This window comes from Kitasatospora sp. NPDC059973 (assembly GCF_042737525.1).
Classification (GTDB): Bacteria; Actinomycetota; Actinomycetes; order Streptomycetales; family Streptomycetaceae; genus Kitasatospora.
Genome location: NZ_JBHWUI010000011.1, coordinates 1 through 88,692, shown reverse-complemented (window position 1 = coordinate 88,692; position 88,692 = coordinate 1). Strand labels below are relative to the sequence as shown.

The window sequence follows — 88,692 nt, the reverse complement described above, 5'->3', positions numbered from 1 at the left end:
GCGCTCCCGATATCGGGAGCGCCCGGCCGTCGCCTGTGTTCCAGGGCGGAGGCGGGCCCTATTTGACGGCGTTCTTTCCGATGGTGGGCAGGATGAAGTCCTGAATGAGGCCCTTGGCGTCGCGGACGATCGGCCGGAACACCCGATAGCGCGAGAGGTTGATCACCCGGGCCGCCATGGGGGTCGAGCGCCGGACGAACTCCCGGGTCCGCTCGGTGTCCTCGGTCCGGTCGAAGACCCAGTAGAGGACCACGACCATGAGGTGCAGCCAGAGCACGTCGGGCAGCAGCTCGACCAGCTCGGCGTCCAGCTTCGGCGCCAGGTCGGAGCCCTGCAGCACATCGCGGAACAGTTCCACAGCCGTGGCCCGGGCCGGGTGCGATTCGTTGGTGCTTAAATGAGCTTTGACCTGCTGGTTCGTTGAGGTTCACGGCTGCTGAAACGCGTGATATCCGCGCATTCGGCGGCCCGCGGTGAGCCGCCGGCGCCATCTGGAACGGACCCTGCGCCCCCGTCTGGCCCTTCACTGGGCTGGGCGGGGGGCTTCGTCATGTGCCATCCCCAGATATCAGTCCAGGTGCGCCAATGCGTCGGCCACCAGTGAGCGCGCTGGTGCACCCCGGACTGCCCCCTGCGAGAGCCGATCAAAGGCACGGGCATACAGCTCGACCTGGCTGGGCTGCGTGAGCGTGGAAGCTGCGTCCAGGGTGTCCGCGTGGACCCTGGTGTCATCGAAGATCGTGAAGGTGGGCATGGGCCACACGGTCCGCTGTGCCGAGAACGGGAGGATGCCCACGGCGACGTTCGGGAGGTCCATGACTCCGAGCAGGTGGCCGAGCTGCGCCGCCATGGTCTCGGCGCTGCACACGCGGTACCGCAGCACGGACTCCTCCAGGACGAAAGAGAAGCGGTGTGCGCCATTGTTCAGCACCGCGCTGCGCTTCATGCGGGCCGCCACGGCGTCACTCACGTCGTCCAGGGTTCCCCGGAAGTCCGCGATGCACGACAGCAAGGCGGTGGCGTACTTGGGTGTTTGGAGGAACCCGGGGATCACGTCGGAGACGTAGACCCGGAACACCCTGGTCCGCTGGTACAGGTCTCCGGTCGATTCTTGCAGGCGACGAAGCCCACTGCGTTGGAGTCGCTTCCACTGCACATGAGCGTCGGTGGACTGCCTGTTGGCTGCGACGAGGTCAGAGGCCTGATCGTCGGCGCCGCAGGCGTGGCACCACGCACTGATGTCGGCGTCGGAGGGAGGCGTCTTGGCGTTCTCGATCCGGGATGACTTCGACTCCGACCAGCCGCACCTGACGGCCAGCTCCCGCCCGCTCATCCCCGCGTCCTTCCGGATCTCGCTCAGTCTACCGGCAAGGGCTTCGCGGGCCTTCTGAACGTTCGAAGAGGGGTGTGCGGGCATGGATCTGGCCTTCGTCAGATCTCGTACTGATGGTGCGGGAGCGCTCGCTCCCAGACTGCTTCGAACGCGGTGGCGCACAGCTTTACGGCGTCGGGGTCTGTCGTGATCTCATCTTCGACCACGGCGCCGTCCCCGGAAAAGTGGTGAACCCGGAGCAGGGCACCATCGAACAGCCAGAAGTCGTTGCCCGGTAGGGGGATGCTCGTGGCCTGTCGCCGTGACAGCCAACGGACCTGCTCGCCCGCCGTGACGTTGGCGTGGGTGACGTAGTGCTCCCACCGGATGTACTCGGACACGGGCTCGGAGACGACCCGGGCCCGACGGATGATCACACCCCGTGCCACGGCGTCCGTGATCAACTGGTCATAGGGGTGCCACCAGGACTGCCGGTCCTCCCAGTTGATCCGCTCACCGCGCTGCCAGGCCTCGAACCGTTCCGTCGGGGCGTAGGAGTCACGCAGCTCCAGATGGACGGCGGATCGGTGGCACTGCTCAAGCAGCTCAGCGAAGCTGGGCACGCTCGATGGCATCACACGCCTCCCTGATCATGGGCACCATCCGGGCCGGAAGCCTGACGATGGCCTCATTGTCGGGTACCGGTCCGTTCGCGGGGCTGCTTCCCTCGCATTCCGCCTGGGTCTCGGGGCGCGGGTTCCACCCCTGGAAGAGGATCTCCTGAGCCTCCGGGTCCACCCACACGGTGGGGCAGTGGTCTCGGTCGGTGTTGGGGTCGATGCCAACGAACGCTACGGCCATGGCCGGCTCCCTGGTCTAGGTGCTTGCTCGGGCTTGCACAAGCTTCTCCGAGCAGCGGATATGCAGTCAATACCGCTATCTGGACGGCAAATTGGTGTGCAAGCTCATGCAAGTTCGTGGAGATCGATGCCTGGCCGTCCGTAGCCTCGCCCGCATCGGTGAGACAGGCAGCGGAGGGAGTGTCCGTGTCGAACGTGGAGCCCGGGACGGAGAAGTTGAGGCGGTACCGGGCCCAGGCGGAACTGGCGGCGAGCGCCGTGGAGACCGCGTGGAAGCTTGCGGGCCTGCCGTCCACCCCCGACGTGATGCCCATCGTGCGCGGGCGTGGGGAGCATGAGGGGCCCCACGTCTCGCTCGGGGGCTGCCACGCCAGCACCGCCAGCGCGCTGGCCGACGTGCTCACCGAGTACGCCCGACTCTCGGGTCGTGTGATCAACGGCGAGTCCAACCGGATGATGACCCGCATGCTCACCGAGTGCGACGTGGGGCCCGTCCTGTCGAGCGACGGCTCCACGTCGTACGCAGGGAGTTGAGCGCATGAGCGCCGTCGCGCAGGCCAAGCCTGCCGGGGTTCCGGACGAGCGCCCTCTTCTGGCGCCGGACGACCACACGGACCAACCCTTGACGCCGGGCGAGTGGAAGCGGCGGGCGGTGCTGCTGGCCCGAGTGAGGGAGGCCAACTGCCGGTACCGGCGCTGATCGCCGCTCTCGCCTTCGGGAATCGACGCCCTTCGGGCGGGTCGGCGCTGGGCGCGGGGTGGGCCTGCCGCCTCCAGTGCCCTGGTGGGCGTAGAACCGGCCCTCCTAGGCCATTACAGACCCCCGCCCCGGCCGCCTGGGGAAGGATCCGGCCGGGGCGGGTCAGCAAGGTGCACGACAGGCTGGGGACCGCCTCAGTCTGACCGGCGAAGAGGGGAATCACATGGGTAAGCGTGGTGGCGGGTCCGGCGACGGCAAGGGCGGCGGGCAGCAGGACGACAGCAACAAGGGCGCCGGACACGGCGGTGGCGGGTCCGACGAGGGCGGCAACACCTCGGACGGTTCGGCCCCGGCTGGCGGCAACGGCAAGTGACCGGCGAGACGCACAAGGAGGCGGGCCCCCAGGGGCTCGCCTCCGCGCTGGTGGCCGGCGGCGCACTCTCCTCGGACTGGCTCCCGTCCTTCAAGGCCGTACCCCGCGAACTGTTCGTTCCGGATCGCATCTGGCCGGGCATCGCGGATGGCACCCGACAGAACTCCGTGGTGTACCGGTCGCAGGACCCCGAGGCGTGGCGGAGGGCGGTCTACTCGGATATCCCGCCGACCACGCAGTGGGACGACGGTGACCACAGGGGGGACGGGCTCGGCACGACTCCGAGTTCGTCCAACTCCATGCCCACGATGGTGTTCTCGATGCTCCAGGACCTTGACGTGTGCTCGGGCCGCAGGGTGCTGGAGGTCGGAACCGGCACGGGCTGGAACGCGGGCCTGCTGGCCCACCGTCTGGGCGGCCCCAACGTGGTGACCGTCGAGTTCGACCCGGACGTTGCCCGCGGTGCCCGGGAGAACCTGGACCGTGCCGGACTTGCGCCGCCCGTCGTCGAGGGTGACGGGCGGCAAGGCTGGCCGGAGGGCGCGCCGTACGACCGGATCATCGCCACCTGTTCCTTGCTGGAGATCCCTCCGACATGGCTGGCGCAGACGGCGCCCGGCGGGATCATCGTGGCGCCGTTCGGCACCGAGTACGGCGGTGAGCAGATCGTCCGGCTGACCGTGAACGACGACGGGACCAGGGCGAGCGGCAGGTTCACCCGGAGCTCGGCGTTCATGCGGCTGCGCCAACAGCGCACCGACCGGCCGCCCTTCGAGGACTACCTGCACGGGCAGGAGTGGCCCGCCGACGGGGTGAGAAGCACCACCACTCTGGCCCCTCCGGACACGGGCGGATGGTTCGAGCAGTTCGTCATCGGGGCGGCTGTGCCCGACGCGTTCTGGCGGGCGGAGCGCTACGACGGCGGCGCGTACACGCTCTGGCTCTACAGCCGGGACACCCAGTCCTGGGCGTCCGCCGACTACGTGCGAGGCCGCACGGAGTACGAGGTCTACCAGTCCGGTCCCCGGAACCTCTGGGACGAGGTGGAGGCCACCTGGCGCTGGTGGGACGACCAGGGCCGCCCCGGCTTCGACCGGTTCGGCCTCACGGTTGGGCCCGAAGACCACACCGTGTGGCTCGATTGCCCTGAGAATCCGGTGCCGCGCCAAGGCTGATGCCTGTTGATGGGGCCGAGCACCCCAGCGTTTTATGGCCGGGCGCTCCCAAAGTTGGGAGTGCCCGGCCATCGAATTTCTACAGTCTAAGCGGCTTATTTGACGGCGGTTTTCCCGATGGTGGGCAGGATGAAGTCCTGAATGAGGCCCTTGGCGTCGCGGACGATCGGCCGGAACACCCGGTAGCGTGACAGGTTGATCACCCGGGCGGCCATCGGGGTGGACCGGCGGACGAACTCCCGGGTCCGTTCGGTGTCCTCGGTCCGGTCGAAGACCCAGTACAGGACCACGACCATGAGGTGCAGCCAGAGCACGTCTGGCAGCAGCTCGACCAGCTCGGCGTCCAGCTTGGGTGCGAGCTCCGAGCCCTGCAGGACCTCGCGGAACAGCTCCACGGCGGTCGCCCGCGCCGGGTGGGACTCGTTGGAGAACGGGCTCAGCGAGCTGGTCGGGTCGGCGGCCGTCCGGAAGAACTGCGCGGCGAACTCGTGGTACGGCGCGGCGGTGTCGAGCCAGGACTCCAGCGCGATCTGCAGCCGCTCCGAGAAGTCCCGGGTGCCGGCCATGCGATTCCTGGCATCCGCCGCATGGTCGTAGGTCATCCGGTCATAGAATCCTTGAATCAAGAATTCCTTCGCCGCGAAATAGTAATACGCGTTGCCGACCGAGACACCGGCCTCGGAGGCGATGGCGCGCATGGTGGTCTTCTCGTAGCCCCGTTCCTGGAAGAGCCGCATCGCGGTCTCCAGGATCAGGGCCCTGGTCGCCTCGCTCTTGTCGGTCTTCGGCTGCGCGCGACTGCCGTGCACCTCGGCGGGTGGTGCCGCCGGGGTCGACGGCGTGCCGGGCGCGACCTCGGGGCCGTCCGCGCCGTTCGTGCCGCTCTTCTTGTTCGTACCGTTCGTCGCTGCCAGGTCGTCCACGGCCCCGAGCCTAGCCGGACCGCCCCTCGACGGCCGGTGTCGGTGCGTGCGGTACCGGATGCCCCCTCCACATCCGGTACCGACGCCCCGCCCCCTGCATTTCGAACGCGTTCAAAAGCATGGGGAGACTGTAGGCGCAAAGTCCGATCATGATCAAGTCCGGCCGTGTGGCACGCTCGTCCCATGGACATCACCATCCGCCGCGGCACCGCGGACGACAGCGGGGCCGTCGCCGAGCTGCACGCCCTCAGCTGGCGGACCGCCTACACCGGCATCGTCCCGGCGCGGGCGCTGGGCGACGGGCTGACCGCCGAGCGGCACGAGGTGTGGGCCCTGCGGCTGGCCGTCGACTACGGCGAACCGGCCAACACCCCGGAGCTGCTGATCGCCGAGCAAGCCGGGAGCACCGTCGGGTTCGCCTACGCGGTGCCGCAGCCCGACGGCCGGGTGCTGATCGACAACCTGCACGTCCGGCCCGGCCGCACCGGTGGCGGCATCGGCCGCGCGCTGCTCGACGCCGTACGCCTGCATGTCGCCGAGCGCCACCCCGGAGCCGACCTCTACCTGGAGGTGCTGCGCGACAACACCCGGGCGGTCGCCTTCTACGAGCGCGAGGGCGGTCACCGGACGGCGGAGCAGGAGGGCGTCTTCCCGGGCGGATACGTGCTGCCCGAGTACGAGTACACCTGGCCCGCCGCCACGCTGACGGTCGGATCGCGGAGGTAGCGAACCGGTGGTGGTCGGCTAGTCATGGTCGTAGACCGTCACCGGCACCCCCTGATCCACCAGGCGGGCCGTCACCAGCGGCTCGACCAGCTCCCAGCGCCCGCCCGCCAGGCCGCAGCCGATCCGTGGCATGTGGACGGAGGCGCCGAGCGCGAGTGAGTGTCCGGCCAGTGCCGCCAGTGCGGAGTCGATCGCCCCGTACCGCACCGGTGGGCCCGTCGACCGGCCCGTCCGGATGCCGCGCTGGCCGACCATGTTGGCCACCCGGATGTACGGCTCGACCTGGACCACCTGCACCGCGCCCAGGCCGAAGTCGTTCTCCGCGCGCTCCCGGTGCCAGCGGCGGAACGCCGCCTCCGGCTCCGGCCAGCGCCGTGAGAGCGCCAGGACGAAGCCCTTCCCCCAGCCGCCGAGGTCGTTGCAGACATGGGCGATCACCTTCACGCCCTTGCCCTGGGGCGCGGTGGCATCGCCACGGACGTATCGGATGGTCGCCGGTTCCATGTCGAGCACGCTAGTGCGCGGCACCGACAATCCGTCCGGAACGCCGGGGTGCCGGGGGAGCGGCCGGCGCCCTCAGATGGCGGCGGCCGGCCACGGCGATCAGCAGGGCGAGCGAGGCGGCGCCGGCCGGCAGCCAGTAGCCGGTGCCGGGGGCGGTGTGCTCGGCGACCGCGCCGGCGAGCGCCGCCCCGGCCGAGATGCCGACCACGATGCCGGACACCGCCACCGCCATGCCCTCGTTCAACTGCCGCTCCGGCAGGAGCTCCTGGACGAGCGTCATACCGGTGACCATGGTCGGGGCGGTGCCCGTCCCGGCCACGAACAGCGCCGCGCCGAGCAGGACGAGCCCGGCCCCGCCGAGCCCGGCGGCCAGCGGCAGGAGCAGCAGCACGGCCATCGCCGTGACGCCGAACAGGAAGCGGACGCCCGCCGCCCGGCGGGGCCGGAGCAGGCCGAAGACCAGTCCGGCCACGCAGGAACCGCCCGCCACCAGCGCCAACAGCCCGCCCGCCAGCGGCTTGTGACCGAGCGCGTCGGCGTACGCCACGGTGGTGAGCTCCATCGAACCGAAGACCACGCCGGTGGCGAGGAAGGTCAGCAGCAGCACCCGCAGCCCGGGAGTCCGGAGCGGAGAGCCGTGCCGGTGCGGGCGATCGGCGGGGTCCGAGCACTCGGGGCGGGGGCCGGACCGGTCGGCCGTCGAGCCGGGGTGCCGGTCCGCGAGCGGGGGTTCGGTCCGGCGCTGGGCGGCGAACAGCAGGGCGCCGGCGCTGCCGAAGACCCCGGCGGCGAGCAGACCGGCCTCCGGTGCCACGGTGGTGCAGAGCACCATCGCGAGCACCGGACCCGCCATGAAGCAGAGCTCGTCCAACGACTGCTCGAAGGAGTTGGCCAGGTGCCGGGCCGCCGCGTCGTCCCGGTACAGGTGTGCCCAGCGGGCCCGCGCCATGCCGCCCAGGTTCGGTGCCGCCGCGCAGGCGGCCCAGCAGGCGTACAGCGTCCAGTCCGGCGCGTCGAACCGGACGCAGAGCAGCAGGCCGACGAGCGGGACGGCGTTGTACAGGGTGGCCGGGACGGTGACGCGGGCCTGCCCGTACCGGTCGACCAGCCGGCCGAGCAGCGGCATGCCGATCGCTCCGGTGGCCAGGCCGACCGCCGCGACGGTGCCCGCCAGCGCGTACGAGCCGCGCCGCTCCGAGAGCAGCACCACCAGGGCGACGCCGGTCATCGACATCGTGAGCCGGCCGAGCAGCCCGGCCAGGGTGAAGGCGGCGGTACCGGGCAGTGCGAACAGCCGGCGGTAGGAGGCGGGCATGGAACTCCTCGTGGAGGGGCGGGGGAGGGCTCCAGCCTCGAACAGCCGCCCGCTTCCGGTCCAACACCTGTTTCGCCGTACTCACATCAGGCTGTTGTTAATCTGCCGCCATGCCCCATGACCTGCACCCCCGGCTGCTCCGCGGCTTCGTCGCCGCGGCCGAGACGCTGCACTTCGGCCGGGCCGCCCAGCGGCTGCACGTCGCCCAGCAGGCCCTCAGCCGCGACGTCCGCACGCTGGAGAAGCTGCTCGGCGACGCGCTCTTCACCCGCACCACCCGCAGCGTCGACCTCACCCCGGCCGGGCGACGGTTGCTGCCGCAGGCCCGCCGGCTGCTGGCCCTGCACGACGAGATCGTCAACGGTGCCGAGCGGCGCCCACTGCTGCTCGACCTCAACAGCGACGTCTCCGGGCCGGACCTGACCACCGACCGGGTGCTCGAACGGGCCCGGGCCGCCTGGCCGGAGGGCGAGATCCTGGCCCGCTTCCTCGGCGGACTCGCTGCGGCCGCCGAGGAGTTGGCGGCGCACCGGCTGGATGCGGCGTTCGGGCGCTTCGCCGGTCTGCCGGCCGGCCTGCGTGCTCAACTGGCCCAGACGCCGGTCCGGCTGGAGCGGGTCTCGGTGATGATGACGGTCGGCCACCCGCTCGCCGACCGGCCCGCGCTGCGGCTCGCGGACCTGGCCGGGCACCCGGTGGACGTCTGCGCGGGCAATCCGGCCACCACCGAGTGGGCCGACCTGGGGACCTGCCTGCTGCGCGACCACGGCCTCACGCCCGCCGCGCCGTACGCGCCGCCGGTCGGGGTGGACGAGACCGCCCGCTACCTCACGCGGCACGGCGACCCGATGCTGACCACCGTCGGGGGCCCGCTGATCCCGGGTGTGGTGAACGTGCCACTGGTCGATCCGGTGCCGTTGACGCTGGTGAGCCTGGTGAGCCTGGTGAGCCTGGTGCGCCGGCCGGACCTGCGGCACCCGGGCCTGTCCGCGCTGGAGGCGGCGGCCGCCGAACTCGGGGCGCGCGAGGGCTGGCTGAGCCGCCCGGCCGGCAGCTGGCTGGCGGAGGCGGACGCCGCGCTGCTCGCGGCGTAGGCGTCCGTAGCCGTGGGGCGGGGAGGCCCGGGGCGGGCGCGGTTCGCGGCATGAACCCGCCCCTGCCGTTCGGGGGTCGGCAGGGGCGGGTCGAACGCGGGGCCGTGACAGCGGTCGGCCGGGTCAGGCCGCCTTGACGGCGGAGATGTCGAAGCTGAGCTTGACCTTCTCGCCGATCAGCACGCCGCCGGTCTCCAGCGCGGCGTTGTAGCTGAGGCCCCAGTCGGTGCGGTCCAGCACGGCCGTCCCCTCGAAGCCGACCCGCTCGGCGCCGTAGGCGTCGGTGGCGCTGCCCGTGTAGTCGAGGTCCAGGACGATCGACCGGGTGGTGCCCTTGATGGTGAGGTCGCCCGTCATCCGGTACGAGTCGCCGCGCAGGCGCTCGGCGGAGGTGCTGCGGAAGCGGATCTCCGGGTGGGCCTCGGCCGCGAAGAAGTCGCCGGTGCGCAGGTGCTCGTCGCGCTGGGCCTGGTTGGTGTCGATGCTCGCCACCTTGATCACCAGCTCGGCGGTGGAGTTGTGCGGGAGGGCGCCGTCCAGGTGCAGCTTGCCGTCGTACTCGGTGAAGCGGCCCTTGACGTTGGTGACCATGGCGTGGCGCACCGAGAAGCCGACCTCGCTGTGGGTGGTGTCGATCGCCCAGTCACCGGTGAGGTGGGCGAGGTCCGGTCCGGCCGGGGTCTCGACGACGGCGGTGGCGGTGGCGGCGGTGGTCTTGGTGCGGTTGAAAAGGCCCATGGCTCCTCCTCGGGTCCGAAGCCATTTGTTTAGGCTTCAACTTGTTGGCTCCACCATAGGACGGTTTCGTTCAAAGTTCAACCATGAGCTCCGCGCGGCTCGCGGAACCGCCCGGACGGCGGAGCGGCGAGGGGGTGGCGGGCGCCTGCCGCCCCGGGGGCGGCAGGCGAGCGGCGATCGGTATCGTCACGTCCGGTCCGGCCGTGCGGCTTGACCCTCGACCTGGTCGAGGCCGGAGAGTCCCGGGCATGGAGAGCGACCTGCGCAGCATCGGTGAACTGGCCCGCGACAGCGGCCTCGGCGTCAGCGCGCTGCGCTTCTACGACGGCGCCGACGTGCTCACCCCCGCCTGGGTCGACCCGCAGAGCGGCTACCGCTGGTACGCGCCCGCCCAGCTCGCCGACGCCCGGCTGCTCTGCCGCCTCCGCCGGGTGGGCCTGCCGCTGGCCGACATCCGGGCCGTGCTCGGTGCGGCAGCCGGTTCCGGCGCGGCCCACCGGGTGGTCGACGCGCACCTGCGCCGGCTGGAGGCCGGTCTCGCGGACGCCCGCCGGGAGCTCTCCCTGATCCGCACGCTGATCGACCAGAGGGAGAACCCCATGACCGCCACGCCTGCCGCCCGCACCGTCACCGTCCCCGCGCGCGAACTGGCCGAGGCCCTCGGTGCGGTCCGCTTCGCGGTCGGCGCGGACCCCGAACTCCCGGTGCTGTCCGGGGTGCTGTTCGACCTGGAGGGCGGACTGCTGCGGCTGGTCGCCACCGACCGGTACCGGATGGCGCTCGCCGAGGTGCGGCTGCCGGACGCGCCCGACCTGCCGGACGCACCTGACGAGGGCTGGGCCCCGGTCGCCGCGATCGCTCCGACCGCCCTGGTCGACGGTATCCGCGCGCTGCTGGGCTCCGGGGCCGAGGAGGCCGAACTGACCCTCGGCGCCGGCCTGGTCCGGGCCGAGACCGGCGGCCACCGGATCGAGGGCGCCGCCCTCGACCACGACTTCCCCGACTACCGTTCGCTGACCCGGCTGGACCCGGTCCACCGGATCGACCTGGCCGCCGCCGAGCTGCGCGACGCCGTCGAGTCCGGTGCCACCCGCAGCCTGCCCTCGGGCCCGAACGGCGGAGTCTGCGAGGTCACCGTGCTCACCGTCGGCCGGGACGGGCGGCTCACCGTCGCCGCCGACGGCGACCCGGCCCCCGGGGACGTCCGGGTGGCCGTCAACCGCGACTTCCTCCTCGACGCCCTGCCGGCCGCCGGCCCCGAGCAGCTCGTCCTCGAACTCGCCGGTCCCATCGCCCCCCTGGCCATCCGCACCGCCGGCCGCGACGGCACCTTCTCCATCCTGATGCCGGTCCGGGTGGCGGACGCCGTCTGATCCGCCGAGGTCGGTCGGGGCGGCCCTGGTCGCGGGCCTCGACCGTCACGGGGGAGCGTCGGCGGTATCGGCGAATCCTGGACGGCGCGCGCCTCTGCCACGCGGTCCGGAACCGGCCCCCGCCCTCGGCTCGACGGGCACCGGTCGGCCTGACTTCCGCCCGCCGGTCCGAGGGGCCCGGTGCCGCCGCTCCGGCCGGTCGGGCCCGTCGGCCGGCGTGGAGCTTCGAGGAAGCTGGGCCGTCGGCCAGGTGCCGCCGAACGGCAACCCGGTCGGCGGCACCGATCCGGTCGAACGCCTCAGCTGCCGGGCAATCCCGTCGCGCCACGCGTAGAACGTCGCCACTCCGGAAGACTCCGTGTCACGGATCCTCCGTGTCACGGATGGACGAACGACCGCAGGGGTGGGTTCATGATCGTTCTGTTGCTCGGGATCCTGGCGCTCGCCATCGGCGGGTGCGTCTGCGTCGTGTGGGCCGATCGGGGCGGGCCCCGATGGGTCCGTGCGGTGGCGGCGGTGACCCTGGCGGCGGGCGAGCTGCTGCACATCGCGCGGCGGAACCGCCGCCGGAGCATCAAGCGGTCCAGCGGCGGCGACGAGTAGGCAGCCCGCCGGCCCGGGCGGGCCGGACGTGCCCACGGGCGCGCGGGCGGCAGCACCCGGCGCCGACGCGTTTGCTGTTGCTAGCACCGTGCTTGCATTTGCAAGCACGGTGGGGCAGGCTGGGCCCATGGCCTCACTGAACGTCGGCTCGCTGGGCGAGTACATCCGCGAGCAGCGGCGGAACGCGCAGTACTCGCTGAGGCAGCTCGCCGATGCCGCCGGCGTGTCCAACCCCTACCTCAGCCAGATCGAGCGAGGGTTGCGCAAGCCGAGTGCGGAGATCCTGCAGCAGATCGCCAAGGCGCTGCGGATCTCGGCGGAGACGCTGTACGTCCAGGCCGGGATCCTGGAGGAGCGGCGGGGTGAGGGCCTGGAGCTGAGGGCCTCGATCCTGGCCGATCCACTGATCAACGAGCAGCAGAAGCAGGCGCTGCTCGCGGTCTACGACGCCTTCCTCAAGGAGAACGCCGCCCGCAAGGACACGGACGCGGCGCCGCACGACCCCGAGGCCGACGGCCCGACCGCCGTCGGCTCGGCAACCTAGACCACGGGAGGACCGGCATGCCGATCACGGACGAGATCAAGAAGACCCTGAGCGACCCGACCCCGCTCTACGCACTCGCCGGCGCGGGCGACCTCGCCTACGAGAAGCTGCGCGAGGTGCCCGGCAAGGTCGAGGCCCTGGCCGCGGACCGCAAGGGCACGCAGGACAAGGCCGCCGCCAGGCTCCAGGACGCGCAGGCCCGGCTGGTCGAGGCGCAGGCGAAGGTCGCGGGCACCGTGACCACCCTGCCCGCCGACCTCAAGGTGCTCCAGGAGAGGGCGCAGAGCTTCGCCCTCCAGCAGGTCGGCCGCGCGGTCGAGCTGGCGGTGAAGGCCAAGGAGGCCTACGACGAGCTGGCCGAGCGCGGCAAGGGCGTCGTCGAGCGGCCCGGCCCGGCCGACGCGGTCGAGCCGGTCGGGGCGGCGCAGTCCGCCGAGGGCCCCGAGCTGGTCGAGGCCGAGCTGGTCGAGGACGACGAGCCGGCCGTCGCCCCCGCCGAGGAGCCCGCACCGAAGAAGGCCCGGGCCAAGAAGGCCGCCGAGTAGCACCGGCACCGCCGCCTTCCGGTGGGACCGGGCTGCCCGCAGGGCACATCCGGTGACCTCGGGACGTTGACACCGTGGCGAGCGGTCCGTCGTGCCAGGATGGACGACGGTCGACACGCCGGAGCCGAGACGCAGAGGAGACCGCGATGGGCGGAGTGGCTCAGATCCTGGGCTTGGACTACCTGAACCCGTTCTGGTGGCTGGCCGTCGCCCTTCTGGGCTTCAAGTTGTTCGCACTGATCGACGCGGCCACCCGCCCGGAGGACGCCTATCGGGCGACGGACAAGAAGACCAAGGGGTTCTGGCTGGCCGTCCTGGGCATCGCGTTCGGGCTGGACCTGCTGTTCGGGGCGAACTTCCTGACCAGCTTCCTGACCCTGGCGGGTCTCGTCGCCGCGATCGTCTACATGGTCGACGTGCGGCCGGCGATCCGGGAGCTGACCAACCGGGGCGGTGGCCGGGGCGACCAGCGCAACATGGGCCCTTACGGCCCCTGGTAGGACGCCGGGCACTTCAGCGACGAGCCCCGGTGCTCGCGGGACCGATCCGCGCGCACCGGGGCTCGCTGCTGTGCCGGTGCCCCGTGCCACCTCGACGCGGCCCCCTGGTAGCAGGGCCGGCCGCCTCGGCCGAGGAGCATCAGCCGAGGATCAGCTGCACCGGGTTGCGCTCCAGCAGCAGGACGGCCACATCGTCCGTCAGCGCGCCGCCGTTGAGCTCCTCGACCTCGGCGATCGCGCTGTCGATCAGGCGGCCCCTGGTCAGCCCGGCGGCCTGGTGGTCGCCGACGAGGTCGGCCAGCCCGTCCTGGCCGAGACGCCGGGAGCCGGCGCCGACCCGGCCCTCGATGAGCCCGTCGGTGTAGAGCAGCAGCCGCCAGCCGGGGCGGAGTTCGAGCGGGTGCGAGGGCCAGACGGCCAGGCCGTCGTCGCAGGGCAGCAGACCGAGCGCGGGGCCGGCCGGGTCGGACGGCAGCGTCACCGGCTTGTGGTCCGTGCCGAGCAGCAGCGGAGCGGGATGCCCGGCGAGGTACAGCTGCGCGTGCTCGACGGCGCCGAGTGAGCCGAGTTCGCCGGTCGCGTCGTTGGGTTCGATGACCAGCATGCAGAGCGTCGCGAAGATCTCGTCGCTGCGGCGCTCGTGCTCCAGGACGTGCTGGAGGGTGGTCAGCAGGGCCTCGCCGGTGAGGCCGGCGAAGACCAGGGTGCGCCACGCTATCCGGAGGGCGACCCCGAGGGCCGCCTCGTCCGGTCCGTGACCGCAGACATCGCCGATCACCACGTGGACGGTGCCGTCGTCGGTGCGGACGGCGTCGTAGAAGTCGCCGCCGAGCAGGGCGCGGCGGCGGCCGGGGCGGTAGCGCCGGGTGAAGGAGAGCCCGGCACCGTCCAGCAGGGGCGTGGGCAGCAGATGGCGCTGGAGGCGGGCGTTCTCCTGGCCGCGCAGCTCGGCCTCGACCAGTCGCCGCTGCGACTCGTCGGCGCGCTTGCGCTCGACGGCGTACCGCAGGGCGCGGGCCAGCAGCGGACCGTCCGTCTCGTGCTTGATCAGGAAGTCCTGTGCCCCGGCGGCCACCGCGGCGGCACCGAGTTCGGCGCCGGCGGCGTCGGTGAGCACCACGACGGCGGTGTGCGGAGCCCGCCGGAGCAGCTCGTGCAGACCTTCCAGGCCGTCGGAGGCGTCCGAGGGGTGCGGCAGGTCGGCGGGGGCGGCCAGGTCGAGCAGCACACAGCTGAAACCGGCGGCGCGCTGCCGTCCACGCCGGCCTCCCGAGGTGCCGGTCGCCAGCAGTTCGGAGGCCTGCTCCAGCCCGCGGGCCCAGTGGATCTCGATCGGAGCGCCGCTGTCGGCCACGGCGTCCTTGAGCAGCTGGGCGTCGGAGGCGTCGTCCTCGATCACCAGCAGCTTGAGCGGGGCGGCCGACGGAACGGCGGAGGAGGCGCCCCGGGAGGGGGCTCCGGCGGTGACCGACCGGGGGTGGGGTATCGGCGGAGTCGCCGTGGCCGGTCCGGCCGACTGCTCGGTGGCGGCGGGCCGAATGCGGGCGCGGTCGGTGAGGGTGCCGTCGAGGGCACCCCACAGGTCCGCGGCACCAGGTGCCCGCCCGTCTCCCGTAGCGGGCATCGACTGCTCCTCCTTTTCCCCGAGTGCGTAACGGCCGGAGCCCGTCCGCAGTGCCCGCCTGGCACTCTGCGCCGGGGAACTTCTCGCGACCATAACGTGACTCCGGGGATTTCTTCGGCCGCCCGGCGCTGTGGTGGCTCCTGCCACGCCGGTGGCGGTGCGGTGGGTACGGGGATGACGGGAACGACAGCGACAGCCGGAGCGCGCGCCCGCGAGCTCCGGAACGGACGGTGGAGGTCGGACATGACGGTGACGCGGATCACCCTGGTCGAGGGTGACATCACGGAACAGCAGGTGGACGTGGTGGTGAACGCTGCCAACTCCTCCCTGCTGGGAGGCGGTGGCGTGGATGGTGCGATCCACCGCAAGGGCGGACCGCAGATCCTGGAGGAGTGCCGAAGGCTTCGGGCCTCGCAGTACGGCAAGGGGCTGCCCACCGGGTGCGCGGTGGCGACCGCGGCGGGACGGCTGCCGGCCCGCTGGGTGGTCCACACGGTGGGGCCGGTTCATCTGGCGGAGGAGTACGACAAGAGGGCCGAGCAGCTGGCCTCGTGCTACCGCGAGTCGCTCCGGGTGGCGGTGGAGCTCGGCGCGCGCACGGTGGCCTTTCCGGCGGTGTCGGCCGGGGTGTACGGGTGGCCGCTGGACGATGCGGCCCGGATCGCCCTCGGCACCGTCGCGGCCGCGAGGTCGGGGTCGGGGGCGGGGGCGGGGGCCGTGTCGGGGTCGGGGTCGGTGGGAGAGCTGGAGGAGGTGCGGTTCGTGCTGTTCGGGGCGGAGGCGTACCGGGCGTTCGAGCGGGAGTGGCGGGCGCTGGGGCTCGACGGGGGCCGGTCGCACGGACAAGAGGCCGAGGAGGCCGAGGGGCGGGAGCCGGAGGAGCGGGCATGAGTCGTAGGGGCGTGGCGGAGCGGGAGCGGAGGGGCTGGGAGGAGGGGAAACGCCGGGTCGGAGGGGTGGCACACGAGGTGCCGGCCGAGTGCCCCCATCGTGGCGTGACGAGGCGTCAACACGCCAGAGGTATTCGATAACTCGTTCGAGTGAATCCCTGGGTTCGCTCATCCGCGCAGGCCCGAGGCCGGTCCGGCAGGCCGTCCGGTCAGGGACAGGCAGGCAGGCCGGTCCGGCCGTCCGGGCGTTCCGCCCGCCGCCCGCTACGGGGCGAGCGCCGTCCAGGGGACGGTGACCTCGCCCTGCCGCCACCGCCCGCGCGCGTCCACCAACGGCCAGCTGCCCGCCAGCGCCGTGCACGCGGCCACCCAGCGCTGCCGGGCGCCGAACGCCCCGTACGGCGCGGCGGCCGCCCAGGCGCGGTCGAAGTCCGCGAGGAAGGCGTGCACCGGCCGGCCCGGCACGTTGTGGTGGATCAGCGCCTTGGGCAGCCGCTCGGCCAGGTCGGAGGGGAGTCCGAGGCCGCCCAGCCGGGCCGCGAAGGTCACCGTCCGGGGGCCCTCCGGTCCGATCGCGACCCAGACGTGCCGGCGCCCGATCTCGTCGCAGGTCCCCTCGACCAGCAGCCCGTCCGGCGCCAGCCGGGCCCGGAGCCGGTCCCAGACGCCGGCCACCGCCGACTCGTCGTACTGCCGCAGCACGTTGGCGGCGCGGATCAGCTGGGCGGGCGCGCCGCCGTCCAGCGGCACCTCGAAGCCGCCGCGCCGGAAGGTGAGCAGCGGCGGTTCGGCGTACGGCAGCGCCGCGGCGACCCGCTCCGGCTCGATCTCGATCCCCACCACCCGGACGTTCGGCCGCACCGTCCGCAGCCGCCCGGAGAGCTCCACGGCCGTCCAGGGCGCGGCACCGTACCCGAGGTCGACGGCGACCGGCGGGCGGTCGGCGGAGCGCAGTGCCGGTCCCAGCGTGTGGGCGATCCAGCGGTCCATCCGGCGCAGCCGGTTGGTGTTGGTGGTCCCCCGGGTCACCGTCCCGACCGGGCGCCCCGTCCGTCCGCGGGCAGGCGCGGTCGCGGAGTCGAAGAAGGCGGCCATGCCGGAAATCGTACGGCCCGCCCGCGGCCGCCCGCGCCGCCCCGGCTCCGGCCGCCGCACGGGCTCGCCCCGCGGCAGACCCGGCCCGGACGGTCCGCGCCGGCCGCCCGACACACGCCCGCGCGGCGAGTCACGCGCCCCCGCCGCACCTCCTGAAGCCTTCCGACGACCCCTGCGCTCCGCTCCGCCCCGGCGCGGCGGCCCACCCGGCCGCCTCCCCGCACCACCCCGCACCACCCCGCACCACCCCGCACCGCCGCCCGGGTTCCCGGCCGTGGGCCATCTCATGGGCTGGGACGGGAATGCCGGTCGATGACCACGTGGTTGGCACACTGGTGGTGATGTGCGCCCGGACGGGGCGGCACACCGCCGCGCCACTCCCGTGACGCGGCGGTACGGCGTGGGCGGCCGCGCACACACCGAACAGCAGGCAAGCAGGCTGCAGAGACGGGCAGCTCAGAGGAGGCTTCAGCCAGGTGATCCAGCACCCCGTCCGTCCGGTACGCCGTGCCCAGCCGACCCCGCCCGTGCGGAGCCGGCTCCAGTCGCTCGTCCCGGGCCGCCAGCGCCGTCCGCGCCGGATCGCCATGCTCAGCGTCCACACCTCCCCGCTGCACCAGCCCGGTACCGGTGACGCGGGCGGGATGAACGTCTACATCGTGGAGCTGGCCAAGCGCCTCGCCGAGCTCGACATCGAGGTGGAGGTCTTCACCCGGGCGATCTGCTCGGACGACGCGCCCACCGTCGAGCTGGCCCCCGGCGTCCTGGTGCGCCACGTCACCGCCGGCCCGTACGAGGGCCTGGTGAAGGAGGACCTGCCGGCCCAGCTCTGCGCCTTCACCCACGGCGTGCTGCGCACCGAGGCCGGCCACCGCCCCGGCCACTACGACCTGGTGCACTCGCACTACTGGCTGTCCGGCCAGGTCGGCTGGCTGGCCGCCCAGCGCTGGGGCGTGCCGCTGGTGCACACCATGCACACCATGGCGAAGGTCAAGAACGCCGCGCTGGCGGAGGGCGACACCCCCGAGCCGGCCGCCCGGGTGATCGGCGAGACGCAGGTGGTGGAGGCCGCCGACCGGTTGATCGCCAACACCACCGAGGAGGCCGCCGAACTGGCGCTGCACTACGCGGCCCGGCCCGACCAGCTCGCCGTCGTCCACCCGGGCGTCAACCTGGACGTCTTCCGCCCCGGCGCCCCGGACGCGCGGGCCGCCGCGCGGGCCCGGCTGGGCCTGCCGCAGGACGCCGCCGTGCTGCTGTTCGCCGGTCGGATACAGCCGCTGAAGGCGCCGGACGTGCTGCTCCGGGCGGTCGCCGCGCTGCTGGAGGCGCGGCCCGAGCTGCGCGAGCGGCTGGTGGTCCCGGTGGTCGGCGGTCCGTCCGGCACCGGGCTGGCCAAGCCGGAGAGCCTGCACAAGCTCGCCGCCCAGCTGGGCATCGGCGACGTCGTCCGGTTCCACCGGCCGGTCGGCCAGGACCTGCTCGCCGAGTGGTACCGCGCGGCCACGGCGCTGGTGATGCCCTCGTACAGCGAGTCCTTCGGGCTGGTCGCGCTGGAGGCGCAGGCCTGTGGGACGCCGGTGGTCGCCGCGGCGGTCGGCGGCCTGCCGGTCGCCGTCCGCGACGGCGTGACGGGCACCCTGGTCCACGGCCACGATCCGCTCGCCTGGGCACACGCGCTGGAGCCGTACGTCACCGAACCGGCGCTGGTCGCCCGGCGCGGCGAGGCGGCGGCCCGGCACGCCGCCGGGTTCGGCTGGGACACCGCGGCGGCGACCACCGCCGAGGTGTACGCCGGCAGCCTGGCCCGCCCGGCCGGCCGGCTCACCGGATCCCGGCTGCGACTGGCCTGAGCCGGGGCGGCCGCCGGGGCCGGTCGGCGGAGGTGCGGGGTCGGGGCCGAGCGGCTCCGAGCCGTCCCGGCTCCCGGCCCGGGCCGGGAGTCACGGAGCCGCCACAGCTGCGCTGCTGCGCGCCACCGGTACCGCCGAGTAACGTCACCCCCATGGCAATCCGCACCAAGGACGAGGCCCTCACCCTCCTGCGTACCGCCCTGGACGACGCCGGGGTCGGCTGGGAGCCGGCCACCACCGACCCGTACACCCTGGTGGCGACCCTCCCGGGAACTCGCAAGCTGAGCACCACCTGCGCCCTGCGGGTCGGCGACCACACGCTCTCGGTGAACGCCTTCGTGATCCGCCGGCCCGACGAGAACCACGAGGCCGTCTACCGCTGGCTGCTGGAGCGCAACACCCGGATGTACGGCGTCGCCTACGCGATCGACGCGCTCGGCGACGTCTACCTGGCCGGCCGGCTGCCGCTGGAGGCGCTCACCGGGGACTCCGTCGACCGGCTGCTCGGGACGGTGCTGGAGAACGCCGACGAGCCGTTCAACACGCTGCTGGAGCTGGGCTTCGCCTCGGCGATCCGGCGCGAGTGGGAGTGGCGCACCAAGCGCGGGGAGTCCACCCGCAACCTGGCCGCCTTCGCCCACCTGGCCGCGCCGACGGCGCAGCAGTAGCGCCCCGGACGGGCGCGGCTCCGGGACGCTCCGCCTCAGCGGCCGACCGGGGCCTTCGCCGTCGCCGCCTTCGCGGTCGGCACCTTCGTCGACGCCACGTCGGCCGACGGCTCCACCCCCGACAGCTCCACCCCCGACAGGTCGACCACAGGCACCTCGACCGCCGACGCCTCGACCACCGGCGTCCGCTTCGCCGGAGCGGCGGCCGGAGCGGCGGCCGTGGCGGCGGCCGTGGCGGCGCCCGGGCGCCGCCCGAGCAGGACGTACCCCGCCGCCGCGACGGTGCCGCAGGCCGCACAGGCGCCCCACATCGCCGTGCTGCCGGCCCGCTCCAGCAGCACCCCGCCGACCGCCGGGCCGAGGAACGAGGCGAGCGACCAGGACAGCGAGTAGACGCCCTGGTAGCGGCCCCGGGCGTGGGTCGGTGACAGCTCGGCGACCAGGCCCATCATGGTCGGCGCGTTCAGGATCTCGCCGATCGTCCAGACCGCCACCGTGAACGCGTAGAACCACGCGGAGGACCCGGCGAGCATGGTCAGCCCGAAGCCCCAGCCGATGAACAGCGCGCTGGCGACCAGGAGCGCCGTCCGGTTGCGTCCCTCCATCCACCGGGTGAGCGGGATCTGCAGCACCACGATCAGCAGGCCGTTGAGGCCGATGACCAGGCCGTACTGGGTCGAGGTGATGCCGTTGCGGCCCATGTCCACGGCGAGCGTGGTGCTGCCCTGCTGGGCGACCAGCGCGAGCAGCAGGTTGAGTCCCACGACCGCCATGAACCGGCTGTCCCGGAAGACCGTGCCGAGGCCGACCGCGGGCTGGTCGACCCGGGCGGCCGGGGTGTCCGGCTTGGTCTCGGGGATCCGGACGAAGATCACTACCGCGCAGACCAGCGTGGAGAGCGCGTCCAGCAGGAAGAGCGTGAGGTAGCCGTGCGTGGCGATCAGGCCGGCGGCGGCCGCGGAGAGGCCGAAGCCGATGTTGATCGCCCAGTAGTTCAGCGAGTAGGCCCGGACCCGGTCCGCGGCCGGCACGATGTCGGCGATGATCGCCGAGGTGGCCGGGCGGGTGGCGTTGTTGCAGAAGCCGACCAGGAAGGCGACCGCGGCGATCGCCACCTGGCCGTCGGTGAAGCCCAGCACCGCCGTGAACAGCGCGGTGCCGAGCTGTGCGGCGACCAGCGTCGGGCGCCGGCCGATCCGGTCGGTCAGCACGCCGGCGACGATCGAGGCGATGGCCGAACCCAGGCCGAACAGCGAGGCGACCAGACCCGCGTACGCGGCCGAGTACCCTCGGTCGGTCGTCAGGTAGAGCGCCAGGAACGTGACGACGAACGCGCCGAGCTTGTTGATCAGGGTCGACGTCCAGAGCCACCAGAACTGCCGGGGCAGTCCGCCCACCGTTTCGCTCGCGACTCTTCGAATTCGGGCAGGAAGGGGCGAAGCGGGCATCTGAGGGCTCCCGGGCGGCAGGCGTTCCGCTGAGCGGACCGGCATGTCCGCGCTGCGGCGAGGTAAGTGTCACTAGCGCGAAGCAAACATTACACACGGGGGCGGGTCCCGACCAGCCGTTTAAACGCCTCCATTAAGCTGGGGGCCATGGCTGACACGACGTACCGACTCATCCTCCTCCGCCACGGCGAGAGCCAGTGGAACCAGAAGAACCTGTTCACCGGTTGGGTCGACGTCGACCTCAACGAGAAGGGCGAGAAGGAGGCCGCGCGTGGCGGCGAGCTCCTCGCCGCCGAGGGCCTGCTCCCCGACGTGCTGCACACCTCGCTGCTGCGCCGCGCGATCCGCACCTCGCAGATCGCCCTGGACAAGGCCGACCGCCACTGGATCCCGGTCAGCCGCAGCTGGCGTCTGAACGAGCGCCACTACGGCGCCCTCCAGGGCAAGGACAAGGCCCAGACCCTGGCCGAGTTCGGCGAGGAGCAGTTCCAGCTGTGGCGCCGCTCGTACGACACCCCGCCGCCGGCGCTGGCCGACGACGCCGAGTACTCGCAGGCCGGTGACGCCCGCTACGCCGACATCCCGAGCGAGCTGCGCCCGAACACGGAGTGCCTCAAGGACGTCGTCGACCGGATGCTCCCGTACTGGTACGACGCCATCGTCCCGGACCTCGCCGCCGGCAAGACCGTCCTGGTCACCGCCCACGGCAACAGCCTGCGCGCGCTGGTGAAGCACCTCGACGGCATCTCCGACGAGGACATCGCCGGCCTCAACATCCCGACCGGCATCCCCCTGGTCTACGAGCTGGACGCCGACTTCAAGCCGGTCGCCAAGGGTGGCCGCTACCTCGACGCGGACGCCGCCGCCGCCGCCATCGAGGCCGTCAAGAACCAGGGCAAGAAGTAACCCGCTTGCCGGTACGGCCCCGCCTCCCGCTCCGGGAGGCGGGGCCGTCGTCGTTCGGCTTCAAGGCCAATCCTCGTGCGCGGCAAGGGGGTTCGGTGTGTGGCGAGGTGGTTCAGACCATTGACGGTCGCCGTGGGGGCTCCTACCGTGTGAGCACTGTCCTGGCACAGGCATGCCAACGGATCTTCCGTGGCCGCCGCACCCCCAGGCGCGCGCGTCTGTGCCCGGCGCACTCTCCATCCACCCCCACGGAGGAGCTCCATGCGCACACGTCATCTCGTGGGAGCGGTCGTCGCCGCGCTCGCGGTTCCGCTCACCGTCGCCCTGCCGGCGCAGTCGCACGGCTACATCTCCACCCCGCCCAGCCGGGCCGCGCTCTGCGGGGCGGGTACGGTCACCGACTGCGGTGCGATCCGCTGGGAGCCGCAGAGCGTCGAGGGGTCGAAGGGCTTCCCTGGCGCCGGGCCGGCCGACGGCACCATCTGCGCCGGCGGCAACAGCCGGTTCGCCGAGCTGGACGACCCGCGCGGCGGTGCCTGGCCCACCACCAAGGTGGCGGCGGGGCAGCGGCTCACCTTCACCTGGAAGTTCACCGCTCGGCACGCGACCGCCAACTTCAAGTACTACCTGACCAAGGCCGGCTACAACGCGGGCCAGAAGGTCACCCGGGCCGGTCTGGAGCTGACGCCGTTCCTGACCGTCCCGTACAACGGCACCCAGGTGCCGAGCACGCTCAGCCACACCGCGACGATCCCGAGCGGCCGGACCGGGCACCAGGTGGTCGTGGCGGTCTGGGAGATCGCCGACACCGGCAACGCCTTCTACTCCTGCACCGACGTCCTGTTCTGATCGGCGCGCGGCACGCTGGACGCCACGCGCCGCACGCCGCGAGCGAGCGGTCGGGCGGCCGGAGGACTCCGACCCGGTGACCGGGGTGCACGACCGTCTCCCACGGCGGCCGTGCACCACGGGGCTTCGCCGGGTGCGGCGGTTCTCAGTGGCCGCAGCAGCCGCCGCTGACCCCACCGCACTGGCAGGGGGCGCCGGACTGGCAGCCGCAGCCGCAGCCCGGACCACAGCCGCAGCCGGCGGCGAGGACGGGCAGCAGCTTCGGGGCGGACGGCTCGACGATCTCGTGGGCCGGTGCCGGTCGGGTCGGGTTTGCCTTCATCGCGCTGGAACCCTCCTTGTGACGGGCACACTTCGGTGCCTACGGCATCGAGTGAAACCGCCGATCGGACGGGGCGTCAACGGGCGCGCAGTGGTGGGCGATCCGAGAAGCCGTGCGCCCTCACCACCCCTGTTCGAGGTTTACTCACCCCGCGGAGTGAGCGCCGCCGGGCCGTCGGAGCCCCGGCCCGCCACCGGCGGAGCCGGTCCACCCACCCCGACCAGCGGCGACCCACCCGTCCGGGACAGGGCCGGCCCACCGCCCGGAGCGGAGACCACGGTGCCCGGAGCGGACACGGCGCCGCCCCCGGCGGCGGGACCGACCCTGCCTCCGGGGGCGCCGTGCCGTACCGGGGTCACTCCCCGGCGGCCTCCGAGGAGGCGATGAACTCGCCCACGTGCTCGCCGGTCACCAGGTACACCACGCGCTTGGCCACCGAGACCGCGTGGTCCGCGAAGCGCTCGTAGTAGCGGCCGACCAGCGTGACGTCGACCGCGGTCTCGATCCCGTGCTGCCAGCGGTCGTCGATCAGGTGCGCGAACAGGTCGCGGTGCAGCGCGTCGATCGCGTCGTCGTCCTGCTCCAGCTCCAGCGCCTTGTCGACGTCCTTGGTGGCGATCACCAGGCCGGCCTTGGCCACCAGCCGCTGGGCGAGCTGGCCCATCTCCAGGACGGTCGCGTGCAGGTCGCGCGGCACCGCCGACTCGGGGTAGCGCAGCCGCGCGACCTTGGCCACGTGCCGGGCCAGGTCGCCGCAGCGCTCCAGGTCGGCGCTCATCCGCAGCGAGGTGACGACGATGCGCAGGTCGGTGGCGACCGGCTGCTGGCGGGCGAGCAGGTCGATCGCCCGGTTCTCCAGCTCGTGGTGCAGGTTGTTGATCCTCTCGTCGGCGGCGATCACGCTCTCCGCCAGCGCCAGGTCCGCGTCGAGGAGCGCGGTGGTGGCCCGGCCCAGGGCCGAGCCGACCAGCCGGGCCATCTCGATCAGGCTGTCGCCGATCGAGTCGAGTTCCTCGTGGTACGCGTCGCGCATGCTCTCTCCTCAGTAGCTGTGTCGGTGGCGGTGCCGACCGGTCATCCCGTACGACCGTCGGTAGGGCGTACGAATGACCGCTGCTGGTGGCGCGCATCGTACGCGCGCACCGGGGACGACGGACAGGCGTTCGATCCACCGTTCCTTCCCACACGGGCTGCGCGACCAACTCTGGGCCGCCCGGGCGACCACGCACGACCCGTGCGGTGAATCGGCAGCTACGTGGAGGTGAATTCTCGGCAACGGGCGGCCGATCCCTTGATCCGACCCTGGAGGAGTGGCCACGTCATGCGCTTAGGCTGGCGGTATGGACGTGAACGTGGCCGCCGCCGCTGCCTGCGCCATAGCCGGGCTCGGCGTCGGCCTCACGGCCTCCATCGCCTTCCGTTGGAGCGAGCGCGAACAGGCCAAGGGCAGGTACGGCGGCACCAACGGCAGAACCCGACAGCAGGGGCTCAACAACCCCACCCATGAACCTCCCCTTCCCCCCGGGGTCGACACCGTCCTCTCCGTGCTGCGCTCCTGCGCGATCGTGCTCGGCGAGGGCGACGAGGTGGTCAAGGCCAGCTCCGCGGCGTACGCGATGGGACTGGTGCGCGGCGGCGCGGTCGCCATCGACCAGATGCTCTCGCTGGCCCGGGCCACCCGCCGGGACGGTGAGATCCGCCAGGTCGAGCTGGAGGTGCCCCGCCCCGGTGCGGCGCGGGCCGCCGAGCCGCTCGCGGTGTCGGTCCGGGTCGCCCCGCTGGGCTCCCGGCTGGTCCTGGTCCTGGTCGAGGACCAGACCGACCGCCGCCGGGTCGAGGCGGTCCGCCGCGACTTCGTCGCCAACGTCAGCCACGAACTCAAGACCCCGGTCGGCGCGCTCTCGCTGCTCTCCGAGGCGGTCGCCGACGCGTCCGACGACCCGGAGGCGGTGCAGCGCTTCGCCGGCCGGATGCAGATCGAGGCGACCAGGCTGGCCAGCCTGGTCCAGGAGATCATCGACCTCTCCCGGGTCCAGGACGACCGGCTGATGGTCGACCCGGAGCCGGTCGCGGTGGACGAGCTGATCGCGGAGGCGATCGACCGCTGCCGCCAGCAGGCCGCCGCCAAGCAGATCCTGATCGCGGCCGGCGGCATCGCCGGCCTCTACCTGCACGGCCACCGCGGCCAGCTGGCCGCGGCGCTCGGCAACCTGGTCGAGAACGCCGTGAACTACAGCCCGCCGAGGACCAGGGTCGCGATCGCCACCCGCCGGATCTCCAGTGCCGCCGCCCTCGGCGAGGCCGACGGCGAGCTGATCGAGATCTCGGTGACCGACCAGGGCATCGGCATCTCCGAGAAGGACCGCGAGCGGGTGTTCGAACGGTTCTACCGGGTCGACCCGGCCCGGTCCCGGGCGACCGGCGGCACCGGCCTCGGCCTCTCCATCGTCAAGCACGTGGCCGCCTCGCACGGCGGCACCGTCTCGGTGTGGAGCGTCGAGGGCCAGGGCTCCACCTTCACCGTGCGCCTGCCCGCCGGGCAGGCCCCCGAGGACCACACGCTCCCCGCCGGGGAGTCCGCGCAACCCCTGTCAGACACAACCCCCCAGCTTGCCCCGGAGGCCTGATCGTGACCCGAGTACTGGTGGTCGAGGACGAGGAGTCGTTCAGCGACGCTCTCTCGTACATGCTCCGCAAGGAGGGCTTCGAGGTGGCCATCGCCGCCACCGGCCCCGACGCCCTGGAGCAGTTCGAACGGAACGGCGCCGATCTCGTCCTGCTCGACCTGATGCTGCCGGGCCTGCCCGGCACCGAGGTCTGCCGCCAGCTCCGGGTGCGCTCGAACGTCCCGGTGATCATGGTCACCGCCAAGGACAGCGAGATCGACAAGGTCGTCGGCCTGGAAATAGGTGCGGACGACTACGTGACCAAGCCCTACTCCACCCGTGAGCTGGTGGCCCGGATCCGTGCGGTGCTGCGCCGGCGCGGCGAGGCCGAGGGCCCCGGCGACGGTGGCGGCCCGGGCGCGCTGGAGGCGGGCCCGGTCCGGATGGACGTCGACCGCCACGTGGTGACCGTCGACGGCGCCAAGGTCGACCTCCCGCTCAAGGAGTTCGACCTGCTGGAGATGCTGCTGCGCAACGCGGGCCGGGTGCTCACCCGGATGCAGCTGATCGACCGGGTCTGGGGCGCCGACTACGTCGGGGACACCAAGACGCTCGACGTCCACGTGAAGCGCCTGCGGGCGAAGATCGAGCCGGACCCGGGCGCGCCGCGCTACCTGGTCACGGTCCGTGGCCTCGGCTACAAGTTCGAGCCGTAGACCGGACGACCGGGACCTCTGTGCCGGGGGGCGAGCGGCTCGACAGAGCCGCCCACTCCGCCGGCGCGGACCGGGCGGACCGGGCGGACCCACGAAGGACCCCTCCGAGCAGCCGCCCGGAGGGGTCCTTCGCGTGCGCGACCGAGCCCGGCCGGCCCTCCGCGGGTCCGCCTCCGCGGTGCCCGGACCCCGCGTTCGCGGGACCGGGCGCCGGAGGCGGCGGGTCAGTGGGAGCCGGCGGTCGGCGAGGCGGTGCCGGCCGGAGTGGCCGCACCGGTGCCGGCCGCGGTACCGGAGGGGGTGGCGGTGCCCGAGGGGGTGGCGGCACCGGCCGAGGCGCTGGGCGAGCCGGCGGCCTTGGACGGCACGGCGGCGGGGGAGGCGGTCGGGCCCCAGCCCTTGTACAGACCCTTGTTCGGGCTGACCGCGGCCTCGGTCGCGACCTTCTCGCCGTTCTTGAAGGCGAAGGCGGTGGGCACGAAGCCACCGACGTGGACGCTGGCCGAGGCGACCTTGGCGGAGGGGTTGCCTTCGCCGCCGATCAGCACGGCGCCGCCGGCCGGGACGACGATGCTGCCCAGCGGGGCGCCCTTCTGGTCGGCGAAGGCGGCGGCCCCGCCGTCGCCCACGACGATGGACTGGAGCTCGACGGGCTCCGTCCCGGTGTTGCTGATGTTCACCGACACGTTGGCCGGACCGGTGTGCTCGCCGGAGGACTCGTCCCCGGTGATGACAACGATGTTGTTCAGCCGGAGGTCGGTGCCGACCGTCGCGTAGGCGTTGTCGGGCTTGATCTCCAGAGTCTCCGCCTTGTTGCCGGCCGAGCAGGACGACAGCGAGGCGATGGCGAGGGCGGCGATGGCGGCGATGCTGCCGACTCGAATGCTGCGGCTCACGGCGGCGGCTTCTCCTAGGTCACATGTCGGGTGGTCAGGCCTCAGATTATCGACCTCGCTTATGCGCTCCTCACGGGGTGGTCCCCGTGTCGCGCTCCGGGAGTCCGCCCGGCGCCCGGACGGCGGCACCCCGCCACGCCCGGAGACGACCGGCGGGGCGGCGTCGGCGGGGCCTCGCGCCCGGCACCGGCAACGGCCCGGGCCCGGACGGCGGTACGGCTCCGACCTCGGCCGCGACCCGGCGCCGTACTCGTGGCAACACACCGGCGTGTCCTGGTCAAGTGTCGACCAAGATCGGATCACGATCGGGAAACGGCCCGATAAACGGTGAAATCTCAAGATCCAATCACGGTTTCAGGAGTGTTGCCGCAGGTTTCGGGAGGTACCGGAACCGCCTCCGACCTGCGGGAAGCCCGCGCCGAAGGTCGCCCGCAGCACGTCATGGGGGTCCTTGTCAAGCCCCGAGACCGGCCCTGACCTGCGAAAACGCCCTTCGGGTGCGCCGAAAAGCGTGTTATTCTGGAAAGCCACGGAAGGGGTCCTGTCACATGACGTTCAAGGTTGGCGACACGGTGGTCTACCCCCATCACGGGGCCGCGCTGATCGAGGCCATCGAAATTCGCCAGATCAAAGGTGTGGACAAGACCTACCTGGTCCTCAAGGTGCAGCAGGGAGACCTGACGCTCCGGGTGCCCGCCGAGAACGCGGAGTTCGTCGGCGTGCGCGATGTAGTCGGCCAGGAGGGTCTGGACCGGGTCTTCGAGGTGCTTCGCGCACCGTACACCGAAGAGCCGACCAACTGGTCCCGTCGCTACAAGGCAAACCTGGAGAAGCTCGCTTCGGGTGACGTTATCAAGGTCGCCGAGGTTGTGCGCGATCTCTGGCGTCGCGAGCGCGAGCGCGGTCTGTCCGCCGGTGAGAAGCGCATGCTCGCCAAGGCGCGCCAGATCCTCGTCAGCGAGCTCGCGCTGGCCGAGAACACCAACGAGGACAAGGCGGAGACGCTGCTCGACGAGGTGCTCGCCTCGTAGCGCAGTCGGGCTCGCGCCCACCGCTCACACGTTCACAGCGCCCGATGCCGGCGCGCCGCTCATCGGACGAACCGTCCTGGAGTGGTGCAGTGGCACTTCGGGCGCTGAGGCGTGTCCGGACGACGCCCCCGCACCCGAGCCGGTCGGCCCCGGGCCCGCATGACCGTTTCTGCGTGTTCTGTGGGCGGGAGACCGTGGAGCTTTTCGGAAGGGGTCCCGCGCGCCCGTCGTGCACGCCATGGCCATACCCACTTCGCCGAAGGAGTGAAACCTGAACGCCACAGGAGCAGTTGCAGCAGCGGTGGTGCCCGCCGCGGGACGCGGTGAGCGACTGGGGCCCGGAGCCCCGAAGGCCCTGCGGGAGCTGGGCGGGGTGCCGCTCCTGGTGCACGCCGTCAGGGCGCTGACCCGCAGCCGGGCGGTCGGGCTGGTCGTGGTCGCGGCGCCGGCCGACGGCGTGGCCGAGGTGGTCGGACTGCTCGACACCCACGGCCTGGACGGCAAGGACATCCGGGTCGTGCCGGGCGGGGCGACCCGCCAGGAGTCGGTCCGGCTGGGCCTCGCCGCGATCCCGGCCGAGGTGGAGATCGTCCTGGTGCACGACGCGGCGCGTCCGCTCGTGCCGGTCGAGGTGGTGGACGCCGTCGCGGCCGCCGTCCGCGGCGGGGCGGAGGCGGTGGTGCCCGCCGTGCCGCTCGCGGACACGGTGAAGCGGGTCGAGCCGCGGCCGGGTGGTCCCGAGCCGGTGCTCGACACGCCCGACCGTTCCACCCTGCGGGCCGTGCAGACTCCGCAGGGCTTCCGCCGGGAGACGCTGGCCGAGGTGCACGAGAAGGCGCTCGCCGAGGAGGCCGCCGCGGGGGCCGACGCCCTGCCGGCGGTCACCGACGACGCGGGCCTGGTGGAGCGCTTCGGCGGCCGGGTGGTGGTGGTGCCCGGCCACGAGGAGGCGTTCAAGGTGACCCGTCCGCTGGACCTCGTGCTCGCCGAGGCCGTTCTCGCCCGCCGGAGGGCCGCCGATGCCTACTGATCCCACGGCCTCCGGCCCGCGCGCCGAGGACGCGGCGCCGACCGCCCACGCCCCGGTGCCGCCCGCCGCGGACTCGCGGCCGCCGCTGATCCCCCGGGTGGGGATCGGCACCGATGTGCACGCCTTCGAGGCCGGGCGCCCGCTCTGGGTGGCCGGCCTGGAATGGCCGGGCGCCGAGTACGGCCTGGCCGGGCACTCCGACGCCGACGTGGCCGCGCACGCCTCCTGCGACGCGCTGTTCTCGGCCGCCGGGATCGGGGACCTGGGCGCGCACTTCGGCACCGACCGGCCGGAGTGGTCGGGCGCGTCCGGCGTCCGGCTGCTCGGCGAGGCGGCCCGGCTGGTGCGCGAGGCCGGTTTCGAGATCGGCAACGTCTCCGTCCAGGTGATCGGTGTCCGGCCGAAGATCGGCAAGCGGCGCGCCGAGGCGCAGGCCGCGCTCTCGGCGGCGGTCGGCGCGCCGGTCTCGGTCTCCGGGACGACGACGGACGGCCTCGGCCTCACCGGCCGGGCCGAGGGGCTCGCGGCGATCGCCACCGCGCTGGTGTACGAGCGCCGCTGACCCCGGGGCGCACCAGGAGCGCCGGACAGCGGCAGGGGCGGCCCGGGGGCGGTAGTAGGAGCGGTGGCGGCGGCCGGTAGGCCGTCCGGGTGGTCCGGGCCGGGAATACCCGGCCCGTGACGGGTGTTCAGGAGCCTTGGCCGGTGCCCGAGTCGCTACCGTTCGGAGCGGGCCGAGCGAGGCCCACCCGCTCACCGCGGGCCGTCCGACGCCGCTTGACGAGAAGAGGTCCCCGATGGCCGCACAGCTCTCCGACCGGGCCAAGGCCCTGATCGACGGCAAGAGCTTCGCCGTGGTCTCCACCATCCAGCCCGACGGCAGCCCCCAGTCCTCGGTGGTCTGGGTCAAGCGGGACGGCGACGACGTCCTCTTCTCCACGGTGGAGGGCCGCCGCAAGCACCTCAACCTGCTGAAGGACCCGCGGATCTCGCTGGTGGTCAACCCGCCGGAGAGCCCCTACTCCTACGTGGAGTTGCGCGGCGAGGCCACCCTCACCCGGGAGGGCGGCAAGGAGCTGATCGACGAGCTGGCGCGCAAGTACCGCGGCGAGGAGTCCTACGGCTACGACGGCCCGGAGGACGTCCGGGTGGTGGTCCGGCTCAGCCCGCGCAAGGTGGTCGGCAACCTCTGAGAGAGCCAGGCGGAGCGGGTGACTCCGGTAGGCCATGAAGAAGAAACGGCGTAGCCGCGGTATTGACATTCGAGAATGTCGCGGGGCACCCCCTCATGCCCACTACGCTTGACGCTGTGAGCATTCGCCTGTACGACACCAGCACCCGCCAGGTACGCGACTTCGTCCCGCTTGTACCGGGTTGTGTCTCGATCTACCTGTGCGGCGCTACCGTCCAGTCGGCGCCACACATCGGGCACATCCGGTCCGGGCTCAACTTCGACATCATGCAGCGGTGGTTCGCCTACCGCGGCTACCAGGTGACCTTCGCGCGCAACGTCACCGACATCGACGACAAGGTCATCGCCAAGGAGCGCCAGCTCGGTACGCCGTGGTGGCAGATCGCCTACGCCAACGAGCGGGCCTTCAACGACGGCTACGCGGCGCTCGGCTGCCTCCCGCCGACCGTCGAGCCGCGGGCCACCGGGCACATCCCCGAGATGATCGAGATGATGCGGACGCTCATCGCCAAGGGGCACGCCTACGCGTCGGACGGCAACGTCTACTTCGACGTGAAGTCCTTCCCCGGCTACCTCGAACTCTCCAACCAGAAGCTGGAGAACCTGCGCCAGCCCGAGGGCGAGGGCGAGACCGGCAAGCGCGACCCGCGCGACTTCGCGATGTGGAAGTCCGCCAAGGCCGGTGAGCCGAGCTGGGAGACCCCGTGGGGCGGCGGCCGTCCCGGCTGGCACCTGGAGTGCTCCGCGATGGCGCACAAGTACCTGGGCCGGGCCTTCGACATCCACGGCGGCGGGATCGACCTGATCTTCCCGCACCACGAGAACGAGATCGCCCAGTCCAAGGCGTACGGCGACGACTTCGCGAACTTCTGGGTGCACAACGCCTGGGTCACCATGAGCGGCGAGAAGATGAGCAAGTCGCTCGGCAACTCGGTGCTGGTCTCCGAGATGGTCGAGCGCTGGCGTCCGATCGTGCTCCGGTACTACCTGGCGGCCCCGCACTACCGCTCGATGATCGAGTACAGCGAGGAGTCGCTGCGCGAGGCCGAGGCCGGGTTCGGCCGGATCGAGGGCTTCGTCCAGCGCGTGGTCGAGCGCTGCGGCGCGGTCGACGCGGCGCCCGAGGTGCCGCCGGCCTTCGCCGAGGCGATGGACGACGACCTGGGCGTTCCCCAGGCGCTGGCCATCGTGCACACCGCCGTCCGCCAGGGCAACAGCGCCCTCACCGCGGACGACAAGGAGAACGCGGTGGCGCGTCTGGCCGAGGTCCGTGCGATGCTCGGAGTACTGGGCCTCGACCCGCTGGACCCGCAGTGGACCGGGGCCGAGCACGGTGAGGACCTCCACGGGGTCGTCGACTCGCTGGTCAGGCTGGTCCTGGAGCAGCGGCAGGCGGCCCGGACCCGCAAGGACTTCGCCACCGCGGATGCCATCCGTGACCAGCTCGGCGAGGCCGGGCTGGCGATCGAGGACACCCCGTCCGGCCCGCGCTGGACGATCAACAACCAGTAACTCCATCCGAGCGATGGGGTGAGGGTGGGCCGTACCGAACCGGTGCGGCCCTCCCGCATGACGTAGCGCATGTCGTCGGCCGGCACCGGGTTCACGGTGCGGCCGGGCATGCCGGACAGACAGGAAGTACAGCCATGGCCGGCAACAGTGCACGCAGGAACCGCCGCAACCCCGGGTCGAAGAAGGGCGCGAGTGTCGGTACCGGCGGCCACAGCCGGAAGGCGCTCCAGGGCAAGGGCCCGACGCCCCCCGGCGCGGAGCGCAAGGGGCACCCGAAGCAGCGCGCGGCCAACGCCGCGGTCAAGCGCGAGCGGGACGCCAAGGCCCGGGCCGGCATGCGCCGGGCCGGCGGTGGCGGCAAGGGCGGCCGTGGCGGTGCCGGCGCGGCGGAGCTGGTCTTCGGCCGCAACTCGGTGGTCGAGGCCCTGCAGGGCGGGGTGCCGGCCACCGCGCTCTACGTCCTGCAGTTCATCGACACCGACGACCGGGTGCGCGACGCCTTCCAGGCCGCCAACGACCGGGGCATCCCGCTGATGGAGGCCCCGCGCCCGCAGCTGGACCAGATGACCGGCAACATGAACCACCAGGGCCTGGTGCTGCAGGTCCCGCCGTACGAGTACGCGCACCCCGAGGACCTGCTGGCGCAGGCCGCGGACAACGGCGAGGACGCGCTGATCATGGCGCTCGACGGGGTCACCGACTCGCGCAACCTCGGCGCCGTGGTCCGCTCCGCCGCCGCCTTCGGCGCGCACGGCGTGGTCATCCCCGAGCGCCGGGCGGCGGGCATGACCGCCGGTGCCTGGAAGACCTCCTCCGGTGCCGCGGCGCGGCTGCCCGTCGCCCGGGCCACCAACCTGACCCGGACGCTGGAGGCCTACCAGAAGGCCGGCGTGATGGTGGTCGGCCTGGCCGCCGACGGCGAGGCCGAGATCGGTGACCTGGAGGCGCTGGCCGGTCCGGTCGTGATCGTCGCGGGCAGCGAGGGCAAGGGCCTGTCCCGGCTGGTCTCGGAGACCTGTGACATCCGCGTGCGGATCCCGATGCCGGGTGCCACCGAGTCGCTGAACGCCGGCGTCGCCGCGGGCATCGTGCTGTACGAGGCCGCGCGCCTGCGCAGCAAGGTCGGCTGACCCCTCCCGACGCGCGGCCCGGCCGGGCCGTCGTACCGCGGCGGTCCCGACCGGGCCGGTGGGCGGTACGGCGGTCCGGCCGGGCCGTTTCCGCGCCCGGGCGAGCCGTTTCGCCGCAGCACAGCGGGGTCGGGCGGCGCAGGAGATCTTCCGGATTCTCCGCAGTCCGCCCGCAATTCGGGTGAAAGCGATCGGGCCCGACCGGGCCCGATCGCTTTTCTCATGATCACTTCAAGTGGGCGCCGGACATCCACTCGGGAGAGTGTCCTAACCGGGTGTCACCCGGTTAGACGGGTGTGGACACCAGAACACCTCGGCGCCCCCTCCTGGGCAACGGCAGCACCGGGATAGACGCGGGCCCCGGCCTCAATACCGTCAAGGTGCCGTCCGACCCCGCGCGCCTCAGCGTCACCCAGGCCAGCTTCCGGCTGCGGCTCGGCACCCCGGTGGCGCCGCTGATCGACGCCCCGGCCGGAGCGCTCTCCACCGGGGCCGCGTTCGGCGACCCGTACGCCGGCCAGGGCCTGATCCGCCGTCCGCTGGTCACCCCGCAGGTGGTCGTGCCCGCCTCGGCCGTACCGGCGCTCGCCGGGGCCGGCGGTGCCGGCGCGCCGCGGCGCAAGGGCCGGGTCACCGCCGTCACCTGGAGCGGCCAGGCGCCCCCCGGGGACCAGGCGGCCACCCGGCTGCTGGAGGCCGTCCGGTTGACCGGCGTGCCCGCGCCGGCCGGGGTCGGCGGGCGCGCCCCGGGCGGCTCCACGGCCGACGACGACACCCGGGTGATCCCGTCGTACGCGGGTGCCCGGACGGTCCCGCGCCAGCCGCGCGAGGGCGCCGGTACCGCCACCGAGGCGGGCGTCGGCCCGGTCGGCGCGCCCCAGGGCTGGACGCCCAGCGGCGAGCTGCCCGAGGTCTCCGCCACCGCCGGTGAGGGCAAGCCGCCGTGGTACCCCGGCCGCCGGGTGGACCTCGGCCTGGTGCTGCTGCCGTTGCGCGCGGTGCTGGGCTCGCTCTCGGTCTACGCCGGGTTCAGCAAGCTCTGCGACCCGGTGTACTTCGACGGCGGCGAGCGCGGCTCGATGATGCGCTGGCTCTCCTCGCTGCACCCCTGGAAGGTCGCCGAACCGCTGCTGTCGTTCGCGATGGCGCACCCGGTGGGCTCGGGGCTGGTGGTCTCGTTCACCGAGATCGTGGTGGGCGTGCTGACCGTCCTGGGCCTCTGGCAGCGGCTCGCGGCCGGAGCGGCGATGCTGCTCTCCGCCGCCCTGCTGTTCACCGTCAGCTGGCGGGCCGTGCCGGTCTACGACACGCCCGACCTGATCTTCCTGGCGGCCTGGAGCCCGCTGCTGATCGCCGGAGCGCCGTTCGCCTCGTTGGACGGGCGGCTCAACCTGGAGGCGTGGCGCCGCCACGGCCCGGGCGCGCCGGCGGCACTGCGCCGGCGGGTGCTGCGGCGCGGTGCGGTGGTCACCGCGGTCGTGGTCGGCCTGACCCTGCTGCTCGGGTCGATGCTGGGCGCGGCGGTCCGCACCGGCGGCCGTCCGCACCCCGGGCCGTCCCGGCCGGCGACGGACTACGGCACGCCGGTCTGGCCGAGTGGCGGGCCCTCCGCCACCCCCGGTGGGCAGGGGCCGTCCACCTCGCCCGCGCCCGCGCGGCCGGCCTCGCCGGCGGCCGGCTCGTCCGCGCCGTCGTCCTCGGCGCCGGCCCAGGGCGCGGCCTCGCCGAAGGCCGGGACGCCCACGCCGAGCGGCAAGGCGCGGTCCACCAAGCCGGAGAGCGGTCCGAGTTCGGCCCCGGCGGCGCCGCAGACCGCGGCCCCGGCCGCCTCGGCGCCCGCGTCGCGCAGCACCCCGGCGCCGGGCAACGGTTCGGGGGCGGCGCCCAAGCCGAGCCCGAGCAGCAGCTCCGGCTCGGGGCTGCTCGGCGGCGTGCTGGGCAGCGGGCCGCTGGCCGAGCTGTCCGGCGGCGGGGCCCGGAGCTCCCGGCCGGGGTCGCCGACGGCGACCTGACGGGCCGTCGGGCCCTTCGGGGACGACAGGTGGCCGGGTGCTCCGTGGGGGAGCACCCGGCTACCTGCTCGTGGTCCCGGGGCCGGGGGCCCGTGGGCCCGCCGCCGGGGTGGGTTACCGGGGCGTGTGGCCGGCTCCGGCGGCGAGTTCCTTGGCCGCCTCGGTGAGGTCCTTCGCGGTGTCGATGGCGCGCCAGTAGACGCCCTGCGGCAGCTGGTACCCCGCCAGGCGCTTGCCGCGCGCGAGTTGGGGGAACGTGGTCCGCTCGTGGTCCCCGACGTCCGGCAGCAGCTCGGCGAACTCCGGACTGAAGACGTACAGGCCGGCGTTGATCAGGAAGGGCGAGGGCGGCGCCTCGATGAAGTCCAGCACGTTGCCGAACTGGTCCGTCTCCACCGCGCCCCACGGGATGCGCGGACGGGCCAGGGCGAGCGTCGCTACGGCGTCCCGCTCGTGGTGGAAGGCGGCCATGTCGCGCAGGCTGAAGCGGGTCCAGATGTCGCCGTTGGTGGCGTACCAGGGCTCGTCCGGCCGGGGCAGCGCCTTGGCGGCGTACTTCAGCCCGCCGCCGCGGCCCAGCGGTTCGGCCTCGACGACGGTGCGGACCTTCAGCGGCAGGTCGGTCCGGTCGAGCCACTCCTCCAGCACACCGGCCAGGTGACCGCACGAGATGACCACGTCGGTGACGCCCTCGGAGGCGAGCCAGGAGAGCTGGTGTCCGAGGATCGGCGTCCCCGTGCCGGGGATCTCGACCAGCGGCTTCGGCCGGTCGTCCGTGTAGGGCCGCAGCCGGGAGCCCTGGCCGCCGGCCAGGATGACGGCCTGGGTGACGGCCGTCGTGCCGGGCGGGGCCGCCGACGGCTGTGGTGCCTGAGCCGTCTGCGGAGCCTGCGGTGCCTGCTGTGCCTGGGCGGACGTGAGGTCGGCGGCGGGGCCGGAGTCAGCGGTCATGCCTGCACAATAGGGCGGCCGCCGGGGCGTGGCACCCCTAGGCGGCGACCCCGGAGGCGAACGAGCCGTCACAGACCGGCCGGGCGAAGGACCGGGCGCGCTGGACGTCCCCCTGGTACTTGCGCACGGCCGCCTTGCCGAGCTCACCGGCGAGCGAGGTGCAGTACGGCGTCAGGGCCGGCTGCTCGCGCATCGAGCGCTCCAGCAGGTCCAGCGCGCTGCCCGGGTTGTGCGCGCGCAACTCCTCCAGCAGGGCCACGCGCAGGGCGTCCTGCGGAGCCAGGCCCTCCGGGGCCTTGGCCGCGGGCACCCGGCCGATGCCGGCGCCGTCCTCGCTGGAGGCTGCCACGACCTGCTGGTCCAGCCCGGTCGGCGGAGCCCACGGCACCCTGGTCACGGCGAGGGTGCCGGTGGTCACCAGGACCACGGGCAGGGTCAGGGCGATGGTCTGGCCGATTCGGCGAACTAGCTGCTTCACGCTCAGGAGAGTAGCGCTGGGTGGGGCCCGGATCGCCCTCCGTTACACCATCGAGTGACGTGGTGTCCGGGTTCGTCCCTTCACCGTGTTGACGCGGGCGGTGCGGACGGCCGAACGACGGCCGAACGACGGCGGAGCCCCGCCGGACCGCGTGGTCCGGCGGGGCTCCGCCCGGGTCGTTCGCCGCCGCGAGCGTCAGTTGCTCAGGCGGGCACCGCTGCTGGTGGAGAACACGTGGGTCTCGTTGGCGATCGGCACGACGTGGATGGTCTCGCCGCGCTGCGGGATCTGGCGGCCGTGCACGCGCACGACCAGGTCCTTGTCCTCGCCGCCGAGCTTGGTGGTGCCGTAGACGAAGCCGTCCGAGCCGAGTTCCTCGACCACGTTGACGGTCACGGCGACGCCCTCGATGCCGCCGGCCGGGACGATCTCGAAGTGCTCTGGGCGGACGCCGACGGTCACCGACTTGTCGGTGCCGGCGCCGGAGAGGTCCTCGCGGGAGATGTTGACGATCGAGCCGCCGAACTTCACCCCGCCGTCCACCAGCGGCACGTCGATCAGGTTCATCGCGGGCGAGCCGATGAAGCCGGCCACGAAGAGGTTGGCGGGCCGGTCGTACATGTTGCGCGGGGTGTCGACCTGCTGCAGCACGCCGCCCTTGAGCACCGCGACGCGGTCGCCCATGGTGAGCGCCTCGGTCTGGTCGTGGGTGACGTACACGGTGGTGATGCCCAGGCGGCGCTGCAGGCCCGCGATCTGGGTGCGGGTGGAGACGCGGAGCTTGGCGTCGAGGTTCGACAGCGGCTCGTCCATCAGGAAGACCTGCGGCTCGCGGACGATCGCGCGGCCCATGGCGACACGCTGGCGCTGACCGCCGGAGAGCGCCTTCGGCTTGCGGTCCAGGTACTCGGTGAGGTCGAGGATCTTCGCGGCCTCTTCGACCTTGGTGCGGATCTCGGTCTTGTTGACGCCCGCGATCTTGAGCGCGAAGCCCATGTTCTCCGCGACGGTCATGTGCGGGTAGAGCGCGTAGTTCTGGAACACCATGGCGATGTCCCGGTCCTTCGGCGGCAGGTGCGTGACGTCGCGGTCACCGATGCGGATCGCGCCGGCGTTCACGTCCTCCAGGCCGGCCAGCATCCGGAGGCTGGTGGACTTGCCACAGCCGGAGGGGCCGACCAGGACGAGGAACTCGCCGTCCGCGATCTCCAGGTCCAGCGCGTCCACGGAGGGCTTGTCGGACCCGGGGTAGACACGGGTCGCCTTGTCGTACGTCACAGAAGCCATGGCTGTGCTCTCCTTCACCGGCAGGAACGTGCCGGACGATCCGAGTAAAGGTGGATGTCGTGCGCGGGCCCGCTCCTGGTCCGAACCACGGCGCGGGTCAACTCCGGGCGACGCTACCTGCGCCTACGCCGCTTGTCAGCCCCCGGACCCCTGGAATTCGGCATCGGTTCCATCACGCCCGCCCCGCCCGCGATCCCCCGGATATGCCACCACCGCCCCACGGCCGCCCGGTAGACTGCCCCCGGTGCCGCCGTGACCTCGTCGCGGACGGTCACCATGCCTCCTTAGCTCAGCTGGCCAGAGCACCGCTCTTGTAAAGCGGGGGTCGTCGGTTCGAACCCGACAGGGGGCTCGGTGCTCGAAGGGCCGGTCGGGCCGGGGTGATCCCGGGCGGACCGGCCCTTCGTCGTCGTGGGGCGGGAGGCCCGGTCGCCCCGGCCGTCAGGCGCCCAGCTCCTCCACGTGGCCCCGCCGTCCCCGATCGGGTTGCCTGACGACTGGTCAGCGTGTTTGCGGCGCAATGGTCGTGAGCGCCGCCGGTCGGCCATGGGGGCGGTCAGGGGCCGCGGGCGAGGAGGGGCTCCCGGGCCCCTCGCGAGGTGGCGGGTGCGCCGCGGAGCGTGGCCGGCCGGGCCCGGAGGGGCGCCCGCGGTCGTGCGGCGGGCACGGGTGCCGGAGCGGTCGTACGGTGGAGGGGCGGGGGCGAACGGAGGAGGTTGGCCATGCCCGGTTCTCTCACCATCAGCCACCACGAGGCGGCGGTCGCCCTCGATCACGCGGATGCCAAGCGCCTCGCCACGGTGCTGGAGGAGCTCGCGTACCTGCTGGAGATCCCGGGGCCGAACCGGATCAACGAAGCGCAGCTCGACGCCCTGTGCGAGGGCCGGGCGGCCGACCGGACCGAGCTGTCCCGGTGGTCGCGCGGGATCGCCGCCGAGCTGAAGGGGCGGCTCTAGGGACGGTCCGGCCACGCCGGGCGGACCCGCCGTACGATGGCGAGCGGGGCGGGTGGTCCTCGCGCGCCCCGCGGGTACCGGCGTGGCCGGTGGCCGGCCCGGCGGAGGAGGGCGGGGGCCCGAGCGTGTCGCAGTCCGTGTCACAGCCCACGGCGATGTCCTGGATGACGGTGGAGACGCCGCTGCCGAGCGGTCCGATGCACATCGCGGTGACGCCGCTGGGAGTGGCGGCGGCGGGCTACCTGGGGCAGCCGGGCGAGCGGCCGCCGTGCACCGACCGGTCGAAGATCGACGCGGTCACCGGGCGGATAGCCGAGTACCTCGCGGGCGGGCGGCGGGAGTTGGGGCTGCCCATCGACTGGAGCCTGAGCACCGGACCGCATCGCGCGGTGCTGCGGACGCTCTGGCACGAGGTGCCGTTCGGGCGGACCATCACCTACGGCGAACTGGCGGCCCGCAGCGGGGTGTTCGAGGGTGTCACGGAGCCGGGGCTGGCGGCCAGGACGGTCGGGCAGATGATGGCGGCCAATCCCGTCGCGCTGCTGGTGCCGTGCCACCGCGTGGTGGCGGCGGACGGCATCGGCGGATTCGGCGGCGGCCGGGTCGGGATCGACGTCAAGCGCTGGCTGCTCACGCTGGAGGGCGTGCTGGAGCCGACGCTGGACTGGGACGGCCCGCTGTAGCGGGGCCGGGCGGAGCACGGGCGGCGACCGGGGCGGTGGCCGCCGACGGGGTGGCGCCGGCGGCGGTTCGCGAGTGTCGGTACGGGTGTCAGTGCACGAGTTCGACCGCGGCCGGACCGCGGTCGAACGAACCCTGGCGCGGCAGGACCGGCTGGATCCCGGAGACCAGGGTGTAGTCGATCCCGGCCGGATCCCCGGTGGGCACGGTGTCCGGCCGCTCGCCGAGCGCCAGCTGCACCGCGTTCCACGGCAGGTTGAGGCCGCACAGGCGCAGCTGGTGCAGGCCGCCGGAGGGGCGGGTGTTGACGTCGATGACCACCGGCTCCCCGGCCAGGTGGCGGAACTGCACGTTGGACAGGAAGGACATCCCGACGGACTCGATCAGCCGGCGGGTGGGCTCCAGGTACCGCGGTGCGGTGGTGAAGCTCCGGCGGCGCCGGTGCTTGCTGCGGCCGACCGCGGCGAGCAGGGTGCCGTCGCGGTCGCCGAGGCAGTCGACCGATATCTCGGGGCCCTCCAGGTAGGGCATCACCAGCAGGTCGGCCGGCTCGTCGGCGGCCGCCAGCGCGGCGGCCACCTGGTCGACCTGGACCCGGCTGTCCCAGCCGGCCAGCCGGTGCAGGCCGAAGGGCTCGCGGGTGAGCATCCGGAAGCCCTCGCCGCCGGCGCCGGAAGCGGGTTTGAGGCAGGCGGTGAGCCCGGCGGACTCGATCCGGTCGACGGCGGCGAGCAGGTCGTCGGCGCTCCGGACCAGCCACCACGGCGGGGTGGGCAGTCCGGCGGCGGCGATCGCCGCGTAGCCGTCGGCCTTGCTGTCGAAGGCCGCGATGGCGGTGGCGGGCGGGCAGACGAGGGCGGTGCCGATCGCCTCGAACTCCTGGTGGTGCAGCGAGATCGCGAGCTGGTTGAGCCGGGGCAGGAAGACGTCGATCGCGTGGCGGGCGCAGTAGTCGAGCGCGTAGGCGACGTAGGCGTCCGGGGGGAGGTCGCCCGGTTCCAGGGTGGCGTGGTCGGCGGCGGCGAGCACCGGGGAGTCGGCGTCGACGTGGGTCGCGTGGATCCGGACGGGGCGCGGCGCGGCGCGCAGCTGTTCGATGAAGAAGACGTTCTCGGCGTAGGTGCGGTTGAGCCAGACACGTACGGGGGCACTCATGAAGGCCTCCCAGGGCAGGGGTGAACGAGGGGGAGGGCATCCGGTGCGGCCACTCGTTCGTCACTGGCCCCGTGGCCCTTGAGGCGCACCTTAGCGGCCCGGCTCGCCGGGGTGGACGGCGGGTGGGCCGGTGGCCGGGTCGGGGTCCGGTCGGGGGTCGGTCGCGGGTGGCGTCGGGGTGCGGCCGGGGTCCGGGAGGAGGGGTTCGTCCGCGTTCGAATAAGGATCGAACTGAAATAGATCAGGTGATCTAGTGGTCCTATTTGTTCGGTTATTCCGACCACTCGAAAGAGTGATTGTGGAAGCCTTCGAATGGGCCCATCATGATTCTTGCAAGGCGACACTTCATCGGGTATGCGAAAGGCTCCCTATGTCGACCGAAACCAACGTCGGTATTCCTGCGCCGGGCGGTACGCCGCAATCCGGTTCGCAGCAGAGCCTCGGTACGGCCGGCGCGAGGAACCTCGCGACGACCACCAAGTCCGCGCCGCAGATGCAGGGCATCAGCCCGCGCTGGCTGCTCAGGATGCTGCCGTGGGTGCAGGTCTCCGGCGGTACCTACCGGGTCAACCGGCGCCTGCGGTACGCGGTCGGCCGCGGCCGGGTGAGTGTCGTCCAGACGGGCTCCGAGGTGCGGATCGTCCCGCCCACCCTGCGCGAGGTGCCGGTGCTGCGCGGGTTCGAGGACGACGCGGTGCTGGAGGCGCTGGCCGGTCGCTTCGTCCAACGCGATTTCTCCGCCGGTGAGGTCCTGGTCACGGCGGGGACGCCGATCGACGAGGTCCTCATCATCGCGCACGGCAAGCTCGACCGGTGGGGAACGGGCAAGTACGGCGAGGAGGTGGTGCTCGGCTCCCTCGCCGACGGCGACCACCTGGGCGACGAGGTGCTCCAGCGCGAGGACGGCAGCTGGCCGTACGCGGTGAAGGCCGCCACCGCGGGCACGCTGCTGGCGCTCTCCTGGCCGTCGTTCCAGGAGCTCGCGGAGCGTTCCGAGGCACTGCAGCTGCAGATCATGGACTACCTGGCGGGCTTCCAGCAGGCGCAGAACAAGCACGGCGAGGCGGCGATCGAGCTCTCCGCCGGGCACCACGGCGAGTACGAGCTGCCCGGCGCCTTCGTGGACTACGAGCTGAAGCCGCGCGAGTACGAGCTGAGCGTCGCCCAGACGGTGCTGAAGGTGCACAGCCGGGTCGCCGACCTCTACAACCAGCCGATGAACCAGACCGAGCACCAGCTCCGGCTGACCATCGAGGCGCTGCGCGAGCGCCAGGAGGCCGAGCTGATCAACAACCCGGAGTTCGGGCTCCTGCGGAACGCCGCGTACGAGCAGCGGATCCAGACCCACTCCGGCCCGCCCACGCCGGACGACATGGACGAGCTGCTGAGCCGGCGCCGCGGCACCAAGATGTTCCTCGCCCACCCCAAGGCGATCGCCGCCATCGGCCGGGAGTGCAACCGCCGCGGCCTCTACCCGGACACCGTCGAGGTCCAGGGCAAGCCGGTGTTCGCCTGGCGGGGGGTGCCGGTCTTCCCGTGCAACAAGATCCCGGTCGTCGGCGGTCACACCAGCTCGATCCTCGCGCTGCGCACCGGCGAGGACAACCAGGGTGTCATCGGGCTGCACCAGACCGGAATTCCCGATGAATACCAGCCGAGCCTCTCGGTGCGGTTCATGGGGATCAGCGAGAAGGCCGTCATTTCCTATCTCGTCAGCGCCTACTACTCCGCCGCCATCCTGGTGCCCGACGCGGTGGGCGTGCTGGAGAACGTCGACGTCGCGCACCACCACGACTGACCGGGGTCGATCGGCACCATGCCGTCCGGCCGGTCGCGGGGGTCCCGCGGCCAGCCGGACGGCGCCCACCATCAGGGGGAGGAACCCATGGGAAGTTTCACGTTGGAGCGGGAGCACCGGGAGGGCCACGAGGCGGAGGACGTCCTCGCCCGCACCCGTGGTCTGGTCGATCCGGTCCTGCGCGCCGCGGTCGACTCGCTGCCCGGCTCGATGCGCAAGGTGGCCGGCTACCACTTCGGCTGGTGGGAGGCCGACGGCTCACCGACCGCCGCACCCTCCGGCAAGGCGATCAGGCCGGCCATGGTCCTGGCCGCCACCCAGGCGCTCGGCGGCACCACGGTGACCGCCACCGCGGCGGCGGCGGCCGTCGAGCTCGTCCACAACTTCACCCTGCTCCACGACGACGTCATCGACCGTGACGAGACCAGGCGCCACCGCCCCACCGCCTGGCGGGTGTTCGGCACCACCGAGGCCATCCTGGCGGGCGACGCCATGCACTCGCTGGCGCTGCGCCTCCTCGCGGAGGACACCCACCCGGCCGCGCAGGGCGCGATCCGCCGGCTCACCGACTGCGTGGTCGAACTCTGCGAGGGACAGCAGATCGACTGCGCCTTCGAGCAGCGCAGTGACGTTTCGCTCGCCGAGTGCCTGGCGATGGCGGAGGCGAAGACGGGTGCGCTGCTCGGTGCCGCCTGCGCGATGGGCGCCCAGTACGCGGGCGCCTCGGAGGAGGCGGCGCAGGCGATGGACGGCTTCGGCCGGGAGATCGGCCTGGCGTTCCAGCTCATCGACGATCTGATCGGGATCTGGGGGGATCCCGCCGTCACCGGCAAGCCGGTCGGGGCGGACTTGGTGGCACGCAAGAAGTCCCTGCCGGTGGTGGCGGCGCTGGGCTCCGACACACCGGACGGGCGGGCGCTGGCCGAGCTGTACGCGCTCGCGCGTCCGCTCAGCCCGGAGGAGTTGAGCCGTTGCGCGGCCGCGGTGGAGGGTGCGGGCGGCCGGGGCTGGGCGCAGGGGGAGTCGTGCGAGCGGATGGCCGCCGCGCTCGGCCAGTTGGCGACGGCGGTGCCCGAGCCGTCCGCGGCCGACGAGCTGCTGGCGCTCGCCGAGTTGGTCACCCGGCGGACGCACTGACCGGGGTCCGTCGGCCGCGGCGCACGGTCCGGTCCGCGCCGCTTGGCGCGCGTGCCGGCACCTGCCGCCCGGGCGTGCGCACTGATCGCGTCGGTCCGGTGACCACAGCCCCGGTCTCCTGGCCCACCCGGGCCCGACGGACCCGCCTGGCTCGCCGCCTCGGTAGGGCGGCGAGCCAGACAGCGTCGGCGCGCAGGGCGCGGCCCGCATCGCGCTACGCGAGGGCGGCGAGCAGGCGCTGCTCCTTGGCGGGGACCATGCCGGCCTTCTGAGCGGCACCCTTGCGGCCCTTGAGCCCGTCGGCGTCGGTGTCCTCGGCCGGGCCGCGCGTGCGGAGCCAGGCCCAGGTGTCCCGGGCGGTGTCGGCGAACGGCCGACACCGCAGGCCGGCCGCCTGTGCCCGGGCGGTGTCGGCGAGCCAGACGCCCGCCAGCTCCGGCACGTCGGGTGCCCAGAGCGGGAGTTCGCTCCAGGGCTGGACGCTGTCCGGACCTTCGGCGAGCAGCGGGCCGTCCTCGACCCAGACGAGCTCCGCCGGCGGGTGGGCGGCGCCGTCCCCGTCGACGGTCTCGCCGACCACCTCGACGCAGGTCGCCAGGAACTCCCCGAAGGTGACGTTCCCGGCCGGGGCGGTGGTGAGGTAGCGCCCGGTACGACCGGCCTCCAGCGCGGTCACGCCGAACACCGCGAAGTCGCGGACGTCGATGACCTGCATCGCCCGGGTCGGGTCACCCGGAGCCAGTACCCGGCCGCCGCGGGCCATCCGCTCCAGCCACCACGGCAGGCGGCCGCCGTTCTCGTGAGGGCCGATCAGCAGGCCGCTGTTGAGGATCAGTGTGCGGTCGGCCCCGAACCCCTCCAGCACCGCGCGTTCGCAGCCGGCCTTGAGGGGGTTGCCGGGGGGCTGGTCGGGCGGGGTGTCGGCGGGGCAGGGGTGCAGGGGCGCGGTCTCGTCCACCGCCCGGGCCGGCCAGTCGGCGAAGGCGTGCACGGAGGAGACGAAGGTGTAGTGGTCCGCGTGCGCGCGCAGCAGCCGGGCGGAGAGCGCGGCCTGGGCGGGCTGCTGCGCCGAGGTGTCGACGACGGCGTCCCACCGCCGTCCCTCGACCAGCCGGGCCAGGTCGTCGGCGGAGTCGCGCTCGCCCCGGACGGTCTCGACGCCGGGCAGGTCGCTGCCGGAGCGGCCGCGGTTGAAGGTGGTCACGTCGTGGCCCCGGTCGAGGGCCTGCGAAGCGTAGGCCCGTCCGAGGAAGGACGAACCGCCGAGCAAGAGGATCTTCATATCGCCAGCCTCTCCCGGTCGGACCCGCCACAGGCTTCCGTTCGCGGCGGGCGGACGCACCCGGAGGTACCCCGGGCGTACCCCGGAGGCATCCGGACGCGCCCGGAGCTGCCTCGGCGGTACCCCAGGCGTACTCCGGAAGCATCGCGAACCCACTCCGGACGTACCCCGGACGCCCGGGTGCGCGGGCGGGGCCCTTCCGGCATCGCCGACATGCTGATCGACTGGGCCGCCCCTAGGATCCGTTTGAACCTGTATGTCCGGATAAGGGGCATGCGCCGAGGCAGGGGAGAGCGACAGCATGGGCAACCCGGCACTCGTGGATCCGGCCACCGTCCGCGCGACCGCCGCCGAGGCATGGATCTGGGGGTTCCCGCTCCTGGAGAACTACCGGACGCTCTACCCGCAGGCCGTCGACGACGCGGACCCGCGCCACATCGGCGGCTTCGGCGTCTTCCGGCACCATGCGCAGCCCTCCACCCCGGCGACCACCGATGTCGTCACGCCCGACAACGACACCCGGTACTCCTGGGCCTGGCTCGACCTCCGGGCCGAACCGTGGGTCGTCTCGGTGCCCGCCGAGGACCGCTACTACGTCCTCCCCCTGCACGAACTCGACACCTCCTACGCCGGGTTCATCGGTACCCGGGCCACCGGCCGGGAGGCCGGCGACTACCTGGTGGCGGGCCCCGGCTGGCAGGGCGCGGTGCCCGAGGGCACGGCCGGTGTCATCCGCACCGCCACCGAGCTGATCGGCATCGTCGGCCGCACCCACCTCGGCGGTACCTCGCCGGAGGCGGTCGAGGAGCTGAAGGGCCTCCAGCGGCAGTACCGGCTGCGCCCGCTGCACGAGTACGCGGGTACTGCGGCACCGCCGCCCGCACCCGACCCCGTCTGGCCGGTCTGGCGGGAGGAGGTGCTGGGCACCATCGAGTTCTTCGGCTTCCTCGACTTCCTGCTCGGCTTCTGCCCCGTGCTGCCCGCCGACGCCGACCTGCGCGGCCGGCTCACCGATCTGGGCATCGACGGCCGGGGCGAGTTCGAGCCCGCCGCGCTGCCGATCGAGGTCCGCGCCGAGATCGGGCGCGGCATCGCCGACGCCCGGGCCGAACTCACCCGGGCCGCCGAACGGGCCGCCGAACGGGCCGCCGAACGGGCCGGGCAAGGGACCGAGGAAGGGGCCGGGGACACGGCCGGCCTCTCCGGCACGCGGGAGCGGCTCGGCACGGACCACCTCCGGCGGGCCGTCGGCGCCTCGCGGGACCTGTACGGGCTGCCCGTCGAGGAGGTCTGGTACGGCGCCTGGACGGCCGACAGCGACGGCAACAGCCCGCCGAACACCGGCGAGCACGACTACGTCCTGCGCTTCGGACCGGACACGCTCCCGCCCGCGCGGTTCTTCTGGTCGGCGACCATGTACGCGCTCCCCGGGCGCCGGCTGGTCGACAACCCGCTGGACCGCTACTCGATCGGCGACCGCACCCCCGGGCTGGCCCACGACCCGGACGGCGGCCTCACCCTCTACCTCCAGCACAAGCGCCCGGCCGACGCCCAGCACTCGGCCAACTGGCTGCCCGCGCCCGACGGCCCGTTCGAGGTGGTCGTCCGGCTCTACGGACCGGACGAGCGGGCCCGCGAAGGCTGTTGGGCGCTCCCACCGCTGACGCCACGCTGAGCCCGGCACCGCCTCCAGCCCCGCGAGCAGCACCACCCACCTACGACCCGCCACCCACCTACGACCCGCCACCCACCTACGACCTGCCACCCACCCACGACCCGCCACCCACCCACGACCCGCCACCCACCCATGCCCCACCACCGACACACCCCGACCCCGCCACCCGGACCCCGGGAAGGACTACCGATGACCCAGCCCGAGCTGGAGGCCCTGGCCGCCGACGCCTACGTCTACGGCTACCCGCTGGTCTCCGACCTCACCATGGTCGAGCGCTTCACCGCGGGCGGCCTGGGGACCCTGCCCGCGGCCCCCTTCAACGACTTCAGCCACGCGACCAGACTGGCCGGCCCGGACGACCCCTTCGTCTCCGTCAACAACGACACCGTCTACTCGATCGCCCAGCTCGACCTCTCCGAGGGTCCGCAGGTGCTGCGGGTACCGGACACCGCCGGGGCCTACTACGTCCTGCAGTTCGTCGGCGCGTGGACCGACAACTTCGCCTACCTCGGCCGGCGGGCCACCGGCACCGGCGCGCAGACCTGGCTGGTCGTCCCGCCCGGCTGGCACGGGACCCCGCCGAGCCGGGAACGCGTGATCGTCTCGCCGACCACCGTGGCCACCGTCGTCGGCCGCTTCGCCTGCACCGGCCCGGAGGACCTGCCGCGCGTCCGGGCCCTCCAGGAAGGGCTGACGCTCGAACCGCTGGAGCCGGGCGGCCTGGCCGCCGGGCTGCCCGAGCCGGACCCCGCGGTGCCGGAGCGGCTGGCCTTCTTCGAACGGCTGCGGATCTGGATGGCGGCCTTCCCGCCCGCCGGGCCGGACGTCGAGTACCAGCAGCGCTTCGCGCCGCTCGGCCTGCTCGACACCGGACCGTCGCCGTACCGCGCCGCCGAACCCGAGTGGACCCTCGCCCTGCTCAAGGGCCTGGCCGCGGGCCGGGAACGGGTCGAGGCCGCCACCCGGCCGCCGGAGGACCACCCGGCCGGCGAGTGGCGCTCCGGGCTGCACCTGTTCGACTTCAACGTCGACTTCCTCGGCCCCGGCACCATCGACGACCCGGAGTGGCGCATCCCCGACCGCCGCGCCGCTTACCTCAGCCGCGCCGCCGCCGCCCGCGCCGGACTCTGGGGCAACCACGCGTACGAGGCCACCTACGCGATGACGTACGACGACGCCGACGGGCGGCCGCTGAGCGGCGCCCACAGGTACACGCTGCGCCTGGACCAGCCGCCGCCGGCCGAGGCCTTCTGGTCCGTCACCATGTACGGCCTGCCGGACTACTACCTGGTCGCGAACCCGATCGAGCGCTACTCGATCGGCGACCGGACGCCGGGCCTGGTCTACGCCGAGGACGGCTCGCTGACGCTCCGGCTGCAGCACGACCGCCCCACCGACCCGGCGGAGGAGGCGAACTGGCTGCCGACCCCGGCGGGGGAGTTCCGGCCGATCATCCGGCTCTACCAGCCGAAGCCGGCCGCCCTCGACGGCACCTACCGGGTGCCGCCGATCCGGCGGAGCTGAGCGGGTTGTCCGCACACCGGTGACCGGGAGGAGTCGGGATGGGTGACGCCGTCGGCCAGATGCTGGCCTCGGCCGTCGGCATCGCGCTCAGCCCGATGCCGCTGATCGCCGTGATCCTGATGCTGGCCACCCCGCAGGGCCGGACCAACGGGTCGGCCTTCACGGGCGGCTGGGTGGTGGCGCTGGGAGCGGTGGTCGCGGTGGTGGTGTCGGCCGGCTCGGGGCTGAGTACCGGCTCCGCCCCGCCGGCCTGGGCGTGGTGGCTGAAGCTGGCGCTGGGCGCGCTGTTCCTGCTGCTGGGGTTCGAGCAGTGGCGGGGCCGCCCGCGCGAGGGCCATGTGCACGCGCCGCCGACGTGGATGCGGGCGATCGACCGCTTCACCCCGGTCCGGGCGGCCGGCCTGGGCGCCGCCCTGGTGGTGGCCAACCCGAAGAACCTGGTGCTGGCGGTGGGCGGCGCGGTCTCGATCGCCACCAGTACGGCCTCCGGCGGCGGCAAGGCGGGCGCGGCCGCGCTGATGGTGGTGATCGGCTCGCTCTGCACGGTGGTGCCGCTGGCGGTGTCCCGGTTCGGCGGCGACCGGTCGACCCGGGTGCTCGGTGAGTGGAAGGCGTGGATGGCCGCGCACAACGCGGCCATCATGATCGTCCTCCTGGTCGTCCTCGGGGCGAAGTACCTCGGCGACGGCATCGCCGGGCTGACCGGCTGACCGGCTGACCGGCTGACCGGCTGAGCCACGGGGCCGGGGGCGGGCGACGGGCCGGGGGCAGTGCGTCCCCACCCCGGCCCGTGCCTCCCGCTCCGCTCCCCTCCCCTCCCGGTTCAGCGCGGCGAAGCGGGCGCCGACGCGCCACTCCTCGGCGCCGGTGACGCCGACCCGCCCGGCGACGCGGCCCCGCTGGGCGTGCCTGTCCCCGTCCCCGGCCCGGTCGGCGCGCCCGTGGGCGCCCCTGTCGGCGCCCCTGTCGGCGCGCCCGTCGGAGCCCCGGTCGGTGTCGCCGGGGGAGCGGTCGTCGGCGTGCCGCTCGGCGCGGCCGTCGCCGTCGGTCCGGACGGCGCCGCCGTGGGCCCGGGCCCGGTCGGGGTACCACCGGTCGGCGGGCCCGTCGGCGTACCGCCGGTGGGCGTGGGCCCCGGATCGGTCGGGGCCGAGGTCGGCTCGCCCGGCGCCGAGGTGCTGCCGCCCCGGTGGTGCGGGCCGCCCTCCAGGGTGACCACCGCCTGCGAGGGCGGCAGGGCGATCCGGGCGGTCCAGTGCGCGTCCGGCGCGAGGTCCTCGTCGACGGTGACGATCACCGTGATCCGCTGGCCCGGTGCGAGCGTTCCGGCGTCCCGGCTGAGGCGCAGCCAGGCGGCCCCCACCTCGGCGTGCCAGCGGATCTCGGTGGCGCCGGAGTTGGTCAGGGTGAGGACGGTGCGGTTGCCGTACTCGCCGGCCTCGACGGTCAGCAGCCCGATCGGGGCGGTGGCCGGTGCCCCCGGACCACCGGCGGGGCCTGCGGCGCCCGGTGCGGTGCCCGGGCCGCCGGTGACGGCAGGGGCCGGTGCGGCGACCAGTGTCGGACTGCCGAGCGGGGTCGCGCCCCGGCCGGGGACCGGAATCGCGGGGCCCTGGATCCCCGGGAGCAACGTTTCTGCACCCCTGGCCCCGGCCAGTTCCAGCCCCGCCACCGCCGGGGCCGCGCCCACGGCCCCCACCACCCCGCCGGGCAGCCCGGACTGCCCGGCCACCGCCCCCGGCCCGCCCGGCCGGTGCCCGGCGGACCGCGCGTCGTCCTCGACCCGGACCGAGGAGACGGAGGCCGCCGCCCCGGTGCCGCCGCCACCCCGGTGGCCGGCCCAGAGCGCCACCACCGGCGCGGCCAGGACGGCGGCCAGCACCCCGGTGGTCACCACCCGGCGGCGTACCGCCCGGGCCCGGCCGCTGTCCGGCGCCCGGTGGCGCGGGAACCCGCCCTGGTCGAACCGGAGACCGGGCTCGACCACCGGGGCCGGCCCCGAGGTCCTCCGCCGGGCCGCCTCCTCCGCCGCACGCGGCAGGAACACCGCCCCGTCGGTCCCTGCCCCGGTCGCCGCCGGGGCCGCCGGGGCGGACAGGACCGGCAGCCCGGACAGGCCGTCGGCGCCCTGCGTCACCTCGCCGGCCACCCGCTCGGCAGTGCCCCGACAGGTCGGGCAGTCCGCCACGTGCTGCACCAGCTCGCGGCGCAGCGCGGGGCCGAGCACCCAGTCCCGCCAGCTCTCCGCCCCGGCCCCGCCGAGCCGGTCCAGTTCGGGGCAGCTGCCGACACCGAGCACCAGCAGCGCCGCCCTGGTCCGGCCGACCTCGGCCTCGGCCGAGGCGAGCAGTGCGCGGCAGCTCTCGAAGGGGACGCCCAGGACGGCCGCCACCTCGATCGGGCTCAGCCGGTGGCGCACCGACAGCTCCAGCGCCTCGCGCTGTTCGGGGTCGGTGCCGGCCGCCTCGGGCCAGGCCAGCGAGGCCAGCTCCCGGCGCCGACGGCCCGCCTCCGCGGCCGAGGGACCGGCGGCGTCCGAGGGCCCGGCGGCGTCCGACGGGCCCGCACCGCCGGTACCCGCACCGGTCACCGCGTCGAGCAGGCCGGCGACGGCGGCGGCACCGGCGGCGGCACCAGGACCGGCAGCGCCACCGCCGCCGAGTCCGCCCCCGTCCTCCAGGCGCCGCAGGCAGCAGTACCGGGCCAGCGAGTACAGCCAGGCCCGGACCATCCCCGGTTCGGCGAGCCGGGCCCCGTGCCGCCGCGCCAGCTCGCGCACCTCGCGCAGGGCGGCCGCGGCCGCGTCGTGCTCGCACAGCACCGAGAGGCAGTAGGTGAACAGGCCGTCCACCTGCCGGTCGTACGCCGCGAGCACGGGGTCGCGCGGCCCTTCGATACGCGTTGTCACCCGTCCGACGGTAGAGAGACCCGGGCCCCCGCCCGGGCTCTTCCCTGCTGTTGTACTTCTTTCGGGTAACAACATCGCCCATTCGTGGACCGGAGGTGCCCGCACCGTCCCGTCCCCGCGCCGCGGCCGCCGGACCCGCGTTGTCCTACCCAGGCGCTACGGTGACCGCATGGCTGCCCGCACCAAGACCACCGCCAAGCCGCGCCCGGCGTACCGCTGCACCGAGTGCGGCAACCAGCTGCCCAAATGGGTCGGCCGCTGCCCGGAGTGCAACGCCTGGGGCACGGTCGAGGAGTACGGCGCGGTGCCGATCAGGACGACGGCCGCCGGGCCGGTGAGCGCGCCCGCGCGCCCGATCGCCCAGATCGACGGCCAGGTCGCGACGGCCCGCTCCACCGGTGTGCCCGAGCTGGACCGGGTGCTCGGCGGCGGCCTCGTCCCCGGCGCCGTGGTGCTGCTGGCCGGCGAGCCCGGCGTCGGCAAGTCCACCCTGCTGCTGGACGTCGCGGCCAAGGCGGCCAGTGCCCAGCACCGCACGCTCTACGTCACCGGTGAGGAGTCGGCCGGTCAGGTCCGGCTGCGGGCGGACCGGATCAACGCGCTCTCCGAGCACCTGTACCTCGCGGCCGAGTCCGATCTCGGCGCCGTCCTCGGGCACATCGACGCGGTGAACCCGGGCCTGCTGATCCTGGACTCGGTGCAGACCATCGCCTCCGCCGAGCTGGACGGCGCGCCCGGCGGGCCGGCCCAGGTCCGCGAGGTGGCCGGTGCGCTGATCCGGGCGTCCAAGGACCGCGGCATGGCCACCCTGCTGGTCGGCCACGTCACCAAGGACGGCCAGATCGCCGGCCCCCGGCTGCTGGAGCACCTGGTGGACGTGGTGCTGAGCTTCGAGGGGGACCGCCACGCCCGGCTGCGGATCATCCGCGGCATCAAGAACCGCTACGGCGCCACCGACGAGGTCGGCTGCTTCGAGCTGCACGACGAGGGCATCGTGGGCCTGGCCGATCCCTCGGGCCTCTTCCTGACCAGGCGTGACAAGCCCGTCCCCGGCACCTGCCTGACCGTCACGCTGGAGGGCCGGCGGCCGCTGGTGGCGGAGGTGCAGGCGCTGATGGTGGATTCGCAGATCCCGTCCCCGCGCCGGACGACCTCCGGCCTGGAGTCGCCCCGGATCGCGATGATCCTGGCCGTGGTCGAGCGGCACGGCGGGGTCAAGCTCGGCAAGCAGGACATCTACACGGCCACGGTCGGCGGGGTGAAGCTGAGCGAGCCCTCGGCGGACCTCGCGATCGCGCTCGCCGTGGCCAGCTCCTCCTCGGACACCCCGCTCCCGAGCAACCTGGTGGCGATCGGCGAGGTCGGTCTGGCGGGCGAGGTACGGCGGGTGACGGGTGTGCAGCGGCGGCTGGCCGAGGCGCACCGGCTGGGCTTCACGCACGCGCTGGTCCCGCCGGACCCGGGCAAGGTGCCGGCGGGGATGACGGTCGTCGAGGTCGCGGACATCGGTGAGGCGCTGCGGGCCATCCCGGGCCGCCGCCGGGCCGCCGCCAAGCCGCGCGGTGAGGCGCCGTCGGCGCCGCCGACCCCGCGCCGGGCCGCCGCCGCGGCGCCCGTCGCGGCCTACCCGGAGGAGCTCATGGAGGGGTGGGAGCCGGTCGACTCGGACGAACTGCGCTGACCCAAGCCCTGTTAATGCCGCACGCAGTTAGACTTTCCCCTGTCTAATTGGCAATAAGGCAGTAATAAGCGACAGAGCGACAGACCGTACGCCGGCGCACGGCGCGAGGCGCGCGGCACGGGGTCGACCGGAGGAGTCACGTGGCAGGCAGCGACCGGGTGGACAAGTCCTCCCGCGAGGAGGCCCTGCTGCGGGCCTCCCTCACCGCCATCGCCCCCGGCACGGGGCTGCGTGACGGCCTGGAACGCGTGCTGCGGGCCAACACCGGCGGTCTGATCGTGCTCGGCTTCGACAAGACCGTCGAGTCGATCTGTACCGGCGGGTTCGTCCTGGACGTCGAGTTCACCGCGACCCGGCTCCGCGAGCTGTGCAAGCTCGACGGCGCCGTGGTGCTGGACAAGGACATCACCAAGATCGTCCGGGCCGGCGTGCACCTGATGCCGGACTCCACCATCCCCACCGACGAGACGGGCACCCGCCACCGCACCGCGGAGCGGGTCAACCGGCAGACCGGGTTCCCCGTGGTCGCGGTGTCGCACTCGATGCGGCTGATCGCGATGTACGTCAACGGCACCCGCCGGGTGCTGGAGGACTCCACCACCGTCCTCTCCCGGGCGAACCAGGCGCTGGCCACGCTGGAGCGGTACAAGCTCCGGCTGGACGAGGTGGCCGGCACGCTCTCCGCCCTGGAGATCGAGGACCTGGTGACGGTCCGGGACGTCACCGCCGTCGCCCAGCGGCTGGAGATGGTCCGGCTGATCGCCACCGAGATCGCCGGCTACGTGCTGGAGCTCGGTATCGACGGCCGGCTGCTCTCCCTCCAACTGGACGAGCTGATCGCGGGCGTAGAGCCGGAGCGCGAGCTGGTCGCCCGGGACTACTTCCCGGAGCGGGCCGCGAAGAAGGGCCGGACGGTCGCCGAGGTGCTGGCCGATCTGGAGGCGTTGACCCACGCCGAGCTGCTCGACCTGCAGACGGTCGCCAAGGCGCTCGGCTACTCGGGCTCGCCGGAGTCGCTGGACTCCGCGGTCTCGCCGCGCGGCTACCGCCTGCTGGCCAAGATCCCGCGCCTGCCCAACACCGTGATAGAGCGGCTGGTCGAGCATTTCGGCGGACTGCAGAAGCTGCTCGCGGCCAGCATCGACGATCTGCAGACGGTCGAGGGCGTCGGCGAGACCAGGGCGCGCTCGGTGCGCGAGGGCCTGTCCCGACTTGCTGAATCGTCCATCCTGGAGCGCTACGTCTGACGACGACCAGTACGTGCGGGCGGCCCTCGGGGAACCTTCCCCGGGGGCCGCTCCGTGTCGCGGCGCCGCCCGTCGCGCCGCCCCGGCGAACCCCGTCCGGGGGTGGCCGGAAACGCGCCGAAGCCCCGGCGCGGCGTGCGCCGGGGCTTCGCGGGAGGGCGTCGGGAGCGGGGTGTTCGGGGCGCTCAGCTCTCCAGGCGGATCGAGGAGCGCGCCGACACCTGGCCGCCGGAGAGGCCGGTGAGGTCGGCGACCACCAGGTAGGTGCCGGCGGGCGCGGCCGCCGGATCGGCGGTGGCGCACTGCGGCTTGCTGCGGCCGCGGTCCCAGGTGAAGGTCTCGGTCAGGCCGCTGTTGGCCGGGATCTGCACCCAGTTGCCGCCGCGGTCGGCCGGGCAGTCGCCGGAGGACCAGACGCGGTCGCCGTTGCTGGCCGTCACCGTGATGGCGGAGGCCGTCCGCCCGAGGTCCACCCGGCAGTTGGCGCCGGAGGAGTTGTGGACGGTCAGCGTCAGCTTCGGCTTGTCCTTGGGCTGGTAGGAGTTCTGGGCGCTGGCCAGCTCCAGCGTCACCTGGGAGGAGGCGCAGACGGGTAGCGCCATCACCTCGGAGGTGTTCACCGGGGGAGTGCCGCCGCTGCCGCCCGAGCCGCCGGCCGCGCCGCCGCCCGTACCGCCCGCGGCGGACCCGCCGCCGGCCGATCCGCCGGTGGCCGAACCGCCGCCGGTGGCCGGGTTGGCCGCGCCACCGGAGCCGCCCGCACCGCCGGTGCTGAGGCTGGCGTCGCCGCCACCGGATCCGGAGACCGCGCCGCCGCCCGGGTTGGTGCCGCCCGTCCCGCCGCTGCCGGGGCGCGAGTTGTTCGCGGGCCCGGTCGACGACGCGCCCGGGGTGATCGTCTGGACCGGGGTCTGGGAGGGAGCGGCCTGCGCGCCCTTGCCCGCCGGTCCGTCACCACCACCGCCCTGGTCGGACATCAGCCAGACGAGCAGGGCGACGACCGCGGCGACGGCGACGGCGACGACGAGACGCCGTCGCCAGTAGATCGAGGCCGGCAACGGTCCCACGGGTTGACGCAGAGAAGGCACGCCCAAACTCTACGAGACAGTGTGTGCCCTGTGACTCACCAACACCGCACACTCGTCCCTTCCTTCACATGATCCGCCATATGAGCCGTTCGGGGGAGTCCGGGTGGGAGCCTTCCGGGGCAATCCGGAACCCGCTCGTCCGCTCCGAGCCTGATCAGAGGCAGCTCCGAGGCAGCTCCGCGCCAGGCCCCGCACCCGCTTCGAGCGGCGGCGCGGACATGGGAGGATCGAAGGGCCATGGCTGCCATCACCGTCACCCCCGCCGTCCCCGCCCCCTCGTCCGCGGCGGCCGCCGTACCGGCGCTGCCGCTGCCGCTGCCGGTCCTGCACTCGACCGTCCTCGGCTGGTACGACGCCCACCAGCGCGACCTCCCCTGGCGGACCCCGGAGGCCTCGCCCTGGGCGGTGATGGTCAGCGAGTTCATGCTCCAGCAGACCCCGGTGAAGCGGGTGCTGCCGGCCTACGCGGCATGGCTGGAGCGCTGGCCGACACCGGCCGACCTGGCGGCCGACGCGCCGGGCGAGGCGGTTCGGATGTGGGGCCGGCTGGGCTACCCGCGGCGGGCGCTGCGCCTGCACGGGGCGGCGGTGGCGATCACCGAGAAGCACGGCGGCGTCGTCCCGGACGACCACGCGACGCTGCTCTCGCTGCCCGGCGTCGGGGAGTACACGGCCGCGGCGGTGGCCTCGTTCGCCTTCCGCCAGCGGCACGTGGTGCTCGACACCAACGTCCGGCGGGTGTTCGCCCGCGCGGTGACCGGGGTGGAGTACCCGGCCCAGGCCACCACGGCGGCCGAGCGGCGGACGGCGACGGCGCTGCTGCCCGACGACGCCGACACGGCGGCGACCTGGGCGGTCGGCGTGATGGAGCTGGGGGCCCTGGTCTGCACGGCGCGCGCACCGGAGTGCGGCGGCTGTCCGCTGTTCAGCCACTGTGCGTGGCAGCGGGCCGGCCGCCCGCCGTACGAGGGCCCGGCCCGGCGCGGCCAGACCTACGAGGGAACGGACCGGCAGGTGCGCGGGAAGCTCCTCGCGGTGCTGCGGGACGCGCACGGCACGGTCGGGCAGGCACGGCTGGACGCGGTCTGGCCGGACGCGGTGCAGCGGGCCCGGGCGCTGGACGGACTGGTCGCCGACGGCCTGGTCGAGCCGGTCGAGCAGGGCGTCTACCGCCTGCCGCAGTAGCGCGGGACGGCCCGTGGCGGCCCTTGGCGGCCTGCGGGACGGCGGACCGGAACCGCCCGCGCCCGGAGACGCGAAAGCCCCCCTCCCAGGGCGGGAGGGGGGCTTTCCGGGCGTCAGATCGCGACGGCCTCGATGTTGGGCTCGGTGCCCTTGGCGTCGTCCTTCGCCGGCGAGCCGGCGCCGCGCAGCGGCACCTCGCGCAGGAACACCGCCGCGGCGATCGAGATCACCGCGGCCGCGGCGCCCCAGAGGAAGACGGTGTGCATGCCGTTGGCCACGGCGTGGTGGTACGCGTCCTGGACCGGGGCGGGCAGCGCCCGCAGCGCGGCCGGGCTCAGGGAGCTCGGGTCGCCCTTGCCACCGCCGTTGGCGGCCGCGTCGCCGAGCCGCTCCTTCATGGTCTCGGTCACCCGGTTGTTGAACAGGGCCCCGAACAGCGCCACACCGAAGGAACCGCCGATGGTGCGGAACAGCGTGGCGGTGGAGCTGGCCACGCCCATGTCCTTGAGCTCCACGCTGTTCTGCGCGACCAGCATGGTGATCTGCATCAGGAAGCCCATGCCGGCGCCGAGCACCACCATGTAGCAGGCCGAGGCGAAGCTGCTGGTGTCGGTGGAGAGCATGGACAGCAGCAGCATGCCGCCGGTCATCACGATGGTGCCGATGATCGGGTAGATCCGGTACTTGCCGGTCTTGGTGACCGCCTGGCCGACCACCAGCGAGACGACCAGCATGCCGAACATCATCGGCATCAGCAGCAGGCCGGAGTTGGTCGCCGAGGCGCCCTGCACGGTCTGCTGGTAGAGCGGCAGGAAGACGGTCGAGCCGAACATCACGAAGCCGACGATGAAGCCGATCAGCGAGACCAGGGTGAAGTTCAGGTTCTTGAACAGGTCGAGCGGGAGCATCGGCTCCTCGACCCGCTGCTCGACGTAGCAGAAGGCGATCAGCGTGGCGGCGGCGAGCGCGCCCAGGCCCAGGATCTGCTTGGAGCCCCAGGCGTACTCCTGGCCGCCCCAGGTGGTGATCAGGGTGAGCGCGGTGATGCCGGTGGTGAGCAGGAGCGCGCCGACGTAGTCGATGCGGGCCTTGCTGCGGACCTTCGGCAGCTTCAGGGTGACCACGACGACGGCGAGCGCGATCACGCCGAGCGGCAGGTTGATGTAGAAGGTCCAGTGCCAGCTCAGGTGGTCGGTGATGAAGCCGCCGACCAGCGGGCCGCCGATGGTGGCGAGCGCCATCACCGCGGCGAACATGCCCTGGTACTTGCCGCGGTCACGCGGCGGGACCAGCGCGCCCATGATCGACATCACGCCGACCATCAGACCGCCGGCGCCCAGGCCCTGGAGGGCGCGGAAGCCGATCAGCTCGTTCATGTTCTGCGAGAGGCCGGACAGCGCCGAACCCACGAGGAAGATCACGATCGAGGTGAGGAAGATGCCCTTGCGGCCGTAGAGGTCGCCGAGCTTGCCCCAGATCGGGGTGGAGGCGGCGGTGGCCAGGGTGTAGGCGGTCACCACCCAGGACAGGTGCTCGGCGCCGCCGAGGTCGCCGACGATCGTCGGCATCGCGGTGCCGACGATCAGGTTGTCGAGCATGGCCAGCAGCATGGTGACCACCAGGCCGATCATGACCAGGCGGATCTCCCGGGGAGAGCGCGACTGCTGCTCCTCGGGCGTCGTCGATTCCGGTGCCGGGGTGGCGGCCTTGGGTTGTGACATGGGGTGGTGTCTCCCGGACTGGAGGCGGACGACCGATCTGGCCTGCGGAAGGCTTACTTACTTGTCGCCCGGCTAGTTTGTGGACCGTCGGCACGGTAAGTTGTGCACTAGCCGGTCGTCAAGCCAGTTTCCAGGTCGACCACCGGAACGGGGAGAATGAGTTCGGACGGGCAGGCGTCGACCGGCGCCGGCCGAACGCAGCCACAGCAGTCACCGACGCAGTCAACGAGGCAGGCCATGGGTACGACGCACAGCCCCCGCAGCGACACCCGGGCCCGTATCGTCGCGGTCGCACTGGAGCTCTTCTCCGAACAGGGGTACGAGCAGACCTCGCTCCGCGAGATCGCCGACCGCCTGGGCGTCACCAAGGCCGCGCTCTACTACCACTTCAAGACCAAGGACGACATCGTCCACGGCATCGTGCAGAGCATGGCCGCGCCGATCGACGACACCATCGCCTGGGGCCGCGAGCAGGAGTGGACGCCCACGCTGCGCGACGAGCTGATCCGCCGGTTCGCGGCGGGCATGTCGGAGCGGGCCCCGCTGCTGCGCTTCTTCCACGAGAACCAGCCCGCGCTGCGCGACTCGCCCGCCGGGGTGGAGTTCAAGGACCGCATGATCGCGATGGTCCGGCTGGTGCACGGCCCGGAGGCCACCTTCGAGGACCGGCTGCGCGCCGCGATGTCGCTGTTCACCATCAACTCGGCCCTGTTCCTGATCAAGCAGGACGCCGCCGAGTGCCAGGAGCCCGGGCACGTCCCGGAGCACGCGGTACCGGTGGCCACCGTGGAGGAGGCGATGGCGGCCGCGCAGCGGGTCGCGCTGGAGATCGGCGCCCTGATCAGCCCCCCGGTCCGGGTCTGAGCGGCCCGGCGCCCGCCCACGAACGCCCGAGGGGCGGACCGGTCACGTGGACCGGTCCGCCCCTCGTCGTGTGCCGCGGCCTCAGAAGCCGGTGACCCCGTGCCCGGAGAGGTAGGCGATCGGGTTGACCACCGCGCCGTAGTGGTTGCTGGAGCGGATCTCGAAGTGCAGGTGGGGCCCGGTCGAGTTGCCGGTGTTCCCGGAGCGGCCGATCTGCTCGGCGGCCGACACCCGGTCGCCCGCCGACACCGAGATCGACGACATGTGCGCGTACTGCGCGTACCGCCCGTCGGCCAGCCGCAGCACGACCTCCTTGCCGTAGGCGCCGTCCCAGCCGGCCGACACGACGGTGGCGTTGCCGACCGCCAGCAGGGCGGTGCCCGGGGACACCGCGAAGTCCACGCCGGTGTGGTAGCCGGCCGCGTACTCGGGGTTGGCCACGCCGTACGGGTTGCTGGTCGGCGCGCCCGGCACCGGCGCGGACCACTCGGGCGCGGGGGCCGGAGCGGGTGCGGGGGCCGGAGCCGGAGCGGGAGCGGGAGCCGGGGCGGCCTCGGCGGCCAGAGCCTGGTCGGCGGACGGCGCGGGCGGGGCGGGCGGCTCCGGGGGCAGCAGGTTGGCGGCGACCGCCACGTACTCCTGCGCCGAGCCGTGCTCGTGCGGCAGCTTGTAGGCGCTCGGGCCGGCGACCTGCACCGGCGTGGGGGCGGGCACCGCGGCGGGCGAGGAGGTGAAGGCGGAGCTGCCGGGGGTGGTGGGTATGACCGTCTGGGCCGAGGCGCTGCCGGGGGCGGCGACCAGCAGGGCGCCGGACAGTATCACCGCGCTCGCGCCGATCGCGGTGACGGTGCGGTGCCGGTCGGCCCGCAGCGGGCCCCCGGGGAGCACGTGGCGGGGCGCGGTGAGCGTGCGGAGCGGGGCGGCGTGGGTGCGGACGGCCTGGCCGAGCCGGGGCTGCCAGGCGGCCGCCCGGTTCGCCGCGTCGGCGGCGAGGCGGCGCAGGGCCGGCCCCATGGGCGGGACGGAAGACATCGGTAGCTCGACCTCACGGACGTACGGGGGCAGCGCAACGAGCCCGTTCGGGCGTGCTGAGCAGGGACCACTCAGGTGTAACCGTCACCGAGCGGACTCCCAAACGGTGTGACGTACTACGGCGTGTAGTCACCGTCCGGCCGGAGATTCAAGCCGACGGAGTAACGATCATGTGATCCGACAGTAGGGTCACGGCCCGGGTCTCCCGGGGCCCCGCCGCGTCGCGCTACTACCGCCGCTCGTACCACGGGGGGTGCTTGTGACCAGTGCCACCCGGCGCCGGGCTCCGGCCGGGCCCGCGGCGCCCGTGGTGTCCGCACCGCTGACCCCGCGCCGTCCCTGCGGGACCATCGACGCATGTATCCCAACAGGAGCGAAGAGACCGAAGCCGACCGCGGGCCCGGCGTCCAGGAGCGCCGGTACACCGCGCTGCGCGGCTGCGAGCGGCTGCTCTCCGGCACCCGGCCGCGAAGCCTGCGCGAGCGGCTCGCCGCCCTGGCCGAGGAGGGCGAGGGCGCCTACGACCTGGACCGGCGGCCGGACATGTACGGCGACGGCGTGGTGCGGGCCCTGGAGAACCGGGTCGCCGAGCTGCTCGGCACCGAGGACGCCGCGTTCTTCCCCACCGGCACGATGGCCCAGCAGGTCGCGCTGCGGATCCACGCCGAGGCCGCCGCGCTGCCGACCGTGGCCACCCACCCGCTCGGGCACACCGAACTGCACGAGCGGCACGCGCTGGGGCGGCTCAGCGGTCTGCGCAGCGTCTGGCCCACGGTCGCGCCGCGGCTCCCCACCGTGGCCGAGCTGCGGGCCTTCGACGAGCCGTACGCGGCGATGATCCTGGAGCTGCCGCTGCGCGAGGCCGGGTTCGTCCTGCCGTCCTGGGCGGACCTGCTGGCCGTGGCCGCGGTGGTCCGGGAGGAGCACGGCGCCGCGCTGCACCTGGACGGGGCCCGGATCTGGGAGTCGGTGGTGCACTTCGACCGCCCGCTGCCGGAGATCGCCGCCCAGGCCGACTCGGTCTACGTCTCCTTCTACAAGACGCTCGGCGGGATCAGCGGCGCCGCGCTGGCCGGCCGGGCCCGCTTCGTGCGGACCGCCAAGGCCTGGCGGCACCGCTACGGCGGCCAGCTGTTCCAGCAGTGGCCGGCGGCGCTCGCCGCGCTGGCCGGCCTGGACCGCGAACTGCCGCGCCTGGGGCAGTACGTCGCGCACGCCGGGACGGTCGCGGCGGCGCTCGCCGAGGGGTTCGCGGGCGTTCCGGGCGCCCGGGTCCACCCGGCCCCGCCGCACACCCATCAGTTCCAGCTCTGGCTTCCCTACCCCCCGCAGGAGCTGGACCTCGCGGGACTCCGGCTGGCGGAGGAGTCGGGGACGGCCCTGTTCGGCGGCTGGCGCGAGCAGGGCCTGCCGGGGCTGTCGATGACGGAGGTCACGGTGGCCGCGGACGCGCTGGAGTGGACCGGGAAGGACGTCACCGAGGCGGTGGACGCCTTCCTCGCCCTGCTGCCGGACCGGTAGGTCCGACCGGAAGTGCCTCGCGGACCCCGCCGGACGGGCGGACTCCGGAGGCCGCGCGGACCTCTCGCGGACAAGCGTCCGGCCCGCCCCCGCAGCTGCGGGGACGGGCCGGACTGGTGAATCAGTGCCTGGTCAGAGGCTGATCGTCACTGCTCGTTTCGATCAGTTGTCGACCGGGCGGACGCGGATCCAGGTCTCGAGGTAGTTCGAGGACTCGTTCTCGACCTCGATGCTGGTGCCGGTCTTCGGGACGATGACGCTGCTGTACGGGTTGTCCTTCGACCAGTACGACTTGAGGTCGCTGAACTCGTCGACGCCCTTGGCCTTCGGGACGACCGTCTCGACGCCGGCCTTGTGCAGGGTCAGGCTGTCGACCTTGCGCGAGCCGAAGGTCGAGTCGTAGCCCTGGATGCGCGGGCGCATCAGGGTGCCGTCGGCCCACTTGATCGGGGTCGGGTGCGAGTCGACCGGGAGGATCAGGCCGGAACCCGGGTGGTTGGTGACGTTGTTGTCGCTCTGGGAGGTGTCCCACAGCCAGATCAGCAGACCGGCCTGGTAGGGGTAGTGCTCCACCCAGTTCGGCTTGGTGTTGGAGAAGCCGAAGTTGTACGGGCCGGTCTTCAGGGTCCGGTCGTACGAGATGTGCTGGCGGTTCTCGGCGATGTAGTACTGCGCGTAGTCGTTCGAGAACTTGCCGGTGATGCGGGAGAAGCCCTTGGCCGTCCAGCCGTTGTCGCCGTTCTCGGCACCGTCGGTGAAGACGGTGGCGCCGTTGGCGGCGATGGCGATGTCGTCCAGGGCCAGGCCCTTGAGGTGCAGACCGCCGTCGGTGGTGTAGTGGAAGCGGACCTTGACGGCCTTACCCGCGTAGGCGTCGAGCGAGAACGACAGGTCGCCCCACTTGTTGCCCGAGTTGCCGGTCAGGCCGGCCTTGTCGGCGGCGTTCTTCGGGATCGCGACCCCGTTGAAGGTGCCGTTCAGGGCGGTCCAGTTGGCGCCACCGTCGGTGGAGACCTCGGCGTAGCCGTAGTCGAAGTCCTGCTCGATGTCGTACCAGGCCTTGGCCGTCAGCGCGGCGCTGGTCTTGCCGGTCAGGTCGACGTCACGGGCCAGCGACACGTTGAGGTCGTCGGCGCTGCCGCTCCACCACTCGTTGGCACCCGCGAACGGGGTGTTGATCTCGGTGGTGACGGTCTTCTTCGGCAGGTCGACGACCAGGGCCTGCGGCAGGTTCGAGTTGTACTCGACCGGGCCGATGTGGTGGGTCGTCTCGGTGCCGGCCTTGGCCTTGTCGTACTTCAGCCAGCCGAGCTGGAGCTTGCTCCAGGCGTCGAGGTCGTTCGGCATGTCGCCGATCGAGTTCTTGCCCTCGCCGAGCCAGGAGCCGGAGGACATCAGCGACCAGAAGCCGACCGAGTTGTCGATCCCGCTGCCCGAGGTGTCGTACAGGTCCGGCAGGCCGAGGTCGTGGCCGTACTCGTGGGCGAAGACACCGAGGCCGCCGTTCTCCGGCTGCATGGTGTAGTCACCGATCCAGATGCCGGTGGAGCCGACCGGGGTGCCGCCGAGCAGGTTGTTGGCGGGGCCGGTGGAGCCGGCCTGGGTGCCGTAGACGTACGAGCGGTGGGCCCACAGCGCGTTGTCGCCCTGCTTGCCGCCGCCCGCCGACTGGTCCTCACCGGCGTGCACGATCTGGAAGTGGTCGATGTAACCGTCGGGCTCGTTGAAGTTGCCGTCGTGGTCGAAGTCGTACCGGTCCCACTGGTCGTACTGCGCGATGGTGGCCTTGATCTGAGCGTCCGTCTGGCCCTTGGCCTTCTGGTCGGCGACCCAGGCGTTGATGCCGTCGCGGATCAGGTCCTGCGCGTTGTTGCAGACGTGCTGGCCGCAGTAGTCCGAGCCGTAACGGGCCTCGTTCCACGGGACCTTCACCCAGTCGGTGACCTGGCCGTCGACGGAGTAGCGGCCCGAGGACTGCTTCTCGTAGAAGGTCTTCAGCGAGTCCTGGGTCTTGCTGAAGTACATGTCCTGGTAGTGCTGCTGGTTGTAGTCAGCCTGCCAGAGCGTCGAGTTGTTGGTCGCCGCGTCGGGCTTCTCGATCTGGTTGTGCTGCGGACCGGGGTCCCCACCGAACTTGATCTTGCCGTCCGGGGTCTTCGTGGTGTTGTCCACCTGGTCGCTGAAGTCGACCAGGATGGTGAAGATCTTGTCCGTGCGCTCGCGGGCGAGCTCGACGTACTTGTCCTTGCCCAGCTTGATGCTGGAGCTGCCGCCGTGCTCCTCGACCTTCGCGGTGCCGGCGAGCAGCTGCTCGGTGGCGGCCTTCTGCTCGGCCTCGACCTTCTCGGTCAGCGGGCCCGGCAGGTTGTGGTCCGTCTTGACCGACTGAACGGCGTCAGCGGGGTCCTTCGGCGTGGGCGCCGAGCCGGCCGCGAGGGCCGTGCTCGGGAACAGACCCGCGCCCAGAGCGGCTATGACCGCCCCGGCCGTAGCGGCCGCGGCGGCTTTCCTGGTCATCTTCAACGTTGTGACGTCCTCCCCAAACCGGTCCGGCTCTTGGCCTTCCGGTAAACCAATGAAAGACAGGTGGACGACATTTGATCCAAGCGTGGACGGAAAAGATAGACCTTGACCGTTACATGGCCACACCGCTATGCTCCGCGACTCGCTATCAACTGACGATCCGTCAACAACATTGGCATTAAAGATGCCTGCTTACTGGGTCGCACTCGCACCGCCGCCCGACCAGGCCTCCCACCTGCGAGCCCGTGGGGTGGATCACAGTTTTCGTAACGGCACGTAAACGGACTGAGCCCCCGGCGCGAACGCCGGGGGCTCAGACGGTGTGCTGTTATCTGTTAACTGTTACTACTTCGTCAGGTCCGGACCGGACGAGGCAACGGCCGCCGGAGTGTCCGCGACCGCGGACTTCTCCTCGCCGCGGAAGGTGAACTTCGCTTCCTTGCCCTCGCCCTCGACACCGACGACCACGATGTGACCGGCTCGCAGCTCGCCGAAGAGGATCTTCTCGGAGAGGTGGTCCTCGATCTCGCGCTGGATGGTGCGGCGCAGCGGACGGGCACCGAGCAGCGGGTCGTAGCCGCGCTTGGCGAGCAGCTTCTTGGCCTCGATGCTGAGCTCCAGGCCCATGTCGCGGTCCCGCAGCCGGCCGTCCACCTTGTCGATCATCAGGTCGACGATCTGGATGATGTCTTCCTCGGACAGCTGGTGGAAGACCACGATGTCGTCGACGCGGTTCAGGAACTCGGGGCGGAAGTGCTGCTTGAGCTCCTCCCCGACCTTCGCCTTCATCCGCTCGTACCCGGTGGTGGAGTCGCCCGTGGCCGCGAAGCCCAGGTTGAACCCCTTGGAGATGTCCCGGGTGCCGAGGTTGGTCGTCATGATGATGACGGTGTTCTTGAAGTCGACCACGCGGCCCTGGGAGTCGGTCAGGCGACCGTCCTCCAGGATCTGCAGCAGCGAGTTGAAGATGTCCGGGTGGGCCTTCTCGACCTCGTCGAAGAGGACGACGGAGAACGGCTTGCGGCGGACCTTCTCGGTCAGCTGGCCGCCCTCCTCGTAGCCCACGTAGCCGGGGGGCGAACCGAAGAGCCGGGAGACGGTGTGCTTCTCCGAGAACTCGGACATGTCGAGCGAGATCAGCGCGTCCTCGTCGCCGAAGAGGAACTCGGCGAGCGTCTTGGACAGCTCGGTCTTACCGACACCGGACGGGCCGGCGAAGATGAACGAGCCGCCGGGGCGCTTCGGGTCCTTGAGGCCCGCACGGGTGCGCCGGATGGCCTGGGAGAGCGCCTTGATGGCGTCCTTCTGGCCGATGACGCGCTTGTGCAGCTCGTCCTCCATGCGCAGCAGCCGGGAGGACTCCTCCTCGGTCAGCTTGAAGACCGGGATGCCGGTGGCGGTGGCCAGGACCTCGGCGATGAGCTCCTCGTCCACCTCGGCGACGACGTCCATGTCGCCGGCCTTCCACTCCTTCTCGCGCTTGGCCTTGGCCTGCAGGAGCTGCTTCTCGTCGTCGCGCAGGGACGCGGCCTTCTCGAAGTCCTGCGCGTCGATCGCGCTCTCCTTCTCGCGGCGCACGTCGGCGATCTTCTCGTCGAACTCGCGCAGGTCCGGCGGCGCGGTCATCCGGCGGATGCGCATCCGGGAGCCGGCCTCGTCGATCAGGTCGATCGCCTTGTCCGGCAGGAAGCGGTCCGAGATGTAGCGGTCGGCCAGGGTGGCGGCGGCGACCAAGGCGGCGTCCGTGATGGAGACCCGGTGGTGGGCCTCGTAGCGGTCGCGCAGGCCCTTGAGGATCTCGATGGTGTGCGGCAGCGACGGCTCGGCGACCTGGATCGGCTGGAAGCGGCGCTCCAGCGCGGCGTCCTTCTCCAGGTGCTTGCGGTACTCGTCGAGCGTGGTGGCACCGATGGTCTGCAGCTCGCCACGGGCCAGCATCGGCTTGAGGATGCTGGCGGCGTCGATGGCGCCCTCGGCGGCGCCCGCGCCGACCAGGGTGTGCAGCTCGTCGATGAACAGGATGATGTCGCCGCGGGTGCGGATCTCCTTGAGGACCTTCTTCAGGCGCTCCTCGAAGTCACCGCGGTAGCGCGAGCCGGCCACCAGGGCGCCCAGGTCCAGCGTGTAGAGCTGCTTGTCCTTGAGCGTCTCCGGGACCTCGCCCTTGACGATCGCCTGGGCCAGGCCCTCGACCACGGCCGTCTTGCCGACGCCGGGCTCACCGATCAGCACGGGGTTGTTCTTGGTGCGGCGGGACAGCACCTGCATGACCCGCTCGATCTCCTTCTCGCGCCCGATCACCGGGTCGAGCTTGGCCTCGCGGGCGGCCTGGGTCAGGTTGCGGCCGAACTGGTCGAGGACCAGCGAGGTCGACGGGGTGCCCTCGGCGGGCCCGCCGGCCGTGGCCGACTCCTTGCCGCCGCCGGTCTGGTACCCGGAGAGCAGCTGGATGACCTGCTGGCGCACCCGGTTGAGGTCGGCGCCGAGCTTCACCAGGACCTGGGCGGCGACGCCCTCGCCCTCGCGGATCAGGCCGAGCAGGATGTGCTCGGTGCCGATGTAGTTGTGGCCGAGCTGCAGGGCCTCCCGGAGCGACAGCTCCAGGACCTTCTTCGCCCGGGGGGTGAAGGGAATGTGACCGGACGGGGCCTGCTGGCCCTGGCCGATGATCTCCTCGACCTGCTGGCGAACGGCCTCAAGAGAAATCCCGAGGCTCTCCAGGGCCTTAGCGGCGACACCCTCACCCTCGTGGATCAGACCCAGGAGGATGTGCTCGGTGCCGATGTAGTTGTGGTTGAGCATCCGGGCTTCTTCCTGAGCCAGGACGACAACCCGCCGCGCGCGGTCGGTGAACCTCTCGAACATCGTTTATCGCTCCTCAGAGCGGTCGGGCAGTTCGGGGTCGGTCCCCGCCCTGTCCTTCCGCATGCTAGTCCCGCTCAGCGGCGCGGCCCACGGATTCACTCCCCGGTACGGGAGCGAGATGCTGCGCGACCAGCCGACACCAATCCCAACCTGATGCTGGGAGACGGTGTTCCCACAGGTGGGCCGGATGCACCAGATACCGCTACGCCATCGGCGAACAACACCGGCCCCGGCGGATCCGGAGGGTCTCCGGCGGGTCGCACGTACTGCCCCGGACGGTGCGCGGGGCGCCGTCCACCTGCATTCATACCCGGTATCGGGATGGTTCTCGCGCAGTTTCCGCGGTGGCGGTGTTCGCCTGGCGAGAAGTCGACCGGCGGTGACGGTGGGTCAGCTCCGGCCCTCGGGGTCGGTAGGCCATCCCGGTGGTGTCGGCGTTACCGCTTCGCCCCTACAGCGTTGCACAGCTCGTGATTGTTCCGCCGCCCGATCCGGTGCTGCCCGGGCGGGTGCCCGAAGGGGCGCCCGTGCCCCGGTCCGCCGGCGTGCCCGCGGAGCCGGGCGGACGGCCCGCAGCGGCCGGGCGGGCCGGGCGGGCACGCGCCGCAGGGCGCGGAGAAGGTTCCTCCGCGCCCCGCGCATGTGCCAGGTGCGCCTCCGGCGACCACCGGGGCCCCGCATCCGCTCCGGCGGTCCGGCGCTGCCGGGATCAGGCCGCGTTGGCCTTGTCGTAGGCCTCGCGGACGGTGCTCGGCACCCGGCCGCGGTCGTTGACCTCCAGGCCCTGCTCCTTGGCCCACGCGCGGACCTTCGCGGTGTCCGGCGCGCTGCCGGACGGGCGCGGAGCCGCGCCGCGGCCCGGGCGCCGGGCGCCGGCGAGCCGGCCGCTCTGCTTGCGGCCCTTCTCCACGTACGGCGCCAGCAGACCGCGCAGCTTGTCCGCGTTGGCGCTCTTCAGATCGATCTCGTAGGCAACGCCGTCGAGCGCGAACGTCACCGTCTCGTCCGCCGAACCGCCGTCGAGATCGTCTTCAAGAATGACCTGCACCCTCTGTGCCACGGGCTTCCCTTTCCGCTAAACGACCCATTGCCTAAGGAAAGGAAAGCGCCTTTCTCCGGAAAACACAAACCCCTGCCCGGGTCGGGAGCCGCTCACAGGTGCAGCAGCATGCGCGAGTTGCCCAGTGTGTTGGGCTTCACCCGCTCTAGGTCGAGGAACTCGGCGACACCTTCATCGTACGAGCGGAGAAGTTCTTCATAGACATCCGTAGCGATCGCCGCCGGGTCTGTCGTACCATCATCGGTTTCCTGGACCTCGCCGATCTCGACGAAACCGTGTTTCGCGAAGAAGGGCACCTCGAACGTCAAGCAGAAAATCCGACGGACGCCGAGCCACCGCGCGGTCTGCAGCAGCTTCTCCAGCAGCAGGTGGCCGACCCCGTGGCCGCGGCAGGACGGATCGACCGCGAGGGTGCGCACCTCGGCGAGGTCCTCCCACATGACGTGCAGCGCGCCGCAGGCCACGACCGCCCCGGTGTCGTCGCGTTCGGCGACCCAGAACTCCTGCACGGATTCGAACAGGGTGACGGTGGGCTTGTCGAGCAGAATGCCGTCACGGGAGTAGGCGTCGATGAGCCCGCGCACTGCCCGCACGTCCGTGGTCCGCGCCCGGCGGATGGTGACCTCCATGGCGGGACGTTATCGTGCCGGCGCCGGTCCGGTCCCCCCGGTATCCGCCCCGGACTCCGCGGAATCCGGCCCGGCCGGATCGGTCGGGAACAGAGCGGCCACCCGCAACGCGTCGCGCAGCGCCTCCCGTTGCTCGGGCGACATGAGGCCGAAGAAGTGCACCAGGGCGGCCGCGGGATTGTCGCTGGTGGCCCAGGCGTCGTTCATCAGAGCCGCCGTGTACGCCTCGCGGGACGAGACCGGTTCATATCGATAGGCCCGCCCGGCGCGGTCCCGGCGCAGCCAGCCCTTTCTGTGGAGCTTGTCCAGGACGGTCATCACGGTGGTGTACGCGATTTCCCGTTCCGACCGCAGATCCAGCAGAACCTCGCGAACCGTGACCGGTCGGTTCCACCGCCACACCCGGGTCATGATGGCGTTCTCAAGTTCGCCGAGTTGCCGGACCATAGTGCGGCCAGGATAGGGAGTGAATGGGGCAAATCTTGTGAAGTGCGGCAAACCGGCGCGCCGCCACCCCGGAATCGGGAATGGCGGCGCTCCGGTGCTCGCGGGCGGGGACGGGGTCAGTCGACCGCGTCCTCCTTGGCCTTCTGGGTCCCGCCCTGGCTGCGGATGATGGCCCGCACCAGGAAGCCGAAGCCGATCGCCATGACCAGCGGCGGGACGATCGCGCTGACGTAGTCCATCAGGTCACTCCTCCTCGGTCCTGTCCGCCGCCGCGGTGGCGGCGGACGCCTTGGGCTCCGGCTTCACGAGCGGGAAGAGCACGGTCTCCCGGATGTTCTTGCCGGTGAGCAGCATGATCAGGCGGTCCACCCCGAGGCCGAGGCCGCCGGTGGGCGGCATCGCGTACTCCAGGGCCCGCAGGAAGTCCTCGTCGACCTGCATCGCCTCGACGTCGCCGCCGGCGGCCAGCAGGGACTGCGCGGTCAGCCGGGCGCGCTGCTCGACCGGGTCGACCAGCTCGGAGTAGGCGGTGCCGATCTCGGTGCCGAAGATCACCAGGTCCCACTTCTCGGCCACGCCCGCGACCGAGCGGTGCTGGCGGGTCAGCGGCGAGACCTCGGTCGGGTAGTCCTTGATGAAGGTCGGCGCGACGGCGTTCTCCTCCAGCAGGCGCTCGACCATCTCCAGCACGATCTGGCCGTGGCCCCAGTCCTTCTCGAACGGGATGCCGTGCGCGGCCGCCAGCTCGCGCAGCTCCTCGACGCCGGTCTCCGGGGTCACCTCGGTGCCCAGGTGCGCCGAGATGCCGGGGTACACGCTGACCTCCGCCCACGGCTCGGCCAGGTCGATCTCGTGCTCCACGCCGTGCGGGTCGAGGCCGCGGATCACCGTGGTGCCCAGCGCGTCCCGGGCGGCGTTGATGATCGTCGCCCGGATCAGCTCGGCCTGGGTGTCGTAGTCGCCGTAGGCCTCGTAGGACTCCAGCGAGGTGAACTCCGGGTTGTGGGTGGAGTCCGCGCCCTCGTTGCGGAAGTTGCGGTTGATCTCGAAGACCTTCTCCGCGCCGCCGACCACCAGCCGCTTGAGGTACAGCTCGGGGGCGATGCGCATGAACAGGTCGATGTCGTACGCGTTGATGTGGGTCTTGAACGGACGCGCGTTGGCGCCGCCGTGCACCGGCTGCAGCATCGGGGTCTCGACCTCGATGTAGCCGCGCTCCTCGTAGGTGCGGCGGATCGAGCGGACCACCTTGCTGCGCAGGTGCAGGATCTCGCGGGCCTCGGGGTTGACGATCAGGTCGACGTACCGCTGGCGGACCCGGGCCTCCGGGTCGGTCAGGCCCTTGTGCTTGTCCGGCAGCGGGCGCAGGCACTTGGCGGTGAGCGCCCAGGCGTCCACCATGACCGACAGCTCGCCGCGGCGGGAGGTGATCACCTCGCCCTCGACGCCGACCTGGTCGCCGAGGTCGATGTCGGACTTCCAGGCCGCCAGCCGCTCCTCGCCCAGCTTGTCCAGGGAGAACATCACCTGGAGGTCGCCGCTGCCGTCGCGCAGGGTGGCGAAGCAGAGCTTGCCGCCGGTGCGGGAGAGGATCACCCGGCCGGTGATGCCGACCCGCTCGCCGGTCGCCGTGTCCGGCGCCAGGTCCGGGTGCTTGGCCCGGAGGTCGGCGATGGTGCTGGTCCGGGGGAAGCCGACCGGGTACGGGTCGACGCCGGCCGCCCGGAGCCGGTCCAGCTTCTCGCGCCGGACGCGCATCTGCTCGGGGAGGTCGTCGGTCGCGGGGATGGGGCTCTGATCGCTCACCCCCCCAGGGTAGCCAGCCCCGGACCGCCGCTCCGCCACGGGTTGGCCGTGCCGCTCGCGGCGTCGGCCGCACGCCGGAGGGGGAGACCGCCGGTGCGGTCTCCCCCTCCAGGGGCGGGGCGGTCAGCCGGTGCCGGTGGCCAGCTCCAGCTCCTCGTCGGGAGTGGCGGGCGGGGCGGGCCGGGCCGGCGGCCGGGGGCGACGGCCGAAGAGCTCGGCGGGGGTCGGCATCCGGTGCGGACGGGGCTGGGGGGCGTCGGGCTGCTCTGCGCCGGGCTCGGTGCTGCTCATCGGGATCCGTCCTCCAACAGGGGTGGGGAGACTGCTCGGGGGTGCGGCGGGGCTCGGTACGGCGACGAGGTGGCGCTGGCCGGTGGTGAGGGCGAGCCGCTCGCGGACGGCCGCCTCGGCCAGTGCGTGGCAGCGCCCGGCCAGCCGCGAGCGGCGGGTCCGCTCGGTCTGGCCGCACGGCTGACGGGTCAGCCCGCGCAGCGCCGTGAGGTCCTCGGGCGCGGGGAGGTAGCCGTCGGCCACCGCCTCCTCCAGGCGTTCCAGGTAGCCGGCGGCGCTGCCGGGCAGCGCCGCCCGGTAGCGGGCGAGGTCGGCGAGCAGGAAGGCGCGCAGCCGGCCGCCCTCCTGGACGGCTTCGTCGATCGCCTCGGTCAGGCGCAGGGCGTCCTGGACGTCCTCCGCCCACAGCTCGGCGCCCGCGCCGGCGAACGGCAGCCGGTCGGAGACCTGGAAGTGGACGGGGACGGCGGGGTGCAGGGCTTGGGCGAGGGCGCGGCGCAGCACGCGGACTTCGTCGGCGCTGAAGGCCATGCCGCCGCGCGATCCGTGTGGCGTAGGCATGGGCTGACCCTACGTGAGGAATATCCGATTTGTCGGTAACGTCGCGCCGATCCCCCACGTTTGGCCCGGTGAAGGTCCGGTGGACGAACGACCGCCCGTTCAGCGCCGCAGGGCCTCGGCGGGCTGGATCCGGGCCGCGCGCCAGGCCGGGTAGGCACCGGCCAGCAGCCCGGTGGCCAGCCCGGCGACCGGGGCGGCGGCCACCGTCGCCGGGGACACCACCGGGGTCCAGTCCCGGGCGAGCGCCACGCCGAGCACCGTCAGCACCCCCAGCGAGCTGCCGACCAGGCCGCCCAGCAGCCCCAGCGAGCCGGACTCGCAGAGGAACTGGCCGGTGATGTGCCGGCCGCGGGCGCCCAGCGCGCGGCGCAGCCCGATCTCACCGGTCCGCTCCAGCACCGCGACCAGGGTGGTGTTGGCGATCCCGACGGCCCCGATCACCAGGCAGATCCCGGCGAGCAGCAGGAAGAGCCGGTCGAGGTCGGAGGTGACGCCCGAGCGCAGGGTGCGCGGGTCCGGGGGCGGCGTCACGGCGAAGTTCTCCGGGTGGGCCGGGTCCAGCGCCGGCGCGGCCTCGTCGGCGATCTGCCGGGCGGCGCCGATCCTGGTGGCGACGAGCATCTTCGCGCGGTCCCCGGTGGGGCCGCCCCAGAGCCGGGCGGCGGCCCCGCGCGGCACGACCACCGAGAGCAGCAGCTCGGGCCGGCGCCGGACGTCGTCGACGATGCCGATGACGGTGAACGGCCGGCCGGCCAGGAACACCGCGGGCTGGGTGTCGAGCGTGCCGATCCCGAGCCGGGCGGCCAGGGCGGAGCCGAGCACCGCCACCTGCCGCCCGGTGGTGTCGTGCCAGGCGTCGAAGGTCCGGCCCTGGGCCAGGTGCGGCCCGGCCGCCGTGAGGAGGCCGGCCGAGGCCGCGACCACGGTCGCCTGCTCGCCGCCGGAGGGCCGGCCCACCGGCGCGGCCCGGACCGACCCGGCGGGCAGCTGGACCGGCCAGTAGACGCCGGCCGCCTCGACCCCGTTCAGCCGCTGGATCCGGGCGTCGGCGTCGGCGGGGAAGGAGAGCGGGGTGAGGTCCGGTCGCGGGCCGCCGGTGTCCTCGACGCTCACCTCGGTCGCGGTGAGCACGCTGAAACGGGAGTCGATCCGGGCCGAGGCGGTGGCCGTCAGCCCGAGCACGGCGACGAAGGCGCCGACCCCGAGGACGGTGCCGAGCGCGGTCAGCGCCGAGCGGGCGGGCCGCTGGAGCACTCCCGCGAGGGCCTCGGCGAGCAGGTCCCGCGAAAGCAGCCGGGTGGGCTCGACGGGGCGGGGGCGGCCGCGCCGCCTCATCCGGCGCCCACCTCCCGCAGCACCCCGTCGCGGATCGCCACCGTCCGCCGGCCGCGGGCGGCCACCTGCGGGTCGTGCGTGATCAGCAGGAGGGTCAGGCCCTGCGCGTGCAGGTCGTCCAGCAGGGCCAGGACGGACCGGGCGGTGGCGGTGTCCAGGTTGCCGGTCGGCTCGTCGCAGAGCAGCAGCGCCGGCCGGCCGACCAGCGCGCGGGCGATCGCGACCCGCTGGCGCTCGCCGCCGGAGAGCCGGGACGGCAGGGCGTCCGCCCGGTGGCCGAGGCCCACCCGGACCAGCGCCTCGCGGGCCCGCTCGCGCCGCTCGGCCGCCGCCCGGCGGCCCCGGGCGGCGGTGTACAGCAGGGCGAGCGCGACGTTCTCCGCCGCGCTGCGGTGCGGGAGCAGGTGGAAGGACTGGAAGACGAAGCCGATCCGGCGCCCGCGCAGGGCGGTGCGGTCGCCGTCGGCGAGCGGGCCGGTGTCGACGCCGTCCAGCAGGTACCGGCCGGTGGTGGGGGCGTCCAGCAGGCCGGCGATGTTGAGGAAGGTGGACTTGCCGGAGCCGGACGGGCCGGTCACCGTGACGTAGTCGCCCGGGTCGACGGCCAGGTCGCAGGGGGCCAGGGCGGTGACCGGCGGCGGTCCGGGGTAGGTCAGGCCGACCCGGCGGAACTCGACCAGCGGGGCGCTCACCGGGTGCCCGCCCGGACCCCGACGATCACCTGGTCGCCGGGCCCGAGCGCGCCCCCGGCCAGCGGGCGGACCTCGGTGCTGCCGCCGCCGACCATGCCCGGGGTCACCTCGACCCGTCGGCGCCCTCCGCCCTCGTACACCGTCACCACCGTCCGGCCGTCCGCCGTCGCGGAGACGGCGGAGAGCGGGACGACCAGCACCGGGCCGGCCGAGGAGGCGGCCCGGACGGTGAGGCGGACGTCCTGGCCGGCCAGTCTCGGGTCGAGCGGAGCGTCCGGTTCGACCACCAGCGGGTAGCCGGTCCGGTCCGTGCCGGGCTGCCGGGCGCCGCCGCCGGGCGCGGTGCCGGTGCCGCTGCCGCTGCCGGACGGGGGTCCCTCGCCGGGGGTGTCGGCCACCGCGGTCACCGTCGCGGTCGCGGTGGTGCCGGTCACCTCGGAGAGGATCTCCACCTGCTGGCCCGGGCGGACCTGGCCCTTGTCGGGGGCGGTCAGGCTGCCCTTCACGACCAGCGCCCCGGCCGAGACGGTCAGCACGGTGCCGGTGACCTCGCCGCCGACCCGGCCGGCGACGCCGTCCACCCGGGCCGGGAAGCCGGTGAGGAAGAGCAGTTCGGCGGCGGGGACCATCGGGCCGACGGTGGCCCGGACGTCGGCGGCCTTCTTCCGGAGCCCGGTGAGGTCCTCGCCGGCCCGGGTCACCTGTTTGCGGGCCGTCTCGACGGCGGTGCGGGCCGCGTCCACCGGGCTCTCGCCGACCGGGGCGCCGGCCGGTTCGCCGGCCGGGGCGCCGGGCGTCGGCGCGGCGGACCGGGCCCGCTCGGCGGCCAGCGCGTCGTCGAGCCGCTTCTGCGCGGCCTTCAGCGCGTCCCTGCCGTCCGCCAGGGCCCGCTCGCCGCCCGTCACCGCGGCCTGGGCGGCCGACACCTGGGCGTCGCCGTCCGGCGAGGCCGGCCGCGGGTCGTAGCCGCGGGCGGCGTAGAAGGCCGTCACCGCCGCCCCGGTGGCCGCGCCGTAGCGCCCCGCGGGGTCGCCGTCTGAGCCGAACCCGAGCTCCTTCAGGGCCTGTTGGAGCTGCTCGACGTCCTGCCCGGTGGCGCCCGGCCGGAGGTCCCGGTACACCGGGAGGCCGCCGCGGAGGGCGAACACCGGCCGCCCCGAGACCTCCAGCACCGACTGCCCGGCCGCGACCTGGTCGCCGGTCCGCACCGGGAGCTTGGTGACCACCGGCTTGGCGCCGGCCGGACCGCCGCTCCCGGCCGGGGCCACCTCGACCGTCTGGCCGGCGCCGACCTGGCCGCGGAGCACCACCGAGTCGGTCAGCACGCGCTGCTCCACGGCGGCCGTCAGGACGTCGGGCGGCGGGGGCTCGCTCTCGGCGGCGGCCTGCGCGGGCGACCTGATCACCAGTGAGGCGGCCAGCCCGGCCCCCGAGACGGCCGCGGCGACCAGCGTGACGGCCAGCAGCAGCCGCCCGCGGCGGCGCAGTACCGACCCGCCGGGGCCCGGCGGCGGCGCCCCGGGGCCGGTGGCCGGGCCGTCGTCCTGAGCGGCCCCGGACCCTTCGACGATCGACACGCCCCACCCTCGATCCGGCTTCCGGGCCGCCCGACCGAGTGGCCCCGTACGGTTCGCCCGCCCCGTACGTGACGGGGCGGCAGTGCCTCGGCCTGGGCGGGCGGGCTCGTCGGGCGGGCCGGAAGCGCGCCCGCACCCCCCCGGTGCCCGCCGGTCCCCCCGGCCGCGGGACGGGCGTGCTGCCCCGTCCCGGGGCGTGAAACTAACACAGCGCGGGGGCCCGCCGGCCGGGTTCGCCCGCAACGGCGGGGCGGCTGCGGGGAACTGCGGGGGAATGTCCCGTTCGGGCCGTGCGGCGCCGGGCGGGTGCGGCGAACTCCCGGCTCAGCTGGGCCGGTTGCGCTCGTACACCAGGCGCAGGCCGATCAGCGTCAGCCAGGGCTCGTGGACGTCGATGGTGCCGGCCTCGCCGAGCACCAGCGGGGCCAGTCCGCCGGTGGCGATGACCTGGACGTCGTCCGGGTCCTTGGCGAGCTCCTTGGCCATCCGGTCGACCAGGCCGTCGACCTGGCCGGCGAAGCCGTAGAGGATGCCGGACTGCATGCCCTCGACGGTGTTCTTGCCGATCACGTTGCGCGGGCGGGCCAGCTCGATCTTGCGCAGCTGGGCGCCGCGCGCGCCGAGCGCCTCGACCGAGATCTCGATGCCGGGGGCGATCGCGCCGCCCACGTAGTCGCCGCGGGCGTTGATCGCGTCGAAGGTGGTGGCGGTACCGAAGTCGACCACGATGCACGGGCCCCCGTACAGGTGGTTGGCGGCCAGCGCGTTGACGATCCGGTCGGCGCCGACCTCCTTGGGGTGGTCCATCAGGACGTGCACGCCCGTCTTCACCCCCGGCTCCACGATCACCGCGGGGACGTCGCCGTAGTAACGGCGGGTCACCTCGCGGAACTCGTGGAGCACGGAGGGGACGGACGAGCAGATCGCCAGGCCCTCCACCGCGGCCTCGTTGACCGCGGTGTGCGAGCCCATCAGGCCCTGCAGGAGCACCGCCAGCTCGTCGGCCGTGCGGCGCGGATCGGTGGAGATCCGCCAGTGCTCGACCACGTCCTCGCCGTCGAACAGGCCGAGCGTGGTCTGGGTGTTGCCGACGTCGATGGTGAGCAGCATGGGGTGCCTTCTGCGTGAGGGGTGATCAGAGGTGATCAGGCGCGCAGGTCCAGGCCGATGTCCAGGATCGGCGAGGAGTGCGTGAGCGCGCCCACGGCCAGGTAGTCGACCCCAGTCTGGGCGACCTCGCGCGCGCTGGCCAGGGTCAGTCCGCCGGACGCCTCCAGCCGGGCGCGCCCGGCCACCAGCTCGACGGCCTCCTTCAGCTGCGGCACGGTGAAGTTGTCCAGCAGGACGAGGTCGGCCCCGGCCTCCAGCACCGGCGGGATCTGCTCCAGGGTGTCCACCTCGACCTCGACCGCCAGGTCGGGGTAGGCGGCCCGGACGGCCCGGAACGCCTCGGCGACGCCGCCGGCCGCGACCACGTGGTTGTCCTTGACCAGGGCCGCGTCGGAGAGCGCCATCCGGTGGTTGGCGCCGCCGCCGCAGCGGACCGCGTACTTCTGCAGCGCCCGCAGGCCCGGGGTGGTCTTGCGGGTGTCGCGGACCACCGCGCCGGTGCCCTCCAGGGCGTCCGCCCAGGCGCGGGTCGCGGTGGCGATGCCGGAGAGGTGGCAGAGCAGGTTGAGCGCGCTGCGCTCGGCGGTCAGCAGGTCGCGGGTGCGGCTGCGGACGGAGAGCAGCACCTGGCCGGCCTCGACGCGGTCGCCGTCCTCGACGTGCCGCTCGACCTCGAACTCCTCCTCGCAGACCAGCGAGACGACCGCCTCGGCGATCCGCAGGCCCGCGACCACGCCGGCCTCGCGGGCGGTGAAGTCGGCGGTGGCGACGGCGTCGGCGGGCACCGTGGCGACCGAGGTGACGTCCTCGCCGCCGGCCAGGTCCTCGGCCAGCGCCAGGGTGGCGATGTCCTCGACCTCGATCGGGTCGAGGCCGGCCTCCTCCAGCAGCTCGGCGAGCCGCGGGTCCAGGCCGGTCTCGTAGCCCTCGCCGTCCCCGCACGCGCAGCCGTCGCCGCAACCGCCGGCCATCGGGAGTTCCTCGTGGGAGTGGGTCATGGTTCTACTGCTCCTCAGGGGTGCTGACAAGGTCGCCGGAGGCGGTGAGGGTGGTGATCAGGTGGCGCTGCCAGTGGGCGTCGTCCCGCTCGGGGAAGTCCTCGCGCCAGTGGCAGCCGCGGGTCTCGGCGCGCCGGGCGGCGGCCGTCACCAGGGCGGTGCCGACCAGCAGCAGGTTGGCGGCCTCCCAGGTCTCCACCCGGGGGTCGGCCGGCTTCTCCTCGGCGACGTGCGCCAGGGCCTGCTCGGCGATCAGGGCGAGTCCGGCGGCCGTGCCGGCCATCGACGAGGCCGAGCGCAGGACGCCCGTGCCGCGCGACATCAGCCGCTGGATCTCGGCCCGCGCCTCGGGGGCGGGCAGCGGCACCGGGCGGGCGGCCCGCGCGGCGGCGACGTCCACCGAGCGCTCGGGCAGTTCGTCCGCGCGGTGCCGGGCGGTCAGGTCGGCGGCGATCCGCTCGGCGAAGACCAGGCCCTCCAGCAGGGAGTTGGAGGCCAGCCGGTTGGCGCCGTGCACCCCGGTGCAGGCCACCTCGCCGCAGGCGTACAGCCCGGGGACGGTGGTGCGGCCGGTCGGGTCGGTGCGGACGCCGCCGGAGGCGTAGTGCGCGGCCGGGGCGATCGGGATCGGCTCGGTGACCGGGTCGATGCCGTGCGCGCGGCAGGTGGCGAGGATGGTCGGGAACCGCTCCTCCCACATCCCGGCGCCGAAGTGCCGCCCGTCCAGGTACATGTGGTCGGTGCCCAGGAGCTGCATCCGCTGGGTGATGGCCTTGGCGACGATGTCGCGCGGGGCCAGTTCGGCCAGCTCGTGCTGCCCGAGCATGAAGCGGGTGCCGTCCCCGTCGACCAGGTGCGCGCCCTCGCCGCGGACCGCCTCGGAGACCAGCGGCTGCTGGCCCTCGGCGTCCGGGCCGAGCCAGAGCACGGTCGGGTGGAACTGCACGAACTCCAGGTCGGTGACCTCGGCGCCGGCCCGCAGCGCGAGCGCCACGCCGTCGCCGGTGGAGACCGCGGGGTTGGTGGTGGCGGAGTAGACCTGGCCCATGCCGCCGGTGGCGAGGACCACCGCGCGGGCCCGGATGGCGCCGACGCCGTCGCGCTGGCCCTCGCCCATCACGTGCAGGGTGAGGCCGGCGGCGTGGCCGTCGGCGTCGGTGAGCAGGTCGAGGACGAGGGCGTGCTCGATCAGCTCCAGGCCCGGGTCGGACCGGACGGCGGTGACCAGGGCGCGCGATATCTCGGCGCCGGTGGCGTCCCCGCCGGCGTGCGCGATCCGGCGGCGGTGGTGCCCGCCCTCGCGGGTGAGCTGGATCTCGCCGTCGTCGCCTCGGTCGAAGGCGGCGCCGGTGGCGATCAGGTGGCGGACGGCCTCCGGGCCCTCGGTGACGAGGGTGCGGACGGCCTCCTCGTCGCAGAGCCCGACACCGGCCACCAGGGTGTCGGCCAGGTGCTGCTCGGGGGTGTCGCCCTCGCCCAGGGCGGCGGCGATGCCGCCCTGGGCCCAGCGGGTCGACCCGTCGTCGAGCATCGCCTTGGTGACCACCATGGCCCGCAGGCCGGCCTTGCGGACGTTGAGGGCGACGGTGAGTCCGGCCACGCCGGAGCCGACCACGACGATGTCGGTGGTGGCCGTCCAGCCGGGGGCGGGGGCGGTGAGGCGGTGCGTGACGGGCATGGCGTTCAGTGGCTCCTTCAGCGCGCGGCGGTCGGGGCCGCGCCGTTGCCGTCACGGTACGCCGCGTCGCCGCGGAGCAGCCCGGTGCCCTCCCCGGCCTCGGCGGGGTCGCCGCCCATGCCGGTGATCCGGTTGTCGGCGTCCACGAAGACCACCTTCGGCAGGTAGCCCTTGGCCTCGGCGGTGTCCATCTGCCCGTAGGCGATGAGTATGACGAGGTCGCCGGGGTGGACCAGGCGGGCGGCGGCGCCGTTGATGCCGATCACGCCGGAGCCGCGCGGGCCGGCGATGGTGTAGGTCTCCAGCCGGGCGCCGTTGTTGATGTCGACGATGTGGACCAGCTCGCCGGGGAGCAGGTCGGCGGCGTCGAGCAGGTCCTCGTCCACCGTGACGGAGCCGACGTAGTGCAGGTCGGCCTGGGTCACGGTGGCCCGGTGGATCTTGGACTTGAGCATGGTGCGGAGCATGGGGTCACGCCTCCAGTGAGTGCATGCCTGAGGGAATGTGCTGCCGGACGGTCCTGCGGGTGGTGCGACTGCGGGGAGCCCGCGGGTGGTGCGTCGCCGCGTCAGCGGCAGATGATGCGGACGTTGTCGATCAGGCGGGTGGAGCCCACCTTCGCGGCGACGGCCAGCACCGCCTCGCCCCGGAAGTCGTCCGCCGCTTCGGTGAAGGCGTGCGGGTCGATCAGGGCGAGGTAGTCCAGGGTGACACCTTCGGCGGCGTCGAGGGCGGCCGCGGCGGCCTCGCGCACGGCCTGCGGACCCTGCGCGGCCACGTCGCGGCCGGCGAACAGGGCCCGGGACAGCACGAGCGCGTGCTCGCGGTCCTCGGCGGAGAGGAAGCGGTTGCGGGAGGAGAGCGCCAGCCCGTCCTCCTCGCGGACGGTCGGCACGCCGACGATCTCGACGTCGAAGTCCAGGTCGGCGACCATCCGCTGGACGAGCGCCAGCTGCTGGGCGTCCTTCTCGCCGAAGAAGGCGAAGTCCGGGTCGGTGATGTGCAGCAGCTTGGCCACCACGGTCAGCACCCCGTCGAAGTGCCCGGGCCGGGTGGTGCCCTCGAAGCGCTCGCCCATCGGGCCGGCCGCCAGGCGCACCTGCGGCTCGCCGTTCGGGTAGACCTCCTCGACGGACGGCGCGAAGACGACGTCGGCGCCGTTCTCCTCGGCCAGCCGGACGTCCGCCTCCAGGTCGCGCGGGTAGCGTTCGAGGTCCTCGCCGGCGCCGAACTGCAGCGGGTTGACGAAGACGGTCACGGCGACCCGGCCGTCCCGGCCGACCTGCTTGCGGGCGGCCCGGATCAGCGCGCCGTGGCCCTCGTGCAGCGCGCCCATCGTCATCACGACCGCGTTGTCCACCGGCTGCTCGTCCGGCCAGAAGGCCGCCTCGAAGTCGGTGACGCTCCGGGTGACGACGGCCCGGTGGACCTTGGGTGCCCGCTGGGCCTTGCCGGCCTGCTTGCCGCGTGCTGCCATCAGTTCTCCTCGTTCAGTACGTCCAGCAGCGCCGCCGCCGACGCTTCGTCGATCGTCCCGTGGGCGAGCGCCCGCTGGGCGGTGGCGCGGGCCATCGCCCGGTAGGCGGCCGGGATGTCCGGGGACACCGTACTGAGCTGCGCCAGGTGGCGCCGAACGGTGCCCGCGTCGCCCCGCGCGACCGGGCCGGTGAGGGCCGCGTCGCCGGAGCGCAGGCTGTTGTCCAGGGCGGCGCCCAGCAGCGGGCCGAGCAGCCGGCCGGGCTCGGCGACCCCGGCCGTGCGCAGCAGCTCCAGCGCCTGGGAGACCAGGGTGACCAGGTGGTTCGCGCCGTGCGCGAGGGCCGTGTGGTAGAGCGGGCGGACGCCCTCCGGCACCCATTCGGGCTCACCGCCCATCTCGACCACCAGGGCCTCGGCCACCGGGCGCAGCTCCTCGGGGGCGGTCACCCCGAACGGGCAGCCGGCCAGCCGGGCGAGGTCGACCGTGGTGCCGGTGAAGGTCATCGCGGGGTGCAGTGCCAGCGGCAGCGCCCCGGCCCGGGTGGCGGGCTCCAGGACGGCGACGCCGTGCGCGCCCGAGGTGTGCACCACCAACTGGCCGGGGCGGACCGAGCCGGTCGCGACGAGGCCGGCCACCAGGTCGGCCAGCGCGTCGTCGGGGACGGTGAGCAGCACCAGGTCGGCGGCGGCGAGCACCTGCGGCGGGGTGACGATCCGCACGCCCGGCAGCAGCTGTTCGGCGCGGCGGCGGGAGGCGGCGGACACCCCGGAGGCGGCGACCACCCGGTGCCCGGCGAGCTGCAGGGCGGCGCCCAGCGCGGGGCCGACCCGGCCGGTGCCGACCACCCCGACGGCGAGCCGGGCCGGCCGGTTGCCGGGGGCGGCCGGGTCGCCGAAACCGTCGTCGAGCGGGCCGGGGCCGACGCTGTCGGAGGCGCTCACGCGGCCACCTCCGGGTCGTTCCCGGGCCGGGGGGCACCCCGGCGCTCGGCGGGGGCAATCGCCATGGCGCACCTCTCGACGGTGAGCCCGGTTCGCTCGCTCACAGCTCGGCCCTGGTCCTCACTCTTACCGTTCCGGTCCTCTGCGGGTACCGGACGCACCGGCCCATTCTACGGCCGGGGCGGACGGCGGATTAATCCGCGGCGCCGGCCCGGATCAGGCCCGCCTCGTAGGCGAGGACGACGGCCTGGACCCGGTCGCGCAGGCCGAGCTTGGCCAGGATCCGGCCGACGTGGGTCTTCACGGTGGCCTCGGACAGGACCAGCCGGGCGGCGATCTCACCGTTCGAGAGGCCCTGGGCGACCAGCAGGAACACCTCGCGCTCGCGCTCGGTGAGCGGGCCCAGGGTGTCCGGTCCCGGCGTGCTCGCCGCGGTGGGCAGCACCTCGGCGAAGCGGTCGATCATGCGGCGGGTGGTGGTCGGCGCGACCACCGCGTCGCCGCCGTGCACCGCCCGGATCGCGGCCACCAGCTCGGTCGGCGGCACGTCCTTGAGCAGGAACCCGCTGGCCCCGGCCTTGAGCGCGGCGAAGGCGTACTCGTCCAGGTCGAAGGTGGTGAGGATGAGCACGTGCGGCGCGTTCGGCAGCGGGCTGCCGTCCTCGGCGAGGCAGATCCGGCGGGTCGTCTGCACCCCGTCCAGGCGGGGCATCCGGACGTCCATCAGGATCACGTCCACCTGCGTGTGCCGCAGCCGCTCCAGGGCCTGCGCGCCGTCGCCGGCCTCGGCGACGATCTCGATGTCGCCCTGGGACTGCAGGATCATCCGGAAGCCGGTGCGCAGCAGCTCCTGGTCGTCGACGAGCATCACGCGGATGGTCAAGGTGGCTCCTAGTTCGTGGGCGGCAACGGGGTCAGTGTGCTGCCTTGAGGGGCAGGACGGCGCGGATCCGGAAGCCGCCGCCGGGGCGCGGCCCGACATCGAGGCTGCCACTGACCATGCCGACCCGCTCGCGCATGCCGATCAGGCCGTGCCCCTGGCCGTCCGTCCCGCCGGCGGCGAGCTGCTCGTCGGTCGAGCCGCGGCCGTCGTCCTCGATCAGGACGGCCAGCTCGCGCTCGCCGAAGTCGACCGCGACCCGGGCGTGCACATCGGGGCCGCCGTGCTTGCGGACGTTGGTCAGTGCTTCCTGGACGATCCGGTAGACGGTCAGCTCGACGCCGCGCGGCAGTTCGCGCGGGTCGCCGGAGGTGGCGAAGTCCACCTGGAGGCCGGCCGTGCGGACCTGGTCCAGCAGCTCGGGCAGCTCCTCGACGCCGGGCTGCGGCACGTACTCCTCGGCGGTGTCCGCGGTGCGCAGCACGCCCAGCAGCCGGCGCATCTCGACGAGCGCCTGTCGCCCGGTGGAGGCGATCGTGCCCAGCGCCTCCTTGGCCTGCTGGGGCGAGTTGTCCAGCACGTAGGCGGCGCCGTCGGCCTGGACGATCATGACGGAGACGTTGTGCGCGACCACGTCGTGCAGTTCGCGGGCGATCCGGGCGCGCTCGGCGGCGACCGCCACCTTGGCCTGGGCGTCGCGCTCGCGCTCCAGCCGGGCGGCGCGGTCCTCCAGCTCGACCAGGTAGGCGCGGCGCACCCGGGTGAGCCGGCCCCAGGCCCAGCAGAGGATGAACGGGCTGCTCATCGCCGCGGTGAGCAGCAGGAACTCGCCCAGGCTGTACGAGCGCTGCTGGGCGTCGCCGTTCGGGTCGATCACGGTCTTGCTGAGGTGGAGCTGCCAGTACGTCAGCGGTCCGGCCGCCAGCCCGGCGGCCAGGGCCAGCCGGGAGATCCAGGCGGAGCCGAAGGCGGCGCCGGTGTAGGCGAAGACCAGGTACCCGATGCTGGACCCGGCGGGCAGGATGCCCAGCGTGATCTGACCGATCCCCAGCGCGGTGGCGGCGGCCACGGTGGCGTCGGGGTAGCGGCGCCGGAAGACCATCAGCAGCGGGATGAGCAGGGCGATGACGAACTGGGCGGGGGCCCGCCAGGCGCTGTTGTCGCCGCCGTCCGGCAGGAGCCCCAGGAACAGCACGATCGCCGCCCAGGCGGAGTCGACCACCATGGGGTGACGGCGGAGCCAGGCGTTGAGTCGTTGCACGTCTCAAGCGTAGGCAGTCGCGGAGCGTGGTCAGGTCCGCCGGGAGGGCGATCCGTCCTACTCCCTAGGTCGGAGAAGCCCGGACTCCGGTTGGGAGGGGAACCCCGGCGCCGGTAGCGTCCCGCCGCATGACTTGGATGCGGTGGCGGCCCGCCATGGAAGAGGCCCTCTACGCCCCCGTCGGCGGCTTCTACCGCAGGCCGGAGGGGCCGGCCGGGCACTTCCGCACCTCGGTGCACGCCTCCCCGCTGTTCGCCCGCGCGGTGGCCCGGCTGCTGCTGGACGTGGACGCGGCCCTCGGCCGTCCGGAGGAGCTGGCCTTCGTGGACGTCGGGGCGGGCCGCGGCGAGCTGCTGACCGGTGTGCTGGCCGAGCTGCCGGACGGCGTGCTGGCCCGGCTGCGGCCGTACGGGGTGGAGATCGCGGCGGACCGCCCGGCGGGACTGCCGTCCACAGCCCTGTGGACGGACGAGGTGCCGCGCGGCGTCAGCGGGCTGCTGTTCGCCAACGAGTGGCTGGACAACGTGCCGCTGGACCTCGGCGAGGTGGACGAGGACGGGGTGCTGCGCTACGTCGAGGTGGACACCGCGACCGGCGAGGAGCGGCTCGGGTCCGCGGCGGACGCGGCCGACGCCGCCTGGGCCGTGCGCTGGTGGCCGGCCCCCGAGCCGGGTGACGTCGTGGAGTTCGGCGCCCCGCGCGACGCCGTCTGGGCCTCGGCCGTCGCTGGGCTGGAGCGCGGTCTCGCGGTCGCGGCGGACTACGGGCACACCGCCGCGAGCCGCCCGCCCCTCCCCACCCTGACCGGGTTCCGGGCGGGCCGGGAGGTGCGCCCGGTGCCGGACGGCTCCTGCGACCTCACCGCGCACGTGGCGCTGGACGCGGTGGCCGCGCCCGCCGTCCACAGCCTGTGGACGACGCAGCGCGAGGCGCTGCGGGCGCTCGGCGTGAGCGGTGCCCGACCGCCGCTGGCGCTGGCGTCCACCGACCCGGCGGCCTACCTGCGGGCGCTCGGCGGCGCCGGGGAGGCCGCCGAGCTGACCGACCCGGCGGGCCTGGGCGCGTTCGGCTGGCTCGCCCAGGCCGTCCGCATGCCGGTACCGGAGACCCTCGCCGGCCTCGGGGGATGGCAGACTCTCGGGTCATGAGGGAGACCACGGTCGGCATCGGGGCGGGAGCCGAGAACTTCACCGGCGCGGCGGGCAGCACCGACATGGTGCTCAACATCGGCCCGCAGCACCCGGCGACCCACGGTGTGCTGCGGCTGAAGCTGGTGCTGGACGGCGAGCGGATCGTCACCGCGGAGCCGGTGATCGGCTACATGCACCGCGGCGCGGAGAAGCTCTTCGAGGCCCGTGACTACCGGCAGATCATCATGCTGGCCAACCGGCACGACTGGCTCTCCGCGTTCGCCAACGAGCTGGGCGTGGTGCTCGGCGTCGAGCGGATGCTCGGCATGGAGGTGCCCGAGCGCGCGGTCTGGATCCGCACCCTGCTCGCCGAGCTGAACCGCGTCCTCAACCACCTGATGTTCCTCGGCTCCTACCCGCTGGAGCTGGGCGGGATCACCCCGATCTTCCACGCCTTCACCGGCCGTGAGGACCTCCAGCACGTGCTGGAGGAGGCCTCCGGCGGCCGGATGCACTACATGTTCAACCGGGTCGGCGGCCTCAAGGAGGACCTGCCGGCCGGCTGGCTCGGCCGGGTCCGGGCGGCGATCGCCACCGTCCGCTCGCAGCTGCCGGTCTTCGAGGAGCTCGTCCTCGGCAACGAGATCTTCCGGGCCCGCACCGCCGGCGTCGGCGTGCTCAGCCGGGCGCACGCCGAGGCGTACGGGGTCAGCGGCCCGATCGCGCGCGCCAGCGGGCTCGACTTCGACCTGCGCCGCGACGAGCCCTACCTGGCGTACGGCTCGGACGAGCTGCGCGCGGTGCTGACGGTGGTCACCCGTGAGGAGGGCGACTGCCTGGCCCGGTTCGAGTGCCTGCTGGAGCAGACCGTCAACGCGCTGGACCTCGCGGACGCCTGCCTGGACAAGCTCGCCACGCTGGCGCCCGGCCCGGTCAACCTGCGGCTGCCCAAGGTGCTCAAGGCCCCTGAGGGCAGCACCTACGCCTGGACGGAGAACCCGCTCGGCGTCAACGGCTACTACCTGGTCTCGCGCGGCGACAAGACGCCGTGGCGGCTGAAGCTGCGCTCGGCGTCCTTCAACAACATCCAGGCGCTCACCGAACTGCTGCCCGGCACCCTGGTCGCCGACATGGTGGCCATCCTGGGCTCGATGTTCTTCGTCGTCGGCGACATCGACAAGTAGGCGGCATCGACACGTGGCGGTGGGGCGCCGGGCGCCGGGCGGCGGCGAGGGCGTACCGGCGGGCTACTTCTTGCGGCCCGGCTTCCGGCCCGGGTCGGCCGGGTGCGGCGCCACCTTGCGGTCGCCCTTGGTGGCGATCCGCTGCTCGCAGAGGCCGGCCAGCACCTCGTACCCGGCCTTGCCCATCAGCTCGGTGAGCTCGGGGCGGTAGCTGATGTACACCGGGTCCGGGCCGGTGTGCGCGTCCGGGCTGCCGGTGCACCACCAGTGCAGGTCGTGGCCGCCCGGGCCCCAGCCCCGGCGGTCGTACTCGCCGATGGTGACCTGGAGGTAGCGGGTGTCGTCCGGGCGGTCGATCCAGTCGTAGGTGCGCCGCACCGGGAGCTGCCAGCAGACGTCCGGCTTGGTCTCCAGCGGCTCCTTGCCCTCCTGGAGGGCGAGGGTGTGCAGCGCGCAGCCGGCGCCGCCGGCGAAGCCGGGGCTGTTGAGGAAGAGGCAGGCGCCGTTGACCCGGCGGGTCTGCCGGTCGCCGTCCTCGTCGAACATGGTGATGCCGCCGTCGAGCCGGATCCGGCCCTTGGCGTCGGTGCCGTGCGGGTGGTTCTCCCAGATCTCGGGCGTCAGCCGGGCCGCGTGGCCGGCCACGCGCCGCTCGTCGTCCTCGTCCGAGTAGTGCGCGCCGAGCGTGCAGCAGCCGTCCGACTCGCCGCGGCCCTCGCGGATGCCCTGGCAGCCCCGGCCGAAGATGCACGTCCAGCGGGAGGTCAGCCAGGTGAGGTCGCAGCGGAAGACCTGCTCCTCGTCGGCCGGGTCGGCGAACTCGACCCAGGCCCGGGGGAAGTCGAGCGGGACCTCGGGGCGCGGGGCGTCGAGCGGGACCTCAACGCGCAGGGTCGGCATCGCGAGGTCGACCGGGGTCGCGCCGGCCTTGGTCTTCTTCTTGGAGGTCTCTGCTGCTGCCACCCGGCAAGGGTAGAGCCTTCACGGCGGTGCGAACCGCCTGCGGGCGGGGGATTTGCGGTGGTTTCGCCCAGCGGCGGCGGTCGGAGCCGCCGTCGGGCGAGGTGAAGGCGGGGTGAAGAGGTCTCCGGCGCGCTGCGGCCCGGCGCGGCCGCCCCTCTAGGATGGCGGCCGGTCCGCTACGGGGAGGTACGGGGATGGCGAGCGGCAGTGGCAACGGCGATGCCGGAGGCGGCACCTTCGCCCTCAAACCGTGGGAACTGCACGGTGAGGGGCGCGAGTTCGAAAAGATCTCGGAGGACTTCGGGAAGGCCGCCAGCACCTTGGAGCAGTCGCTCGCGGCGCTCGGCAGCCCGTGGGGGCAGGACCGGCCGGGCAGCGGATTCGCCGCCGCCTACAAGGACGCGCGCGGCGGTCTGCTCGGCGGTCTGCGCGGGCTGGCCGGGCAGCTGGGGCAGGTCGGCTCGGGGCTGCACACCATGGCCGAGCGGACCGTCGACGCGGAGACCGCGGCGGCCGCCGGCTTCGGCGGCGCGGCGGGGCAGGGCGGGCCGGTGACGCCTGCGGCAACCCCGGGGGCCCGTACGACCGTCCCCAAGGACAGGTCGGCCTGACGGCCGGGGCCGTCCGCCGGACGCGGACCGCGGGTGACGCGGTCCGTGCGCGGCGGTCGGCACCCCGTGTTCCGTCGCCGCCGTGCTCCGCCACGCCGTGGCCCGCACGTCGTGGCCCGCCACACCGAAGTCCGCACGCCGCGGTCCGTACGTCGAAGTCCGTACGTCGAAGGGGGAAGCGCATGTCCCGCAAGCTGCCCGAGGAGCTGGCACCGCTGCTGGCCAGGACCGGCCACCAGTGGCCGCAGGCCGACGAGGACGGGCTGCGCAGGGCGGCCGGCCTCTGGCGCGACTTCGGCGTCGAGGCCGAGCGCCTCGGCAAGCGCGGCGGGGACTCCGCCAAGCGCGTCACCGGGGAGAACTCCGGCCGCGCGGTGGACGCCTTCGGCGAGTACTGGCGGGCGTTCAGCGGCCGCGGCACCGGCCACCTGGACGACGCGCACAGCGCCACGATCCTGGTGGCCGGCGCCTTCGACAAGGCCGCCCGGGCCGTCGACAGCTGCAAGGCCGACCTCGTCGCCACCCTCACCGAGCTGGCCGCCGAGCTGAAGAAGGCCGAGGAGCAGGCGGCCCGGGCCAAGGCGGCCGCGGCCGAGGTCGCCACCGCCGCCCGCGGCGACGGAGCGGCGCCCGGCGGGGTCTTCGGCGGGCTGCGGCAGGGCCTCGGCGCGGTGGCGGCCGGGGTGCGCGACGCCGCCACCGAACACGTCGCCGAAGCGGTGGCGGCGGCCGCCGTCGAGTCCGCCGGGCTGAAGATCGGCGGCCTGCTGGACGAGCTCGGCCGGGCGATGAAGGACGGGCTGGACGGCACGCTCAAGGAGCCCGCCGTGGTCGCGCTGCTGCGCCTCGCGCCGGGCGGCGTCCCGGGGGTGCGTCCGGCGTCGTTCACCGGCGGGGCCTTCGACCCGGTCGCCGCCGGGCTGCCCGCCGTGCTCGGCGAGCCGGGCGTGCTGGGCGCGGGCGGCGCGGGCCTGGCGGTGGTGCTCGGTCAGGACGGCCGGCCCGTGGTCGGGGTGCCGGGGCTGGCGGTCAAGCTCGACGAGGCCGGCCGGCCGGTGCTCGACGAGCACGGAGACCCGGTCATCGTCCGGGCCGACGGCACGACGGTGACGGACCCGAGCGGGCTGCTCGTCGTCCAGGGCCCGGACGGCAAGCCGGTGGTGGGGGTCGAGGACCTCGCCGTGAAGGTGGACGAGCAGGGGCGGCCGGTGCTGGGCAGGGACGGCCTGCCGGTGCTGACCGACAAGGACGGCAAGGAGGTCCGCGGCATACCGCTGACCGACCCCGCGGCGGGCCGCGGGAACGGCCACGGACTGGACGGCAAACCGGGCGGGCCGCTCGCCGACGGGCCGGGCGCGGTGCTGCCGGGCGCACCCGGGGCGCCCGGCGTCCCCGGGGCCGGCACGCCCGGGGCCGGGCCGGACGGCGTGGTCG

Annotated in this window: 81 protein-coding genes, 1 tRNA gene and 2 pseudogenes; 41 read left to right on the top strand and 43 right to left on the bottom strand. The window is 73.4% G+C overall.

Features of this window, described 5'->3' with window-relative positions:
* Positions 1 to 58 precede the first annotated feature (58 nt).
* The 4 genes and pseudogenes from ACFWA9_RS05470 to ACFWA9_RS05455 all read right to left on the bottom strand — a co-directional run.
* Positions 59 to 379, bottom strand: a pseudogene (locus tag ACFWA9_RS05470) (TetR/AcrR family transcriptional regulator); the annotation flags it as partial.
* Positions 380 to 568: 189 nt separating this feature from the next.
* Positions 569 to 1,417 carry a helix-turn-helix domain-containing protein gene (locus ACFWA9_RS05465; protein WP_380383320.1) on the bottom strand — a complete coding sequence of 283 codons (849 nt, stop codon included), beginning with the start codon at positions 1,415 to 1,417 and terminating at the stop codon, positions 569 to 571.
* Positions 1,418 to 1,431: 14 nt separating this feature from the next.
* The gene (locus ACFWA9_RS05460) at positions 1,432 to 1,947 is read right to left on the bottom strand and encodes a DUF6879 family protein (RefSeq protein WP_380383318.1); all 516 of its coding nucleotides are present in this window, start codon (positions 1,945 to 1,947) and stop codon (positions 1,432 to 1,434) included.
* Positions 1,919 to 2,173, bottom strand: coding sequence for a hypothetical protein (locus ACFWA9_RS05455; protein ID WP_380383316.1), 255 nt, complete (start codon positions 2,171 to 2,173; stop codon positions 1,919 to 1,921). Before ACFWA9_RS05455 ends, ACFWA9_RS05460 begins: the two co-directional genes overlap by 29 nt.
* Positions 2,174 to 2,358: 185 nt before the next feature.
* Here ACFWA9_RS05455 and ACFWA9_RS05450 point away from each other — a divergent pair, with 185 nt between their 5' ends.
* From ACFWA9_RS05450 to ACFWA9_RS05440, 3 genes are all read left to right on the top strand, one after another.
* A complete protein-coding gene (locus ACFWA9_RS05450; protein WP_380383314.1) occupies positions 2,359 to 2,706 on the top strand; it encodes a hypothetical protein in 348 nt (115 codons plus the stop codon).
* Between the two features lie 389 nt (positions 2,707 to 3,095).
* Positions 3,096 to 3,245, top strand: coding sequence for a hypothetical protein (locus ACFWA9_RS05445; protein WP_380383312.1), 150 nt, complete (start codon positions 3,096 to 3,098; stop codon positions 3,243 to 3,245).
* A complete protein-coding gene (locus tag ACFWA9_RS05440) occupies positions 3,242 to 4,420 on the top strand; it encodes a methyltransferase domain-containing protein (protein ID WP_380383310.1) in 1,179 nt (392 codons plus the stop codon). Before ACFWA9_RS05445 ends, ACFWA9_RS05440 begins: the two co-directional genes overlap by 4 nt.
* Before the next feature lie 95 nt (positions 4,421 to 4,515).
* Here ACFWA9_RS05440 and ACFWA9_RS05435 read toward each other — a convergent pair whose 3' ends face one another.
* Positions 4,516 to 5,343, bottom strand: coding sequence for a TetR family transcriptional regulator (locus ACFWA9_RS05435; protein WP_380383308.1), 828 nt, complete (start codon positions 5,341 to 5,343; stop codon positions 4,516 to 4,518).
* Positions 5,344 to 5,526: 183 nt separating this feature from the next.
* Here ACFWA9_RS05435 and ACFWA9_RS05430 point away from each other — a divergent pair, with 183 nt between their 5' ends.
* Positions 5,527 to 6,069, top strand: coding sequence for a GNAT family N-acetyltransferase (locus ACFWA9_RS05430; RefSeq protein WP_380383306.1), 543 nt, complete (start codon positions 5,527 to 5,529; stop codon positions 6,067 to 6,069).
* Positions 6,070 to 6,087: 18 nt separating this feature from the next.
* Here ACFWA9_RS05430 and ACFWA9_RS05425 read toward each other — a convergent pair whose 3' ends face one another.
* Positions 6,088 to 6,573 (bottom strand): macro domain-containing protein, encoded by a 486-nt coding sequence (locus ACFWA9_RS05425; RefSeq protein ID WP_380383304.1) that lies wholly within the window; start codon positions 6,571 to 6,573, stop codon positions 6,088 to 6,090.
* A gap of 10 nt (positions 6,574 to 6,583) precedes the next feature.
* Positions 6,584 to 7,888, bottom strand: a complete 1,305-nt coding sequence (locus tag ACFWA9_RS05420; RefSeq protein WP_380383302.1) for an MFS transporter — start codon at positions 7,886 to 7,888, stop codon at positions 6,584 to 6,586.
* Positions 7,889 to 7,998: 110 nt separating this feature from the next.
* On the opposite strand from ACFWA9_RS05420, the gene ACFWA9_RS05415 reads away from it, so the two are divergent.
* Positions 7,999 to 8,982 (top strand): LysR family transcriptional regulator, encoded by a 984-nt coding sequence (locus tag ACFWA9_RS05415; protein ID WP_380383300.1) that lies wholly within the window; start codon positions 7,999 to 8,001, stop codon positions 8,980 to 8,982.
* Positions 8,983 to 9,105: 123 nt separating this feature from the next.
* On the opposite strand, the gene ACFWA9_RS05410 is transcribed toward ACFWA9_RS05415, so the two are convergent.
* Complete coding sequence (locus ACFWA9_RS05410) at positions 9,106 to 9,720, bottom strand: YceI family protein (RefSeq protein WP_352286078.1); 615 nt, start codon at positions 9,718 to 9,720, stop codon at positions 9,106 to 9,108.
* Positions 9,721 to 9,968: 248 nt separating this feature from the next.
* On the opposite strand from ACFWA9_RS05410, the gene ACFWA9_RS05405 reads away from it, so the two are divergent.
* The 5 genes from ACFWA9_RS05405 (at position 9,969) to ACFWA9_RS05385 (ending at position 13,285) form a co-directional block, all read left to right on the top strand.
* Complete coding sequence (locus ACFWA9_RS05405; protein WP_380383298.1) at positions 9,969 to 11,093, top strand: MerR family transcriptional regulator; 1,125 nt, start codon at positions 9,969 to 9,971, stop codon at positions 11,091 to 11,093.
* A 411-nt stretch (positions 11,094 to 11,504) separates the two neighbouring features.
* Positions 11,505 to 11,696, top strand: coding sequence for a hypothetical protein (locus tag ACFWA9_RS05400; RefSeq protein ID WP_329488403.1), 192 nt, complete (start codon positions 11,505 to 11,507; stop codon positions 11,694 to 11,696).
* Positions 11,697 to 11,823: 127 nt separating this feature from the next.
* Positions 11,824 to 12,240: a helix-turn-helix domain-containing protein gene (locus tag ACFWA9_RS05395; protein WP_380383296.1), complete on the top strand. Its 417-nt coding sequence runs from the start codon at positions 11,824 to 11,826 to the stop codon at positions 12,238 to 12,240.
* 17 nt (positions 12,241 to 12,257) lie between these two features.
* Positions 12,258 to 12,785, top strand: coding sequence for a hypothetical protein (locus ACFWA9_RS05390; RefSeq protein WP_380383295.1), 528 nt, complete (start codon positions 12,258 to 12,260; stop codon positions 12,783 to 12,785).
* Positions 12,786 to 12,931: 146 nt separating this feature from the next.
* The gene (locus ACFWA9_RS05385; RefSeq protein WP_352286084.1) at positions 12,932 to 13,285 is read left to right on the top strand and encodes a DUF2516 family protein; all 354 of its coding nucleotides are present in this window, start codon (positions 12,932 to 12,934) and stop codon (positions 13,283 to 13,285) included.
* A gap of 139 nt (positions 13,286 to 13,424) precedes the next feature.
* Here the strand turns inward: ACFWA9_RS05385 and ACFWA9_RS05380 are convergent, their stop codons facing one another.
* On the bottom strand, positions 13,425 to 14,909 hold the full coding sequence (locus ACFWA9_RS05380) for a SpoIIE family protein phosphatase (RefSeq protein WP_352286086.1): 1,485 nt from the start codon (positions 14,907 to 14,909) through the stop codon (positions 13,425 to 13,427).
* A 243-nt stretch (positions 14,910 to 15,152) separates the two neighbouring features.
* Here ACFWA9_RS05380 and ACFWA9_RS05375 point away from each other — a divergent pair, with 243 nt between their 5' ends.
* The gene (locus tag ACFWA9_RS05375; RefSeq protein ID WP_380383292.1) at positions 15,153 to 15,800 is read left to right on the top strand and encodes an O-acetyl-ADP-ribose deacetylase; all 648 of its coding nucleotides are present in this window, start codon (positions 15,153 to 15,155) and stop codon (positions 15,798 to 15,800) included.
* A 263-nt stretch (positions 15,801 to 16,063) separates the two neighbouring features.
* Here the strand turns inward: ACFWA9_RS05375 and ACFWA9_RS05370 are convergent, their stop codons facing one another.
* A complete protein-coding gene (locus ACFWA9_RS05370) occupies positions 16,064 to 16,894 on the bottom strand; it encodes a class I SAM-dependent methyltransferase (protein WP_380383290.1) in 831 nt (276 codons plus the stop codon).
* A gap of 476 nt (positions 16,895 to 17,370) precedes the next feature.
* On the opposite strand from ACFWA9_RS05370, the gene mshA reads away from it, so the two are divergent.
* Complete coding sequence (gene mshA / locus ACFWA9_RS05365) at positions 17,371 to 18,747, top strand: D-inositol-3-phosphate glycosyltransferase (RefSeq protein WP_380383288.1); 1,377 nt, start codon at positions 17,371 to 17,373, stop codon at positions 18,745 to 18,747.
* 152 nt (positions 18,748 to 18,899) lie between these two features.
* Positions 18,900 to 19,415 carry a YbjN domain-containing protein gene (locus ACFWA9_RS05360; protein WP_380383287.1) on the top strand — a complete coding sequence of 172 codons (516 nt, stop codon included), beginning with the start codon at positions 18,900 to 18,902 and terminating at the stop codon, positions 19,413 to 19,415.
* Positions 19,416 to 19,450: 35 nt separating this feature from the next.
* Here ACFWA9_RS05360 and ACFWA9_RS05355 read toward each other — a convergent pair whose 3' ends face one another.
* Positions 19,451 to 20,863, bottom strand: a complete 1,413-nt coding sequence (locus ACFWA9_RS05355) for an MDR family MFS transporter (RefSeq protein ID WP_380383285.1) — start codon at positions 20,861 to 20,863, stop codon at positions 19,451 to 19,453.
* 147 nt (positions 20,864 to 21,010) lie between these two features.
* On the opposite strand from ACFWA9_RS05355, the gene ACFWA9_RS05350 reads away from it, so the two are divergent.
* Positions 21,011 to 21,769 (top strand): phosphoglyceromutase, encoded by a 759-nt coding sequence (locus tag ACFWA9_RS05350; RefSeq protein ID WP_329488392.1) that lies wholly within the window; start codon positions 21,011 to 21,013, stop codon positions 21,767 to 21,769.
* 261 nt (positions 21,770 to 22,030) lie between these two features.
* Positions 22,031 to 22,618: a lytic polysaccharide monooxygenase gene (locus ACFWA9_RS05345; RefSeq protein WP_380383283.1), complete on the top strand. Its 588-nt coding sequence runs from the start codon at positions 22,031 to 22,033 to the stop codon at positions 22,616 to 22,618.
* A gap of 145 nt (positions 22,619 to 22,763) precedes the next feature.
* Here the strand turns inward: ACFWA9_RS05345 and ACFWA9_RS05340 are convergent, their stop codons facing one another.
* Positions 22,764 to 22,940 (bottom strand): hypothetical protein, encoded by a 177-nt coding sequence (locus ACFWA9_RS05340; protein ID WP_380383281.1) that lies wholly within the window; start codon positions 22,938 to 22,940, stop codon positions 22,764 to 22,766.
* A 355-nt stretch (positions 22,941 to 23,295) separates the two neighbouring features.
* Entirely contained in the window at positions 23,296 to 23,973 is a 678-nt protein-coding gene (gene phoU, locus ACFWA9_RS05335) for a phosphate signaling complex protein PhoU (protein WP_359805202.1), read from the bottom strand.
* 307 nt (positions 23,974 to 24,280) lie between these two features.
* On the opposite strand from phoU, the gene ACFWA9_RS05330 reads away from it, so the two are divergent.
* Both ACFWA9_RS05330 and ACFWA9_RS05325 read left to right on the top strand, forming a co-directional pair.
* Positions 24,281 to 25,567: an ATP-binding protein gene (locus ACFWA9_RS05330; protein ID WP_329488388.1), complete on the top strand. Its 1,287-nt coding sequence runs from the start codon at positions 24,281 to 24,283 to the stop codon at positions 25,565 to 25,567.
* A gap of 2 nt (positions 25,568 to 25,569) precedes the next feature.
* The gene (locus ACFWA9_RS05325) at positions 25,570 to 26,262 is read left to right on the top strand and encodes a response regulator transcription factor (protein WP_238863613.1); all 693 of its coding nucleotides are present in this window, start codon (positions 25,570 to 25,572) and stop codon (positions 26,260 to 26,262) included.
* Positions 26,263 to 26,486: 224 nt separating this feature from the next.
* Here the strand turns inward: ACFWA9_RS05325 and ACFWA9_RS05320 are convergent, their stop codons facing one another.
* Positions 26,487 to 27,158: a DUF461 domain-containing protein gene (locus ACFWA9_RS05320; RefSeq protein WP_380383279.1), complete on the bottom strand. Its 672-nt coding sequence runs from the start codon at positions 27,156 to 27,158 to the stop codon at positions 26,487 to 26,489.
* A 548-nt stretch (positions 27,159 to 27,706) separates the two neighbouring features.
* Between ACFWA9_RS05320 and ACFWA9_RS05315 the strand changes: the two genes are divergently transcribed.
* The 7 genes from ACFWA9_RS05315 to ACFWA9_RS05285 all read left to right on the top strand — a co-directional run bounded on the left by ACFWA9_RS05315 (position 27,707) and on the right by ACFWA9_RS05285 (position 35,065).
* Positions 27,707 to 28,189 (top strand): CarD family transcriptional regulator, encoded by a 483-nt coding sequence (locus tag ACFWA9_RS05315; protein WP_030244332.1) that lies wholly within the window; start codon positions 27,707 to 27,709, stop codon positions 28,187 to 28,189.
* Between the two features lie 271 nt (positions 28,190 to 28,460).
* Positions 28,461 to 29,219, top strand: coding sequence for a 2-C-methyl-D-erythritol 4-phosphate cytidylyltransferase (ispD, locus tag ACFWA9_RS05310; protein WP_329492152.1), 759 nt, complete (start codon positions 28,461 to 28,463; stop codon positions 29,217 to 29,219).
* Positions 29,209 to 29,781 (top strand): 2-C-methyl-D-erythritol 2,4-cyclodiphosphate synthase, encoded by a 573-nt coding sequence (gene ispF / locus ACFWA9_RS05305; RefSeq protein ID WP_380383277.1) that lies wholly within the window; start codon positions 29,209 to 29,211, stop codon positions 29,779 to 29,781. Before ispD ends, ispF begins: the two co-directional genes overlap by 11 nt.
* A 235-nt stretch (positions 29,782 to 30,016) precedes the next feature.
* The gene (locus tag ACFWA9_RS05300) at positions 30,017 to 30,412 is read left to right on the top strand and encodes a PPOX class F420-dependent oxidoreductase (RefSeq protein WP_329488383.1); all 396 of its coding nucleotides are present in this window, start codon (positions 30,017 to 30,019) and stop codon (positions 30,410 to 30,412) included.
* Between the two features lie 116 nt (positions 30,413 to 30,528).
* On the top strand, positions 30,529 to 31,923 hold the full coding sequence (cysS, locus tag ACFWA9_RS05295; RefSeq protein ID WP_380383275.1) for a cysteine--tRNA ligase: 1,395 nt from the start codon (positions 30,529 to 30,531) through the stop codon (positions 31,921 to 31,923).
* Between the two features lie 134 nt (positions 31,924 to 32,057).
* A complete protein-coding gene (rlmB, locus tag ACFWA9_RS05290) occupies positions 32,058 to 33,053 on the top strand; it encodes a 23S rRNA (guanosine(2251)-2'-O)-methyltransferase RlmB (RefSeq protein WP_352286100.1) in 996 nt (331 codons plus the stop codon).
* A 380-nt stretch (positions 33,054 to 33,433) separates the two neighbouring features.
* Positions 33,434 to 35,065, top strand: coding sequence for a DoxX family membrane protein (locus tag ACFWA9_RS05285; RefSeq protein WP_380383273.1), 1,632 nt, complete (start codon positions 33,434 to 33,436; stop codon positions 35,063 to 35,065).
* A 114-nt stretch (positions 35,066 to 35,179) separates the two neighbouring features.
* Here ACFWA9_RS05285 and ACFWA9_RS05280 read toward each other — a convergent pair whose 3' ends face one another.
* The 3 genes from ACFWA9_RS05280 to ACFWA9_RS05270 all read right to left on the bottom strand — a co-directional run bounded on the left by ACFWA9_RS05280 (position 35,180) and on the right by ACFWA9_RS05270 (position 37,781).
* Positions 35,180 to 36,016: an NDP-sugar synthase gene (locus tag ACFWA9_RS05280; RefSeq protein WP_380383271.1), complete on the bottom strand. Its 837-nt coding sequence runs from the start codon at positions 36,014 to 36,016 to the stop codon at positions 35,180 to 35,182.
* 37 nt (positions 36,017 to 36,053) lie between these two features.
* Entirely contained in the window at positions 36,054 to 36,494 is a 441-nt protein-coding gene (locus tag ACFWA9_RS05275) for a hypothetical protein (RefSeq protein ID WP_329488377.1), read from the bottom strand.
* Between the two features lie 195 nt (positions 36,495 to 36,689).
* Entirely contained in the window at positions 36,690 to 37,781 is a 1,092-nt protein-coding gene (locus ACFWA9_RS05270) for a sn-glycerol-3-phosphate ABC transporter ATP-binding protein UgpC (protein WP_329488376.1), read from the bottom strand.
* Between the two features lie 278 nt (positions 37,782 to 38,059).
* On the opposite strand from ACFWA9_RS05270, the gene ACFWA9_RS05265 reads away from it, so the two are divergent.
* The 3 genes from ACFWA9_RS05265 to ACFWA9_RS05255 all read left to right on the top strand — a co-directional run bounded on the left by ACFWA9_RS05265 (position 38,060) and on the right by ACFWA9_RS05255 (position 39,420).
* Positions 38,060 to 38,133 (top strand) — tRNA-Thr (locus ACFWA9_RS05265).
* A 370-nt stretch (positions 38,134 to 38,503) separates the two neighbouring features.
* Positions 38,504 to 38,737 carry a hypothetical protein gene (locus tag ACFWA9_RS05260; protein WP_329488375.1) on the top strand — a complete coding sequence of 78 codons (234 nt, stop codon included), beginning with the start codon at positions 38,504 to 38,506 and terminating at the stop codon, positions 38,735 to 38,737.
* Positions 38,738 to 38,874: 137 nt separating this feature from the next.
* Entirely contained in the window at positions 38,875 to 39,420 is a 546-nt protein-coding gene (locus ACFWA9_RS05255; protein ID WP_329488373.1) for a methylated-DNA--[protein]-cysteine S-methyltransferase, read from the top strand.
* Positions 39,421 to 39,508: 88 nt separating this feature from the next.
* On the opposite strand, the gene ACFWA9_RS05250 is transcribed toward ACFWA9_RS05255, so the two are convergent.
* Positions 39,509 to 40,573 (bottom strand): ATP-grasp domain-containing protein, encoded by a 1,065-nt coding sequence (locus tag ACFWA9_RS05250; RefSeq protein WP_329488372.1) that lies wholly within the window; start codon positions 40,571 to 40,573, stop codon positions 39,509 to 39,511.
* Positions 40,574 to 40,943: 370 nt separating this feature from the next.
* On the opposite strand from ACFWA9_RS05250, the gene ACFWA9_RS05245 reads away from it, so the two are divergent.
* Positions 40,944 to 42,371, top strand: coding sequence for a family 2B encapsulin nanocompartment shell protein (locus tag ACFWA9_RS05245; RefSeq protein ID WP_329488371.1), 1,428 nt, complete (start codon positions 40,944 to 40,946; stop codon positions 42,369 to 42,371).
* An 87-nt stretch (positions 42,372 to 42,458) separates the two neighbouring features.
* Complete coding sequence (locus ACFWA9_RS05240) at positions 42,459 to 43,508, top strand: family 2 encapsulin nanocompartment cargo protein polyprenyl transferase (protein WP_380383268.1); 1,050 nt, start codon at positions 42,459 to 42,461, stop codon at positions 43,506 to 43,508.
* Between the two features lie 214 nt (positions 43,509 to 43,722).
* On the opposite strand, the gene ACFWA9_RS05235 is transcribed toward ACFWA9_RS05240, so the two are convergent.
* Positions 43,723 to 44,790 (bottom strand): NAD-dependent epimerase/dehydratase family protein, encoded by a 1,068-nt coding sequence (locus tag ACFWA9_RS05235; protein ID WP_380383266.1) that lies wholly within the window; start codon positions 44,788 to 44,790, stop codon positions 43,723 to 43,725.
* Between the two features lie 301 nt (positions 44,791 to 45,091).
* Here ACFWA9_RS05235 and ACFWA9_RS05230 point away from each other — a divergent pair, with 301 nt between their 5' ends.
* The 3 genes from ACFWA9_RS05230 (at position 45,092) to ACFWA9_RS05220 (ending at position 48,699) form a co-directional block, all read left to right on the top strand.
* Positions 45,092 to 46,465 (top strand): DUF1254 domain-containing protein, encoded by a 1,374-nt coding sequence (locus tag ACFWA9_RS05230; protein WP_380383264.1) that lies wholly within the window; start codon positions 45,092 to 45,094, stop codon positions 46,463 to 46,465.
* Between the two features lie 189 nt (positions 46,466 to 46,654).
* Entirely contained in the window at positions 46,655 to 47,989 is a 1,335-nt protein-coding gene (locus ACFWA9_RS05225; protein ID WP_380383262.1) for a DUF1254 domain-containing protein, read from the top strand.
* A 38-nt stretch (positions 47,990 to 48,027) separates the two neighbouring features.
* Complete coding sequence (locus ACFWA9_RS05220; RefSeq protein ID WP_380383260.1) at positions 48,028 to 48,699, top strand: GAP family protein; 672 nt, start codon at positions 48,028 to 48,030, stop codon at positions 48,697 to 48,699.
* Between the two features lie 113 nt (positions 48,700 to 48,812).
* Here the strand turns inward: ACFWA9_RS05220 and ACFWA9_RS05215 are convergent, their stop codons facing one another.
* The gene (locus ACFWA9_RS05215) at positions 48,813 to 50,897 is read right to left on the bottom strand and encodes a sigma-70 family RNA polymerase sigma factor (RefSeq protein WP_380383258.1); all 2,085 of its coding nucleotides are present in this window, start codon (positions 50,895 to 50,897) and stop codon (positions 48,813 to 48,815) included.
* Positions 50,898 to 51,066: 169 nt separating this feature from the next.
* Here ACFWA9_RS05215 and radA point away from each other — a divergent pair, with 169 nt between their 5' ends.
* Entirely contained in the window at positions 51,067 to 52,578 is a 1,512-nt protein-coding gene (radA, locus tag ACFWA9_RS05210; RefSeq protein ID WP_352286122.1) for a DNA repair protein RadA, read from the top strand.
* Positions 52,579 to 52,718: 140 nt separating this feature from the next.
* A complete protein-coding gene (gene disA / locus ACFWA9_RS05205) occupies positions 52,719 to 53,825 on the top strand; it encodes a DNA integrity scanning diadenylate cyclase DisA (RefSeq protein ID WP_329488361.1) in 1,107 nt (368 codons plus the stop codon).
* A 185-nt stretch (positions 53,826 to 54,010) separates the two neighbouring features.
* Here disA and ACFWA9_RS05200 read toward each other — a convergent pair whose 3' ends face one another.
* Positions 54,011 to 54,913 (bottom strand): hypothetical protein, encoded by a 903-nt coding sequence (locus tag ACFWA9_RS05200; RefSeq protein ID WP_380383255.1) that lies wholly within the window; start codon positions 54,911 to 54,913, stop codon positions 54,011 to 54,013.
* A 237-nt stretch (positions 54,914 to 55,150) separates the two neighbouring features.
* On the opposite strand from ACFWA9_RS05200, the gene ACFWA9_RS05195 reads away from it, so the two are divergent.
* Positions 55,151 to 56,098: an A/G-specific adenine glycosylase gene (locus tag ACFWA9_RS05195; protein ID WP_329488359.1), complete on the top strand. Its 948-nt coding sequence runs from the start codon at positions 55,151 to 55,153 to the stop codon at positions 56,096 to 56,098.
* A gap of 113 nt (positions 56,099 to 56,211) precedes the next feature.
* Here the strand turns inward: ACFWA9_RS05195 and ACFWA9_RS05190 are convergent, their stop codons facing one another.
* Positions 56,212 to 57,819, bottom strand: a complete 1,608-nt coding sequence (locus ACFWA9_RS05190) for an MDR family MFS transporter (protein ID WP_380383253.1) — start codon at positions 57,817 to 57,819, stop codon at positions 56,212 to 56,214.
* A 237-nt stretch (positions 57,820 to 58,056) separates the two neighbouring features.
* Between ACFWA9_RS05190 and ACFWA9_RS05185 the strand changes: the two genes are divergently transcribed.
* Positions 58,057 to 58,683: a TetR/AcrR family transcriptional regulator gene (locus ACFWA9_RS05185; protein ID WP_380383251.1), complete on the top strand. Its 627-nt coding sequence runs from the start codon at positions 58,057 to 58,059 to the stop codon at positions 58,681 to 58,683.
* An 81-nt stretch (positions 58,684 to 58,764) separates the two neighbouring features.
* On the opposite strand, the gene ACFWA9_RS05180 is transcribed toward ACFWA9_RS05185, so the two are convergent.
* Complete coding sequence (locus ACFWA9_RS05180) at positions 58,765 to 59,715, bottom strand: M23 family metallopeptidase (RefSeq protein WP_380383249.1); 951 nt, start codon at positions 59,713 to 59,715, stop codon at positions 58,765 to 58,767.
* Positions 59,716 to 60,072: 357 nt separating this feature from the next.
* Between ACFWA9_RS05180 and ACFWA9_RS05175 the strand changes: the two genes are divergently transcribed.
* A complete protein-coding gene (locus ACFWA9_RS05175) occupies positions 60,073 to 61,236 on the top strand; it encodes a beta-eliminating lyase-related protein (RefSeq protein ID WP_359805170.1) in 1,164 nt (387 codons plus the stop codon).
* 162 nt (positions 61,237 to 61,398) lie between these two features.
* Here the strand turns inward: ACFWA9_RS05175 and ACFWA9_RS05170 are convergent, their stop codons facing one another.
* The 19 genes from ACFWA9_RS05170 to ACFWA9_RS05080 form a co-directional block, all read right to left on the bottom strand.
* Positions 61,399 to 63,753 (bottom strand): immune inhibitor A domain-containing protein, encoded by a 2,355-nt coding sequence (locus ACFWA9_RS05170; protein ID WP_380383247.1) that lies wholly within the window; start codon positions 63,751 to 63,753, stop codon positions 61,399 to 61,401.
* A 351-nt stretch (positions 63,754 to 64,104) separates the two neighbouring features.
* Positions 64,105 to 66,624: an ATP-dependent Clp protease ATP-binding subunit gene (locus ACFWA9_RS05165; protein ID WP_329488353.1), complete on the bottom strand. Its 2,520-nt coding sequence runs from the start codon at positions 66,622 to 66,624 to the stop codon at positions 64,105 to 64,107.
* A 709-nt stretch (positions 66,625 to 67,333) separates the two neighbouring features.
* Entirely contained in the window at positions 67,334 to 67,684 is a 351-nt protein-coding gene (locus ACFWA9_RS05160; protein ID WP_329488352.1) for an Lsr2 family protein, read from the bottom strand.
* Positions 67,685 to 67,776: 92 nt separating this feature from the next.
* Positions 67,777 to 68,313 carry an amino-acid N-acetyltransferase gene (locus tag ACFWA9_RS05155; RefSeq protein ID WP_329488351.1) on the bottom strand — a complete coding sequence of 179 codons (537 nt, stop codon included), beginning with the start codon at positions 68,311 to 68,313 and terminating at the stop codon, positions 67,777 to 67,779.
* A 9-nt stretch (positions 68,314 to 68,322) separates the two neighbouring features.
* Complete coding sequence (locus tag ACFWA9_RS05150; protein WP_352286136.1) at positions 68,323 to 68,760, bottom strand: BlaI/MecI/CopY family transcriptional regulator; 438 nt, start codon at positions 68,758 to 68,760, stop codon at positions 68,323 to 68,325.
* A gap of 116 nt (positions 68,761 to 68,876) precedes the next feature.
* Positions 68,877 to 68,999 (bottom strand): hypothetical protein, encoded by a 123-nt coding sequence (locus ACFWA9_RS05145; RefSeq protein ID WP_380383245.1) that lies wholly within the window; start codon positions 68,997 to 68,999, stop codon positions 68,877 to 68,879.
* 4 nt (positions 69,000 to 69,003) lie between these two features.
* A complete protein-coding gene (gene lysX, locus ACFWA9_RS05140; RefSeq protein ID WP_329488347.1) occupies positions 69,004 to 70,566 on the bottom strand; it encodes a bifunctional lysylphosphatidylglycerol synthetase/lysine--tRNA ligase LysX in 1,563 nt (520 codons plus the stop codon).
* Positions 70,567 to 70,689: 123 nt separating this feature from the next.
* Positions 70,690 to 71,418: a hypothetical protein gene (locus ACFWA9_RS05135; protein ID WP_352286138.1), complete on the bottom strand. Its 729-nt coding sequence runs from the start codon at positions 71,416 to 71,418 to the stop codon at positions 70,690 to 70,692.
* Between the two features lie 99 nt (positions 71,419 to 71,517).
* Positions 71,518 to 72,753 carry an ABC transporter permease gene (locus tag ACFWA9_RS05130; protein ID WP_380383242.1) on the bottom strand — a complete coding sequence of 412 codons (1,236 nt, stop codon included), beginning with the start codon at positions 72,751 to 72,753 and terminating at the stop codon, positions 71,518 to 71,520.
* On the bottom strand, positions 72,750 to 73,445 hold the full coding sequence (locus ACFWA9_RS05125) for an ABC transporter ATP-binding protein (protein ID WP_352286142.1): 696 nt from the start codon (positions 73,443 to 73,445) through the stop codon (positions 72,750 to 72,752). Before ACFWA9_RS05125 ends, ACFWA9_RS05130 begins: the two co-directional genes overlap by 4 nt.
* Complete coding sequence (locus ACFWA9_RS05120) at positions 73,442 to 75,022, bottom strand: peptidoglycan-binding protein (protein WP_380383240.1); 1,581 nt, start codon at positions 75,020 to 75,022, stop codon at positions 73,442 to 73,444. Before ACFWA9_RS05120 ends, ACFWA9_RS05125 begins: the two co-directional genes overlap by 4 nt.
* 324 nt (positions 75,023 to 75,346) lie before the next feature.
* On the bottom strand, positions 75,347 to 76,132 hold the full coding sequence (locus ACFWA9_RS05115) for a type III pantothenate kinase (protein WP_352286146.1): 786 nt from the start codon (positions 76,130 to 76,132) through the stop codon (positions 75,347 to 75,349).
* A 35-nt stretch (positions 76,133 to 76,167) separates the two neighbouring features.
* Positions 76,168 to 77,130: a carboxylating nicotinate-nucleotide diphosphorylase gene (gene nadC / locus ACFWA9_RS05110; RefSeq protein WP_329488339.1), complete on the bottom strand. Its 963-nt coding sequence runs from the start codon at positions 77,128 to 77,130 to the stop codon at positions 76,168 to 76,170.
* 4 nt (positions 77,131 to 77,134) lie between these two features.
* The gene (locus ACFWA9_RS05105; RefSeq protein ID WP_380383238.1) at positions 77,135 to 78,808 is read right to left on the bottom strand and encodes an L-aspartate oxidase; all 1,674 of its coding nucleotides are present in this window, start codon (positions 78,806 to 78,808) and stop codon (positions 77,135 to 77,137) included.
* 17 nt (positions 78,809 to 78,825) lie between these two features.
* Positions 78,826 to 79,275: an aspartate 1-decarboxylase gene (gene panD / locus ACFWA9_RS05100; protein WP_329488337.1), complete on the bottom strand. Its 450-nt coding sequence runs from the start codon at positions 79,273 to 79,275 to the stop codon at positions 78,826 to 78,828.
* A gap of 101 nt (positions 79,276 to 79,376) precedes the next feature.
* Entirely contained in the window at positions 79,377 to 80,285 is a 909-nt protein-coding gene (gene panC / locus ACFWA9_RS05095) for a pantoate--beta-alanine ligase (RefSeq protein ID WP_380383236.1), read from the bottom strand.
* Positions 80,285 to 81,229: a Rossmann-like and DUF2520 domain-containing protein gene (locus tag ACFWA9_RS05090; RefSeq protein ID WP_380383234.1), complete on the bottom strand. Its 945-nt coding sequence runs from the start codon at positions 81,227 to 81,229 to the stop codon at positions 80,285 to 80,287. The genes panC and ACFWA9_RS05090 overlap by 1 nt, the downstream gene beginning before the upstream one ends.
* Before the next feature lie 193 nt (positions 81,230 to 81,422).
* Positions 81,423 to 82,112: a response regulator transcription factor gene (locus tag ACFWA9_RS05085; protein ID WP_329488334.1), complete on the bottom strand. Its 690-nt coding sequence runs from the start codon at positions 82,110 to 82,112 to the stop codon at positions 81,423 to 81,425.
* A gap of 31 nt (positions 82,113 to 82,143) precedes the next feature.
* Positions 82,144 to 83,334: a sensor histidine kinase gene (locus ACFWA9_RS05080; protein ID WP_380383322.1), complete on the bottom strand. Its 1,191-nt coding sequence runs from the start codon at positions 83,332 to 83,334 to the stop codon at positions 82,144 to 82,146.
* 164 nt (positions 83,335 to 83,498) lie between these two features.
* Here ACFWA9_RS05080 and ACFWA9_RS05075 point away from each other — a divergent pair, with 164 nt between their 5' ends.
* Complete coding sequence (locus ACFWA9_RS05075; protein ID WP_380383232.1) at positions 83,499 to 84,518, top strand: SAM-dependent methyltransferase; 1,020 nt, start codon at positions 83,499 to 83,501, stop codon at positions 84,516 to 84,518.
* Positions 84,515 to 85,684 carry an NADH-quinone oxidoreductase subunit D gene (locus ACFWA9_RS05070; RefSeq protein WP_352286158.1) on the top strand — a complete coding sequence of 390 codons (1,170 nt, stop codon included), beginning with the start codon at positions 84,515 to 84,517 and terminating at the stop codon, positions 85,682 to 85,684. The genes ACFWA9_RS05075 and ACFWA9_RS05070 overlap by 4 nt, the downstream gene beginning before the upstream one ends.
* 63 nt (positions 85,685 to 85,747) lie before the next feature.
* Here the strand turns inward: ACFWA9_RS05070 and ACFWA9_RS05065 are convergent, their stop codons facing one another.
* Positions 85,748 to 86,584 (bottom strand): hypothetical protein, encoded by an 837-nt coding sequence (locus ACFWA9_RS05065; RefSeq protein ID WP_352286384.1) that lies wholly within the window; start codon positions 86,582 to 86,584, stop codon positions 85,748 to 85,750.
* A gap of 257 nt (positions 86,585 to 86,841) precedes the next feature.
* On the opposite strand from ACFWA9_RS05065, the gene ACFWA9_RS05060 reads away from it, so the two are divergent.
* Together ACFWA9_RS05060 and ACFWA9_RS05055 are read left to right on the top strand one after the other, a co-directional pair.
* Positions 86,842 to 87,258: a hypothetical protein gene (locus ACFWA9_RS05060; RefSeq protein WP_329488330.1), complete on the top strand. Its 417-nt coding sequence runs from the start codon at positions 86,842 to 86,844 to the stop codon at positions 87,256 to 87,258.
* Positions 87,259 to 87,440: 182 nt separating this feature from the next.
* A pseudogene (locus ACFWA9_RS05055) lies at positions 87,441 to 88,692 on the top strand (hypothetical protein); the annotation flags it as partial.

What these genes read in the sequence shown, in the direction of transcription:
- ACFWA9_RS05130 (WP_380383242.1), bottom strand. Translation starts at nt 72,753, where the DNA reads ATGAGGCGGCGCGGCCGCCCCCGCCCCGTCGAGCCCACCCGGCTGCTT.
- ACFWA9_RS05380 (WP_352286086.1), bottom strand. Translation starts at nt 14,909, where the DNA reads ATGCCCGCTACGGGAGACGGGCGGGCACCTGGTGCCGCGGACCTGTGG.
- ACFWA9_RS05245 (WP_329488371.1), top strand. Translation starts at nt 40,944, where the DNA reads ATGTCGACCGAAACCAACGTCGGTATTCCTGCGCCGGGCGGTACGCCG.
- ACFWA9_RS05430 (WP_380383306.1), top strand. Translation starts at nt 5,527, where the DNA reads ATGGACATCACCATCCGCCGCGGCACCGCGGACGACAGCGGGGCCGTC.
- ACFWA9_RS05410 (WP_352286078.1), bottom strand. Translation starts at nt 9,720, where the DNA reads ATGGGCCTTTTCAACCGCACCAAGACCACCGCCGCCACCGCCACCGCC.
- ACFWA9_RS05280 (WP_380383271.1), bottom strand. Translation starts at nt 36,016, where the DNA reads ATGACCGCTGACTCCGGCCCCGCCGCCGACCTCACGTCCGCCCAGGCA.
- ACFWA9_RS05360 (WP_380383287.1), top strand. Translation starts at nt 18,900, where the DNA reads ATGGCAATCCGCACCAAGGACGAGGCCCTCACCCTCCTGCGTACCGCC.
- ACFWA9_RS05260 (WP_329488375.1), top strand. Translation starts at nt 38,504, where the DNA reads ATGCCCGGTTCTCTCACCATCAGCCACCACGAGGCGGCGGTCGCCCTC.
- ACFWA9_RS05315 (WP_030244332.1), top strand. Translation starts at nt 27,707, where the DNA reads ATGACGTTCAAGGTTGGCGACACGGTGGTCTACCCCCATCACGGGGCC.
- rlmB (WP_352286100.1), top strand. Translation starts at nt 32,058, where the DNA reads ATGGCCGGCAACAGTGCACGCAGGAACCGCCGCAACCCCGGGTCGAAG.
- ACFWA9_RS05170 (WP_380383247.1), bottom strand. Translation starts at nt 63,753, where the DNA reads ATGACCAGGAAAGCCGCCGCGGCCGCTACGGCCGGGGCGGTCATAGCC.
- ACFWA9_RS05395 (WP_380383296.1), top strand. Translation starts at nt 11,824, where the DNA reads ATGGCCTCACTGAACGTCGGCTCGCTGGGCGAGTACATCCGCGAGCAG.
- ACFWA9_RS05180 (WP_380383249.1), bottom strand. Translation starts at nt 59,715, where the DNA reads ATGTCTTCCGTCCCGCCCATGGGGCCGGCCCTGCGCCGCCTCGCCGCC.
- ACFWA9_RS05135 (WP_352286138.1), bottom strand. Translation starts at nt 71,418, where the DNA reads ATGCCTACGCCACACGGATCGCGCGGCGGCATGGCCTTCAGCGCCGAC.
- ACFWA9_RS05175 (WP_359805170.1), top strand. Translation starts at nt 60,073, where the DNA reads ATGTATCCCAACAGGAGCGAAGAGACCGAAGCCGACCGCGGGCCCGGC.
- ACFWA9_RS05370 (WP_380383290.1), bottom strand. Translation starts at nt 16,894, where the DNA reads ATGGCCGCCTTCTTCGACTCCGCGACCGCGCCTGCCCGCGGACGGACG.
- ACFWA9_RS05270 (WP_329488376.1), bottom strand. Translation starts at nt 37,781, where the DNA reads ATGGCTTCTGTGACGTACGACAAGGCGACCCGTGTCTACCCCGGGTCC.
- ACFWA9_RS05070 (WP_352286158.1), top strand. Translation starts at nt 84,515, where the DNA reads ATGAGGGAGACCACGGTCGGCATCGGGGCGGGAGCCGAGAACTTCACC.
- ACFWA9_RS05105 (WP_380383238.1), bottom strand. Translation starts at nt 78,808, where the DNA reads ATGCCCGTCACGCACCGCCTCACCGCCCCCGCCCCCGGCTGGACGGCC.
- ACFWA9_RS05400 (WP_329488403.1), top strand. Translation starts at nt 11,505, where the DNA reads ATGATCGTTCTGTTGCTCGGGATCCTGGCGCTCGCCATCGGCGGGTGC.
- ACFWA9_RS05065 (WP_352286384.1), bottom strand. Translation starts at nt 86,584, where the DNA reads ATGCCGACCCTGCGCGTTGAGGTCCCGCTCGACGCCCCGCGCCCCGAG.
- ACFWA9_RS05465 (WP_380383320.1), bottom strand. Translation starts at nt 1,417, where the DNA reads ATGCCCGCACACCCCTCTTCGAACGTTCAGAAGGCCCGCGAAGCCCTT.
- panD (WP_329488337.1), bottom strand. Translation starts at nt 79,275, where the DNA reads ATGCTCCGCACCATGCTCAAGTCCAAGATCCACCGGGCCACCGTGACC.
- ACFWA9_RS05220 (WP_380383260.1), top strand. Translation starts at nt 48,028, where the DNA reads ATGGGTGACGCCGTCGGCCAGATGCTGGCCTCGGCCGTCGGCATCGCG.
- ACFWA9_RS05190 (WP_380383253.1), bottom strand. Translation starts at nt 57,819, where the DNA reads ATGTCACAACCCAAGGCCGCCACCCCGGCACCGGAATCGACGACGCCC.
- ACFWA9_RS05165 (WP_329488353.1), bottom strand. Translation starts at nt 66,624, where the DNA reads ATGTTCGAGAGGTTCACCGACCGCGCGCGGCGGGTTGTCGTCCTGGCT.
- ACFWA9_RS05405 (WP_380383298.1), top strand. Translation starts at nt 9,969, where the DNA reads ATGGAGAGCGACCTGCGCAGCATCGGTGAACTGGCCCGCGACAGCGGC.
- ACFWA9_RS05460 (WP_380383318.1), bottom strand. Translation starts at nt 1,947, where the DNA reads ATGCCATCGAGCGTGCCCAGCTTCGCTGAGCTGCTTGAGCAGTGCCAC.
- ACFWA9_RS05415 (WP_380383300.1), top strand. Translation starts at nt 7,999, where the DNA reads ATGCCCCATGACCTGCACCCCCGGCTGCTCCGCGGCTTCGTCGCCGCG.
- ACFWA9_RS05185 (WP_380383251.1), top strand. Translation starts at nt 58,057, where the DNA reads ATGGGTACGACGCACAGCCCCCGCAGCGACACCCGGGCCCGTATCGTC.
- ACFWA9_RS05345 (WP_380383283.1), top strand. Translation starts at nt 22,031, where the DNA reads ATGCGCACACGTCATCTCGTGGGAGCGGTCGTCGCCGCGCTCGCGGTT.
- ACFWA9_RS05235 (WP_380383266.1), bottom strand. Translation starts at nt 44,790, where the DNA reads ATGAAGATCCTCTTGCTCGGCGGTTCGTCCTTCCTCGGACGGGCCTAC.
- nadC (WP_329488339.1), bottom strand. Translation starts at nt 77,130, where the DNA reads ATGACCCACTCCCACGAGGAACTCCCGATGGCCGGCGGTTGCGGCGAC.
- ACFWA9_RS05240 (WP_380383268.1), top strand. Translation starts at nt 42,459, where the DNA reads ATGGGAAGTTTCACGTTGGAGCGGGAGCACCGGGAGGGCCACGAGGCG.
- ACFWA9_RS05060 (WP_329488330.1), top strand. Translation starts at nt 86,842, where the DNA reads ATGGCGAGCGGCAGTGGCAACGGCGATGCCGGAGGCGGCACCTTCGCC.
- ACFWA9_RS05350 (WP_329488392.1), top strand. Translation starts at nt 21,011, where the DNA reads ATGGCTGACACGACGTACCGACTCATCCTCCTCCGCCACGGCGAGAGC.
- ispF (WP_380383277.1), top strand. Translation starts at nt 29,209, where the DNA reads ATGCCTACTGATCCCACGGCCTCCGGCCCGCGCGCCGAGGACGCGGCG.
- panC (WP_380383236.1), bottom strand. Translation starts at nt 80,285, where the DNA reads ATGGCAGCACGCGGCAAGCAGGCCGGCAAGGCCCAGCGGGCACCCAAG.
- ACFWA9_RS05385 (WP_352286084.1), top strand. Translation starts at nt 12,932, where the DNA reads ATGGGCGGAGTGGCTCAGATCCTGGGCTTGGACTACCTGAACCCGTTC.
- ACFWA9_RS05420 (WP_380383302.1), bottom strand. Translation starts at nt 7,888, where the DNA reads ATGCCCGCCTCCTACCGCCGGCTGTTCGCACTGCCCGGTACCGCCGCC.
- ACFWA9_RS05390 (WP_380383295.1), top strand. Translation starts at nt 12,258, where the DNA reads ATGCCGATCACGGACGAGATCAAGAAGACCCTGAGCGACCCGACCCCG.
- ACFWA9_RS05230 (WP_380383264.1), top strand. Translation starts at nt 45,092, where the DNA reads ATGGGCAACCCGGCACTCGTGGATCCGGCCACCGTCCGCGCGACCGCC.
- ACFWA9_RS05145 (WP_380383245.1), bottom strand. Translation starts at nt 68,999, where the DNA reads ATGGACTACGTCAGCGCGATCGTCCCGCCGCTGGTCATGGCGATCGGC.
- ACFWA9_RS05075 (WP_380383232.1), top strand. Translation starts at nt 83,499, where the DNA reads ATGACTTGGATGCGGTGGCGGCCCGCCATGGAAGAGGCCCTCTACGCC.
- ACFWA9_RS05150 (WP_352286136.1), bottom strand. Translation starts at nt 68,760, where the DNA reads ATGGTCCGGCAACTCGGCGAACTTGAGAACGCCATCATGACCCGGGTG.
- radA (WP_352286122.1), top strand. Translation starts at nt 51,067, where the DNA reads ATGGCTGCCCGCACCAAGACCACCGCCAAGCCGCGCCCGGCGTACCGC.
- ACFWA9_RS05425 (WP_380383304.1), bottom strand. Translation starts at nt 6,573, where the DNA reads ATGGAACCGGCGACCATCCGATACGTCCGTGGCGATGCCACCGCGCCC.
- ACFWA9_RS05155 (WP_329488351.1), bottom strand. Translation starts at nt 68,313, where the DNA reads ATGGAGGTCACCATCCGCCGGGCGCGGACCACGGACGTGCGGGCAGTG.
- ACFWA9_RS05080 (WP_380383322.1), bottom strand. Translation starts at nt 83,334, where the DNA reads ATGGTGGTCGACTCCGCCTGGGCGGCGATCGTGCTGTTCCTGGGGCTC.
- ACFWA9_RS05455 (WP_380383316.1), bottom strand. Translation starts at nt 2,173, where the DNA reads ATGGCCGTAGCGTTCGTTGGCATCGACCCCAACACCGACCGAGACCAC.
- ACFWA9_RS05225 (WP_380383262.1), top strand. Translation starts at nt 46,655, where the DNA reads ATGACCCAGCCCGAGCTGGAGGCCCTGGCCGCCGACGCCTACGTCTAC.
- ACFWA9_RS05330 (WP_329488388.1), top strand. Translation starts at nt 24,281, where the DNA reads ATGGACGTGAACGTGGCCGCCGCCGCTGCCTGCGCCATAGCCGGGCTC.
- ACFWA9_RS05445 (WP_380383312.1), top strand. Translation starts at nt 3,096, where the DNA reads ATGGGTAAGCGTGGTGGCGGGTCCGGCGACGGCAAGGGCGGCGGGCAG.
- ACFWA9_RS05340 (WP_380383281.1), bottom strand. Translation starts at nt 22,940, where the DNA reads ATGAAGGCAAACCCGACCCGACCGGCACCGGCCCACGAGATCGTCGAG.
- ACFWA9_RS05375 (WP_380383292.1), top strand. Translation starts at nt 15,153, where the DNA reads ATGACGGTGACGCGGATCACCCTGGTCGAGGGTGACATCACGGAACAG.
- ACFWA9_RS05250 (WP_329488372.1), bottom strand. Translation starts at nt 40,573, where the DNA reads ATGAGTGCCCCCGTACGTGTCTGGCTCAACCGCACCTACGCCGAGAAC.
- ACFWA9_RS05115 (WP_352286146.1), bottom strand. Translation starts at nt 76,132, where the DNA reads ATGCTGCTCACCATCGACGTCGGCAACACCCAGACCACGCTCGGCCTG.
- ACFWA9_RS05195 (WP_329488359.1), top strand. Translation starts at nt 55,151, where the DNA reads ATGGCTGCCATCACCGTCACCCCCGCCGTCCCCGCCCCCTCGTCCGCG.
- ACFWA9_RS05300 (WP_329488383.1), top strand. Translation starts at nt 30,017, where the DNA reads ATGGCCGCACAGCTCTCCGACCGGGCCAAGGCCCTGATCGACGGCAAG.
- phoU (WP_359805202.1), bottom strand. Translation starts at nt 23,973, where the DNA reads ATGCGCGACGCGTACCACGAGGAACTCGACTCGATCGGCGACAGCCTG.
- ACFWA9_RS05355 (WP_380383285.1), bottom strand. Translation starts at nt 20,863, where the DNA reads ATGCCCGCTTCGCCCCTTCCTGCCCGAATTCGAAGAGTCGCGAGCGAA.